Here is a 115,343-nt window from a genome sequence, read left to right as displayed (position 1 = left end):
TGGGCAGCTATGCGGATTTTTGCCGCGACATACTGCCCCGTATCAAGGCTTGCGGCTATACGGCGGTGCAGCTCATGGGCATACTGGAGCACCCGCTGTACAAATCATTCGGCTATCAGGTGAGCAGCTATTTTGCGCCGTCGTCGCGTTATGGCACACCGGACGGCTTCAAGGAGCTTGTGGACACCGCGCACGGCCTGGGGCTGGCGGTTATACTTGATGTGCCCCACGGCCACGCCAGCGCCAATACGGAGCAAGGGCTGGCGCAGTACGATGGGAGCAGGTATTTTTTTACCGAGCAACAAAACCAGTGGGGAACGCCATCCTTTGATTTCAGCCAGGAGGCAACGCGGCGTTTTCTGCTCTCCAACTGCCGCTACTGGCTGGAAGAATTCCGCGTGGACGGCTTCCGCTTTGATGCCGTGGGCAACATGCTTTATGCGGATTTTGGCGAAGATGACGATTTTTCTCATGTGGGGCGCTGCTTTTACGGCAAAAACGGCCTGCCCCGCGCAGATGTGAACGGGGAACTGTATCTCAACCTTGCCAATGCCCTCACGCATGAGCTTACTACATCAGCTATGACCATTGCCGAAGAATTTTCCGGCATGCCGGGGCTGACCTGCCCGCCGGAGCAAGGCGGCCTTGGTTTTGATTACCGCTTCGCCATGGGGATTCCCGATTACTGGGCAAAGTGCATTGAAGAGCCGCGCGACATGGGCAGCCTGTGGTATGAAATGACCAACCATCGGCCCTACGACCGCACCATCAGCTATGTGGAATGCCACGACCAGCACATCAACGGCAGCGATGCCATGATCTGGCGGTTGCTGGGCGATGCCATGTACGGTCATATGGGCAACAAGGCCGAGAGCTGGAACATATCGCGCGGGTTGGCCTTTTATCGGCTCATGCGGCTTATAACACTGGCAACGGCAGATGCGGGCTACCTGAACTTTATGGGTTGCGAGTTCGGACATCCCGAATGGCTGGATGCGGAAAAAAATGCGCACCGTCAATGGCGGCTGGCGGACGACCCGGGACTGAAATATCACTCCCTGGCCTCATGGGACAGGCAGATGCTCGCCCTTGTGCAAAGCCACCTTGAGGACTTTGCACAGCCGCCCATGTTCCGCTTTATACATGAAGAAAAGCGACTGCTTGCCTTTGAGCGCGGGCAACTGCTCTTTGCCTTCAATTTTCATGAGCTTGAGGCGCAAAAAGGCCTGCGCTTTGCCGTAAGCCCCGGCAAGTATGCGGAGCTGCTTTCGTCTGACGAAATCCGCTTTGCCGGACATGGTAATCTGGCGGTAAAAAGCCCGCCAACAGAGCATTTTACTGCTCCCCTGCCGGGTCGGTATGAGGGGGACATCACCCTGTATCTTCCGCCGCTTGTGGGATTAGTCTTAAAAAATGCAAAATAATGTTGCAAAAATGTTGACAGGCCGTGCTGTTCCGCGTAGTTACTCTTTTCGCGTCGGGATGTAGCGCAGCCTGGGAGCGCACTTGAATGGGGTTCAAGGGGTCGAAGGTTCAAATCCTTTCATCCCGACCAGAATTTGGGGGAATTCATGGAAACATGAATTCCCTTTTTTCGTTGGTGGCGAGGAGCCGTTATTCAAATGCAGCTCCATATATTTTTAAGCGAATCCATAACCTTTTAACAGGATTAACCTCCCACCCAAATGCTAGTTTCGGAAAATTCTGAGTAGATCCTATTGCAAAAGCACCTACAAGCCGCCCCGCTATGCGGCATTTAATTTCGCAAATTTGATTATACTCCATATTCTCTAATGTGCCTCTTCTTTCAATATCATAGTTGTCGCATTCTGACGCGCATTCACCAATCCAAGGGATTGACTCCAACTGTCCATCCTCTTTTATAAAGCCATAGTTTCTTATTGAGATAGGTCGAAAGCTTTTACTAACTATAAACATTGCATCTCTATCATCCATTTCTGGATGATAAGAATCAAACTTAATGATAAATTTGTCTCGTTTTTCAAAAACTTTTTCATATATAACAATTACACCACCTATAGCAGAAATAAGAATTCCAAAATCCGACAGATTCATCATAGGTAATACCTGCAAGGAAAATAGTGAGCTTTTGAATATTCAACTCAGTTCATTCCTGTCTGCGATTGTAATGAACTTCATGCCTTCATGAACTTTATTAAATTTTAGAACCAGATGCAAAATTTGATATTTTACCGCTAATTCCTGCTTCTAACCAAAAATATGAGTCGTTACCATCTGCATGCGCTCGCGATACTGGTCTGCGTGCATCTCTATATGCTCAAAATAGCCTTCAACAAGAGTCCGTAGCGACTTTGCCCCATCCGGGCGCTGCCACATATTCTCAAGGGCAGTGGCTGGTATTGCCCGCATTATGTGCATGAGCATCCAGTTATATTGCCGCCAGAACTTTGCCATTTCTGCAAAATCACAGCCGTCATACTGCTGAACAGTCACAAATATTTCCGCGTCATATGGGGGAAACTGTTCAAGGTTGCCCGATATCAAGCGGGCAAACCGCTGATGGTTGTTGGCAGCAGAATCCACAAGATGGCCGACAATTTCCGTAAGCGTCCATGCGTCTGGCGCTACCCGCACATGCGCGAGGGCTGGATCTGTAGACTGTAACAGCGCATCAAAGACATCAATTATGCTTTGTCCTTTCTTCAGGTCCATAACATCTCCAGTAACAGGGTTGCGACAAGATACTTTATATTATTTTTATCCATCGGTGTGGTCAACCGAAGACAAGCGCGGTTATTGCGGCAACAACACATAAAAAAAGGGCCGGAGAAATCCCCGGCCCACTAATCTAGCTGACAGTTTGTCTTTTCCTATGCCTAGAACGTAAAACGCAGGCCAAGGCTGAATTCATTGGCATACGGAGTATTGCCGATGGAAACCTTGTTGTCGTCAACGCGCTTGCTGATGTCGGTATAGCCCAGCCCCACAAAGCGGTAGGCCAGATCTGCCGAGATGTTTTCCGTAAAGGCATAGGAACAGCCCGCGCCGAGATTCCATGCAAAAACGGTATCATACTGCGTCAGGCTGCCGGAATCCCCATCGCCGTCAACATCCGCAGTGTACTTGGTCTTGATGAATCCCATGCCGAGGCCGCCGCCGAGGTAAGGAGTAAAGGCCGTGGAGTTGTGGAAGTCCCAATATGCGTTGGCAAACAGAGTTTGCACGCCCCACTCGCCCTTGAACGATGCCGTGCCGCCATTTACTTTCTGATCCCAGGTCTTGGTCATATTGCTGCGTATGGCATATTCCAGTTCTGTGCGCATGGGCACCTGAAAATGCGGGTAAAAGTCGTACCCCACAAAAATACCGCCCCCAACGGTGTTTTGCGAATACTGACCAACGCCAAGCCCCTTCACATCCCCGCTCAAAGAGAACGGGCCAGTGCTTTGAATGGAATCAATAAATTTTAAGCCGCCATAAACGCCGGTGTTTTCCGCAGCCGCAGGAGCTGCGAGTGCCAGGGACAGAACAAATGCAAGCATGAGACGCTTAAACATGATGACCCTCCTTGGTTTTGCCAAAAAAAACAGGTTTGTTTTCTGCATATTCCTTTTTTTTCTTGACGACAACAGTCAGGCAACTGTTTTTGGCACAAATTATGCCTGATGAAGTAAAAAAGACGGATTTTTTATACTTACAGGCAGGGGAATCTGTTTTTTTGTCGATAGAAAGCGGAAAAACAGCCGTTAGAAACGAGAAAAGGGAATTCATGTTTCCATGAATTCCCTTTAAATCTCTGGTCGGGATGAAAGGATTTGAACCTTCGACCCCTTGAACCCCATCACAGATAATCTTATATACTAATATTACATTGGTTATTATTAATATATTAACAGTTCATATTTAATATTAAACGCCAATTATACGCCAATTATACGCCAACATGTTTTTGGCGTTTTGCTTTGTCGTAACATTGTTATACAGTAATATTTTTTCCACTGATGGTTTTTTAATCAGCAAAAAACAGGACAACGAACTATTCGCTATCCTGGTTGGTTGTTTTTGGCCCTCAAGAGCCCGTCTTAGCATCGTTCACTTCGAGCTTGGGTAAAATGCTCATCGCGCGCTCCAGCTCCTCCTGCTTGACCTGGTAGTAGACATTGACCGTTGTTGAGATTCGAGCATGACCCATCAGCTTCGAAACTGACCCAATTGAGGCCCCTGCACTGATGAGAGAGGTCGCAAAAAGGTGTCTCAAATCATACATGCGAACAGGATATGTAATTTGAGCTTTTCTCACAGCCTGACGGAACGCATTACGAATCATTCGAATTGGTCTGCCTCGAAATTCAACAATGTGATCTGTACGGGCGACAGCCTGCTTTTCTGCAAGCTTCTTAAGAAACTCATCACTGACTGGTATGAACCGGTCCGTTTTTGTCTTTCTGCCGTAGACATGGACCATCTTTTTCTCGTAGTCTACGTCTGACCATTTCAATGAAAGTAATTCTGATTCACCAGAGCGTGTCCCCAAATTAAAGCATACTTCCATTGCCCATCTCAAGTGAGGCGCAGCACAATGCATAATCTTTTGTGCATCTTCAATTGTAAGCTGTATGTCCTTTTTTTTGACCTTTGCTTTTTTCCAAAGGCGCATAGGGTTGTTTGAAATGTAGTCACGCGCTATTGCGTAGTTGAACAGAGCTACGAGAAAGTGTCCGTACTTGTTCACGGTTACTGTCGCACGACAACTCCCCCTTTGAGAAGGCTCGTTTGCGATCTTGGTCATGAACGGCAAGATGTCGTGTCCATAATCGAAGCTTACAATCAGCTTTTCCTTTCCAAATGCCGGGTAAAAGAGCGCATTTGCGACACTCAAAATGCTGTCTAAATGGTTTTCTGTGGAACCATTCGCCCGACTATGCTGAAGATACTCTTCTACCAGTCCTCCAAAGGTCATCTGGCTTAAAGGTTTCATTGGCTCAGAGATTTGTACTGGTACGACTGATTCGCAATGAGTTCCTTTATTTGAGTAAAGTTTTTTCATTTCTAAATCAAACAAGTCTGCTGAAGATTTTGCATCAGGACCGCGCCCAAACGACTTGTCCTTCCGTATGCCGTTTGGATAATACGTGCAAATCCAGCGCCCATCTTTATGTGGGTGTACGCTCATCAATTATCTCCTGTTGAAGTTGCTACCATTATTTTGGTAGAGCTGATATCCGATAGCACGTCATTATTATTTTAAGCAAACGACATGTTTTTTAAGTTGCTCAGACACTTTTTCATACAGCTCATTACAGTTGTGCGACTTCATCATACACAATTTTTTTTCAAATTTTTTTAAAGCTGTGCTAGATAGCATTGAGCAACACTTCTTCCACTTCCTCAGCTTGGATGCCAAGGTAACGGCGAGTTACTGCGGGGTTGGAATGGTTCATCCTTTTCGCGAGTAACTCCCAGGACACGCCATAGAGCTTTCGTTGCTGGTAACACCACGTCTTGCGAAGGGTATGAGCACCGTAATTGCCGGCCAGATTGATTTCATCGCACCAGCCCTGGACCATATGGGTTACAGCATATGTGCTCAGTGGGTAGTTCCAACCTTTCCGGCTCTTAAACAGGAACTCCCTCGGAACACGCTGCTTATGAAAGGCCAGATACCGTTGCACGGCATCATAAATTTCCTGGTTAATGATGAGCACATTCTCTTTCTTTGTCTTCCTTTCAATCACAGTTATACGATCTCCAACAACAGCATATTCAACATCAGTCACACGCAATGCCAAAATATCTTGGACTCGTAACCCTGCGTTGATACCCATTATAAATAGCAACAAGTTTCTCGGATTAGATGACAACAATCGCTTGATGCGCTTAATATCCTTCAGATCAGTAATTGGCTGCACCTTCATGATCATGTACTCCAATTTACGTTTCGTTATGAAAAGTCCAAGAATTTGGACATTCATTTTGGGGACAGGGATAGGGTTTCCCTTGGAACTCCACATAACAGGCTGAATTTATTTAATTTCACCCCGTCAAACATTTGAATGTCCGTTTCTGGTACAAATCGGACGTTCCATTTTTTAACAAATCAGCGTTGTTATAATTAAAAGGCCACCCCATTTTCTGAAGTGGCTCCTTGCGATTACAAATCGCTCACGGCGAGGATTTTGGACGAATCTAGCTTCGGTTCTGCTACAATGCGAATCAGGATGATCTTATCATCTTCCACCACCACATCAAATTCGGTATCTGGTTCAAGAGACATTCCCTTGAAATCGATATTGGGCATCCTTAATCGGATTTCACCACGGCTGTTTACGAAGGCCTTACGGCGGTTCTTATCGTACAGTCCCGGAACTTCGTAGAATTCCTTGTCAGTAGCGATCAGTTTCAAAACGTGATGCTTCAAAATCTGTTTGTGACCAATATCCATTGCCAGCATGATTTCCGAAGCGGTTTTGCCGTTCCGAATCAAATCCCGCAACACATTTGCATCATACTTTGATTCCTGCTTCTTAACTTTATCAACACGTGAATCAGGTGATTTCTTACTCATAGCATTCTCCATAAGACATATTTTTATGAAGAATATCTATATTCAAGTGATAAAAAAGAGTGTGTACACACTCTTTGGTTAAATTCTGCTTTTTAAAATTGTAACTATTGTTTCAATCACAATCTTCCTTAATAGCTTTGAATTTCTAACTAGGTATTGTAGCTTCCATAATTGCATTGCAATATTCAACACAAACCTCCGTAAACAAAAGAACCAGTAGGTTTTACCAATGCTTTTGTTGAACACATTAATATGTATTCCTAAAAATATCTCTATGAAGTGTTTGAAATGAAAATGAAGTACAGTGATGCAGTGAGTATCGAGCGTGTAGAGAAAATAATAATTGGAATGTTTTTGCATTCCATTATTATATATAGCAGTTTGAAATTTAAAATATTCAAATATTTTATTAGCTTACAATAACTTTTCAGCTTGTAAATTTCAAAATTTACATATTCAAAACATGCTGATTTTATTGAATTTTTTTTAAAATATACCTGAAATTTAAATATAACTGGAATTTACTTTAATAACGGTCTGTACCTTTTATAGTTAACTAATAGTGTGTATTCATAAAAGATACAGACCTATTTATTATTGTTAAATCAATTTGAACGTAATCTTATTTCCTCCTGGATGAATTTCAGTAACTAATCCAGAATTTACAGCTTTATCAATTAATGGTCTTGCAATGCTCGGTGAAGATGCTTTTCCATCATTTCTAAGTAACCTTGACGTTTCATTAACCAAATCGCTAGTTGAATTCGCTTGTCCATTCAGATTTTTTAAAGCATTAACAACATATGCAAGGTCTGCATGTAACGAATTAGATGTTGCTGATGATGCAGTAAAGATGGAATTTTTCAACTCGAGCTTAATCACTGATGGATACCTTGCAGAATTCCTAGCTTTAAGATTCTCAAGCTCAAACTTTCCTTTATTGTTCCGAATCTGCCACACGTTTGCGGCCCAATCTCCGATTGAGCTTGCACCACGACCCCCAGTAGAGTTTGCGGGATTTTTACCATCGTGATGCACCACAATCAGCGTTGCATGGTAATTCTCAGTGAGAGCTTGCAACCTATCCAATACGCGCCGCATCTGCTCATTATTGAATTCTTCGCTCGAATGGAAACTCGCGAGAGGGTCCAGAATAACAACATCGTAGTGCCCGGCTGCAAGAAGCCGTTCAACCTCTGCGTAAAACGCTGGTGCCATCAAATCACCGCTGGCCCTACCTGTGAGCTTGTTGCTCATGAAATAGATTCCGGTCAAAATCGATTGGCACGATGCCATGGACCGTCCTTGAAGCATTTCGGTAAAATGCTTCGAAAGTCCTCCACCATGGTTCTCAGCTTGGATTATGAGTACTTTGCGAGGTTGTGGACTTGGTGAAATTGGCAACAGACCTAAGAACAAGTTATGTGATGGGTCGCAAAGCTCTACAGCGATCTGCATCACCAAAGTTGATTTTCCGCATCCACATTTTCCAACAATTAACAGTGATTCATTTTTTGGAAGAATTTGATCAATCAGATATTCAACGTTGTAGCTTTGTTTTAAAAGTGTTTCTAAACTCAGTGCTTTAAAGTTAGAATTCTCTTGAGGTGTGTTCTGTACGATGCTCATGTTTAAAACCTTCGCAAATTCTGTATTGTTTCATAACTCACCGTAATTAAAATAATTTTGTGAATACTTTTAAACTACGACTAAATAACATACTTAAATAAAATAACTTTCTTTACAAATATAATAAAATCATCATGTTGCAATAATAAGAAGACAGTTCGCTAATCATGCGGCATAGGACCGCTGATTAAGCAAAGTTCATGGAATATGATGTAATGTAAGCATCTTAGACATACCTAATACAAAACAGACAGCATTTCTCATCAATAACTCCTTGTGATGTGATTTTAACGGCAAAATCCATTCGAAATCGTAGCTCAAAATTAACGGACAGATTTATTTTGTCAATTATTACAGTTAGTTTTTAAGATCATTGATACACGCTTCATACAGTTGCTTCATCGCTTGAACATCTTTTCAATCACCATGAACACTGCCTCATACCATATTAAGTTGCTAAGTTATTAATTCACAAAAAAAGACCGGACTAATTCCGGCCATTTTTTTTAACTAAAAGTCTTCAGGTAGCATTATTGTCAGCACTGGTTCCCCAGCATCACCTTGACCGATTACCGCTAAGATTTGAACGAGCTTTGATTCAATCTTCTCTTCATATTCCATGTCAAAGCTAACATTGAATGAAAGTTGTTCTGTATTTGGTCGTTGAAATAATTTTATCATCATAACAACGAGCAAATCAATCATTCTTGATTCTGAAGATTGTCCAGCTTCAGCCAATTTATTTGTTGGCTGAATATACCGTGTGAAAAGGTTATTTGTTATTGCAACTGGAACAATAAACCCAAAGTCGCTAACAAAATCTGATACATCAACCATGATTCCATCATCGATTGCTCGTTTCCTTGTGTAACAGCAAATCAATTTCCAATCATTACATTCCATCAGAATACCTCCAAATAGATTGTATTCACATATCTATCTGAAAATATTCAATAGAGCGATTTTATTTGCATATATGCATGATCTTGCCGTTACCATATGAAATCGAACTTTGGGCCAAATTTTGATTCTAAGGGGATTTTTTAACAAATCCTGACCCAACCATCATTCCAAGAAAAAAATCGCAGTAGGGCTCAAATTCGACCCAGGGCAAACCCTAGGGGGAGATTTGGGGGCGGAAGGATTGGAGGGGGGTATTGGGGAAAGGAGGGAGAAATAAAGCTAATAATACCCATGAGTGGCAGATGAACAACTTCGTATTCTTATAGCATCATTCTAATTTTTTCCAAATAACATATTAAAATTAGATAGTTAAATATGTCTTGTTCGAAATAAGTTGCATTGTTTAAATTTGCTGATATTTTTTATGAAACGATAAATAATGAGGGATGCATGAAAGTTAACTACTTCGCACACTATTTAGTTCTGGATTCTACAGAATCTAAATATTCCTTTAATTTGCGAGAATTTATTCGTAATTTTGATCGTCATGCCCCTGCTGCATTTAAAAAGAATTTAGTAACTGAATTCGGTGAAAAATTATTTATATTTTATGTTTCTGATGGAGTATATCTTTTTGTAATGACAAAAAGTTCAGAAATTATTAAAGCTATAAATGAAAATCAAATGTCTCAGTCTGATATTTATGATAAGCTATCTGCTGATGAATCATTGGGTTTCGCGTCATATATTCTTCCAAGAAAAGATTATTTTGGCATTGGGTCAACTTTTTACGGACCCAAAATTACCAAATTCACGCAATTAATAAATTGTATTTTAAAAAATCTCGATGTTCTGGGAATAAATTTCAAAGTTTATCCTCTCACATCTTCTGCTACCACTGCAGAAGTATTGAAGATGCCCTTTGTTGGAAGGGCAACTTTTGAAGTTGGAATGAATAATGGAATTTTTCAGTGTCTTAAAGAATACTTCGGAGACAAAATTGAAACTGACACCGATGCTATTGAAATAATTATTAAACCAAAGAAGAGAAAGGATATCAATGCATCATTTCAGGCAATTGCTTCTACTATCAAGGATGAAGATTTAAAAAAATTTGTAGTTAAAGCTAAGCATGAATTTGGAGAAGCCGCCACAGATTTTTATATCGTTGGAAGTGGAGCTGTAAGTGATATTATAAGCATATCACAGAATGAAGAATCAATTGCGGCAACAATGAATAAGAAAGACATTGCAAATGACGTTGTTATAGATAAAGTAAGAGATTTTATTAATGAAGAAAAAATCAAACAAAATTCTGACGATGTCACTAGTGCTACTATGTATGAACGTGACAATTCCTGGAATGCTTTTTTTCTTTCTCACGAAAACTAATTTTTTTGAATGTTATTTTACTATTGTCTGCCAAAAAATAGATAGCTTCTCATCAATTGTAGCATCTTCAACAATATCTATTGTTGGATTTATTACTACTGCAATAGCAATATTATTTTCTATTGATTCTCCACATTTACAATTATACAAGAAAGAGGGATATTTTAAAATATTATTATTAAATTATTTATACATTACTTTCATTGGGTGTATTACATATATAGCAACACTTCTTGCCTATTATAATACAACTGAAACATTTAAATATTTAATTTTTTTATGCATCACATCTGTATGGTCATTTTTACTTTTCATTGTAGTGCTAGTTAGGCAAATGTATAGATGCAATAACTAACTTGTGCTATCACTATTTCATGCATAGTTTTTAATAAAAAATAAAATCTATATTTCCATGAATTAATTTGACCCATACACAATATTTTAAAGTCTGCAAGGTAGGCTTTTATTATGATAAATCTGTCTGATTTTGGAATTCTTATATCTGCAATAGGCGGTATAATCGTTATTTATGATAAGTTGTTTGAGAGGAAGGATAGATTTGTAGTTAAATATGGCTCCTACCGTTCTGAAATGGATGATAGAGATGCTATGTTTATCGTTAGCAAAAGCTTTCGACCTATTTCCATACGAGACTATGGATTTATTAAAGAGGATGGACAATTGGAGTCAATCCCTTGGATTGGTGAATGCGCGTCAGAATGCGACAGATATGACATTGAAAAGAGAGGTAAACTAGAGAATATGGAGTATAATCAACATTGCGAAATTAAATGCCGTACTGGGGAGCGGCTTGTGGGTGCTTTTGCAATAGGGTCTACTCAAAATTTTCCGAAACTAGCATTTGGGTGGGAGGTTAATCCTGTTAAAAGGTTATGGATTCGCTTAAAAATATATGGAGCTGCATTTGAATAACGGCTCCTCGCCACCAACGAAAAAAGGGAATTCATGTTTCCATGAATTCCCCCAAATTCTGGTCGGGATGAAAGGATTTGAACCTTCGACCCCTTGAACCCCATTCAAGTGCGCTCCCAGGCTGCGCTACATCCCGACGCGAAAGGTGTATCTACGCGGAACCGCCGGCTCTGTCAACTTATATAATCATTCCAGGATTTTTCCTTTAAGCGCGGCGCTACAAGGCGCAAATCCAAAGACACCGCTATTCTTCCAAACATATCTCCCAATGCGGGCCGCATTGCTCAAGGCTTTGCCCATTCCTCGGTGCGCTTCTGCCGCAGAGCAAGCAGATATGTAACGGGGATTACGACCTAGCGCGAATTGTGGCTTTGCCACCCCAATACTGGTCAACTCAATACTCAGGTAAACTTCAATTTTTCTGCTTTTGCTTAGCTTCTTCTGCCCAACGCTGCATCTTTTCATTGCTCTCTCTTATGCTGCGTTGTCGATCTTCTTCTAACTTCCGTTGTTGGTCCCGTACCCAATTGCCTTGCTCTTTATTTGTTTTATCCATTGATCTTTCAAAGTCTGTTTTTTCAGAATCCGGTTTTTGTGTCCCCGGTCTTCCTGTCGCAAGGCATGCAATATCAATAATCAAGCCGCAGCCGGATATGAGCAAAAACAGTATCAAAAATGCGCTGTTCTGTACGAATTTCAAGCAATGCCTCCAGTCAAATTTTCAGCAAATCAACTAGTAGATAAATTTTAACCAGGAATCTACCAACTAAGTTACTAGCTATTTTACTTGCATTGCCCCCTGCGCTGCGCAATCTTAGCAATGTCGCCACACCCAGACAGGGTTAATGCCATGAATATTATTTTGCGCCGCGTATATGCACACGATGCCGAGCCAGCAGGAATACGGGTTCTTGTGGACAGGCTGTGGCCCCGGGGGATTTCCAAAAGCGCTGCCCCGTGGGATGTGTGGCTTAAAGATATCGCCCCCTCAGACAACCTGCGGAAGTGGTTCGCACACGATGAAACCAAATGGCCAGAATTCAAGAAGCGCTATTTCGCCGAGCTTGATGCTGCCTCATCTGCTGTTGCGCAGATGCTGACCATTCTCCGCCAGAATCCGACCGTGATACTGCTCTACGCCGCAAAAGCTACAGAAATAAATAATGCTGTGGCGCTAAAAGATTATTTTGAGGAGAAGGCAAGAGAGAATTAACCCTTTTTGGCTTTGCTCCCAAGAGTATGGCGCTCTTTTGCCGCCAACAAGGACACTTTTGTTGGAGCATCTCTACCATCTGAACGCCATCGTTTAGGGTAATTTCTATAAAAATAGAGAGAGCACTAGCTATCTACTAAAGACACACTAGTTTTATAGCAATCATTTGCGTTCAGTACCCTTAGTACTGCCCTCATTTTCTGAATCCGATTCCGCTACGCACGCCAGGGCACTAGTACTTGCAGAACATATACAACTTGGGATAAAAGAATTCAGCAAGTTTATATACAATTTGCCACTCCAGAGCTCCTCCCCCCGGAGTTGGGTGAACTTTATTGGACCTGATGCGGCGGTGTGCACAATTATACGTGTTACAGTGCGCCAGAGCGTTTGTGCCAATAAGTCGTTCTCTGCTCCTCCCCCCTTTCAGGGCAGATTAAAGAACAGTTCAAAAAATGCTGCGCAACAAGATACGTACGTGCTCAATGTACGATTCTGCCTGTTCCGCGTTTTTTGAACTTGATGCCCAACTGTTCTGCCAGTGCTTATCCACAGGCAGAACGGTGTGGTTACTTTACTCTGGAGCACCGTTATCATGGCCTTAAGAAACATCAAACTTTCCGGCAAGTTGACGTCTATTGGAATAGCCTTTGTATTGCCTCTGGGCGTTTTGCTTTACATCTCTGTATCCAACATCAATTCGCAAATCTCTTTCAGCAGTCTGGAAACCCAGGGTAACTCTTTTCAACGACCACTGGAAAATCTGCTGGAGTATCTGCCAAAAACAACACAGCCAGATGGCCAGCGCAAGGTTGATCAGGCATTTGCCGAACTTGAGGCGGCAAACAGGCTGCATGGATCTGACCTGCAATTCACCGCTGATGGCCTGAAAATTCGTGGTCGCTCCCACCTTTTTCCAGGCGACGTTGCAGATCGGTGGGCGCAGCTGAAAAGCAGGAAGAATGATGCCGCCGCGTTCAAAGAGGGGCTTGCCCAATTGATGGAAGATGTTTCGGGCATGATTACTCACTGCGGCGACACCTCAAATCTGATTCTTGATCCGGACCTGGACAGCTACTACACAATGGATATGACCCTGCTCACGCTGCCCCAGACCCAGCGCAGAATCGCGTCAATCCTTGATTTTGGCAACGCGACCCTGCTCGGATCCCAACTTGGAGAAAACGAACGGCGCCAGTTCCACACGCTGGCTGCAATGCTTCAGGAGTCCGACTATTCCCGCATTCTGGCTGACACTCAGACGGCCCTGAACGAAGACCCCAATTTTTATGGGGTCAGTCCTTCGCTTGCGCCCAAGCTTAAAACGGCGCTTGAAAGCTACAAGGCGGCCACAGAACCTTTTATTACCATGCTCAACAGCATTTCGGCTGGGGCAGCAATACCTCAGAATGAATTTATGGCCGCAGGCGAAAAGGCATTTAATGCAGCATTTCGCTACTGGGAGGTGTGCGCCGCTGAGTTGGATGTGTTACTTGCTGTGCGCATCGATGATTATAAAGCAAAACGCGCAACCATGCTGTTGGCAACGGGCGTTGCGCTGGTACTGGCCTCGCTGCTGGCATATCTGGTGGGTCGCGGCATTACGCGCACCATCAGGGGCATGGTGCTGTATAGCAACGCGGTTGCGGCGGGCAACCTCCATGCAATTCTTAAGGCTGACGGCAGTACAGCCGAACTTAATCAACTGAAACAAGACCTCGAAGCAATGGTTACGGCTCTCAAGGAAAAACTTGGATTTGTGCAGGGGATACTCGGCGGCGTTGCTACTCCCTGCCTGGTGGTTAATCAGGAAGGCCGCATCACATATCTGAATCAGCTCTTGTGTGATTTTCTGGCTATGGAACAAAGGGCCGACACGCACTTTGGAACTCATGTAACAAATTTTTTCCTCCACAATTCAGAAATATCAGGTGACATACTTACAGCGCTCAAAGAAAAACAGGCAAACCCTGGCCGCACACTTGAAGGTCACGATACAAAAGGCAAAGCATTTTTTATAAAACTTGATGCCACCCCCATATATGATCCGGCAGCAACTTTTATTGGTTGTTTTGTCCAGTTCACGGTCCTCACGGAACTCCGGGAGCAGGAGGAAAAACTGCTTACCTCAAACAGGATTATTTGCGAGACAGCTGAACAGGCCGGATCCATTGCCGGGGAGGTTTCAACGGCAGCAGCAGAACTTTCAACGGTTGTAGAGCAAACGAGCAAGGGCATGAACACCTTGCACGTCCGTACGGCTGAGGCCGCTGTGGCCATCAGCCAGATGAACGCCACAGCTGTGGAGATTGCCCAAAATGCCTCCGACGCAAGCCAGCAGGCAGACAAAACCATGCAGCAGGCCAAGAAAGGTGCCGCCACGGTGCAGCAGTCGGTTGCTGCAATTAGCCGCGTGAAAGGACAAACAGACATTTTAAAGAAAGATATCAGCGGCCTGGGCGATCAGGTTGCCGATATCGGGCAGATCATGGATGTCATCACAGATATTGCCGATCAGACCAACCTTCTGGCTTTGAACGCCGCTATCGAGGCAGCCCGTGCTGGTGAAGCTGGACGTGGATTTGCTGTGGTTGCCGATGAGGTCAGAAAGCTTGCAGAAAAAACGATGCGAGCAACTGCGGAAGTAAGCTCTGCCATAACCGCCATTCAATCTGGCGCTGGCAAGACCGCTGAAGGCATGGGAGATGCCGCTCTAGCCGTGCAAGAAGCAACGCAACTAGCGGATCAATCCGGCATAGCATTGTATGAAATTTTGGAACTGGCTGGATTAACCACTGATCAGGTGCGCTCCATTGCGACCGCAGTTGAAGAACAGTCGGCAACCAGTGAAGAAATCCATCAGGTATTGAATGAAGTCAGCGGTGTGGCAGATCAAACAACCAGCGGAATGGAACGGTCTGTAACAGCTGTGGAACAGCTCGCATTACAGGCGGGCGCGCTCAACAAGCTTATTCAAAAAATCAGCGGCAAAACCTGCCTGCCATCCGGCGCTTAATCTGTATAAAACGCAGGATGCTGATTAACAAAAGGGCTGGCCTGATTCGCGCAGCGTTCCCAACGCATATCTTATGGTTGCCGTCTTAGCCTGAAACCACCACGGCATCACGCCCAGCTTCCTTGGCAGCGTACAGGGCTTTATCCGCCCGGATCAGCATGACGGCCAGCGCCGCCTCGGCGGATTTTGGCGATTCCACCGTGTCTGCCATATCTGCGCATACCGCCACACCAATACTTATTGTTAACGTGTGGTTGTTGCCTTCGTGCGACAAGGGGTTCGCTGCCACTGCATGCCGTATGCGATGGGCAAGTTCTTCACCTTGCCGGGCATCCGTACAGGCAACAAGAACCACAAACTCCTCGCCTCCATAGCGCACAAGGAGGTCTGCACTGCGTACGCCGGCATTGATTATCCGCGCTGTGTGCTGCAAAACCAGATCGCCCACATTGTGCCCAAAGGTGTCATTGATACTTTTAAAGTGGTCGATATCAAGCATCAGGCAAGCGCACTGCTGGCCTGCTGAATGCGTTTTTTTAAGAAATTCTGTGCCCATTTCCTGCAAAAAACGGCGGTTGTGCAGGCCTGTGAGCGCATCTTTCAGGCTCACGGCCTCGGCCTTTTTAATCTGCCTGGCGACCCTGAAACTCATTACAGTAAATGCATCAAACAGGATTCTGAGCTCGCTGGGCATATTTTTCTGGTCACGCAATTGCCCTGTTGCCTCGTAATTATTTTTACGCAGCTCAAGGGCATAGGCTGTTAGCTCCTCAAGAGGAGCTTCAATGCTGCGGCTAAAACGCAGCATCAATGGCATCATGAACAATATGGCGCAGAGCGATCCAAGACCGACAAAAATCGTAAGCCATTTGTATCCTGCAACAATTTCGTCTACTGACCGAAAATACACCAGCCGCCAGCCACCGCTCCCTACAGTAACGGAAGCGCCGAGCATGCGCACGCCCTGATCATTCACAAAAATCTGAACAGTTTTGCCAAGCTGCATGAGCTGCAAGGGAACCTGTTTTGCAGCATCGTCTGAGTTGCTTGCAACCACAGTGTGGGGTGCGAGTATGTTTCCCTGCGCATCACACAGTATCAGCCCTTGTTTATCTGGAACAAAAGATCCGTGCAGCCAAGCGTCCAGCTCGCCAACGAGAATGGACAAAAATACGACCCCGTCAAATTCTCCAGCCTGATTAGTCACTGGCATTGAAAACATGCACACGGGCTTGCCGGAAACACGCCCCTTGATTCCTGTTGTAATTGCACGGCGGCCCATCATTGCTTGTTTAAAGTAATACCTGTCACCGCCGTACAAACCGGGTTTGCCCATGGAGTCAATTTCTGAAATCCCCTGTGCATTGACAAATACGGCTGCCGCAATGCCTGTGTGGCTTTCATCGTAATCGCTAAATTCTTTTGCAGCAGTCTCCATATCTGATCTGTGCGCTTGAATAATTTTTGTCAAAAATAAAACATCCTGAAAGCACACGTCCACATACGCTTCAATTGTATTTTTATTTTGACTGAGAATTTCAGAAAGTTGATTTTTTTCATGCTCGATAAGGCGTTCTTGCTGAAAAAAAATAAAAAATAGAGCCGCAATGATAATTGGAATGCAGACAATGGCAATGGTATAGGCGCGAATGCGTCCCCTGATCGTGTCAAACCGAAAAATACTCATAAGCCTATGTGTGTTCATGGCCATCTCGTTAACTGCCAGATTTTACTTTTTTTGCCTGCCTGGGATCATTAGCAATATCTGTTCCAACACTTTTTAACTTTATGCACAACTATCTGCAATAAATCATATATTCTGCAAATACTGTCACCAACAAACAAATAAAAATGAATTTTTAAGATACAAATACAGCTACAAGCAGCAATATTTATGTGAAATAAAACTATAGAAATTATCCTGAAATAGAATATGCGTCTATCAAGCTGGATAATCTCAATGATATTCACTTATCGGATAAATTTTTTTCATATTTATACCGAGTTGTACATTTTAAAAAAAAGTAAGCTTAAAAAAATTGTTACGTGATATCTGCGCAATAAATATTATAAAAAATGAATCATGATTTTATTTGCAGTTTTTAAAGCATCATATCCTATACACTTAATCAATGTTTCAACAATCAGGTCAAAAACAAGATAGTTCAGTTTTGATAATATCACACGCTCTTGTCCGAACAATACCTCAACATTACTATAGTAAGTCATAACAATATTTCTAAAGCAAAAATTATCGAATGTTATATTTTTTAACATTTGTTTTTCGCATGAATCTTTGCATGTGAAAAAAATATTTATATTTATGAAATATAAACATTGTAACATAAATTCCGAAAATAAAATTACAGCAACACTACTATTGATACCATCACTTGTAACTGAATGATAAACACAAATCATTTGTTGCAACCGTGTCTTGTCAACATATTGCGCTGTGATCAGCCCTGTTATGTCACTACTGTTCCGGAGGAGTCATTTTGATCAGTCAGATACTGCATACGTTACGTGGAAAATTTATCCTCACTATTTCAGTTGGGGCCATTGCCATGGCCGGGCTATTTTGCTTTTCGTTGCAGGCAATTAACAATATTGAAATTAAATTCGCCAGCACCCGCGATACCGCCATCGCAGGCAGGATCATGGCCCTGGAAATAACTAAAAATATAAATTATTTTAGCAGATTAACCAGAAATATCATGCTTGGCAGCGATATTGACAAAGACCTCAAGCAAATAGACACAGCCATTGCTGCCGTTAAAAAGCACTTTGCCACACTCTCCTCCCTCAAGCTGCCTGCAAACTCCAGAGCCTTGACTGACAAGGCCCATGAGGCGGCAATTGCATTTATGAACAACGGCCAGAGCCTTGTTGCTCCCTTAAAGGATATCCCCGCAGACCAGCGTTACCTCACCTACAAGACCTATGAAAAGGAAGCCACGCCCTATGCCGTGGCTTTTCGCGAACATTTTGAAAAATTTGACGCAAATATTACCGCCCTTGCTGAAACAGCCATGGCTGAAATGAATGAGGACATCGCATCGCGGCGCACCCTGATGTGGATTGAATTTATTTTTGCCATATGTCTGGTGTATTGCGCAGGATATTTCCTGACCAACAGGGATCTGCGCGCCATGCGCCAGTGTGTGTCTTTTGCCTCCACCCTTGGCACCCAGCAGTCAGATGAACGCCTCGCTGCCGGAAGCTTTGCCAGTCTGAGCACTCTGGCTCTGGCGCTGAACAGCACGGCAGACAATCTGGCAAACTACCGCAAGGCTTCTTCTACCGCTCAGGCCGAAGCGGAACATGACCGCGAAGAAGCCAGAAAGGCCCTTGTGGAAGCCCAAAAGGCACAAGCTCTTGCAGAGAACGCCAAAAGCGAAGGGATGCTCCACGCTGCCAGCCAACTGGAACATGTGGTTGAAATTGTCTCCAGCGCTTCGCAGGATCTTGCGGTTAAGATAGACCAATCCCGCAGCGGAGCTGACGATCAGTCTGGCCGCGTGCGCGAAACCGCAACGGCCATGGAGCAAATGAATGCCACCGTGCGCGAAGTTGCCCAAAATGCGCAGCAGGCCGCCGGCATCGCAGACCAGACCCGGCAGCAGGCTCTGGAAGGCGCGCAGATTGTCAACGATGCGGTCAAGGGCATTGAGTCTGTGCACACGCAATCCCTTGCCATCCGGCAGGATATGGACGTACTGGGCAAGCAGGCCGAAAGCATCGGGCAGGTTATGAGCGTTATTGCCGACATTGCAGACCAGACCAACCTGCTTGCGCTCAACGCTGCTATAGAAGCTGCCCGGGCGGGCGATGCCGGGCGCGGCTTTGCCGTTGTTGCTGATGAGGTGCGCAAACTGGCGGAAAAAACCATGTCTGCCACCCAGGAGGTGGGTCGGGCCATTGGCGATATTCAGGCCGGAACGCGAAAAAATATCGTGAATGTGGAACAGAGCGCGAGCGCCATTGAAGAAGCGACCAAACTTTCAATCCGCTCCGGCGATTCGCTCAAACAGATTCTTGAGCTTGTGCACCTTGTCAATGATCAGGTTCAGGCTATTGCAGCGGCAAGCGAGCAGCAATCTGCCGCCAGCGAGGAAATTAATAAGTCTGTTGAGCAGGTTGCAACCATTTCTGCCGAAACGGCTCAAACAATGGAAAATGCCGCGCATGCCGTTGACGGCCTTGCGCAGCAGGCGCAGGTGCTGCAAGGGCTTATCCGCGACATGAAAAATCAAGGCTGAAGCTCCTGAGTGCAATCGTCCTTTGTGAAAGGCCGTCCATCACCGGGCGGCCTTTTGCGTTGGTGCAGCAATTTTTGCGCGCGCATCCCACCATTGGTGAAACCAATAAGCAATATTTTTACGCCGTGGCGTATGGACACAGTCCGCAAGGCGCATTAGGGTGATTATAACCAAAATGCTTGGAATGGCTCCATCTGCATTCCAAGCAGCTTTGCAGGAGAGCCAGACTCCGTGGGCTATGAGCTGCTAGAATCATTCCCACGTTTAACATATCAATTTCAATATGTATAATTGTGCAATACTTATATCCGCACTTGCGGCCATTCAACCTCATACTTTTGGGGGAGGCGCGACATGCAGTTGAAAGTAGCGACTCGGCTTTGGCTGGGCTTTGGTTCCATTTTTTTTCTGATACTGCTCAGCGCCTTGATTATGCGCCACAACCTGAGCCAGGCCGACCTTCTTGCCGATACAACGGCTGATGAAAGCATGCCCTTGGCCATGCTGGCAGCGGATATGAAGCTGCAAACAGTGCAGGTGCAGCAATTTCTGTCTGACGTTTCCGCAACGCACAGCCCAGATGGCTATAAAGAGGCGCAGGAAGCCGCAGATACCTTTCATGAGCATGCGCAGAAATTCAAAAACAAATTCGCTCTTGAGAACAACAAAAAATCGCAGGAAAAACTTGCCGCACTGGTCACGTCATTTGACGCCATGTACGCGCTGGGCCGCAAGATGGCCGATACTTACATCAACCAGGGCATAGAGGCCGGCAACGAACTCATGGAAGATTTCGACAATGCCACAGAAGCCCTCACAACCGCTTTGGAACCATTTATTGAAGAACAGACCGGCGTGGCAAGCCACAACTTGGGCACGTTAAAGAACGAGCTTGCCACAAGCCTGATGCTGCAATGGGTTCTGACCGGAATTTCAATTATCACGGGCTCGCTTGGGGCATTTTTTACAATCCGGTCATTCATGGCGCAGCTTGGTGCGGAACCTGCCGATGTCGCAGACGTGGCGCGCAAAATCGCCCACGGCGACCTCGAAGTGGATATGAGCCTGCACGGCAGCCGTAAAAACTGCGGTCTGTTTGCCGCCATGCGCGAAATGCGCGACAAGCTCAGCGAAAGTTTCACCCAGGCCTCAACGCGGCAGGCAGAGGCAGAACTGCAAGCCGAAGCCGCCCGCAAGGCAACTGCTGAAGCCCAGCAATCAAAGCTGATGGCTGAAAGAGCCAAGGCAGAAGGCATGTTGCAGGCAGCTCAACAACTTGAAGAAGTGGTTGGAGTAATCTCTGGCGCTGCGGAGCAGCTTTCTACGCAGATAACTCAATCCAGCCGTGGAGCGGACGAACAGTCAAACCGCGTGCACGAAACAGCCACCGCCATGGAAGAAATGAATGCGACAGTGCTTGAAGTCGCCAAAAATGCCCAACTCGCAGCAGGTGTTTCTGACAACGCCCAAAAACAGACCATTGAGGGCGTACAGATTGTCACCACTGCGGTTGAGAACATTAAGTCCATTCATGCAAAATCATTAGCAATCAAGCAGGATATGGGAGCATTGGGCAAACAGGCCGAAGCCATCGGGCAAATCATGAACGTTATTGCGGATATTGCCGACCAGACAAACCTTCTTGCGCTCAACGCTGCCATTGAAGCTGCCCGGGCTGGCGATGCGGGCCGTGGTTTTGCCGTGGTTGCTGATGAAGTGCGCAAACTTGCAGAGAAAACCATGACAGCCACCCGTGAAGTTGGCGACGCCATCACCGGTATTCAGCAAGGCACAAGAAAAAATATTGATAATGTGGAAGACGTGGGCGCAGCTATTGAAGAAGCAACCACGCTCTCTGCCCGCTCTGGCGATGCACTACGGCAAATACTTGAGTATGTAGAGCATGTTAACGATCAAATCCAGGCAATTGCCGCTGCGAGTGAGCAGCAATCGGCAACCAGCGAAGAAATCAACAGATCAGTCGAGCAAGTCGCAACCATTTCTGCCGAAACTGCGCAGGCTATGGATCACGCAAGCAAGGCAGTGGATGCCCTCTCCCGGCAAACGGCTGCACTGCAAGGGCTAATACGCGACATGAAAACTCACGGGTGACGCACGTTTTGTTCCCACTATACATGGCCGCCTTCGGGCGGCTTTTTTACTTTTCGGGCAGATTTATAATATGGCAATCGGAATAACTCATTTTGGAGTAATGATAATTCTTACTGTTTGTAACAATTGCAATGTACTTGCAATCTTTTTTCCATCTCATTATATATCAAATTATAGGATTAGTATTCCTTATAAACATATAACCAGTTGTGATGCTCCGGCTCAATATCTGCATCAGACACGCACGTTTTGTAAAACGACATTCAAATATCAAAGAGCCTTCGGCATCCAAGCAGAAAGGAAAATTGCGCCAAGCAGTCCCCCCATTTTTACCAGCAAGCTATTGGAACAGGAGATGGCAAGTCGAAAGACTCGCACAATATCAACAACTTGTGAAGGATATGCCCATGACCAACCTTCTTGGTGAATTTTTTGGAACGATGATACTGATTACCTTTGGTGCTGGCGTTGTTGCCTGCGTTCTGCTTAAAGACTCCAAGGGCAACGGCGGCGGCTGGATTGTTATCACGGCGGGCTGGGCTTTTGGCGTCATGCTCGGCGTATTTACCTCGGTGGCGCTTGGCGCGCCTCAGGCTGACCTCAACCCCGCAGTGACCCTGGCTAAAACCATGCTTGGCGTTTACGGCGCAAGCCAGGCGTTCGCAACCATGCTGGCGCAGATTGCTGGCGGTTTCACTGGCGCGGCCATTGTCTGGCTTGCCTACCTGCCCCACTGGGCTCCCACTGAAGACCCCGGCCTCAAACTGGCTGTCTTCAGCACCGCGCCTGCCATCCGCAGCTACGGACAGAACTTTTTGTGCGAAGTTATCGGTACCTTCATGCTGCTTTTTGGCATCTTCGCCATTTTCCACACCAACAATGGTACCCTGCCTTCTGGTTACGGCCCCTACATGGTGGGCATCCTTGTGTGGGCTCTGGGCCTTAGCCTTGGCGGCCCCACCGGTTACGCCATCAACCCCGCCCGTGACCTTGGCCCCCGCATTGCGCATGCTGTGCTGCCCATTGCCGGCAAGGGCTCTTCTGACTGGGCCTATGCCTGGATTCCGGTGTGCGCTCCCATGGTCGGCGCTGTGCTTGCCTATGTTGTGGGCAAGGCCATAGGCCTGCTTTAGACCGTTTTGAGCAACTCCGTGCTGCCTGCGGCGTACAGATTTCCCCTGTGCGCTGCGGCAACAAACACCAACAATGCTTTCGGAGGATTATATGGCTCATAAATACATTCTGTCTCTTGATCAGGGCACAACCAGCTCACGCGCTATTCTTTTTGACCGCGACGCCAACATTGTTCAGGTTGCGCAGCGGGAATTCACCCAAATATTCCCCCAGCCCGGCTGGGTTGAACATAACCCCAATGAAATCTTTGACACGCAGTCGCATGTTGCCAAGGAATGCCTGAAACACGCCAACGTGCAGAGCAACGAACTGGCCGCCGTTGGCATCACCAACCAGCGCGAAACCACGGTTGTGTGGGACAAGGCCACTGGCGCCCCCGTATACAATGCCATTGTGTGGCAAGACCGACGTACGGCAGGTTTTTGCGACCAGCTGCGCGCTGCGGGCAAGGCTGAGGTCATTCGTGCGAAAACCGGCCTTGTGCTTGATGCCTATTTTTCCGGCACCAAGGTACGCTGGATACTCGACAACGTGCCCGGTGCGCGCGCCAAGGCCGAAGCAGGTGAACTGCTTTTCGGCACCATTGATACATGGCTTATCTGGAACTTCAGCAAGCGCGGCGCGCATGTGACCGACCCTTCCAATGCCAGCCGCACCCTGCTCTTCAACATCCACACCGGCCAGTGGGATGACGAACTGCTTGAAATCATCGGCGTGCCGCGCGCCATGCTGCCTGAAGTGGCACCTTCCTCCAGCGTTATGGCTCAGACCCACCCCGAATTTTTCGGTCAGGCTGTGCCCATTGCGGGCGTGGCTGGCGACCAGCAGGCCGCTACCTACGGCAATGCCTGCATGACCGAAGGCATGGCCAAAAACACCTATGGCACTGGCTGCTTCCTGCTGCTCAACACGGGCACCAAGGCCCGCGAAAGCAAAAACAACATGCTGACCACCGTGGCATGGGAAACGCCCAAGGGCCGTTATTACGCCCTTGAAGGCAGCGTTTTTGTGGGCGGCGCAGTGGTGCAGTGGTTGCGCGATGGTCTTGGCTTTATCCGCGATTCTTCCGAAATGGAAAGCCTTGCCATCACCGTGCCGGACAACGGCGGCGTGTACCTTGTGCCAGCCTTTGTGGGCATGGGCGCTCCCTACTGGGATCAGTACGCCCGAGGCACCATGGTGGGCATCACGCGCGGCACCAATCGCGGACACATTGCCAGGGCGGCGATAGAATCCATTGCCCTGCAAACCCTCGACATCATGGAGGCCATGCAGAAAGACGCTGGCGTTCCCCTGACCACCCTGCGCGTGGACGGCGGCGCAAGCCGTAACAACATGCTCATGCAGTGCCAGGCCAACCTCACCGGCGTTGTTGTTGAGCGTCCCATGGTTACGGAAACAACCGCGCTTGGCGCGGCCTACCTTGCCGGTCTGGCTGTAGGCTTCTGGGAAAGCGAAGAACAGCTCTGCGCCCAGTGGAAACTTGACCGCCGCTTTGAACCCAACATGCCAGAAGACCGTCGGCAGGAACTGCTGCACCAGTGGCACCGCGCTGTGGAGCGGGCCAGAAGCTGGATTGAAGAATAAACTTGGCCCCGGCTAGAACCGGACGCACAATACAGAATAACAGGGCTGCTCCATTGGGGCGGCCCTGTTTTGCGTACTAATCAGCTTCGCAGGTTATGTTATTATATACTTATAACATACTATTATTAAATGATATTTATTATTATCATGTGCATTATCTAACTTGCAAATTTTTACGAATACCGCTAATTTGACATTGAAATTAGATTTCAAAACTGCTAATCCGTGTCCTCATCTGAAAAGTGTTTTCAATCCTGCCCGCACGTCTGAACGTGAACGGCGCATTTCGCCGACCATAAGGATACGTAATGTTGTGTCATTCCCGCCTTAACCTTGCCGAAAGCGCCACCCGCCACGAGAAACTCGTTCCTTGCAGCGCTGCTGTGACAGAAATCATCCACCAACTTGCGGAATCACTCGGCAAAGCCATAGATGCCAAAGATACCTATACCCTCGCCCATTCAGAAGAAGTTGCCATCATCTCGCAGTCTTTGGCCCTTGCAATGGGGCTGGGACACCAGGTTGCCGACATAATCCATGTGGCTGGTCACCTGCATGACCTTGGAAAAATTGGCGTTCCTGACGACATTCTGGCCAAAACATCCGCTCTTACTCCCAAGGAATGGCTGGCGATCCGCAAGCATCCAGACATGGGGGCCGACATTCTTGCTCCCATAGCCTGCCTGCGGGATTGCGGCATTGTGGATATGGTACGCGCCCACCACGAACGCTTTGACGGCAACGGATACCCGCAGGGACTTAAAAGCGGGCACATTCCGCTGGGCGCACGCATCATCACCGTGGCAGATAGTCTTTCAGCCATGCTGCAATCACGCCCATACCGCCAGGCCAAGAGCTTCGACGAGGCCTGCCGAGAAATCATCAAAGGCACTGGCAGCCAGTTTGACCCGGATGTGGTCAAAGCCTTTATGAGCATCAGGGACAGACTGCGTGACCTTGTTGCCATGCTGCGTGTGGAGTGAACATCCATCAAAATGCGCCAGAAAATCCAGCATGCGGTGTTGTGCGAAGCATCCTTAACGGTTTGTAACCAGCTGGAACTGCGGCTCATGTTGCTTTCGGGCATCTGCAATTCAAGCAGTCACCCCCATGCAAACTGTTTGACTGCCTTAACATAAGTGGTTAAATTGCCGTTTTGGCAAATGCACGGCCCACGCTGTGTTTCGTGAGGTTTTGTCCTCGCGGTGTGGATGCTGATCGTTGCAGCGCAGCGCAAACGCACGGCAGATGCCGTGCTGCTTTTTTGCCAGGCCCGCGCAATCAGCCAGCAATCTTATTATGCGGCAGGCCTTTGCGCCGCTATGCAGCCGGATTCCGACCCACCGGCACACTCCTGACCTCTGAATTCCAGGCAGATTTATGCAAACAAACATATCATCGGCCATGAGTCGCGAAGCGCTCAGACGCCGCACTTTTGGCATTATTTCCCACCCTGACGCAGGCAAGACAACCCTCACGGAAAAGCTGCTGCTGTTTGGTGGAGCCATCCAGATGGCGGGCGCGGTTAAAGCCAAGAAGGCCCAGCGCCATGCCACTTCTGACTGGATGGAAGTTGAACGCGAGCGCGGTATTTCCGTTTCATCCTCGGTGATGAAGTTCACCTACGCCGACCATATCATAAATCTGCTTGATACGCCTGGTCACCAGGACTTTTCAGAAGACACCTACCGCGTGCTCACGGCTGTGGACTCCGCCCTCATGGTCATTGACTCGGTCAAGGGCGTTGAAACGCAGACCCGCAAGCTCATGGAAGTGTGCCGCATGCGCGACACGCCCATTTTGACCTTTATCAACAAGCTTGACCGCGAAGGCCGCGATGCCTTTGACCTCTTGAGCGATATTGAGCAGACCCTGGGCATTCAGGCCGCGCCCATGACCTGGCCCATTGGCATGGGCAAGAGCTTTCAGGGCGTGTATGACATCGAGCGGCAGGCTATCCGCTTTTTTGCGGAGGACGGAAAAAAGACCTCCCGCCCCAAGGAAGCTCTGGTCATCAACGGACTGAACGATCCGCAACTCGTCGAACTGATTGGTGAAGACGCCGCCGAGCAGCTGCGCACCGAGATTGACCTGCTGGAAGGCGCGGGCTTTCCTTTTGACAAGGAACTGTACCTCAAGGGCAAGCAGACCCCGGTGTTTTTTGGCAGTGCGGTCAACAATTTCGGCGTTCAGGAACTGCTCGACACTCTTGTGCGTCTTGCCCCCGGCCCCATCCCCCGCGTGGCGGAATGCGCCACGGGCGAACGCGTGGTCAATCCGCTTGAAGAAGATTTTTCTGGCGTTGTTTTCAAGATTCAGGCAAACATGGACCCCGCCCACCGTGACAGAATTGCCTTTATGCGCATATGTTCCGGCAGGTTTGAGCGCGGCATGAAGGTCAAGCACCACCGCATCGGCAAAGAGGTGCAGCTTTCGCGGGCAATCACCTTTATGGCGCAAGACCGTGAAGGCGTTGAAGATGCCTGGCCCGGCGACATTATCGGTTTGCATAACCACGGTACCCTGAAAATCGGCGACACGCTCACAACTTCAGAGGTGCTCAAGTTTACGGGTATTCCCAACTTCTCGCCCGAGCATTTTCGCCGCGTGCAGCTGGCAGACCCCCTGCGCTCCAAGCAGCTTGCCAAAGGCCTGAAACAGCTTGCGGAAGAAGGGGCCATCCAGGTTTTTCGCCCGATCACAGACAGCTCGCACATTCTTGGCGCAGTGGGTGTGCTGCAGTTTGACGTTATCATTGCCCGGCTCAAGGCCGAATACGGCGTTATTGCCGTGTACGAGCCCTGCCCCATTTCTGCCGCGCGCTGGATAACCTCCAATGACAGGGCGGCGCTGGAGTCCTTTAAATCCGACCAGCAGTCAAACCTCGCCTACGACGGCGACGACTGCCTTGCCATCCTTTCCAGCAGCGAATGGCGGCTCTCAAGGGTTATTGAAGAATGGCCGCAGATAACCTTTCACACCACACGTGAAATCAGATAGCCGGGCAAAAACTTCATCTGTTCGCATCTGCATAAAATTGAATAACCGCACAAAATCCTGCAAAAACGGATTTTTGTGCGGTTATTTTCAATTCTGATTACATAGTGAGGTGCCGCAGCCCGCGCCATAAGGGGATATAGAGTTTCTACCCCCACAAAGCCATGCTTGAAAAGTTGGCAAAGCAGGCATATATGCTCTACTTGATTATGTCCGCGCTTTGCCCTTTTTGTTCAGGTGCCGCCTCCGGTGAGGAAGCCAACACGTCTGAACCCCGAAACTTTCTTTCAACCACTCCTTTATGCTAAAAAGATTCCTGATTTTTCTGTTTATGCTGGTAGCCATGCTTGAGGTGGCATCCTATTTTTACATCAAGTATATAAACACAAATATTCAGATGCCGTCTTACAGTCTGGTGAACGTTAACAGCAAGTTCTGGACGTTCAGCGACGAGCATTTTGGCGTATGGCACCACCCTTCTTCCACATATTTTCACAAAAAGCCCTGCTTTACGGCCCAGTATGCTTCTAACGCCTTTGGCATGCGCGACAAGGAGCGCACCAAGGATGCAGACCAGCCGCGCGTGGTTATACTGGGCGATTCTTTTATTGAAGGATGGGGCAACAGCTCGGAAGCTAGGCTCTCCAACCTGCTTGAGGCGTCGACCGACAAGGAAGTGCTCAATTTTGGCACTTCCGGCGGTTTTGGTACCATTCAGGAATGGCTGCAATACAAGCATCTGGTTAAACAGTTCAAGCATGATGTTGTTCTGCTGGGCATTCTGCCCCGCAATGATTTTGAAGATAACAGCCTGGATTTCTACTACACTCAGGACACGGACGATTACCGCCCATATCTGGTTGGCGATTATCCTGACTACAAGCTGTTTTACCCGGTTAAAAAACTGCCCCAGCCGACTAAGGTTCAGGCCTTGGCCAAAAGCTTTAAGCTCACCCTGCTGGAATGGAGCTGCCTGTACCGGGTTGCTATTTATCTGAATGATTTCAAAATCGAAAACATGAAGCTTGTCCCCCGCTGGACACCTGAAAATATAGGTGATCCTTCGGGCGGATCCATGTACTATTCCGTGCCCGAGAACGAATGGAACATCATGCGCTATTCCATTGAACAGCTTGTGGCCGAAGCGGGAAACCGCAAGGTTATTCTGTTCACCATCCCTGCCTATCAGGATTTTGAGCACTATGACGGCAAGGAACCGCCCCTTGCCCGCAAGCTGCGCGAACTGGCCGGGCGCACCGGCGCGACCTATGTGGACTTGATGCCTGCCATGCTTGCACGCGGCGTCAAATACCCCGACCTGTATTTCAGTTGCGACAAGCACTGGAACGCCTTTGGCAACGCTGTTGCCGCAGACATTCTTGAGCCATACGTGCGCGCCGTCCTGCAATCATCCCCTGCTGCAAGAGGAAACTGATGCAAACCCGCAAACTACATTTCGGCTTTTTACCTGCTGCCGTGAGCAACAAGGAATGCGCCGATACCGCTATGGCCATGACATTGATATGTCTGTTGGCCGTCATGTTTACCAAGTCGCTCACCCTGCTGCCCCTTGCTCTGGGGCTGCTGCTGGCGGGCATGATCTGGCCCCGCATGTATTCGCCCGTGGCAAAGCTCTGGCTGGGGCTTTCCCTGCTGCTTGGCTCCGTCATGTCGCGTCTGCTGTTGAGCGTCATATTTTTTGTTGTTGTGACCCCGCTGGCGCTTGTCATGCGCCTTTTCGGCCATGACCCCATGCGTCGCAAAGGTTGGAAAAAAAGCTCGGATTCCACCTTTGTCTCGCGCGATCACACCTTTGAAGCAAAAGATCTGGAACATCCTTTTTAGGATTTGTTCCTTCAGGAGATATCAATGGATTTTCTTAAAGACCTGCTGCAATTTTTTATGCAGCGCAAAAAATTCTGGCTGCTTCCCCTTGTGCTCGTTCTGCTGCTGTTTGGCGTGCTTGTGGTGATGACCAGCGGCTCGGCCATAGCGCCCTTTATTTACTCTGTTTTTTAACAGCATCGGATCAGGCGCACCCAGCGCCAACGACATATGGGAGCCTTCATGCCCAGAGCCATTCTTGGCATTTCTGCCTATTACCACGACTCCGCAGCCGTGCTGCTGGTGGACGGCAAAATTGTGGCAGCCGCTCACGAAGAGCGCTTTTCACGTATCAAGCACGATTCCGGATTTCCCAGTCACGCTGCGGCCTACGTGCTGCGCGAGGGCGGTCTGAATATTGCCGATCTGGAGGCTGTGGCTTTTTACGACAAGCCCTACCTCAAGTTCGAGCGCCTGCTTGAAACCTACAACGGCTTTGCCCCGGCTGGCCTGCGCAGCTTTCTTTCCGCCATTCCCGTCTGGATCAAGGAAAAGCTGTTCATGCGCTCCATGCTGCGCGAGGCCATAGCCAAACTCGGCCCCGGCTCGCCCAAGATGCTTTTTCCAGAGCACCATCTTTCGCACGCTGCCAGCGCCTTTTATCCTTCGCCCTTTGACAAGGCCGCCATCCTGACCATTGATGGCGTTGGCGAATGGGCGACCACCACCATTGGCCTTGGCGAAAACGCCAGTATTCGCATTCTCAAAGAGCAGCAGTTCCCCCACTCGCTGGGTCTGCTCTACACGGCTTTTACCGCGTACTGCGGCTTCAAGGTCAATTCGGGCGAATACAAGCTCATGGGGCTTGCGCCGTACGGCGATGGCGACATGGAGCTTGTGGGCAGGCTCAAAAAAGCCATCTGCGACAGCCTTGTGGATATTCGCGAAGACGGCTCCCTGCTGCTGAACATGGAATACTTTGACTATGCCACCGGCCTGCGCATGTACAAGCGCGACAAGTGGGAAAAGCTGCTGGGTATTCCTCCTCGCGATGCGGAGAGCGAAATCGGTCAGGAGTATATGGCCCTGGCGCTGGCTATCCAGCAGGTGACGGAAGACATCGTGCTCAAGCTGGCCCGCACAGCCCGCGAGCTGACCGGCTGCGACAATCTTGTCATGGCGGGCGGCGTGGCCCTGAACTGCGTTGCCAACGGTCTGCTGATACGCAGCGGCATTTTCAAGAATGTATGGATCCAGCCCGCCTCCGGCGACTCTGGCGGCGCGCTTGGGGCTGCACAGGCTGCCTGGCACATCTGGGGCGGCAACGAGCGCCCATCCCCCAACGGTATTGATGCCATGCAAGGCTCCTACCTTGGGCCGGAGTTTTCGCGCAACGACGTTCTGCGGGTCGCGCGCCGTTTTGACGCGCCCTATACCGAATACACCAACATTGAAGAACTGTATTCCACGGTGGCCCAGCACCTAGCGGACGGCGCTGTGGTCGGCTGGTTTCAGGGCCGCATGGAATATGGCCCCCGTGCTCTGGGCGACAGGTCGATTCTGGGTGACCCCAGAAGACCTGAAATGCAAAAAAAGCTGAACCTCAAGATCAAGTTTCGCGAGGGGTTCCGCCCCTTTGCGCCCTCTGTGCTTGAAGAATACTGCGCCGAATGGTTTGATCTTGACGCCAAGTCGCCCTACATGCTTGTGTGCGCCCCAGTGGCGCAGAAGCACCGCACGGCGCTGCCGGAAAACGTGCGTGAGCTGCCGCTCTACGACAGGCTGTATCTGCAACGCTCTTCTGTCCCGGCCATCACGCATGTGGACTGGTCTGCCCGCATCCAGAGCGTTTCGCGCAGCACCAATCCCCGTTACTGGGGGCTGATAGACACATTCCGGCGGGAGCAGGGCTGCCCCATGGTCGTTAACACCAGCTTTAACGTGCGTGGCGAACCCATTGTCTGCACGCCCCTGGATGCCTATACCTGCTTTATGCGTACAGAGATGGACTTTCTTGTGCTTGGCGACATGATTTTTGACAAGCGCAATCAGCCAGAGTGGCAGGAAAATGTAGACTTCAAGTCCATTTTCACCCTCGATTGACGTGCTGCTGCATTGCAAAAAAGCATAAACTACGAGCGGAACTCCTAGATGGAGTTCCGCTCGTAGTTTATACGCTGCAAATGGTGCGCGGCCAGCATCGCCTTGGCATGTCCACAAGGATTAACAAATGCTATTAATAACTGCTCATGTAAACAGGTAATCTTGTTGCCGTTTTAGAAAATATTATATAATTTGACTGTTGATATATTTTTATTACTATAATGTACTAGACCCTTACCACATCACTTGAACGAGAGATGGTAAATTTGGAGCTAAAGTGGAATTTCATATTCCAACAATGTTCGTGATGCTGGTCGCCGGTTGTATTACGCTTGCGGCATCTGCGCTTGCGGCTTCTGAACGTCATGCAGGCGATGGTTTACGCGAATGGGGTTTGGCGCTCTGCATTCACGCCACAAGCTATATTCTCTTTGCTCTGCGCGGAACTATTCCTGATTTTTTATCTATTGTCTGCGCAAACACTTTTTTCTCTCTTTCATACGCAATTTTTTACCACGCTGTTCATATTTTCCTTGGAGTTCATCCGAAGCACAAAGTTCTGTTCTGGGGGCCACCCCTGGTAACAACTATTGGTGTGCTTGCTTTCTTTGACGCTGTCATCTTTCGCGTTCTGCTGATCAATGCCTTGCTGGCATTTCAGGGTTTTCTCGTGCAAAAGGCACTGCTAAGCTACAGGTTTGATTTTTCTGTGCGCGGGCGGAACCTGATGGTATTTGGCATTGGGTTATCAATTATTGCGCTTGCATGGAAGTTTTGCACAGCCATTATTGCCCCAGACCAGATAATGAGCATTTTTCTGAACACACCGGTTCAGGTAACACTCTATGTTGTCACCTTTATTTCCTTGATCATGGTATCAACTGGCTTTGCGCTCATGGCAAAGGAGCGTTCGGATGCGGCCTTGCGCAAGGCTGCCCTGCTGGACAGACTGACAGGCTGCTGGAACCGTGTACGCATTGAAGAAATATTGCAGCAGGAAATGGCGCGCATGCACCGCTATGGGCATCCGGTTACGTTGTTGATGCTGGATCTGGACAACTTCAAGCGCATCAATGACCAGTTCGGGCACCTTGCTGGCGATGAAGTGCTGCGAGGTTTTGGCAGATTGCTGCGCACAGACATACGCGCAACTGATGTGCCTGGACGGTGGGGCGGAGAAGAATTTGTTGTGGTTTTACCTTCATCAACTTTTTTTGACGCCGTAACCCTGGCGGAGCACATCCGCCATCACCTTGAAAAACTACATTTTTCTTTTGATGCAAGGGTTACAGTAAGTATTGGCGTGGCTGCCTGCCGGGCAACCGACACTGTGGACGAATGGATGCAACGCGCAGATCTGGCCCTGTACAGAGCTAAACTTGCCGGGCGCAATCAGGTCAGGCTGGAGGATCTGGACGGCAGCATCAGCAATTTTATTTGCAGCCCTTCAAGCGCATTGCGCCTTCAGTGGAGCGAAACTTACGAATGCGGGCATGAGGAGATTGATCAGCAGCACCGCAATCTGTTTGCGACAGTCAACAACCTGCTGCAACTGGATAGCTCCGGCGCTGACAAAAAAGCAATCGGCACTGCTGTTGAAAGCCTGCTGGCAGACACTGTAGAGCATTTTCAGTTTGAGGAGCACATCCTGAATCAGATCGAATACCCGGATGCACCCGCGCACATACAGGCCCACCAGCGCCTGCTGGACAGAGCCAACATTCTGCTGGCGCAGTTCCAGCGCGATGGCGCAGACCTCGCGGCCTTGCTGCACTTTATGATTTACGAGCTGACAGCCCAGCACATCATGATTGACGACAGATGCTTTGGCAAAATCGACACAGCACCCCATGGAGCGCCGGCTCCGTCGCATTCTGCCGATCATGGCTAACCAGCACAGATCTTGTTTCTGCAAAAAATATGCGCGGCGCAAAGCGCCAGTCAGCAATAGCTCCTGAAACTACGCCCTGCCCCTCTCCTGACGCACAAAAAAGCCCGCAATGCCAAAAATCAGGGAGGGCAATATCCAGCCAAGCCCCACCGATTCAAAAGGCAGCAAGGCTGTCAGTTTGATGGGCAGCCCAAAATCTTCAAGCACGCTCAGGCCGCTGCTCAGCAAAGCGCCTACGGTGGCAAAACGGAAGATGTTGTCATTCTTGATGAACTTGTCAAACAGTGAAAGCACGATAACAGCAAGAGTGCCGGGGTACAGAAAAATCAGTACCGGGGCCGCAAGGGAAATGATGCTGTCGAGCCCCACGTTGGAGATCACCATGCTGAACAAGCCGGTGGTAACGGCCACAGCCCGGTAACTGAAGCGCCCCTTGCTGAACTGCGAAATAAAGGTGCCCGTGGTGCCGATCAGCCCCACAGCCGTTGCCATGCACGAAACAGTCATGATCACAGCCAGCAGCACATTGCTGGCACGGCCAAAAAGCCCGCCCACAAGGCCGGATACCAGCGCGCCTTTTTCCGTATCAGCAGGATACAGGCCGGAGCCTGTCGCGCCAAGGTAGCACAGCCCGCCATAGATTATGAACAGCAGCACGCCTGCCACAAGGCTCGACAAGCCAACAGAGAGCGCCTTCTGGCTGCCGGATGTATAGCCCTTGCCCTTAAGCGCATTCACAATGATATATCCGAACACCAGCGAGGCCATGACATCAAGCGTCTGGTATCCGGCGAGGATGCTGTTCCAGGCGACCCTCGCATCGCGCACGTTGGGATTGATTTCTCCCAGCGGCCACACAACGGCGGCGCACACAATCAGGAAAAAACCGCCGATCTTGATGGGCGAAAGGTAACGGGCGATGGCGTCAACCATATTGGATTCGCGGTATGCCAGCAAGGTCGAAATACCAAAAAAAGCAGCAGAATAAAGCACTTTTGCAAGGCTGAACCCCTTGGAAGAGTAGCCAAGCGGCGCAAAAGAAATGGCAAAGGCGGTGGCCCCGGTACGTGGAATAGCCAGCAACGGCCCAATACACAGAATGATTGCCAGCATCATGAGCATGGCAGGAGTTCCGCCAAGCCTGTGGAAAAGCCCTTCCTTTCTGTCAATGCAAGAAGAAGCCAGCAAGGCGTATATGGTCAACAGGGCAAGGCCCACATCTGCCGCGTAATAGCACAAAAAACCCGTGAACCACTGCGTTCCTGCCGTCAGGCCGATGTAAGGGGGAAACACAACGTTTCCCGCGCCAAAAAACATGGCGAACAAGGCCGCCCCAACCACAAAGGAATCGCGCACGAGTTTTTTGTTCATAAAATTCCAGTAGTACGAGTATTACGGGGGCCTGTCCTTTGCCATGGCACGGCGCAAGCCACCCGCGCCGCCTCAAATATCAGAAGGCGAGGCCGCAGGCTATATGGTCAGGTCATATTTTTTTGGCTCAGGCGCGGCAATAGTTCAAAAATAATAACCTTTCAGCACGTTATATACGCAGGCCAGAGCAAAAAATTCGGCTCTGCCGTTTATTGCAAACAGCAGAGCCGCTACAGATCAAGGCCTGTAAAAATGGCCCTAACCTAAACTTGATGAATCGATCTATTTGGCTACAGCAAGAATAACCTGCGAGGCCTTAACAATGGCGGTAACCTTTTTGCCGGGTTCCAGGCCAAGGTTCTTGATGCTGCCCATGGTCACAATGGAGGCGATGGAAGCGCCGCCGGGCAGTTCAACAATAACCTCGGCATTGACCGCGCCGGGGGTGACCTTGCTCACAGTACCGGCAAACTGGTTGCGGGTAGAGAGCAGGTAGTTTTCTGCATCGTTCATCAGCAGCACAAAGCTGGCCTTGATGAGAGCCATTGCGCTGGCGCCGGGCTTAAGACCAAGATTCTTGGTGCTCACCTTGGTAATGGAAGCAACGATGTTGATGCCGCCTTCAACGGACAATTCTACTTCATCGTTGACTGCGCCAGAATTAACGGCAACAACTTTACCACAAAAAACGTTTCTTGCGCTGGTTTCCATATGGTTCTCCTTCAGTTTGCGGAGTGACTGGAATATTCGGGGGGAGGACAACCTCCGCTTTGTATGGAGCAAGACTACAGGTTTCGCAGTAAAATAGCCAACCACTCGCAGCGTTACACAGATAAATATTAATATGCTGTTATTTCATGCAATTAAATCATCACGTTTTTTATTAAATGCGTGATTATAAAAAATTATTTTTAAGATGTTCCGGCAAAAGCACAACGCCACCTCGATACACAGAACATGCAGTCTATCGCCGCCGCCAGAGCGCGCATGGTGACAACATGCTCAAGACACCGTACTATGCTCAGCCACAAGCCGAGTTCTACTGCGCCTGGCGCGGAGCCAGCGGCCTTTCCCTACAACAGCAGCCTTCAGTGGGGCCATGACAGCCACGCCGTGATTAACCGTGCGTGTGGGCACATACCCAACTGCCAATATCTGGAGAAGATCATGAATACGTTTGATGTTGTCATTATCGGCGGCGGGCCTGGCGGAGCCAAGGCGGCAGGCATACTTGCCCGTGGCGGAAAATCTGTTGCGCTGATTGAAAGCACCCATATGGGCGGCGTATGCCTTAACTGCGGCTGCATCCCTACCAAGCTGCTGCTGGGCGCAACCGCTCCCAAGGGATTGCTGCGTGGTCTTGAGCGCCAACGCGTTGCCAAGGGCAGCATTGAGGTGGACTACGATGCTCTGCAAAAACGCATTCAGCGTTTTGTCAAAGCCTCGTCCCAGACCCTGAGCAAGGGCCTGGAGCAGCTTGGCGTAACGCTTATTGAAGGCCGCGCCGCTTGCGCCAGCCCCTCGGAAGTTGTGGTGACAGCCGCAGACGGCACCGTGCAGAATCTGCGGGCAGAGCACATCATCCTTGCTGGCGGTTCCCGCTCCGCCGCATTCCCCGGCATGACGCCCGACCATGATGCCGTTCTGGACAGCACAGACATGCTGTGCGTGCCTGCTGTGCCGGAAAGCCTGATTGTTGTGGGCGCGGGGGCCATCGGCCTTGAAATGGCCGACTTTTTCAACGCCATGGGCAGCAAGGTCACTATAGTGGAAGCCGCACCCCACCTTGCGCCCACTGAAGATGCCGATCTTGGTCAGGAAATGGCAAAGCTTCTTGGCAAAACCGGCATAACCTGCATCACGGGCGTTAAGGCTGCATCGCTCACAACGCGTGAGGGCGCTGCTGTGCTTGTGCTTGAGGACGGCAGAGAACTGACCGCCGCCAAGGCCCTTGTGGCTGTGGGCAGAACGCCCAACACCGATGATCTTGGAGCGGAAAAAGCCGGATGCACGCTTAAATCGCGCGGATTCATCGCAGTTGATGAGCATCTGATGGCTGCCCCCAATGTTTACGCCATTGGCGACATCAACGGGCAAACCCTGCTGGCGCACGCTGCGGAGCATCAGGGCGCGTATGTGGCGCAGCGCATTGTTGGCGCGCAAAGCGGCCCTTACGCTTCCGGGCCGGTGCCTTCCTGCGTTTACGGCAGCCTGGAAATCATGCGTGTGGGCCTTACCGCCAGGCAGGCTTTGGCCCAGAGCGGCCCGGTGGCTGTTTCCAGGGCGCAACTCATGGGCAATGCCATTGCTCAGGCCGGGGGCGATGCGTCGGGCTTTATCAAGATTGTGTGGCAGAACGGCTGCATTGTGGGCATTGCGGCTCTGGGGCACGGGGTTTCGCACCTTGTCACAGCGGCGCAGTTGCTGCTCATAGGGCAATACCACGGCTCTGCGCTTGATGCCTTCATGTTTGCGCACCCGACACTAGACGAAGCGTTGCACGCTGCCCTGGAAGCGACACCAGAACCTTTTGCTGGCTGATCCAGAAATTTCCGCTTTTCCGGCCATTCAGCCCCGGTCAGCTTGTTAGCCGACCGGGGCTTTTTGTCGCAAGTGCCATATCCCCCATATCGGATTACGTATTTTTTTAAATTCTTGTCAAACTGCATCATCTTGTCTAAAAAAAACCTGCTTGAATCAATGTTATGCGGAAGTTTTTTCATGCAATCCTTATCCCCCCTATCAGGAGAGCAACATGCCTTATGTTGAGCGAGTGTTAAATAACCTTAAAGAAACCTATCCCCATGAACCTGTTTTTTTGCAGGCAGTGCAAGAGGTGTTGCAAAGTCTGCAACCCATCTTGGACAAGCAAACTGAATACGCAAAAATGAAAATCCTTGAGCGGATTGTGGAGCCGGAACGTTGCGTCTCCTTCCGCGTGCAATGGATGGACGATGCAGGGCAGGTTCAGGTCAACCGGGGTTATCGGGTTCAGTACAACTCGGCTCTCGGCCCGTTCAAGGGCGGCCTGCGCTTTCACCCCAGCGTGAATCAGGGCGTGCTGAAATTTCTTGGTTTTGAGCAGATTTTCAAAAATTCGCTCTCGGGCCTTGCCATCGGCGGCGCCAAGGGCGGCTCTGATTTCAACCCCAAGGGTAAATCCAAGACGGAGATCATGCGCTTCTGCCAGGCATTCATGACGGAACTCTGGACGCATATTGGCGCAACCGTTGACGTGCCTGCTGGCGATATTGGCGTGGGAAGTCAGGAAATCAGCTTTCTTTTTGGGCAGTACAAGCGCCTGACCCGGCGCTACGAAGGCGTACTCACCGGCAAAAACCTGCTCTTTGGCGGTTCGCTGGCGCGGCCTGAAGCCACCGGCTATGGCGCTGTGTATTTTGCCCAGGCCATGCTCGATGCGCGCGGCCAAAGCCTTGAAGGTAAGGTCTGCACGGTTTCCGGCGCGGGCAACGTAGCTATCCATTGCTGCCAGAAGCTTATTCAGGTGGGCGCAAAGCCCGTGACCGTTTCCGACTCGCGCGGCATGATCTATGACCCTGAGGGCATCAGGCTGGACGTGCTCAAGCAGGTGAAAGAAATTGAACGCGGCCCCCTCACCCGCTATGCGGAGCTGGTTTCTTCCGCCAAGTACGCACCTGTGGCGTCCTATCCCGCCGGGCGCAATGCCGTGTGGAACGTGCCCTGCTTTGCGGCTTTTCCCTGCGCGACGCAGAACGAACTGAACCTCGCGGACGCGGAAACCCTGCTTGCCAACGGCTGCGGTTGCGTGGCGGAAGGTGCAAACATGCCCTCTACGCTTGACGCGGTGCATGCCTTTATTTCTTCCGGCATCGCCTACGGCCCCGCCAAGGCAGCCAACGCTGGCGGCGTGTCTGTCAGCCAGCTTGAAATGGCGCAGAATGCCAGCATGCAGCGCTGGACGTTTGAAGCGGTGGACAACCAGCTCAAGCACATCATGTATGACATTCACCAGCGTGCCGCAGCCACTGCCGCAGAATTCGGCCACAAGGGCAACCTTGTGGTGGGCGCTAACATTGCGGGCTTCCGCAAGGTTGCTGACGCCATGATCGCCTTGGGCGTGTAACACTACGGTTGGCAGTCATGCCTAAGCGTGCCTGCCCGCAAGAATAACAAAAAGCCTGTTGCAGTTTGGAATATTCCAGAGAAGGACACATTCCGTACCGCAACAGGCTTTTTTGTAATACGCTATGCTGCCGCAATTTTTTGACACAGCAGCCCCGCGATTACAGAGCCTTGGCGGTGTCTCCAAGCCCCAGTGGCCGCTGCATCAGCACAACATCTACCCATTGGCCGAGCTTGTAGCCCGCAGACTGGAGCACTCCCTTGTGCCTGAAGCCATGCGCCGCATGCAGGGCAATGGAACCAGCGTTGCCGCTGTGGCCGATAACAGCCACCATCTGCCGCCAGGGACCGCGCTCGCACCGCGCAATGAGCGCTTGCAGCAGCGCATGCCCAAGCCCTTGCCCCATTGCCTGTTGGGCAACATAGATGGAATCTTCCAGACAGAATCTGAAAGCAGACCGCGTGCCGTACAGCCCGGCGTAACAATAGCCCACAACAGTATTGTCCTGCCGGGCCACCAGATAGGGCAAACCAAGAGCAAGCACGGCCTGACGGCGGCGCTCCATTTCTTCCGCAGCGGGTGGCAGTTCTTCAAATGTTGCCAGCCCGTGCAGCACATGCCAGGCGTAAATGCCCTGCACTGCCGCCATATCATCCGGTTGCGCGTCATCCACAACAATGTGCGGCGCACAGCCCGCGCCGGAGCGCAAAGGTTGTGAATCCATGAGTTGAGGCCTCGATGTTGCGGAGTAAGGCTGTTTACCAGCCGTTCAGGTGAACCTTGCTTTCGTTGAATCTGTCCGCCTCGGCAAAGGGTTGCGCAGGGTGCCCCATGACCACAAGACCGAGCATGTTGATCTGGGCCGGAACATTGAGCAGTTCGCGGATGGGTTCAACGCGGTCTTCGAAGGGGTACATGCCGCACCACACGGTGCCAAGGTTCAGGCCGCGCGCGGCAATGAGCATGTTTTCCAGAGCGGCCGTGCAATCCTGCTGCCAGTAGCCGGGGGCTTTGGCTTCTTCCGGATTGGCGCAAACCACAATCACCACAGGCGCTTCAGCGGCCATCTTAGCATAGGGGTGCCGCTCGGCAATGGAGGCCAGCAGGGCTTTGTCGCGCACAACCACAAAGTGCCAGGGCTGCTTGTTGTGTGCGCTGGGCGCGCACATGGCGGCCTTGAGTACGAGCTGCAAGTCTTCATCGCTCACAGGCTCAGCCGTGAATTTACGTATGCTGCGGCGGGTAAACAGCGCTTCAAAAACATCCATTGAAATTCTCCTGAAAATGCTGGCAGTGAAACCGCATACTGCGATTGCGCGCAAAGCACGGCGAATGCAGCGCGGACTGAATACAGATAAACTGTGCCTTCCGCCAGTATGCAATAATTTTGCTTTAAGCAAAAGTGCAGGATGCCGGGCATCCGAGCGCAGAAAAGCCCCCTCTCTTGCCCGTGTTGCGGGAGAAAGGGGGCTTTGCGTTCATTCAGGGCAGGCAAAAGCCCGCCAGAGGCCTAGCTCATGTCCCAGTTGGGATACATGGTCCAGATGCCGCAGGGGCAGATGCCGGAGCAGATGCCGCAACCGATGCAACGGGTAGGATCAGAAACGTATTCAAATCCACCGCCAGCGGTTTCCTTGCGGTCAATGGCCTTTTCCGGGCAGGATTTAAGGCACATTTTGCAGTCGCGGCAGGTGCCGCAGCTCACGCAACGGGAGAATTCATCCTGCGGCGTGGGCAGCTCACGGTCATGACACTTGGCAAAATAGGCCGTATGCAGACGCGTGGAAGGCACGAGCTTTTTCTTTTCCGGCGTGTAAGTTTCGCCGCGCACAAAGGCATCTGCGGCAAAGGCGGCATCGCGGCCCGTGCCGATGGCATGCACCAGCAGGCCGGGCTTGATAACGTCGCCCACTGCAAAAACGCCATCCATGATGCTGAGGTCGGGCTTGGGCACGATCCATTCGCGGAACTTTTCCAAACCTTCCGGCAGGAAGGAGAGGTCGGGCGATTCGCCAATGGTGATAATGACCATCTTGCCGGGAATGAGCGTTCCTTCCTGGCTGATGATGCCGTTATCAGTGACTTCCTTGGTCTGCACGGGCCACACAAGCTTGCCGCCCAGCCCTTCGACATGCTCAATTTCGTGAGCAAAGGCGGCGGGCTTCTGCACGTCGATGCAGGTCACCTGTTTGGCGCCCATGGCGTATGCGCCCACAGCGGCGTCCATACCAGCGTTGCCGCAACCGATAACAATCACGCTGTCGGGCACGGCGGGCTTTTCGCCCTTGTTGATGGCTTTCAGAAAGTCGATGCCAGCCACGATCTTTTCGTGACCGGGCCAGGGGAAGATGCGCGGCACATGCCCGCCGGTGGCGACCACCAGAGCAGAGTGCTTTTTGCGCAGTTCCTCGAACTTTTTGGCGTCAACAGGGCAATTGTTCACAAAGGCCACACCCATGTCCTCAATACGCTTGAGTTCCTTGCGCAGCAGGTCATGGTTCAGACGTGCACGGGGAATCACCTGCTCAAGCTTGCCGCCCATGACGGAGTCGGCTTCGTACACGGTGACGTCGTGTCCCAGACGGGCGAGCTGCCAGGCAGCCGTGAGGCCGCCAACACCGCCGCCGATCACGCCAATGTGTTTGCCGGTGCGTTTTTTGGGCTTATCAACCGTGATATCAGCAGAACAGGAACCGAGCTTTCCGATCTGCACGGGGCTGTCCAGATCAGTGCGCGTGCAGCTCTGCATGCAGGGGTTGGGGCACACGCTGCCGCAGACGGAACCGGGGAACGGCGTGTAATCCAGCACCATGCGGTAGGCTTCTTCCACATTACCTTCACGCAGAAGGTTAAGTCTGCGCTGGGTGGGGATGGACGCCGGGCAGTTGAATTCGCAAGGGGCGGCATACTCGGCGTTTTGCCACATGGGCACACGCAGGCGGTAATCACCGCGCGCCACCAGCCCGTTGACCATAAAGTCATCGGGGGCCACGTCGCTGAAAATGCCGCTGGGTATCCATTCCTTGCTGCGGAACTGCCCAAGGCTCAAGACTTCCTTCTGACCGCGCTCCTCAAACGGCAGCGGCGTGATCTTCTGCCACTGGCTCCAGTCGCACAGTTCGCTGCGCAGGCTGGGCTGGTCAATGGCCATCAGAAAATCGTCAAGACCAGCATCAAGCCAGGCGATGTCTTCATCGTCCAGGGGGTTGAGGCGCACGTCCTTGGGCAGCTGTCCAACAGGCCCACGGAAGTAAACAGCACCGCCAACCATGCCGACGCAGGAGCGTTCGCCCATAACCGAGGCAATGCCCTGGCTGTCATGGCCGCACACAACGGCCTTGCCGCCGCCCATGAATTCAAAAGAGAAGCTGCCCACGCTCTTGAGCACCCAGAGTTCCGGGGCTTCATACAGGGGGTCGTGCTTCATGAGTGAGCCAGAACGGGTACCCGCGCGGCCACCAATGTAAACAGTACCGGCTGCCGCGCAGTGGGCCGCAGTGTCGCCCGCGTCGCCGCGCACCACAATACGCCCGCCCGCGTTCAACCAGCCTACGTCCGCCGAAGCGGAGCCTTCAACCAGAATCTCGGTGTTGGGCAGGCACATGGAGCCTACCCGCTGACCGGGGTTGCTGACCTTGAAGGTCAGCTTTTTTCCTTCCTTGTTCCACAGGGGGCCGCCGATGTCGTGCTGGCCCGAGGCCTCAATATAAAAGTCAGTCTCACCCTTCTCTACCGCCGCCTCAATGGCCAGCAGCAAATCCTGGGTGGACATGCGCTTGTGTTCGTCTACCGTGCTAACGCGCAGCATGTTCTGCTCCTCGCCAAAGTCTAACAGGCGTACTGGATATCCAGCTTGTCGGCCACAGCCTTGTCCGTGGTAACCAGGGCGTCGGAGCGCCCAACCGGCAGCGAACTGTTGCCCACAGGGGCCAGCAGCTTGCGCAGTTCGGAGTCAAAGGCCAGCATGTAGTCCACAATGTTCTGCGCGCCCCTGTCCACATCCAGCCTTTTGACCAGACGGGGATCCTGGGTGCATATGCCCGTGGGACATTTGCCGGTATTACAGGCATTGCAGCGGCCGTGCTCATTGCCGACGCAGCCCAGCAACTGGATGAGGATCTTGCCAATGATAACGCCGTTGGCGCCAAGGCAGATCATCTTGAAGGCATCCGCAGCCGCGTTGCCGGTCAGGCCTATGCCGCCGCCAGCCCACAGGGGAATCTGCCCCTGAAGACCCTGGGCAACGGCAGCCATGTAGCAGTCGCGCAGCTTGGAAACAATGGGATGCCCGGTATGCTCCAGCGAAACCTCGTTGGCAGCGCCGGTGCCGCCCTGAATACCGTCGATGAAGAACCCGCCGCAAATCTTGTAGGGATCGCGCAGCAGGTTGTTGTATACGGAAACAGACGTGGCAGATGCCGCGCACTTGATGGCCACCGGCACGCGGAAGCCAAAGGCCGCATTGAGCGAAAGGTGCATTTTCTGCACGGATTCTTCAATGGAATACAGGCCCTGATGGTTCGGCGGCGAATGCAGGGTCGCCTTGGGTACACCACGGATGGCCTGAATGTGCGGAGCCACCTTGGCTGCGGGCAAGAGGCCGCCGTCGCCGGGTTTTGCACCCTGACCAATTTTGATGAGCACGCCCGCCGGGTCTGTTTTCATGCGGGGCATGGCCTTGATGATGCGGTTCCAGCCAAAGTGACCGGAGGCGATCTGCAAGATCATGTACTTGAGCTGGTCGGATTCCAGCAACTTGATGGGCATGCCGCCCTCGCCCGAGCACATGCGCACAGGCATCCCGCAGTGTTCGTTAAGATAGGCTGCGGCAAGGGCAATGGCTTCCCACGCGCGGGTGGAGAGCGCGCCGATGCTCATGTCACTGAAGATGGCGGGGTAAATCCAGTGCACCGGGGGGGTGCGCTCGGTCAGCACAAGGCTGTCGCCGTCAACGCGCAGGGGCAGTTCCTTGGCAAGCATGACGCGGCCAAGGGGCGAGCGGATATCAAAGGTATGACGCTCGGAATCCAGCGCGGGGTCGGTCATCTGGCTGATGCGGCCCACAAAGATGGAATCGAGCGTGCGCGGCGGGTTCAGGTTGGTGCGCCCGCCCCGTTTGACGGGGCCATGGTGACGCGCCAGCACGGGGAACCTATTATCCTGGTTGCGCACGGGTTTGATGGCCGCGTTGGGGCAGATTTTTTCGCACATGCCGCAACCCACGCAGGCGTTGGGGATGCTGGCCTTTTGCATGATGACCGGGCGCGCGGAATGTTCCTGCGTCGGGTCGGGAAAGGCCTTGCGCGAAAGCGTGATGCTGCGGCGCATCATGCCCACTTCAATGGCGTTGAAAGTACAGGCCGCCACGCACGAGCCGCACATGGTGCACAAATCGGGGCGGTATTCTATCTTCCAGCGCAGGTCGTTAACACTTACGTCCTGAGTTCTTACTGATTCCATCGCTGCACCGCCAGATCGTTGTCAATAACCACCATTTCCCGTTCATTGGGATAGATGTCGTTGGAGATGTCGCGGTCGGGCATGATGGCGTTCAGACCGCAAACCTCGGAGGCGATAGCCACCATGTCCGAGTTTACGCCCACAACAACGGGCCGCAGCTTTTTGGAGTCGCAGCAGGTAATCATCTTGCCGTCGGGCAGAAGGCCGATGATGGTGTTGGGGCCGTTGATCTCCAGATGCGCGAGGGATTCGCGAATAAGATTCAGAACCTTGCGGTCAGCGCGCTGTTCGGCCTCCACAAAAGGCAGGGGCGTGATAACGTGCTTGTAATACTTGATGGGCCAACGCAGCTCATGCAAGACATAGTGCAAGGTGTACAGAAAGTTCTGCGAGTCGGATTCAAAACCCACATAGCCCCTGTGCAGCGACTTCTGGAACTCTTTGTTCTTGGTGAAAAACGTGTTCTCGCCGTTGGCGCACACAGTGTAGCCCTGCAAAAAGAAGGGATGCGCTGCGTAACGCACGATGGCGTAGTTGGTATTCTGGCGGCACTGGGTCACGATATTGCGCGCGGTCAGGCGGCCATCGTCTTTCCATAGTCGAAAATAGACAGCTATGTCGGCAGGATCACCGATTTCTTTAAGGGTCAGCACATCGGGCCAGAACGAATAGACAAAGCCATTCTTTTTCTCGGCCAATAAGTCCCGCAGCTCAAGGCGCGTGTCCAGCAGCAGGTTTTCGCGTTCTTCCTGGCTACGGGAGCGGTATTCCTCCGGGTAGTCATAGTTGCGGAAGACGTAACGGGGCATGGCCTCAATCTTGAGACCGGGGCGTTTGTCCACTTCAGGCACCCACTGGGCAACCTGCACAAAACCCTTTTCTTCCATGTAATCGTTGACCAGTTGCACTCCCTCGGGGGTGCAGGCCAATGAAAGCAGGGGTTTGTCTTTGTAGTGGCTGAACACGCCCTCCAGGTCTTGCATAACCATAGCAAAACCGGAGTTGTCATGCCCTTCCTGCTGCGGCAGCATTAGATTGAGCGCCATTGAGGGGGGTACAGGCGTCTTGCTCTTGATGGAACCAATTCTGCACATAGCTGTTAACCTCGGGAAAATGCGTCACTTGAAGACCAGCCCGCAAAACTGGGCTACAGGGACGCGAATGAACCCTCTCGTAGGGTGCAATGTTGACTGACCTTTTGGTATAGTCTGAAGACATGACCAAAACGCACCACGAGTTGAAGCATGGGACTGTCAAAAGACAGCCTCTGCGCTCCAACCGGCGGATCCACACTGGCGGTTGCGTTCGGCCTCTGGCGCAGGGGGGAAATTGAGTTTGCTACAAACCTTTTCGATGGGCAAGAATAAATTGATGCCCTGCATCAAAAAAAGTCACAGCGATTAAGTTTTGATACCACTCATAAAAACTGGTGTTTGTATGTGAAAAATCACGTAAAGTTCTGCAAATATCTCATGGTGTGCAATTTTTTTTGCAAATTTGACATATTGCCATAACATAATATTGGCATTGTCCGATATTTTTTTTAGAATCAGTCGTAGCTGTTCTGAATTTATGCCCTTTTAAAAGGCATCTGATAACGCATTTCATAAAATATGGTTATTCGCCCCTGCGAGGTAAAAGATGAATGTGAGAATGTGGCTTGTTACCCTTTGCTGTGGGTTTGTCGTAGGCATGGCGACCCTTTTTTTCACCAGCACGCACATGTCCACACTTGTTTTTACGGAAGTAACCATTCCCCAGCTTTCGTCAGCATTGCAGTCAAAGTATGAGTACGGCCTGAAAAGTGTTATCGATGTCGCTGCGCAAGACCTTGCGGACAGGCTCAAGGGCGTCACCGATCCCAAGGAGCAGTACGCGCTGATTGAAAAATACACTGATTATCAGCGTTTCTTTCCCAACGATGAGGGCTATCTGTTTACCTACAAAACAGACGGCACCCGCATTAATGTACCCACCAACAAAGCGCAGAACGGTAAAAACCTTATTGATCTCAAAGACAGCGATGGCGTCTACATGGTGCGGGAGCTGATCGAGGCTGGCAAAAAGGGCGGCGCTTTTGTGGCCTACCGCTTTGACAAACCAGGTGCTGGCATACAGCCCAAGCTGGCCTATGCCCGCATGATACCGGGAACAGACGTTGTTATCGGCACCGGCGTATATATTGACAGCGTTGAGGCCGAGCGCACCCGTGTTGCCAATCTGGTTTCTGAACGAAACGACCACTATGATAATCTTGAACTGCTCATTTGCGGTGGCATCCTTGTTGTCATTCTCGGCTTTGCATGGCTGATTACGCGCATTATCTGTCTGCCCCTGCGGCAAATCACCGGCGAAGCGGAAAAGGTCGCTCAGGGTCAGGAAGCTGCTCTGCCCACTCTCAAGGCATCCTGTCCGCTCGAAATCCGGCGGCTTAACAGCTCGTTGACCATGATGATCGAAAATCTGCACGGTCGTATTGAGGAAGCAGCAGACAAAACCCGTCAGGCCGCCGAAGCTCTGGATCATGCAAAAGTGGCGCAGGCCGCTGCCGAAGAAGCCAAGCTCCGCGCAGAATCTGCCCGCAGAGAAGGCATGCTTGCCGCCGCCCATCAGCTTGAATCCATTGCCGAGGCGCTCTCCTCCGCTTCATCTGATCTCTCGCACCAGATCAAACGCTCTGATGAAGGTGCGGAAGAATCTTCCAAGATGCTTTCTGGCGCTGCCACTGCCATGAATGAAATGAACGCCACGGTTCAGGACGTTGCCAGAAACGCAGGTCTGGCATCGGGCGCATCGCTCGAAACCCGCGACAAGGCTCTTTCTGGCGCTAAGATCGTGCAAAACGCCGTGGAAAGCATCACAGAAGTGCAGACCCACTCGCTTTCGCTCAAGGAAGACATGAACCGCCTGAACGAGCACGCGCAGGCCATTAACCAGATTATGGGCGTTATTTCCGACATCGCCGACCAGACCAACCTGCTGGCGCTGAACGCGGCCATTGAGGCCGCCCGAGCTGGCGATGCCGGCAGGGGCTTTGCCGTTGTGGCGGACGAAGTGCGCAAGCTGGCAGAAAAAACCATGGTTTCCACAAGCGATGTGGCCAAGGCCATTCAGGCCATTCAGGACAGCACCGCCAAGAGCATGCAGGGCGTTGAAAACGCGGTTGGCTCCATCGGCGTGGCCACGAATCTGGCCGGGCAATCCGGCGAAGCCCTGCAAGGCATTGTGGAAGTGGTTACGGCCACGGCCGATCAGGTCAATGCCATTGCCGCCGCCAGCGAAGAACAGTCGGCAGCAAGCGAAGAAATCAACCGCAGCATTGTTGAGGTCAACGAGGTTTCACAGCTCACGGCTGAAGCTATGAAACAGGCTTCCACTGCCGTTGCCGACCTCACCGAGCAGGCCAAAAAGCTCGCCGCTCTTATTCAGGAGATGAAGCAGGGCTAGGCTGCTCTCCCTCGCCATTCAGGTTCCCGGTTTGCGCTTGCACGGCGCAGGCCGGGAACCTTTGTTTTGCAGGTGGAACGGCATGCGGCGGCATGCAAGTTCGATAACGCGCGCAATGGCAAACGCTTCTTGCGTTTTTGTTCGCAACACGCCACATTTGCAAAACGTTCGGCAACAGGCGGCCTGTTGCAATAAGCCTGTTCGAGGCAAGCCCTGTACAGGCTCGTGACCCTGTGAAGCGTCCCAACGTCCTTTTTCAGGAACATTCATGAAAAACCGCATCCTCATCCTGGTGGTGTTGCTCTTGTGTGCCTGTGCCCGTCCAGTATCCCGGCATGAAACGTCCGCCGACACTCTTGCAGTCACGCAGTATGGCGAGGTGCAAGGTTTTGCGGCGGCTGACGTCAAAACATGGCTTGGCATTCCTTATGCCGCGCCGCCTGTGGGCGAACTGCGCTTTCGGCGCAATCAGCCGCCTACGCCCTGGCAGGGCGTTAAAAAGTGCGTGGCCTTTGGCAACAAACCCATCCAGTACATGAACATGTTCGGGCTTGAGCGTTCGCGGGTTCCCGCCAGCGAGGATTGCCTGTACCTCAACGTATGGGCCCCGCTTAGCGCCGCCAAAGACGCCAAGCTGCCAGTATTCGTATGGATATACGGCGGCGCGTACCACATGGGCGAAGGCAGCGACCCCATGTATGACGGCGCATCCTTTGCCAGGGACGGCGTGGTATTTGTCAATTTCAACTACCGCGTCGGCCCCTTGGGTTTTTATGATTTTTCCATGTATGACAAGCGGTTTGAATCCAACTGCGGCGTTTCAGACCAGATTGCCGCCCTGCGCTGGGTGCGCGACAACATAGCCGCATTTGGCGGCGACCCGAACAACGTGACCATCGCGGGCGAATCCGCAGGCGGCACAGGCGTTTACAACATGCTGGCATCGCCCGCCGCAAAGGGGCTGTTCCAGAAGGCCATCGCGGAAAGCGGCGTCACCGGAAATACCGAATCCCGCCGCATGGTCGAGATGAACAATGCCATCTTTTTTGAAAAGCTGGACCTCAATCCGCGCACAGACATAGCCAAACTGCTGGATATGCCCGCGCAGGACATGCTTGCGGCGGCCACGTTCACGCTCAAGGAAGGCCCGCGCCGCCACCCTGGTATCTTTATGCCTGGCCCGGTCAAGGACGATCTGCTGCCCCTGCACCCGTGGGAAGCCATGGCCCAGGGCAATGCCCGCGACGTTAAAGTCATTCTTGGCACCAACCGCAACGAAGGCACGCTGTTTGCCCTGCTGGGCCTGCTGCCCAAGGACTGGCAACAGGTGGAAAAGATGTTGCGCGACAATGGCGCGGCTGCCAGTATCCCTGCGGTCTCGGAGCTGTACGCCAGCGAAAAGGGCATGAAAAAACTGACGACCCTCGCGGGCGACCGGGCCTTTGTGGTGGACATGGTCAAAAGCGCCGATGCCCAAAGCGCCTTTAGCAGCACCTACGTCTATCGTTTTGACTACGCCCCCTTGCTGCCGGAACTGTTTTTGCTGGGCGCTGCGCATTCAACGGAAATCTCCACCGCGCTTGCCACCAATGATCATCCCTTCTGGCTGCTCACGCCCGCATCGCGCCGGAAGGAGCTTACGCAGTCCATGCACGGGGCGTGGCTGAACTTTGTAAAAACGGGCAATCCCAACGGCCCCGGCGTTACGCCCCTGTGGCCGCAATACGAAGCAGGGCGGCGGCTCACCTACATTTTTGACCAGACCAACACCGTGGAATCGAATCCCCACGGCGCAGTCTATGAAGTGTGGAAAGATATTCAACTGTACCAGTAAGTTGCGTGTCGGCTTCATTGACATGAAGCGCTTGGCTTCTTACCCTCCACACGACAACAACTTTTTCACTGCTTTCACCTGCTGAAAGTTCAGGAGGCACACATGACCGAAGCCAATACCCAGACCGGCGCCGATTTTTCGCCGGATGTGGACAATATACCTGAAGATTGCGTTCTTGAGCCGCTTCACGAGCGCCGCTATCTTGTGGGCAAGCGCTTGCTTGAGTGGAATGGCCCCGTGCATACCGTGCATTCGCCCCTGTATGTGAACGGTGAGCAACGCGTCATCGGCTCCTGCCCGGAACTGACCGAGGCGGAATCTCTGGAGGCTGTGGAAGCCGTAACCAAGGCGTGGGACAATGGACGAGGCGCGTGGCCCACCATGCGCGTGGAAGACCGCATTGCCCGCGTGGAAGAATTTGCCCGCCGCATGCTGGCTGTGCGCGATCAGGTGGTGCGCCTGATGGTGTGGGAAATCTGCAAGCCGCTCAACGATTGCCGGGCGGAATTTGACCGCACCATCGACTACATCCGCGCCACTGTGGATGCCCTTAAAGACCTCGACCGGGCGTCCTCCCGATTTGTGATCGAGAGTGGCATTTACGCCCAGATCCGCCGCGCGCCTCTGGGGCCGGTGCTGTGCATGGGGCCGTTCAACTATCCGCTCAATGAAACCTTTACGACACTTATTCCGGCCCTGATCATGGGCAACCCGGTCATCGTCAAAACGCCCCGCATCGGCAAGCTGCTTTATGCGCCCCTGCTTGAGGCCTTTGCCGACTGCTTCCCCGCCGGGGTGGTGAACATCCTCTTTGGCGACAGGCGCGTGGCCATTCCCGCGCTGGAATCGGGCCGCATCAGCGTACTGGCCTTTATTGGTTCAAGCCGTGCTGCCGATGCCCTGCGCCGTCACCATCCCTCGCCCCACAGGCTGCGTTGCGTGCTGGGGCTGGACGCCAAGAATGCCGCCATTGTGCTGCCCTGCGCCGACATGGATTTAACTGTATCCGAGGCCGTGACCGGGGCGCTGAGCTTTAACGGGCAACGCTGCACGGCCCTGAAGATCTTTTACGTCCACGCCTCGCGCACCGAGGAATTTCTGGCAAAATTCAGCGAGGCCATTGCCGCCCTGCCCATGGGCCTGCCCTGGAAGCCGGGGGTCAAAATCACCCCACTGCCCGTGCCCGGCAAGATAGACGCCCTCCGTGAACTGGTGGACGAAGCTGTTGCCAAGGGCGCGCGCATTGCCAACCCGCGCGGCGGCACCTTTAACCGCACCCTGTATCATCCTACGCTGGTTGCGGGCGTCACCGCAGGCATGCGCCTGCACACGGAAGAACAGTTTGCCCCTGTGGTGCCAGTAGTTTCGTACAACGACGTGTCGGAAGCCGCAGAGGCGGTGATAGCCTCGCCCTTCGGTCAGCAGGCCAGCATATTCGGCACTGATCCCGATGCCGTGGCCGCGCTCATCGACCCCATGGTCAATCAGGTATGCCGCGTCAACATCAACAGCCAATGCCAGCGCGGGCCGGATACCTTCCCCTTCACAGGCCGCAAGGACTCTGCGGAGGGCACGCTCTCTGTCAGCGACGCGCTGCGCGCCTTCTCCATCCGCACACTGGTGGCTGCCAAGGGTTCCGCACCCAACAAGGAACTGATTTCCGACATCGTGCGCAACAGAAAATCCAACTTCCTGTCCACGGATTTTCTGTTCTAGATGCTGGAATTGCTGGAGAACCACCCCTTGAAGTAATACATGAAAGGCCGTTTGCGACCGGCTCCGACAAGTGGACAGGTCAATAAACGGCATGCGCCTACTCAAGCGGCCAGCTTTTTCCAAAATTTTATCGGGGAGAGCTGGCCGCGCCTTTTTTGAAATCTCTCTGTGTTGTAAAGCAGCAGAGCAGTAAAGCCGCATAATACCCCTTGTGGTCTGCTGGCCTTGGAGCATATGCTCAACGTGACCCAAAAGCCTAGCTGCTGTGCGGTCTGGCTGGCTTTTCAAACAGAGTAACCCACAGGAGGGTTCCATGACCTTTTCTGCTAACTCATTGAAAATTCTTTTGGCTACCGGGCTTCTGCTGGTCGGCACTGCGGTTGCGGCTCAGGATAGCGCTGGTGCGGGGCAGGAGATGTACAACAAGCTGTGCTCGGGCTGTCATTCGGCCACCCCTGCCGCAATGAAGGGTAAACCTGTAGATGCGCTGGTGGCGGGCATGGAAAGGGTCAAGAACCTGAGCAATGCCGCAGGCGCCGCAGCCCGTATGCAACAGACGGTGCAGGGCTTGAGTCCCGCGCAGATGAAGGATATTGCATCGTATCTTAACCAGATGAATTAACAGTAATCGCAGCAAAGCATCAGGCTGATATTCTGACAGCCCGGCATAGTGACCGGGGCTGCTCTGGTGTATCGGCAAAATTGCGCTTGCAATGTGCTGAATAACAGGGCATATTGCTGGCTGTGCTGCGCTGTTTCGGGCAGTTAGCTCAGTTGGTTGAGCACCGCCCTTACAAGGCGGGGGCCACAGGTTCAAGTCCTGTACTGCCCACCAAATATGAAAGGGGTTATCCTTAATGGATAGCCCCTTTTTTATTTCAGGCAAGAATATCCACATAACACATTAAATTAACTATAAATCACTTCAAATTAAGCATTGTTGCGCATACGTTTGATTTATTATCGACTGCCCATCAAGCATTGCACTTCAAATAGTTTGCATGCACTGCGTAATAGCCCTTCGCAACGCCAATCCATCTTCTCCAGTTCAAAAAAATTGTAACGTGTGCTGCAAGAACGACAATTGCTTCCGATCATCTTTTTTTAACACTCTGTTTTTATTATTTTTTTACACCATTACTATTCGAAATATTTATAAGTACAGCAAATAAAAACAACTAAAACAATTGACCAATATTTATTTATTATTTATTAAAATATATATTTTTTAGTCATTAAATATAATATTTGATTAAGCCCAAACAAATGTTCCACCAAAGGGCGCAGGCAACAACGCTGAGCGGCGCGCGAATAAGCCGGTGCGTTGCCCCACGCTGGGCCAATGACGGCCCCCGTGCAGATTTCACCAGCAAGCAGGAGGTGCGTCATGGCATTATCACCGCTCAACAGTCTGGTTCCGATAACTGGCTCCTTACTCTCATCTCTGAAAGAATCCTCCCGCACAGAAGTGGAACAAAACGCGGCGCTGACTGCTGGTGATTCTGTGGAGTTTTCCATGCGGGCGGAGCAGGTATTGGGCCAACGCAATAACGCAACAAAGACTGCAACTGACACCCCTGCCCCAACGCTCACGTCAGAAAAAACAACGGTTCAGGGCGACAGCGTGACAATCTCGCAAATGGGTAAGGAAGCCCTGAAAGCTTCTCAGGCGGGAAGTCCTGCCTCAGAACAAGTGGCAACAACGGCCACAGGCCAGACCGCAGACTCATCAGCCAAATCGGCTAAAAATGTTCTTGCCACCGCTACGCTTAATTCCGGCGCAACAGTTTCCATCACTGCCAGCGCCTATGCCAATGGCGAAGAAAAACCCTTTTATCTTGCGCCAGATCAAAAAATTACCGCCGAAATCACCAAGGCAGACGGCAGCACACAAACCTTGGCTATCAAGGCCAACACGGTCATCAGCGAAGATGATCAGGGGAACCTGCTTGTGTGGTCCGGGGCAGAAAAAAAAGGCAATGATTACTTTGATGATAACTTTATGAGAATAGAGCCCACCGAGATTTTGCAGGGAACCAACGGCAACGATGTGATTATCAATCTCAATGGGGTTGATGAAATCCATGCAGGCACGGGCAATGACACGGTCATTTCTTTTGATTATGCAAATAAGGTTGATCTGGGTGAAGGCGATAATACCCTGAAAGCGCAGGGCGGAGGCATCAGCCTCATATCGGCGGGAAACGGCAATAACAAGCTTGTTGATGTTGGTGCAGGGAAGATTTCTTTCGGTGATGGCAACAATTCTATTTCTGGTGGAGGAGCAAACTTCATCAATCTAGGTGATGGCAACAATTCTATTTCTGGTGGAGGAGCAAACTTCATCAATCTAGGTGATGGCAACAATTCTGTTGATGTTGCATTTGGTCATCACATAGAAGCCGGAAACGGCAATAATAATATTGTAACTGGCACAACGAAATCTATCACTGCTGGCAATGGCGATAACACTGTTAGGGTCACAAAAGTTACACAAGATGATTTTTCCCCTTTGATAGCACAAAGCGAGTACCAACCTGTTATCCAGCTTGGCGACGGCAATAACAAGGTTGAATCTGAAGCTGTAAATATTCTTAGCACTGGCAATGGTAATAACACGGTCAAACTCAACAGCCATGCTGCCACTTTTCATGGCGATTATTTGACTGGTGTGCGACAAAAAATTCAGCTTGGCGATGGCAATAATACTCTGATTGCAAACTACGCCTCAGACGTTACTCTTGGCAATGGTGACAACCGCATATCTGGAAATACCATTCAAAACCTGACCGCAGGGAATGGAAACAACAGTTTTGATGTGGGCTTTCTTATGGATGCTGGCGAATGGAAGATGGGCGATGGGAAAAACAATATCCATATTGCCTTGCAAAATGGCTCTATCAAAACGGGAGATGGAGATAACACCATTGTTATTGACGAAATCCTCAGCGCAAACCGCATCATTACGGGGGCAGGAAACGACAGTGTCCATATCCACAGTGATGCCATCGGCTTGTATATCAATCTCGGCAACGGCGACAACCAGTTTACCGTTGACGGCAACGCAGCTCTTCTTGAGTATATAGGCGGCAACGGCAAGGACGATGTGACCATTGAGGGCTTTCTTGCCCGTAGTTCAATTTCGGCTGGTAGTGGCGATAACACACTGGTTATCAAGGGCTTCATACTCGACAGTCAGATATTTACCGGACAAGGCAACAATACCTTGAACTTGAACAAGCTTGTGATTGACAGCACGGTCAACGGTGATACTGACGCCAATGTTTCTGAAGAGGAAAAGAATGCTGCGCGGGATACCGTGGCCCGATTCCTGGCTCGCTGGAAAGGCACTGCCACAATTCAATCTACCAGAGTGTAATATAGTTACCTCAAAAAGTCGCGAATAAGCTTTGCCACGCCATCTGCAAGGCCAGGGGAAAGCATGCTTTGATGTGTGCCCCCAGTCCAGCGGAGGGTGATGTTTTTTTCAGGCAAACAGCGGCTCCAACCCTGATATTGGTCATTAAAATCAATGTAAGGATTACTGGCAAAATCCAGCGCGCGAATATACAGAATACGCAGATCAGACGGCGTTGGGTTGTCATAACGTGCTGCGGCAATGGCATTGAGCCTGTAAGTCTGCAACAGGTTTTCCATATGCGCGGGGCTGAAATTGGGCGGCAGTAATCCGGCTTTTTCGCCGCATTCCACCAGATACGCCATTCTTTCAGCCCGGTTCATGGCCCGCAGCTTTTCCACATCAAAGGCCAGCGCTTCCGCGAGCTGGTTTTTCAGCAGTTCCACATCGTCCTTGGCTGCAAGCTGCTTGTCCCTTGTGTTGTCGAGCACTGTGTCCAAAATCAAAATCGGGCCTGGTTCGCCCCCGCGCGCTGCATACAGGCAGGCCGCCTCATAGGCCAGGAGGCCGCCGAAACTCCAGCCTCCAAAAACAATGTTCTCCGTGGCTACCTTAAGGATTTCATCAAGATAAATCGCGGCCAAATCCTGAACCCTGTACAGCTCTGTATTCAGAGCAGTTTTTTCAGCCTGAAAGCCCGCAGGCTCCACAGCATAGAGGGTGTAGCGACCATCCAGCAGTCGGGCCAGATCGCTGTAGCAAAACACGCTGCCCCCCACAGGATGAAACAGGAAGAGATTTTTTCCACCTTCACTATGACAAAGTTTGATGATGGGGCTAGTGCGGGTGCCGGTTTTGCCTTCTACAAGTTCAGCCAACCGCGCAATGCTGGAATGGGCCATCAGCTCGTTGACGGCAATATGGACGCGCAACTCTTTTTCAATCATGGCAACAAGACGCACGGCCATGATGCTGTGCCCGCCAATGCTGAAAAAGCTGGCCTCCGCATCACATACATCCATGCCCAGCAGCCGCTTCCAGATGGCGGCAAGCGTCTGCTCCACAGCCCCTTGCGGGCAGCGCCCTGCAACGGCCTCGGCCCTGCCCAGCGGGGACGGCAGCGCCCTTTTATCCACCTTGCGGTTGGGCGAGAGGGGCAGCTCCACCATCGGCACAATATAATCCGGCACGCAAAAGGGCGGCAACTGCTGCTCAAGATAGCTGCGCAAATCCGCTGGATTCACAGCACCCACCACATAGGCAGCGAGACTTTTGTCGTTGCCAGCCTGATAAAAGTCCGCCGCCACGGCCACCTGCCGCACACCAGGGAAACTCCCCACGGCCTTTTCCACCTCGCCGATCTCGACCCGGTTGCCCCTGATCTTGACCTGCTGATCCTCCCGGCCCCGGTAATAGACAAGTCCGTTCTGGATAAAGCCATTGTCGCCAGTGCGATAGCAGCGCCGCCCGGCATATTCGGTAAAAGCACCGGCACTCTCGCCATTCAGATACCCGCGCGAAACGCCCGCTCCCGCGATCCATAGTTCACCGGCAACTGAGTCCGGCACCGGGCGCTGATGTTTATCCAGCACAAAAATACTCACGCCTTCAAGCGGCCTGCCAATGGGAAAGGCAGTAAAATCAGCATAATTGGCGCGGTCAATGCGAAAGGCGCTGCTGTCTACCGTGCACTCTGTGGGGCCGTACACATTGAACAGCACCACATCTTCATTGCCGGGTATGGCATAAAAGTTCTGAATGACATCTGGCCGCAGCACCTCGCCCGCCAGCAGCAGGCGTTTGAGCGGCAGGGGCTGGCAGTGCTCCTGCAAATAGTCCACCAGCACATTAAAAAAGGCCGGGGTCATGTCGCACAGGTCAATACCCCTCTTGCGGGCAGCGGCGCAGAATGCCGCAGGATTTTTGCGTTCCTCGTCTGCCATGACATACAGAGGTTTGCCGCAAAACAGCGAAACCGCCAGTTGCTGGATGGACGCATCAAACGAGAGCGGCGCAACCAGGCCCACAGTGCCGCACCCATCTGAAAATTCCCACAGGGCATGGATTATGTGCAGGAGGTGACGGTGATCCACCACAACGCCCTTGGGCTGCCCTGTGGAACCGCTGGTGTAGACAATATAGGCGGCTGCGTCCGGCCTGACCGCTGCAAGCGGGGCTACGGGGCAGGCCTCCAGATCCTTCAAGCCAAAGCTCTCACGCAGGGCTTTGGTACCGTGTGCTTTGGTATCGTGGGCGATCCTGAAAATCTGCAGGTCATAGCGAAAGGCATCCGCCTGACCATTGCCAGAGGGCGCAGAGGCCGCAATGGGTGAAAATTTCACTTCAACAGGATATGGGCATTCTGCCGCCCAGGCACTAAAGAAACGCCGTGGCACAAACAGCTCTGCCGAGCCCTCAAAACGCAGCAAGGCCGATTGATCGCCTGTGGCAAGAGCATGTTCCCTGATGGTTGCCCGCAGGTCGTCCTTGCGGTCCATATCACGCACAGCGCCCACAAAAATGCTGCCGCCCGCCGTGAGGCGTTCTACAGCGTGGTCAAGCACCCTGCGCAGATAATTGTAACCGGGAAAGCAATCCACAACGCCGTTGAGCACCACAAGGTCAAAACGCTCGTCTTCAAAAAAGCAGATGTCTATGGCTTCCATGCGGTGGATGCTCACGGAAGCGCCGCAGGGCAAGGCCTGCATCCTGTCCAGTTCATTTCGGGCTATGTCTACCGCTACGTACCGACTGGCGGCAGAGGCCAGCGCCTGCGCCATCACGCCCGAGCCGCTGCCGATATCAAGCACGCTTTTACCCCTGCCCTGTGTATTTCCTGGGGGGCTGCCGGGGGCGCGATTGGAGGCAAGACCCGTTTTTTGCAGCAGGCTGTCTGCCATCCTGCAAAGTTGCGCCAGATCAAGGGGGCGGGCGTCCACATCGTCCAGCCACCCCCGGTCGCTGCCCGGCTCTGCAAGGTGCTCCCAGTATTCCGTGCTGCTCAGACCGCCACTTTCCAGAGCATCCGCAAAGGATGGCGCATCCAGACAAAGCACGTGGGCAATGTTGGGGTTACGGTAGCGATGGTATTCTGCCTGGGGCAGTGAAGCTCTGTCCGTCACCAGCAACCGCACGGGCCTGAGCATGGCTTCCTGCCGGGGGCGCGGCAGTTCGCGCTCCACGGGAACATACACCGCACCGGCCCGCATGATGCCAATGGCGGCGGCAAGATACATGGCCCCCCGCTCGCACAGCACCCCTACTGCCGCTTCCGGCCCATAGTTTTGCGCCAGTACAAAGGCGGCTATGCGCGCGGAAAAATCCTTCAGTTCCCTGAAGTTCAGGCTTTTGCCGCCACCAGAAATGGCGATATAATCCGGATTCTCTTCCGCGACAGAGCAAAACAGGGCTTCAAAGCTGGCCCATCTGCCAGGCAAGCCAGACAAACTGGATGAACACGGTATGGCATGGCCAGCAGCGGAGAGGTTCGAAGGCAACGCGGCTGGTTGTCCTTCGGCAGCAGCTCCCGCCGGATTCTGCGCCGCCGCCTTGCTTCTGGGCATCCCAAAGGTGATGTCGGCAATCTTCATTGTGCGTTTTCCTCAATACCTTCCAGAAAGCTTATCTGTTACTTAAGCTAGTCCTGCGCCATCGCAAAAGCCACTTTCGGGGGGAATTGTGGTTACAACGCAGTATGATTGCGCTATCTTTATTATGCACAAAACAAAACAGTGCCGCCCCAGTTGATCGGGGGCGATGACCGACTTTATTCCTTTTTTTCTCTAAGACAGGAACAGTATTTTTTCAATGGATTAGCTCGTGGAGCGGATAATCAAAAGCACATATAACGTAAATCGGTAGAGGAGAACGACAAGTCCAATGGCATGGATGAATCATGCAAACAGCCGCTAAAATTCCAGGCCACAACTGAAGCCGCCGAAGCAGGAAGAACTCTGAGATCGAAATAACTCCGCTCCAAGCTCAACCTGAGCAAAAAAACCACTGGTATGGCTCGCCCGCACACTGCTATGAATCAGCATGGCATCCCGGCCCGGCATATCTGACCGGCTTTCAAAACCAGGACTGTATCCCTTGAATCTGGCGCTGCTGCTGAACGTTCCCTCAAGCCAGTCATGCCGCCAGCCTGCCAGAGTATCCCATGCGAGCGTTGTGCCATTATCCAGGGTGCGGGCAAGATTTGCATGCGCCCCCAAGACTGACGAGAGATTGTTGTAAGTGGCGGCATCAACCCTGAGTGCTGAGGCCCCGGAGCCGCCCTCGGTAAATCCCGGCCTGGAACTCAGGCTATATTCCAGCCATGTCAGAGGGCCAGCTTCCACGCCGCCCCAGGAGGTTGCCCAGTTCCAGTCCTTGCCGCCGCCAGCAAGCGTATCTGCTGTCAGGCCCGTCCATCTGCTGCTGTGATTGCGCGCATAGCCATTGAAGTTGACGGCCCGCTGCATCTGCACATCCTCAAAGCCCACGCGGGCCATGCCCATCACATAGGCACCATCCCACCAGCGAGGCTTGAACAGCGCGTGCCCGCCAACAGATGCGGCCAGAGTTTCCGCCCTTGCCTCGCCCGCACTATGGATTTCCGTGCGGCGGCCTGCGAGCGCCACATCAAATCCTGCTGTCAGTCCGCTCTCCCACAGGCGGTCAACACCAAGGGCCGACCCCGCACCAGACGCCGTAAAGCCCGCTGAGCCGCCATTGGCGTTCATGTTGCTGTAGCTGCCAAAGGGCAGCGCCCATGCCTGCCAGCCAGCAGCTTCATCACCGCTGGACACGCCAGTGCCGTTCACGCCTTGCGGGCCGCTGGCCCCCAAGAAGCGCCGCACCATAAGCAGGTTAAGTTGCCGCTGCGCTTCAAGCCCGGCCCGAGCCACGGCATCATAGCTGTTGGGGCTCAACTGCTCCATTGCCGGAGCAATGCCGCTGCCGGATGCATCGCTCCAGTCCAGAGCCTGAAACAGGTTTTGCATGTCGCCTGTTGCCTGCCCTGCTATCTGGTAAAGAGCGCGTCCAACACGGCTTGTGGTGGTACTGTCGGCATAGCGGCTGTACGCGTTTGATGCACGTTGCTGGCCCAATAATGCCGCCCCGAGGCCATTGCTTGACGCGACGCTGAAATTCAATGTTGGCGAAGAAGAACTAACCCCAACGCTGTTAAATGCGCCTGTGGAGCTTGTTGCCTGCACACTGTTCATACTTATTGAATAGTTTTCTGCATAAAATCCCGGCGAAGGAGAAAACCGCAGGGCTCCGTCAAGAGTTGCAGAGTTTGCACTGAGCACAGAATATTGATTATTGGAATTGAAACCGATTTGCAGCGTGCCCTGACCTGACTGGGTGTAATTATTTACCGTGAGCGTCAGGCCGCGATAGCCCGGAGCAACAGTGCCGTAATTGACGACTTTCTTCTGTATTACCCCATCACCCAGCAATACACCGCCCTGACGCACGAGCACATCGCTGTTTTGCAGTACGCCGCCAGTGCCGTCTGCCCTTTTGCTCACGGCCAGGCCTCCGCCGTCAACCACGGTAGCCCCGGAATAGCTATTGATGCCGCTGAGAACCAATAGGCCCGCACCCGTTTTACGCAAGCCCACGTCCTTGCCGCGCAGGGCCGTGGCGTCCGCCCCGGCCAGAAAACTGGCATGATGGTAGGCATCACTCCACTGGCGCTGGCTGATATCATTGCTGAATTCGGCGAAGTAGCCCTTGGTGTCAAACGTTTCAAGCGCGTAATTGCCAGGGCCCAATTCAGGCAACGCCACCACATCCGAGGCCGACATACGGTTGGCATCCAGCCGGGCGATGCCGCGCACGGCCTTGCCCGCATCCAGCAATCCCTGCCCAAATACTTCTTCTCTGGTCAGGTTGTTCACTGCTTTATCGCCCTGATCAACAAGATATTTTAAAGCAACTGCCGTTGCGCCTTGATAAACTTCTCCAATCCACTGCTTGATTGTCACATCATTCGGAGCAGGAACACTGTTATCTATAATAGTAATAACAACCTTATTGGGATTGCCATAACTATCAACTGAGTATTGAACAAGGTGCGTTGGCGCTACAAAAGTATTATCCGCCGTGGTCAATACAGCATCAGCCAGCTGTTTACCGGTCATCCAGGGAAAAGCCTGCGCCACCAGACCCACAGTGCCGCTCACATAGGGCGCTGCCATGCTGGTGCCGCTGGCCAGCATATAGCCGTTGGTAGTGGCATTGAGCGAATTGATATAGCTGCCGGGAGCCGCAACGGTCCAAAGAGAGGCTTTGCTCCCCAGGTTACTGAAATAACTGACCCCAGACGGACCAATGGTGCGTGTTCCGTCCGTCGCTGTAGTGATTCCGGCAATATTAAGGGAAACCACGCTGATCCAGCCTTTCAGATCCGGCACATAACGCGGCATCATGCCCTCGACACTGGGAGCTATCATGGTGCTGTTGCCAGCGGCAAACACAACGACCTTGTCGTACTCCTCACTGAGCTTGCAGAGCGCTTTGATCGCATTATCCTGGGCAGATATGATATCTGCGGGAATATCTTTGGCAGGGTCAAGCGAGGGGTAAAAATCCGCACCCCAACTGTTGTTGATGACGCGAATTTCTGGATACGCAGCAAAGAGGCTCAACAAATCAGGCGTCACAAGATTTTCGGTGCTCCCGTACGCTCCCCCAAGCATGGCTGCCGAAACAAGGTTGGCGTCAAAAGCCACACCGTGCATGCCAACACCATTTCGCATGGCTGCCATGATGCCCGCCACATGACTGCCATGCTTATCGTATGCCCAGTTTGGCACGTATTCCTGCCCCGTGGTCTCATCAAGCGGCAAGTCCATCATTATGACTTTTCCAGCCAGCTCAGGGTGGTCGCCGCGTACGGAAGAGTCAATTATACCCAGCGTGGTGCCAGCCCCGGTATATCCCAGAGCGTATGCATCGGCAGCGTGAATGAAATCCAACCCTGTGCTTTTCCAGTATTCATTGGTTTTAAAACTGTCAGCGCTCGCTGCATTGATATGAACGGGTATACTTAACGTACACAGAAACAGAAGGAGAATCTGAAACAACGCAGGACAAAAACGCATCCAATATCCGCAGAAATAATGACCCATGAATGCTCCGGCAAGGCTAAGTGAAATTTTTTGTCCTTTTAGGTGTTGCGAGAATTCGCACCTTACTTCAGGTTCATGCCGTTGACTGATTGGTTTTCAGATGGGGCGGCAGAATACTTGCCCCATCGTCGATGACACTTACTATCAAAAATATCTTTTTATTTAAATAGATTATTTTTTACAATTTTTTTTCTGCTTCCTGTTTGAAACGAGACGACTTTTTGCGGATGATCACTCTGCCCTGAAAACAACACTGTTCAATTTTTGCACTGCCTTCAAACTAACCGAGGGGTTCCGGACCATTCCGCAACCCCTCTTTCATATCCTGCCCCGCGCACAAATAACTGTGGCAAAACAGCAGGATTATCCCTCATACGCGCCGTCGAGCGCGTCAGGGACGCACAAGTATCTTGATGTTTTCGTCCTTGTTGTTGATCAGCTCAAGAAAGCCCTTTTCCATGATGTCCTTCAGCTCGATCTTACCGGTAATCAGGTTTTCCGCCTTGATGACGCCCTTGGCCATGAGCGCAGCAAGGCCCTTGAAATCCTCAATGGTGTAGGCCAGCGTACCCATGACCTTTTTGTCCGTGCCGCTGAGGCTGAAAAAGTTGAAAGAGCTGGGTTCTTCAAAAATACCCACAATAATGGCCGTTCCGGTGTTGCGCAGCACATCTATGGCCAGCGGCCCTGTGTGCTTGTTGCCGATGCACTCAAAGGAAACATCGGCCCCGGAGCCGCCTGTCAGTTCTTTCACCTTTGCAACAGGGTCGCATTCCTTGGGGTTCACCACAATGTCCGCCCCGCACTCCATTGCTTTGGCAATGCGCGCACGGGACATTTCAAGCACAATAATCTTGCCCGCGCCAGCGGCTTTGGCAGCCATAATGGTGCCTAGGCCTATGGTTCCCGCGCCAAGCACCACCACATTGAGTCCCAAAATGCTACCAGCCATCCGCACGGCCTTAAAGCCGGTGGCCAAGGGTTCCATGACTGCTCCGGCCTCGGACGAAACACCCTCTGGCATGATAAAACACAATTCCGCAGGCACATTCACATAGGGAGCGAATGCGCCGTCATTGTGCAAACCCGTAAAGGCAAGCTTTTCACAAACATTGTAACGCCCTTCGCGGCAAGGTTGACACTCGCCGCAGTGCTGGCAGGCATCTGGTGCAACCATGTCGCCTACCTTCACATTGGCAACGCCGCTGCCTACCGCCACAACCTTGCCGCTGAACTCGTGCCCGAGAATGACGCTCCCCTGCTTGCCCGTAAGCGGATGCGGGGCCTCGGTGGGAATAAATATGGGGCCAGCCAGGTACTCGTGCAGATCCGAGCCGCAGATGCCGCACCAATCGACCTTGACCTGAACCCAACCGGGAGCCGGAGCGGGGGGAACGGGTACAGTTTCAACGCGGATGTCTTTTTTGCCGTGCCAAACTGCCGCCTGCATGGTTTCCGCCATAACTGCCTCGCTTGTTAGATGTTGAATCCGAATGCTTTCTTCTTTGCACAGGTCATGCCGCAAAATCCGCGCCAGTAGCGGATGAGCGGACATACCCGGCAGACCGTGGCCTTGCTCAATCGAGAAAATTTGCACATGCAGACAGGTATACCGGAGCCACTGACAGTGTTCTGAAGTGGAACAAGGAAAGACTATGGTGGACGGAAGTGGAACAGAGAGATCAACAGGTCGCGAGGCGGTAAACGCAATTGGCTGCCACACAAAAGACCGCCCATTTCTGGGCGGTCTTCAGAAGGAACGGGATTGAGAGGGTTATCCGTTCTTCATTTCAACTATGAGCCGCTGTAGTGCCTGGGACTGCTGCGCAAGGTCAGCTACCGCTGTAGATGCCTGCTCCATTGCCTGAGCTGTTTCAGCAGAAATAGTAGCTACCTGCTCCACAGAATGGTTAATTTCCTCACTAGCAGCGGATTGTTGTTCACTGGCGGTTGCAATAGATTGCACCTGGTCATTTACCATGTGAACAAATTCCAGAATCTGCTTGAGCGATTCGCCGGACTTGGCCGATAGCTTTGCGGCTTCTTCAATGGACACGCCAGCCTGCTCTACGTTGTGGATATTCTTGCGCGTCCCCTCCTGAATACCCAATATTGTTTGTCCCACTTCCTGGGTAGCGGTCATGGTCTTTTCAGCAAGCTTGCGTACTTCATCGGCAACCACAGCAAAACCGCGTCCGGCATCACCAGCCCGAGCGGCTTCAATGGCAGCATTGAGAGCCAGCAAATTGGTCTGATCAGCGATATCGGCTATTATTCCCATAACTTGCCCAATTCCCTCAGCCTGCCGACCTAGAGCGTTCATATCCTCTTTAATTGCAAGTGATTGCGTTTCAACTGTTTCGATACTGCGCACCGCATTATTTACTATTTGAGAGCAATCTTGAGCTTTTTGGCGTGCTTGGTGAGAAATATTGGCTGCCTCCTGCGCATTGCGCGCGACTTCAAGGATAGTGGCATTCATCTCTTCCATAGCTGCAGCTGTTTCTCGTACTCGACCTGACTGCTCATCTGCCCCCCGGCTGGACTGCCCAATCCGAGAGGAGAGTTCTTCGGATGCGGAGGATACCACCTGAACAACACCCTCAAGTTGCCGCGCAGCCTGAAGCATACCTTCTGCCTTGGCGCGTTCAGCTTTTCGCGTAGCTTCTTCTGCCAGCCCTGTAGCTTCTTGCGCAGCCTTCGCCAGATGGTAAGCGTCCTGACTTTTTTCTTCTGCCTCGCGGATCTTGTCCTTCATTGCTTGCACCATTTGCTGCAAGACCTTGTAAACCCCGCCAGCTTTCCTTTGTGCCCGAAAGGTAACGTTAAGGTCGCCATTAGCGATGGATCCCGCTACTTGCGCGAGATAGCCAGGATCTTCGCCGAGCTGATTCATGATGCTACGGGTCAATAGCACACCAAGGCCAATGGAAAAAAACAGGCAGGCAGCCAGTATGCCATAAATATACATGCTGGTTGTTGCTGCCAGCTCCTTGTTGCTGTCGGCCAGTATTTTTGCATAGTGGATTTTTGTAGTCACAAGATTGTCCATGATCTTCTGGTAGTTGCCAGCAGCAGGAACGACCTCGTTGATAAGTAATGCTCTAGCCTCTAGATACTTATTGTCCAGAACCTTGCTGATCATTTTATTCGCAGTCTGTTCATAGGTGGCAGAAGCCTGCTTGAATTCGTTGATAATTGCTACACCTTCGGCAGAGATGAGCGAGTTCTCAACAAAAGCTATCCTTTCATGGAGATACGAACGAATTCTATTTATCTCCTCTATCTGTTGCGGAATATCTTTAAGATGTTCATTATTGGCAAGTTCACGCACAATAATACGCATCTTATAATAATTCTCCACAATGGAAATAAGGTCTTTCATTGGGGCAGTAGCTTTTTCATAAAGCCTTGAATCGGCAGATTCCAAGATTACTATTTTTGAAATTGCCAACATTCCAACTGCAAGGGTAATAAGTGAAGTAACAAGAAATCCTGAAAGAAGCTTCTGTTGAAGGGTAAGATGCCTAATCATGATAGTTCCTTAAGCCAGAAAAGGATGTTAGGACATACAATAGGCAGCTAACAATAACTACCTGCATGATGAAAGCCATACAGAAATTTTGTAGCAACCTTCACACCTAGTAAAAAAGAGCAACATTGGAGCTTATTTTTACCTTACATTTACAATCAAGACTTGAAAAATATTATTTTTTGATGCAATATACATATATTGTATATGTATATATTTTTAGATAGTTAGACAAAAACAAGCAGCACTGGACAACACAAAATATCGTTTCATGCAATAATTTAAGTAGAATATTAAAATAAAATTCATATAAGCAATATTAGTGATAAAAATACTGCATATAAAATCATTAACACAATATAAACAGGTATATCACAATGGAATTGAAACACCTTCGATACTTTCTTGTCACTGCTACAGAAAAAAATATTTCAAGATCTGCAAAACTACTTCACACTTCTCAGCCTTCAGTAAGCAGAATCATTCAAGAGGCAGAAAATGAGATTGGCACACCACTGTTCATTCGCACTGCTAATGGCGTAGAGGTAACACTTGCAGGAGAAAGACTATTCAAGCATGCTAGTCATGTAGTTTCAATTATGGACAAGGGACTAATAGATATCCGTCGAAGCGTTGAGCCTCTTCAAAAAATAAAACTAGGGTTTATTGCCAGCACCCTTTTATTTGATTTACTTGAATTATTGCGAAGCAGGCAGTACGATGTAAGCATGCTCGAATGTCATGAAAACAATTTTCACAACCAAGTACAGTCCGTACTTAACAATACAATTGATATTGGTATAATTGGAACAGAAGATGACACCCAGATTGATGGTCTTTGCATTGAAAAATTTAAAACTCTCAAACTATTTGCGGTGATGGCCTCAACCCACCGCCTCTCTGGACGAAAATCCGTATGTTTGAACGACCTGCAGAATGAAAAATTTATTGCCCTGTCTGATCCTTTTTTCAAAAATTTCACAAGAACAGACTACAACATTACCACTCAGGCAGGCTTCACTCCCGAAATAGCCTACGAGGCTTCTGGCTTAATTTCTGCTTTGGCTACGGTTTCTACCGGAGCCTGCATTGGGCTGCTCCCTCGGGGCATCTTGCCCTCAACCACCCCCGGCTTTATTTATGTCCCCTTACAAGGCGAGGAACTCTACATACACGCATCCTGCATTTACCGTAAAGGTGACAGCAGAAAGGCAATTACTGATCTTATCAGCATCGTCAAAAGAAATTATACAAGCACTCCACTATAAGGAAACAATACCTGCAATTAATATTGACCAATTTACACTAATCGATAATCAAACAGAAATTAGATGCAGTCCAATTTCTGCAACTTGAATAAAAACATTCCCGACTAGTAGTCTGCACCCCATCACGTAGACAGTTAATAATGCTCCAGTGGCAATGATTAAAGCGGCTAGTTTTCCCGGTATTCTACTGGGGAAAGCTAACGGGGACTCCATACAAAAAAAGGCCTGCTCCAAACCGCATGCCCCATAAATGGGACTCAGGTTAAGAGCAGGCCGGATTGTGGCAATCTGGCAATACTATGAAGGGTTAACCATCGGGAACAATCTTGCGCAACTTGGCGTACAGGGTGTTGCGGCCAATGCCCAGCGCCTTGGCGGCCTGAAGCATGTTGCCATTATAATGCTTCAAAGCGCAGCGGATAACCTTGGCCTCCTGATTGTCCAGGTTAAAATCTGTCATTCCGGGCAGGGCCGCCACGGCTTGCCCATCTGGTTGCCCGCTGGCTGCATTGGTTCCACCAGCACAGGACTGCAAATGCGCAGGCAGGTGTGCGGGCAAAATACAGCCGCCCTGCGCCATGTTGACGGCAAATTCCACGCTGTGCACAAGCTGACGCACATTTCCGGGCCAATCGTAATCTTCCATCACGCGCAAAGCCTCGGCAGAAAATCCGCCAAAGGGGTGCCCATAGGTGCGGCACAGGCGTTTGCAATGGTATTCCGCAATAACGGCTATATCTTCCCTGCGCTCGCGCAAAGGGGGAATCTCCAGCGCGAGCACGTGGATACGATAAAAGAGATCTTCACGAAACGCACCCGAAGCCATCAGCTCGTCAAGATTGCGGTTGGTGGCCGTGACCAGCCTGAAATCGACCATTCTGGTTTGCTTGCCGCCAACCCTTGTTACACAGCGGTCTTCCAGGGGCCGCAGCAGGTTGACCTGCATTTCCAGGGGCATTTCAGAAATTTCATCCAGAAACAGAGTTCCCTTGTCGGCCAGTTCAAACTTGCCGGGGCGGCCCTTTTCCACTGCTCCGGTAAAGGCCCCCCGTTCGTAGCCAAAAAGTTCGCTCTGGATAAGCTCACGCGGTAAAGCCCCGCAGTTTACCGCCACAAAAGGCCCTTCGGAACATCGGCTGGCCTTGTGGATGGCCTGGGCAAACAGTTCCTTGCCCGTGCCCGTTTCGCCCAGCAACAAAACCGCCGCAGGGCTTTTGGCCATATGTCGCGCCTGCTCCACCGTGCGGGACATTTTTTCGCTGCGGTAAACAATCTCGCCAAACGGACGTGTGCCTTCTCGGCGCGGTATATGCGGCACGGGGGCAATAGGCGCGGGACGGGCTTCCACTCCGGCCTGAAGGGTCACAAGGGTGTAGCGCGCTTCTGACTGGCCTGTCATGAAGGGCATGGCGCAGGCCGTAATGGCCGGGTTGGTCAGGCAGCGCAGGGGAACTCCCTCGGGCTGACTGCTCTTTTCCGTCTGCTGGAGCGCATACAGAGTGTAGTCAAAAAACGCCTCGGCGCGTCCGCCGCGCACATCGCCGCTAAAGCCCAACAGACGCTCTGCCTGGGCATTGGCATAGGTGATGATCCCACCCTCATCCACCATCAACACGCCAATGGGCATGGAACTGAAGAGCGTGCTGAGCAGTGTGCGGGATTTGTTCTCCATGCTGCTGAGAGAGGCATTGAGCAACAGACGTTCAATCTCGCGGGCCGCACCAACAGCCAGCCACAATGCCTGACGGTGGTCGGCGCTGGTTGGCCCAGAAATATCAAAACAACCCCACAGTTGCCCAAAGGGCGTGAAAATGGGCGCGGCAGAACACCCCCAGGCCTGATGACTGCTGCAAAAATGTTCCTCGCCCATAACCTGCGCGGGCATGCCGTCAGAAAGGGCCAGGCTTATGGCGTTGGTGCCCACGCTTTTTTCTGACCATACAGCACCGGGCCCAAAGTAAAGCTGGTCTGCCTGAAGCAATACATCTTTGTTGCCGCAGGTGCGCAGCAACCGGCCATTGGCCTCGGATACAGTCATGAGCAGGCCTTTTTCCTTGATCTGCTCATACACCTGACGTTCCACGCCAGCCGCCAGTTCCGCGTATACTTCGGCCTGCGCGTTGATCTGGCTCATGGGCGTAAATTCCGCGCACTTGGGCAGCAGCGGGTCCACCCCAAGATCGCGGCAACGCATCCACGAGGCCGCTATGGGCCTGGGCAGGCTGTCGTCAACAATCTTACCGGTTCTTATAAAGGATTCCCAGGTTTCCCGCCGATTCGCTCTTGGTGCGCCGCTATAGCTGTTGAACAAAAACCCCGAGCGGTTGACGCCTTCCGCCATCAGGGGTTCCTGCCGCATTTCAAAGACATCGCCATTTCTTTGCAGAACATACATGACTTATCTCCCGGACGCGCACGCCCTTTCAACAAGCATGCCGGTTCGCTGGCCTTTCCACTTCAAAAAGGCCATCTGCCCCACTTCTGAATAATGCGACCCCGCAGCTTTGTTTTAAGCAATAGCACCGTCCGTGAAAAAATGGAATAGCTCTTTGCGCATGGCTACATTCATATTATATCCTAAAAACAACTCCATGAATTTTTTATATATTGTAGTGTATCATAACTGGCCTGACAGAACATTACTATGTTCGATTTTGGAACACTATCAAATACAGGCATAAAGTATTTTTTAAATTATTCATTGATTATTACCTGTTATAAAGTGGTATCAGAGTTGCAATCCAGTAGGCATAAACGCGTGCGCCACATCGGCGCAAGGAGGTAGCGGATGGCCTACGAAGTGCAGATGCCCAAATGGGGCCTCACCATGAAAACAGGCAAGATTGCGCGCTGGCTTGTGGCCGAAGGCGGTGCGGTGGCAGTGGGGCAACCCCTGCTGGAAGTGGAAACAGACAAAATCACCAACGTGGTTGAGTCTCCGGCTGGCGGCGTTCTTTTGCAGATTGTCAGCCCGCAGGGCGAGGTTGTTCCGGTCATGCAGGTTATCGGCATTATCGGCGAATCGGGCGAGGCTGTGGCCGCCCCGGTCTCGCAAAGTGCTGATGCGCCCGCCAGCCACGCCGCCTCTGCGGCTTCCGGGGCCAAAAGCCAGATATCGGCAGCTCAGGCCAGTACGGCGCAAGGAGAAGTCCGCGCCATGCCCGCAGCCCGCAAGGCCGCCAAGGAGCTTGGCGTTGATCTGGCAACGGTTACAGGCACAGGCCGAGATGGCGTTATTACAGAAAAGGATGTTCGCGCCGCTCACGAAGCAGCCGCAAATGCTCCCGCTCCGACCAGCGCCGCCCTGGCGCAACCCTGCTCCGCCCCTGATGCTGATGCGGACGAAGTCATCCCCATGGACGGCCTGCGCAAGCTCATAGCCGACAACATGCAGGCCAGCCTGCAAAACGCGGCGCAACTGACCGTTTTTGTGGAAGCCGACGTTACTGAAATGGTTGCCCTGCGTGACACCATGCTGGGCCGCAACAAAAAAGATCCGGAATACCGCCTCTCGTTCAACGACATCATCGCCTTTGCCGTGTGCCGCGCACTCAGACAGCACCCCGTCATGAACACCACCCTGCAGGCAGACGGCGTCCACATGCACAAACATGTGAACCTTGGCATCGCCGTTTCGCTCGATACGGGCCTCATTGTTCCCAACGTCAAGAATGCGGACACCTACAGCCTTGAAGAACTCAAGGCCAAGGTGCGCGACGCAGCCAGCCGCGCCCGCAAGGGCGGCCTCTCCATGGACGAGATTTCCGGCGGCACCTTTACCATTTCCAACGTGAGCATGCTTGGCGTGGACGGCTTCACCCCCATTCTCAACCCGCCGGAGACAGGCATCCTCGGTGTTGGCCGCGTGGTGGAAAAACCGGGAGTTTTTGAGGGCCAGGTGTGCGTACGCAAGATGATGACCCTTTCCCTCACCTTCAACCACATGGTCACCGATGGCGGCCCGGCCATGAGTTTCCTGCGCACCCTTGCGGACATGCTTGAACAGCCCGTGCGCATGCTGGGCTAGTCAGCGGAGGAATCCAATGCTGCAACGTTACGTGGTTGAACTGGGCACCGGGGCCGACCTGCACGGCGCAAACATGACCAAGGCCGCCACCCGCGCGGTTAAGGACGCCATTTCGCGCAGTTGTTTGTGCGGTCTGGTGGAGATACTTGGACGCGGTTCGTTTCAGGGCGTGCATGTGCACGCGCGCATTGCCGCGCCCGAACCTGATCTCGTGGACAAAGAGGCCGTGCTTGCCGCCATCCCCATCGGGGAAAAGAGCATTGAGGTCGTTACGGGCGGCTTGCGCACCCCTGGCCTTGAAGTTGCCTGCTTCAGCCCCGGTTGCAGCGACATCGTGTTGGCCTGCGCGGCCCTGACCGTGTCGGTAGATATTGACTGAGTCGGCACCACAATCAGCAATCTGAGGAGAGTACCATGAAACATCCCGACAAAAAGGTTCTGCTGGAAATGTTCAGCACCATGACTAAGATCCGCCTTTTTGAAAACGAGCTGCAAAAATTTTTTGCAGCTGGCAAAATACCCGGATTCGTTCACCTCTACCTTGGTGAAGAAGCCGTTGCCACAGGCGCGTGCGCCGCGCTGAAGCAGACGGACATGATCACCAGCACCCACCGTGGCCACGGTCACTGCCTGGCCAAGGGCGGCGACCTCAAGCTCATGATGGCCGAAATCTATGGCCGCTCCACCGGTTACTGCAAGGGCAAGGGCGGCTCCATGCACATTGCCGATTTCAACATCGGCATTCTTGGCGCTAACGGTATTGTGGGCGGCGGCGGCCCCTTGGCCGTGGGCGCGGCCTTCAGCTGCCAGTACAAAGACACCAAGGGCGTGTGCGCATGCTTTTTCGGCGACGGCGCGTCCAACCAGGGCACCACGCAGGAATCGCTGAACATGGCCAGCGCATGGAAGCTCCCCGTCATCTTTATCAATGAAAACAACGGCTACGGCATTTCCTGCCCGCAGAGCAAATCCATGGCCATCACCGACATTGCCGACCGCGCCGCCGGATACGACATGCCCGGCGTTGTCATTGACGGCAACGACGTACTCGCCGTGTACGAAGCCGTGACAATGGCTGTGGAACGCGCGCGCAAGGGCCAAGGCCCCTCGCTCATCGAATGCAAGACCTACCGCTGGCGCGGCCACTTCGAGGGCGATGCCTGCGTGTACCGCAGCGAAAAGGAACTGGAAGAATGGAAGGCCAAGGATCCCATTCCGCGTTTTGCCAAAAAGTTGGTGGAAACCGGCACTGCCACTCAGGCGGAACTGGACGCCATCACCGTATCTGTGGCCGCCGAAATTGAAGCAGCCGTCAAGTTTGCGGAAGACAGCCCCTTCCCCAAGCCGGAAGACCTGCTGGAAGACGTGTACGCATAAAGCGTTTGCCTGAAACTGCGGAAACCACCTTCAGATTTTCAGAATGGAGAAAAATATGGCGATCAAAACCTACCTGCAAGCGCTTAACGATGCCATGCGTCAGGAGATGGAGCGGGACGAAAACGTGTTCATCATCGGTGAAGACGTGGGCAAGTTTGGCGGCTGCTTTGGCGTGACTCAGGGCCTTTTTGACCAGTTTGGCGAACGCCGCGTGCGCGACACACCCATTACGGAAAGCGCCATTGTGGGCGCTGCTGCCGGCGCTGCCGCAGCCGGTCTGCGCCCCGTGGCTGAACTGATGTTTGTGGACTTCATCGGCGTTGCCCTTGACCAGCTCTTCAATCAGGCCGCCAAGATGCACTACATGTTCGGCGGCAAGGCCAAGGTGCCCATGGTGCTGCGCATGCCGCAGGGAGCTGGCGTGGGCGCTGCGGCCCAGCACTCCCAGAGCCTTGAAGCATGGTTCATGCACATTCCCGGCATCAAGGTATGCATCCCCTCCACCCCGGCAGACGCCAAGGGCCTGCTCATCAGCGCCATCCGCGACGACAACCCCGTGGTCTTTCTCGAACACAAGATTCTGTATGGCGTGGAAGGCGAAGTGGGCGACGAGGCGACCCCCATTGAGCTTGGCAAGGGCGACGTGAAGCGCGAAGGCACGGATGTGACCATTGTGGCCACGTCACTCATGGTTCACTCCGCCCTTCAGGCCGCAGAAACCCTGGCTGCTCAGGGCATCAGCGCCGAAGTGGTGGACCCCCGCTGTCTGGTGCCGCTCGACAAGGACATCATCCTTAATTCCGTCAAGAAAACCCACGCCCTTGTGGTTGCGCACGAAGCCGTCAAAACCGCCGGAGCAGGAGCGGAAATCGCCGCCATGGTGGCCGAGGAAGCCCTGGACTATCTGGACGCGCCCATCCTGCGCGTGGGCGCTCCCTACTGCCCCGTCCCCTTCAGCCCGCCGCTGGAAAAGGCCTACATTCCCGGCGCGGATCAGATCGTCGCTGCGGTCAAGTCGCTGCGATAATTAAGCCGCGTTCAAGGGGCAGGCACAGGCACAAGGCCTGCCCCGTCGCGGCGCAAAGACACAAAAACTCTTACAGGCCCTGCCGGCAACCTACATCCACCGGAGCCACCGTGAAAGCAGCCATTATCGCCAATCCCGCATCAGGCAAGGACATACGCCGCATCGTCGCGCACGGCAGTGTTTTTGACAATCAGGAAAAGGTGCGCATGGTGCGCCGTATTCTGGTTGGTCTGGCCGCCGCCGGGGTACGTGATGTTCTGTATATGCCCGAGGGCTACGGCATCGTGCCGCGCGCCCTGAGCGATCTGGAAGCTCTGGAAACGCCTGTGAACGTGGCTCCGGTGGATATTTACCTGCACAATACGCAGGAGGACACCATCAACGCCGCCGCCCTCATGCAGCAGGAGGGGGTTGCGGTCATCATCGTCATGGGGGGCGACGGCACAAGCCGCGCCGCCTGCAAGGGCGCGCGCAAAACGCCTATTCTGCCGCTCTCCACCGGCACCAACAACGTTTTTCCGGTCATGGCCGAAGCCACGGTGGCTGGGCTTGCTGCGGGCGTACTGGCCTGCGGCGGCGTAACGCATGACGAAGGTTGCCGCGAAGTCAGCCTGCTTGAAGTGCACGTGGACGGTCAGTTCCGAGATATCGCTCTGGTGGATGTGGCTGTGTACGACGACCTTTTTCTCGGCTCCCGCGCCATATGGGACATCACCAGAGTCAGCCAGATTGTTGTTTCCCGCTGTCGGCCAGACAGCATCGGCCTCTCCACTGTAGCCGGGCAGCTCATGAGCATCTCGCCCGAAGAACCGCGCGGTCTGGCCCTTGATCTTGATCCCGATTTTGCCTGCCGCGTGCGGGCCGCCATCGGCCCCGGTCTGTTTGCCGATGTGGGCGTTTCCCGTGTGCGCCAGCTGCTGCCGGGCGATGATGTGCCGGTGGGGCTTACTCCCTGCGTGCTGGCGCTGGACGGCGAGCGCGAGGTGGAGGTTCGGCGCGGGCAGCGCGCGAGCATACGATTGTCAGAAGACACCATGCGCGTGGTGGATGTGGCCCGCGTCATGGAATACGCCCGGCAACGAGGGCTGTTTTTGCGCGGCGCGCAGGTCTGCTACGCCAACTAGGCGGCATATCTGCATCAAGCCTGAATCCCCAACACCAGGAGCATGTTTATGAAACTCAAGGCTGCATTCATCTTTCTGAGCCCCCGTGGCGAAGGCAACGGCGTCAAGGCCGAGCACCGCAGCTGGACGCGCACCCCCGGCGTGGAACTGCTGACCATCGGCGTGACATCCTACAGGGAGGCCGTTGAAGCGGCGCAAAAGGCCGTGGATGAAGACGGTTGCGTTGCCATCGAGCTGTGCGGCGGCTTTGGCTACGAGGGCGCGGCCATGGTCGCACGGGCGGTCAAGGTGCCTGTGGGCGTTGTGCGCTTCGATATTCATCCCGGCCTTGGCAATGTCAGCGGCGACGGAATTTTTGCCTGATGCAACAAGCAGTTTGCGGCCCGCAGGGTGCTGCCATCCACGACATGCCCGCTTTGCGCCAATTTACGCCGGGCATACGGCAACACGGAGGATACGATCATGACTATTAACGGCAAAGTTGTTCTGGTTACGGGCTCCGCTCAGGGAATAGGACGCGGTATTGCCCTGCGTTTGGCAAAGGATGGCGCGGATATCTGCCTTGTGGACATGAACGCGGACAAACTGGCTGCCACAGCGGGTGAAGTACGTGCCCTCGGCCGCAAGGCCACCACCTTTATTGCCGACGTAAGCGACCGCGCGCAGGTTTTTGCCGCCGTGGATCACGCGGAAAAGGAACTGGGCGGGTTTGACGTCATGATCAACAACGCGGGCATCGCTCAGGTCAAGGCTCTGCTGGACGTCACCCCCGAAGAGCTTGAACGCATCTTCAGAATCAACGTCAACGGCGTACTTTGGGGTATTCAGGCAGCAGCCACCAAATTCATGGCCCGCAAGCAGAAGGGCAAGATCATCAGCGCTTCTTCCATTGCCGGGCACGATGGCTTTGCCCTTATCGGCGCATACAGCGCCACCAAGTTCGCCGTGCGCGGCCTTACCCAGGCAGCGGCGCGGGAGCTTGCCTCAAGCGGTATCACCGTAAACGCCTACTGCCCCGGCGTGGTCGGCACCGACATGTGGGTAGCCATTGACGAGGGCTTTTCAAAGATCACAGGCGCCCCCAAGGGCGAAACCTACAAGAAATACTGCGAAGGCATAGCCCTTGGCCGCCCCGAAACACCGGAAGACGTGGCAGCCTTTGTTTCCTATCTGGCAGGGCCGGACTCCGACTACATGACAGGGCAGGCCGTGCTTATTGACGGCGGCATGGTTTACCGCTGACGGCAAAAAGGCAGCCTTCCGCCCTAACACACAACATCGCAGGAGAACAGCAGTGAGCATAGAACTGGCCATGCCGAAACTTGGTCTGACCATGAAGACCGGCAAGGTTTCCAAATGGTTTGTGGCCGAAGGCGCCGCAGTCAAGCAGGGCGATGATCTGTTTGAAGTGGAAACCGACAAAATCACCAACAAGGTGGAAAGCCCCGCCGATGGCGTGCTCTTCCAGATTATGGTGCAGCCCAAACAGGAAGTGGCCGTGGGCGCCGTGCTTGGCATCCTGGCCGAACCTGGTGAAACAATCGCCCGGGTTGAAGGCGCGTCTGACTCCCCCGCTTCCGCCACTGCGGAAGCGGGCGCGCCCAAGCCCGCAAAAACCAACGCGTCAGCCGCCGTGCAACCCTCTAGCACTGGCGGGATAGCGTCTCCCGCCGCTCGGCGGCTGGCGCGTGAACTTGGCATTGACCTTGCCTGCATCGCAGGCTCCGGCCCTGGAGGCCGCATCGTTGAGCACGATGTGCAGGCCCGCCAGGAAGTTATCGGAAAAATCAGGATCACGCCCCTTGCCGCTGCCGTTGCCGCCAAGGCAGGGCTGGATATCTCCACCCTCACAGGCACTGGCGAAGGCGGCAAGATCTTGCGCGAAGATGTTGACCGCGTCCTGCACCCTGAAAAGTTCGCTGCGGCGCAGAACGCGGGCCAAGGTGCGTCTCAGTCAACCTGCGCCAGCGCCGTTTGCAGCAGCGAGCCAAGCTCCGTGCCCATGGAAGGCATGCGCAAGATCATTGCCGACAACATGCTGGGCAGCCTGCAAAACTCCGCCCAGCTCACCCTTGTGAGCGAGGCGGATGTAACCCCCTGCGTGCATATCATCAGCGACTTCAAGGCCCGCAACAAAAAGAACAAAGACTTCCGCCTTTCCATGAACGACATGCTTATTCTGGCCGTTTCCAAGGCCTTGAAAAAGCACCCGCGCATGAACGCCACCTTTGACGGGCAAACCATCACCCGTCACGGCGAGGTGCATATGGGCGTGGCCGTTGCCCTGCCCGAGGGCCTGATAGTGCCCGTGCTGCACCATGCGGACAGGCTGACCCTGCTTGAAATAGCCAGGGAAGCCCGCCTGCTTGCTGGTCGCGCCCGCAAAGGCGATCTGACGCCCGACGACATGAGCGGCGGCACCTTCACCATCACCAACATGGCGCATTCCGTGGTGGATTTCTTCACGCCCATTCTCAAGCCCGGTGAAACGGGAATCCTGGGCGTGGGGCGCGTGGTGGAAAAGCCCGTTATCCGCGAGGGGGCCGTGGTGGCCCGCTCCATGATGGGCTTGAGCCTCACCTTTGACCACCGTGTTGAAGACGGCGCGCCCGCAGCAGAATTTTTGAAGACACTTGTGGAATATCTGGCGGAACCGGCCCTGCTGCTTTTTTAGGGCATTCCCGGCAGGGCTGCGGCAATGCCGCGCCCATACAGCAACCAGCACAGATCAGGAGAACACAATGTACGATGTAGTTGTCATAGGTGGCGGCCCCGGCGGCTATGCTGCGGCCATTCGCGCTTCGCAGCTCAAGGGCAAGGTGGCCTTGGTGGAAGGCGGCAACATGGGCGGCACCTGCGTTATGCGCGGCTGCATTCCCAGCAAGATATGGCTGCGCGCCGCCACCCTGCTGGAACAGTCGCGCAAGGCGGGCGAATTTGGTCTGGAACTCACTGTGGGCAAGCTGGATTTTACCGCTGTTCTGGCCCGCAAACAGGGCGTTTCCAACGATATCCGCATGGGTATGGAAGCGCTGCTCGCCAACAACGGCGTGGACGTGATCCCCGGCATGGCTGTTGTGACCTCGCCCACATCTGTGGATGTGGCGGGCAAAAAGGTTGAGGCCAAGAGTATCATCATCGCCACGGGCAGCACCCTTGCAAAACCCGATGTTCCCGGTCTGGATCAGGCCGCCTTTACCACAGACCAGCTGCTGGACATGACGGAAGCTCCGGCCTCGGTGCTTATTACCGATCCCACCTATATCGGCGTTGAAATGGCTACCCTGCTGAGCATCCTTGGCAGCAAGGTCATCTATGCCGTGCCCGGCCCGCGCATTCTGCCCGATGAAGATCAGGATTCCAGCCAGCGCATGTCCCAGTCCCTGCGTGAGCGCGGCGTGCAGATCATTGCCCGACACACCCTCGTCAAGGTTGCGGGCAAAACCTGCACCATCAAAAGCGGCGACAAGGAACAGACCGTTGAGGCCGACAGGGTGCTGGTATCTGGCCGCAAGCCCGTTGCCTCCAATCTGGGCCTGGAAGCTCTGGGCGTTAAATTCAATGAAGACGGCAGTATAGGCGTTGACCAGCAGTGCCGCACAGCCTGCCCGAGCATTTTTGCCATTGGCGACTGCACGGGCGGATGGATGCTCAGCCATGCGGCCTCGGCCATGGGCATCTGCGCGGCGGAAAACAGCATGGGCGTGTCCGCAAAGTTCCCCTGCCACCTTGTTTCCCGCGCCATCTGGGGCAGCCCGGAAATGGGTTCCGTGGGCCTTTCTGAAGAACAGGCCGAGCGCAAGGGCTACGAGGTTGAAGTGGGTGGTTTTCCATATTCCATCAACGGCTATGCCATGTTGCGCGGCGAAGTGGACGGCGCAGTAAAAATGGTTGCCGATGCCGACACGGGCGAAATCCTGGGCGTGCACATCGTGGGCAGCAATGCTTCCGAGCTGATCGGCGAGGCGGTACTTGCCATGCAGCTTGAATGCACGGTGCGCGAGTTCGCCAAGGGCTTCCGCGTGCATCCGGCCTTTTGCGAAACCGTTGTCGATGCCGCACGCGATGCCGCCGGGTGGGCCTTGTACCTGCCCAAGCGGGGCTGACGCCGTTGAAGGAACCGGCGGGGGGCCGTTGGGCCCGGGGTACAGGCCTCCCCGGCCCCCCGCCGTAAACAAGCCGAATCTGTTCAGCATTACAAGGAAGCAGCCATGTCCGCCTTATCCCTTTGCCAACAAGATACCGATACCAGCTCCGCGCCCGTCCAGCCTGTTCCGCTGGAGGTGCTGGATCTTGGGCGCATCGAATACGGCGAAGCCCTGAACTTTCAGAAGCGCCGCGTGGAGTCGCGCGTCAGCGATACCGTGGACGATACCCTTCTGCTGCTTGAGCACGATCCCGTCATCACCATGGGGCGCGGCGGCACGGCGGCCCATCTGCACGTGACCGAGGAGCAGTTGCAGCGTCAGGGAGTCGGGCTCTACTGGGTGGAACGCGGCGGCATGGCGACCTTTCACGGCCCCGGCCAGCTTGTGGCCTATCCCGTTATCCGCCTGCGGCAAAAAGACCTGCACCTGTATATGGAAAAGCTGCTGGCAGCCATCGCCTCGGTGGTGCGCTCCTTCGGTCTTGAGCCTCAACTGGGTGTCCACGGCCCCGGAGTGTGGGTAAACGGCGGCAAAGTCGCCAGCGTGGGCGTAGCCGTGCGCAAATGGGTGACCTTTCACGGCATGGCCCTGAACGTGAATACCGATGTGAACTGGTTCCGCCTCATTACCCCCTGCGGCAACCCGGCGGAACGCATTACCTCCATGGCAGCCGAGCTTGGAGGTCAGGTTGATTTTGCCGAAGTTTCACGCTGCTTTGTTCAGGCATTTGCCCATGAATTTGATTTTGCGCCCCGCACAGGCCTGGCTGCAAACCGCCCCGGCTGGCTGACCGTCTCACTGCGCCCCGATGCCGGGATACGCCCGGTGGAGAACATGCTGGCCGACCTCAACCTGCACACCGTGTGTCAGGAGGCCCAGTGCCCCAACAAGGGTGAATGCTATTCACGCGGCACTTCAACTTTCATCATCATGGGCGACAGATGCACCCGAGGCTGCCGCTACTGCGCCGTTGCCAAGGGATCGCCCACGCCTCTCGATCCATCCGAGCCGGACAACGTCGCGCAGGCCGTACACAGGCTGGGGCTGCACCATGCTGTCATAACGTCTGTTACGCGGGATGATCTGCCTGACGGCGGCGCGGATCATTTTGTACGCACCATCAGGGCCATACGCCGCACAAGCCCGCAGACAAGCGTTGAAGTGCTGGTGCCGGATTTTCAGGGCGACCGCAACGCTCTTGATGCGGTGTGCGACGCCCGCCCTGATATGTTCAACCATAATCTCGAAACCGTGCGGCGGCTTTTTCCATATGTGCGCCCAGGGGCCAGCTATCAAACGTCACTTGAAGTGCTGCAATTCGCTGCCAATCAAGGTCTGCGCGTAAAATCCGGCATCATGCTGGGCCTTGGCGAAACATGGAGCGAAATTCGCTTGGCCCTGGCCGATCTGCTGGCGCACGGCTGCCGTTTTCTGACCCTTGGGCAATATCTGGCCCCCTCTGGAGCGCACGTGCCTGTGGCGCGGCATCTGGCCCCTGACGAATTTGACCACTGGAAGGCAACAGCCCTTGCCATGGGCTTTACGGGCGTGGCTTCCGCCCCGCTGGTGCGCAGCTCGTACCGCGCGGAGGCCATGCTGACCAGTCTGACAGACGCGGCCCCGCTGGCTGCCAATACTTGCGAAGCGTGCTGAGGAGAATGGTATGAAGCTGAGGATGCGCAAATGCGGCCCAACCAAGGCCGCCCCGATGTTTCCGGCGGCCCGTACGCTGACGGCCCATGCTGTTGCGGCCTGCATGATAACGGCCTGTATCGTGCTGTTGGCGGCTACCCTGCCCGCTCATGCGGGTGACGACCAGCAAAACACCGCCGTCAGACCGGGCAGAACGTGGTTTATAGATGAAACAGGCTTCCACGCCTCTGCCCATGCCAACATGTCGTGCGCAGACTGTCACGCCGAGCAGGCCGACCACCAGCACCCACGGGCAGACAAACTCAACAAGCCCGCCAGTACGGCATTTGACCGGGAAACCTGCCTGCAATGCCACGGCGAAGTTGAAGATAATCTGGCAAAAGGGATGCACGGCGGCAAACCGGTAATGAAAACGCAGGACTATAACAACTGCGTTACCTGTCACAACCCACACTATGTTCTCGCGCCCGAGGCCAGAGCCAAGGGTCTGCGCCCTGCGGGCGACATGAGCCAATCCTGCGGCGTCTGCCACAAGACGCAGACAGACCTGCCCAAGCCCGCGCCAGATGTTGCCGCATGTCTTTCCTGCCATGGACTCAAGACTGGCAAGGGCATAGCTGCTGGCGTATCTGCCTCCAGGCCTCAGGGCGGCTCCACCGCAGCGCCTGTGGCATTTAACAAGGGCAAAGAACCGCAGGGGCCAGCAATGTGCCTCTCTTGTCACGGACCGGAATCAAGCGCTGCCGCGCCTGCTGCGGTCACGCCCAGAATCTCCGCTGAGGGCATGAAATCCATGACCCACGGCGACATGAACTGCCTCACCTGCCACAAGGATGCGGCACGGTACCCTCACAACAGGCAGGAACGCGTCAACTGCCTCACCTGCCACACAAGGCATGACGAAAAGACAATCCATGATGCCCACAGCAATGTGAGCTGCGGGGCGTGCCATCTTTCCGGCGTCACACCAGTGCTCAAGGACGGCAAGGTTGATTATGCCATCAATTCCGGGCCGCTCAACGTGCATTCCATGACCCTTGCCAGCGGCACAGCCTCCTGCGTGCGCTGCCATAGCGCCGCCCCTGTCTCAACCGTGGCGAGGAGCGCAGATTCTGGCGGCTCCACAAGTGGCTTTGCGGGCAACGGCAATGTTGGCGCTGCCAACGCCATACTGCCGCCCAAGAGCGTGCTCTGCATGGGGTGCCACGCTGCCACATTCAGTGTGCAGGACACCTCCGGTCAGATCGGTCTTGGCGTATTTGTGCTGGTCTTTGCTGGCATGGGGCTGTTCTGGTTCTCTTGCGCCAATTTGGGCAAGGGATCGCCGCAAAAGGGCACAGATGGGGATGCCGCAACGGGGCAAAGCCACGCCTGCCCCGCGCCGCACCAGCACGCAACTGGTGAAAACCGATGGGTTGCCCTGTGCTGCGATGTCTTCCTGCAACGGCGGCTCTACCGGGAATCGCCCCTGCGCTGGGCCGTGCATGCGCTCATATTCTTCCCCTTCCTGTTCCGCTTTGTCTGGGGTCTGCTGGGTCTGACTGGTTCGCTCCTGTCGCCCGCGCAGGAATGGCCCTGGCTGCTGCTGGATAAAAACTGGGGTGCTGGAGCCTTCCTCTTTGATCTGAGCGGGCTTGCCCTGTTGCTGGGCCTGTTGCTGGCCGCCGTGCTGTGGCGGCGCGAAAAAAGCGCCGTTGCAAACGCACCGCGCCACGACTGGCTTGCGCTGTATCTGCTGCTGGGCATCACGCTAACGGGCTTTGTGCTTGAAGGCATGCGCATCGCCCTCACGGGCATGCCAGAAGGCAGCGGCTATGCCTTTGCCGGGCATGCGCTGGCGCTGGGCCTTGCTCCTCTGGGGCAGGCAACGCTGGCGCGCATCTACGGCTGGGGCTGGTACGCACATGCGGTGCTCACCGCGCTGACGGTGGCTTACATACCCTTCAGCCAGTTGCGGCACATGTTCACGGCTCCCCTGTTCCTGCTTGTTCAGACCATTCGCGGCCGCCACTAAGGCCTAACCCATCACATTAAGGAGTTAATCATGGAAATTGCCGGATACAACATGCCCGAGGAACTGTACTACGACCAGTACCACTTCTGGACCCGCGTTGACGGCGACGAGCTGGTCATTGGCATGGACGACTTTGCCGAAAAGCTGGCAGGCCAGATCGTGTTTGTGCAGTTGCCCTTTGTGGGCAAGGCCGTCACCGCCGGGAAAAAGTTCGCCAAGGTGGAATCGGGCAAATGGCTTGGCACCGTCTACAGCCCCGCCGACGGCGAAATCACGGCAGTCAACGAAGAGCTGGAGGCCAACCCAACCCTCATCAACGGCGACTGCTACGGCAAGGGCTGGATGTACAGGATCAAGCCCGCCGACATGAGCCAGATCAATACCCTCATTCACGGCGGCAAGGACGTTCTTGAAGCATGGCTGCAAGAGGACATCAAGAAGTTCAAAAAGGATTAAATCATGCGTCACACAGCATTCAGCATACGACAGCGCATGGCGCTCGACGCCTGCACCGAATGCGGGCAGTGCCTGACAGTGTGTCCGGCGGTGGCGGCATCGGGCGACGCGGATCTTTCGGCTCAGGTGCGTATGGACAACCTGAAAAAGCTCCTGCGCGACCGCAGTTTCCTCTGGCGGGCCTTGGGCGAAGTGCTGGGGCGCGAACCTGTGGCCACGCCGGAACGCCTCAAGGAATACGGCACTTCGGTGTTTCGCTGTTCGCTCTGTGGCGATTGCGAGGAAGTATGCCCCGCTGGCCTGCCCCTTAAAGATCTGTGGCTCGCCCTGCGCGAAGAACTTTCGCGCACGGGCGACGCCCCGGAAAAAATCCGCATGATCCGCACCAATCTTGAAGACAGCCACAACGTCTTTGCCGAAGACAACGACGAACGCGGCGACTGGGTGGACGACATGCGCAAGCCCCCCAAGGGCGGCGGGCAGAAAGCCAGGGCTGAAGTGGTCTATTTTACTGGCTGCGTAGGCGCGTACTTTCCGCTGGCGCAAAAAATACCTATGGCCTTTGTGGAAATTCTGGAAGCCGCAGGCGTGGATTTTACCATCATGGCAGGCGATGAATGGTGCTGCGGCTTCCCCCTTGTGGGTTCCGGCCAGAGCGCCGATCTGCCCGCCATCATCAAGCATAATGTGGAGGCTGTGAAGGCGCGGGGCGCGCGCAAGGTCGTGTTTACCTGCCCCTCCTGCTACCAGATCTGGCGCGAATCCTACCCGCCGGAATTCGAGCTGGCGCATGCCTCTGAAATGGTCATGCAGCTCGTGCTTGAAAACAGGCTGCCCCTTGGCGAGCTGCCCATGACAGTGACCTACCACGACCCCTGCGATCTGGGGCGCGGCGGGCGCGTGTTTGACGAGCCGCGCGAGGTCATGGCGCGCATTCCCGGCCTGACGCTTGTGGAAATGGAGCATAACAGGCGGCATTGCCTGTGCTGCGGCGGCGGCGGAAACCTGGAAATGATCGACCCCGATCTTTCGGCGGCCATGTCCAAGCGCAAGGTTGAAGAAGCCGTACGCACCGGGGCGCAGGCCATTGTGACCAACTGCCAGCAGTGCGTGCGCACCATGACCACCTATGCCAAGCGCAACAAGGTGAACATAGAAGTGCTGGACATGAGCCAGCTTGTGGCCCGCTCACTCCAGGCGCACGCCAGTGAGGCAAAAGCCAGGGCAGACAGCACGGCACAAGCAGTTCAGGCGGCGGCATCAGCGCAGGCGTAATGCCCCAACGACATTGTGGCATGCCGGCGGGCAGCGCAGGAACAACAAAACGCAGCACAAACGGGGTGTACAGCGCGGAAAGGGTAATCCGGACTGCAAGAGGCGCGTACACCCGATCAGGAGGCGCATATGCAGTGGCGATTGCTTGATTTGCCGCCGCTTACGGCGGCGGAAAACATGGCCCTTGACGAGGTGCTGCTTGAAATTCGCGGCAGTGGCCGCTCACAGGATACGCTGCGTTTTTTGCAGTTCAAACCGGCAACGGTGCTGGTGGGTTTTCACCAGTCCATACAGGAAGAAATCCGCCTTTCCTACTGCCGCGAGCAGGGAATCGACATCAACCGCCGCATCACGGGCGGTGGCGGCCTGCTCTTTGATGAAAACCAGATCGGCTGGGAGCTTATCTGCGACAAGTCTTTTTTTGGCGTGGGCATTCCCAACGCCAACTTGTTCCGCCGCCTGTGCGAACCTACCGTCACTGCCCTGCGCGGCATGGGCATTGACGCGGCATTTCGCCCCCGCAACGACATAGAAGTTGCTGGCCGCAAGATATCCGGCACAGGCGGTACGGACTGCGACGCGGCCTTTCTGTTCCAGGGTACGCTGCTGGTGGATTTTGACGTGGAAACCATGCTCAAATGCCTGCGCGTGCCTGTGGAAAAGCTGAAAGCCAAGGAAATTGATTCCATCAAAAAGCGCGTCACCTGTCTGGCGTGGGAGCTTGGACACGTGCCTGCCAGCGCTGACATCAAAGCGGCCCTTGCCGATGCCTTTGAGCGGCACATGGGTATAAACCTTGTGCCCGGCGGCCTCACCGCCGAGGAGGAAGACAAGCTTGCCGAGCGGCTGCCCTATTTTCAGTCGCAGGAATGGATAGACATGGTGCGCCCCACCTATGAAAAGACAGAGGTGGTGCAGGGCGCGCGCAAATCGCCTTACGGCCTTGTGCGCGTGACCATGCAGCTGAACATGCCGCGCCGTGTGCTCAAAAACGTTTTTATTACCGGAGACTTCCTGTCTTTCCCCGCGCGTGCCCTCTTTGACCTTGAGGCTGCCCTGCGCGGACAGCCCCTGAATACGGAGCACCTCTGCGGCAGCATCCACGACTTTTTCAACGAAGGGCATATAGCCATACCAGACATGAACGCGGAAGACATCTGCATTCCCCTGCGCATGGCCATGGAAAAAGCCGCCATTGCCCGCCACGGCATCCCAATTGAACACTGCAACCGCATCTTCACCACCAACGGCAACTTTGATCAGGTGCTGGCCGCCGGGCCGCAAGCCCTGCTGCTGCCCTACTGCGCAAAACTCAAGGACTGCGACCTCCGCTTTACCAAGGCCTGCCGCGCCTGCGGCGAATGTTCCGTAGGCGAAGCCTGGGCTCTGGGGCATGAGCGCAAACTGCGCACGGTCTGCATAACCAACTTTGAAGATCTCATGGAAGAACTGGGCAAGCTCAAGGGGCAGGGCGTGTCCGCCTTCATCGGCTGCTGCTGCCAGCCCTTCTACATCAAGCATGCGGAAGATTTTGACCGCATGGGCCTGCCCGGCATTCTCATAGATATAGAAAACACCACCTGCTACGAGCTGGATCAGAGCGAGGCCGCCCATCAGGGGCAGTTCCGCAGCCAGACAAGCCTGAACATGCCCCTGCTGCACTCCATTTTGCGTGTGGCGCAGCAGGCGCAAGGCCACGCCGGGAGGTAGCCCCATGCGCGTACTCAACTGCGATGTTCTTGTGGTGGGCGGCGGCCCTGCCGGATCAAGCGCCGCGCGGGCTGCGGCTCTGGCCGGGGCTTCAGTAATTGTTGCCGAGCGGCGGCGCATTGTGGGCAGGCCCGTTCGCTGCGCGGAATACATCCCGGCCATGCTGGTCGGGCAGGCCAACGTGGGGGACGAATACATCGTGCAGCGCACAACAGGCATGCGCAGCTTTCTGCATGGCCGCTGCATACAGGATATGAGCGCCCCCGGCTGCGTGATCGACAGGGAAATGTTCGATCAGGCTCTTGCCCGTGCCGCCGTGAGCAGCGGCGCGAGGATTCTTCTTGGTCACGCCGCTGTTGGCCGCGAAGGCGGCGCGGGCGGCAAAGTGCTGCTGTCCGCGCCGAACAGCGCCACTGTGGGCGTGTCAGCCAAGGTTGTTATCGGGGCTGACGGCCCTGTTTCGCGCGTGGCGCGCTGGCTTGGCCTGCCCCGCCCGCACTGCCTGCCGTCCATTCAGGTGCGTCTGCCCCTGCTGGAACATCTGGAACACACCCACATCTATTTTGATGAAAGCATCCGCGCTGGCTACGCCTGGGTTTTCCCCAAGGGCAATGTGGCAAACGTGGGCCTTGGCATGCTGTCCACCCCCGGCACGCCGGGCCTGCGCTGGGCGCTCCGGCGCTTTGTGCGCGGCATGGCCGGGCTTGGCCTTGTGGCTGACAGGCCGCTGGGCCTCACAGGCGGCTGGATACCCGCAGGATCGCCCCGCCCCTGTGTATATGGCGACACTGTACTTGCAGGCGATGCCGCAGGGCACACCCATCCCATCACAGGGGCTGGTATTTTTCAGGCCGTGGTGGGGGGAGAAATGGCTGGCCGCTGGGCCGCCAAGGCTGTGCTGGATGGCGATCTGACCCTTCTGCTGGGCTACGAGGAAGAATGGGCCGATTTTTACGGCGACGCTCTGTCGCACGCGCACCAGCGCCGCCTTTTATGGGAGGCGCACACAGGCTCGCTCGACAAAGCCATCAACAGATTCTGGATAGGATTCAGGGAATACTATGCTGCAAGCTGAAGAATCCTGCGGAAATTCCGCCACTGGAACATACGGCGGCTACTATTCCTCGTGGCCAGCGGATATCCCTTCTGAACTGCGCTGGGATAGTGCGCGGCTTAATGAAGCACGTGAACTTTCGTGGAAAATCCACGGCAAAAAAATACTGTTCTATCTGCCCGGCATGTATGTACGCGACGGCGTGCAGGGCCAGTACCCGGCGCTTTCCATCACCGGGGCCAACTGCCGCCAGCAATGCGCCCACTGCGGCGGCAAGCTGCTGCTCAATATGCCTGACGTCAGCTCCCCCCAGCGGCTGTTGCAAAAATGCCGCGATCTGGTGGCGCAGGGCGCGCAAGGGGTGTTGCTTTCCGGCGGCTGCAACGGGCGCGGACAAGTGCCGTGGGAGGATTTTACCGACACGATTGCTGCCATAAAGCAGGAAACCGGACTCTATATTTCCGTGCACTGCGGCATGGTGGACGACCGCGCGGCTCTGGCCCTGCGACGGGCTGGCGTGGATCAGGCCCTGCTTGACGTTATTGGCAGCGAAAAGACCTATGCCAGCGTTTATCATCTGCCGGACGGCCCCCAACTGCTTGAGCAAAGCCTTGAGGCCCTGGCTGCGGCAGAGCTGCCGGTTGTTCCGCACATTGTGGCAGGTCTGCATTTTGGGAGGTTTGCGGGTGAAAACCACGCGCTGGAAATTCTGGCGCGTCATCCGCCAGAGCTGCTGGTGATCGTGGCCTACATGAACCTTGCTGGCACAGCTATGGAAAACGTGCGCCAGCCAGACCCGCGCGGCGTGTGCGGGCTTGTGATCCGCGCGCGTGAGCTTATGCCGCAGAGCCAGCTAAGCCTTGGCTGCGCACGCCCGAGGCGGGATGCCAGCGCTCTGGAAGTTCTTTCGCTGCGGGCGGGCATCAACCGTATGGCCCTGCCCTCGCACGAGGCAGCCGCACTGGCTGCCCGCATGGGATTACAGGCGGAATTTCGCAAAACATGCTGCTCGGTGCTGCTGGGCGAGGGAACAAAGGGCTGGTAGCTCTCACAGCCAGGCCTGACTAAGTATTACTCGCACAACGCTTGCCGCAATAACTTTTGCTGGAGACAACATATGAGCCAAGCCACCCAACTTGAAAACCAATGCCCGCCCTGCTGGCAGCAAACGCAGCCCCAAAGCCCCGAGGTTGCGCGCATGAGCCTTGCCGCCGCCATGACGCTCGATTTCGCCCCCGGCTCTTTCTACCGCAACGCCTGCCTTTCGTGCATCAACCTGCTGCTGACCTACCGCTCGGGCTGCGCTGCCAAGTGCGCCTACTGCGGCCTCTCTGGCGCAAAAGAAAAGAAGGAAAGCTCGAGCAAAAGTTTTATCCGCGTGACCTGGCCAGCATTTACCGTTGATGAAATTGTGGCGGGCATCGTGCGGCGTCAGGAACGCGTCAAGCGCATCTGTATTTCCATGCTCACCAACAGCCGCGCACCGCGCGATGCTGCAGAGATATGCCGCCGTTTGCGGCAGGCCATTGATATTCCCGTTTCCATGCTGGTTTCGCCCACCATCCTTACCCGCAGAAACCTTGAGGAACTGCGCGAAGCCGGGGCGGACAAGATCGGCGTAGCCATTGACCTTGCCACACCGGAACTGTTTGACCATTACCGTGGGGCGGGGGTCGGTGGGCCGCACTCATGGAAACGATATTGGCAGTGTCTGGGCGAGAGTCTGGACATATTTGGCCATGGAATGGCCGGGGCGCACTTTATGGTGGGCATGGGCGAAACCGAGCAGGACATGTGCCGCGCCATGCAGCGAGTGCACGACATGGGCGGCAACACGCATCTGTTTTCGTTTTTTCCCGAAGGGGGATCGCCGCTGGCGCACCGCCTGCCGCCGCCCATTGACCAGTACCGCCGCATTCAGCTTGCGCGCTGGCTCATCGACAATGACCACGCCCACGAGCGGTTCTTCACCTATAACGACCGCCACGCCCTCACAGGATACGGCCTGACCAAGGCTGATCTGGATGCAGTCATTGATGCGGGCGAACCATTCCGCACCTGCGGCTGCACAGGGCGCGACGGCGAGGTGGCCTGCAACCGCCCCTACGCCAACTCACGCCCCGGGCCGGGAATCCGCAACTACCCATTCAAACCTGAAGAAGCGGATGTACGCCACATCCGCCTGCAAATGGGCTTGCCCGCCTGATGCGGGCGCAGGCGGCCCTTGTCAGTACGCCCCTGCTGGCGCGGGCCGCCTGTTGCAAATGTTGCCCGATCTCCCACAAGGGAATACGCTGCAAACATGATTATTGCTTGTCTGGGCGACAGCCTCACATACGGCTACGGCATTCCACGCCCCAAGGTATGGACGACCCTGCTGGCGCGGCGCACGGGAATTGACGTGCGCAACTGCGGCATCAACGGCGATACCACGGGCGGCATGCTGGCCCGCTTTCACCCCCAGGTGGTGCAGGCGGGAGCTGACGCGGTTCTGATCATGGGCGGGTTCAACGATCTGGCGTTGGGAACAGGGCTAGGGACAGTCAAGGCCAATATTTTTGCGCTGGTGCAGCACAGCTTCAGCGCACGGGTGCGCCCGGTGCTGGGGGTGCCCATTCCCGTGCATGCCCCCATAACCTTTCCCCTGCTGGGCAGCGTTGACCTGCCGCGCGCCTGTGCGGACTACGCCGCCGTGCACCAGTGGATGCGCGTACTTGCTGAGGATTTCTCGTTGCAATGCGTGGATTTTTCGCAGGCTTTTGCGGGTTTGCCCGGTCAGGCAGGCCCAACGGATGGCAATGCCTCTGACTGGCTCTCCGCACTCTACACAGACGGCCTGCACCCAAGCGAAGCGGGCCACGAGCTGATGGCGCAGCAGGCGGCCCGCGTACTTGGCTGATTACAGATCGTCGACTGAATCAAAATGGAATTTGGGGGTGTGCACGACACTCCCTCTGCGGCTTACCTTGACCAGCACTTCTGTGACAAAGAGCGAGTCGTTATTGGTGGTCCAGAAGTCGGTGATATAGCGCTCGTGCGCGCCATTGTCGCAGATATAGTTGTTTGAGGCGCACCAGCGCTGTAATTTGCGGTAGGTGCTGCCGATGGTTTCGTGCGAACCTATGTGGTAGCAGCTTGCCGCCAGATACCCGCCATAATCTGCCATTTTATCTTCCCCGCAGGGAAACACGGTTTTTTGCAGCAGTTTGACGGGCTGTTCCTCGTTTTGCACCCTGTTTTCTATGGAAGAAAAATTGATGATGACCGGCCCGGTGATATTATTGCCCACTTCTTCAACATAGTTGGTAAAATCCATGTTGATAATGGCAGACTTGATATCAGAAACAAAGGTCTGATCCATAAAAAGCATGCGTTCCGGCGGAATATACTTCACCGAAACACTCTGTTGGCAGTTTTCCAGCACAATCTCCGCTTCGTGCAGCAGTTCAAGCCAATCGCGTACAGATGTAAGCCGCAGAAACAACAGCTTTTCATCATTCTGCAACGACTCAATCTTGCTCATGAATATTTTCCGCAACGCGGAAAGCGAAGTATTGCTGCCAACTTCAAAAGCGGCGCGGATTTCGCTGAGGTTGAACCCCATCTGCTTGTAGTATTTCAGCGGCGGGATGGCGAGCAGTTCGTCCTGCGTATAGTAGCGGTAGTTGTTGCCCCCATGCCTTTTGGAAGAAATAAGGCCGAGGTCGTCATAAAAGCGCAGAGCCTTTTTGGAGATCTTGGAGATCTCGCTCATCTGGCTGATGGTGTACCCTTGTTTTGTCATGGCGTTGCCCGATTTTTTGAAAGGTGGGCAAAAAGGGATGATTATGCGCCTGCCCGAACCTCGCGATATCCTATCGAGCATTTGCGCCACCAGCCAGACACAAAAAAGAGGCCGGGCACATCCCTTGCGCCGGGGAGAGGTGTTCCCCCTCCCCGGCAGTGGATTCTTAGTTGGAAATGTAGCGGTTTATGGTCGCCGCGCCTTCGGCATGGGCACGAAAGAACATGCGCACCTGGCCTTCATCGTCCAGATCATAGCGCGATTCTTCCAACAGACCGTTGGCTTCTGCGGTCAGGAGGGCGTTGAGCACGTCAGACTTGTTGAAAGCCCGAAACGAACTGTAGCCGTCTTTGAGCGCGCACAGCACATCTTCTGTGCAGGCCTCGTTAACCGTTGTCATATACTTGAGAATGGCGAAGTTAAGCGGCTTTTTCATGGTAAATTATCCCTTCTTTCTGAAAAAATCCAGCGGATTGACGGCAATGATAAAGATGCCGACGATCATCACGACTGCGGCCAGCCAGGCAATGGGGGCAAGGGCGTAACCGTCGATGCCGAACCACAGACCGAGCACCAGCCAGCAGAAGAAAGGTCCCCAGAAAGAGAACGCGCCGTTGCACGACATGCCAAGCGCCGTTCCGCACATGGCGTTGCCCTTGTACCAGAGCATGAAGGCAAAGTACGCGCCAAAACCAGCCACGATAAACCAGGGCATGGCGTCAACATCGGTAAAGACAGTGCGGATCATCCCAAAGGCCGAGTCGCCGCCAATAAAGGCAAACAGGGGCACAAGAATCAGCAGGTTGGTCAGGGCCGAGGTAAGCTGGCGGATGGTGATGCCGATTTCAGGGTCAATCATGGAAGTGGCGTAGCCGCCCACGCAACCTTCAAGCCCCCAGCCAAAGGCGGCCAGAAAACCAAAGGCGATACCCACAAAGAGGTTCGGCGGTGCGTTGTCGGCAAGGCCAGTGCTGCCGATCATGACGCTGGCCATAAAGCAGATAAAGATACCCAGCATGGTGCGCGGGGTCAGGGCCTGCTTGAAGAGAATGCGGCTCAGAATGGCGCCGATGGCCGGGCAAAGCGCGCTGATGGGCACAATGATGGAACCGGCGCTCTGTAGGCCAAGCACGTAGCAGGTACTGGCAAGGGGGCCGCCGATAACTGCGGCTGCCATGAGGATAGCGCCGGGCTTGGAGGCCATGCTGCGAAAAACATCGCCAAACTTGCCCTTGCCAATGGCAATCAGCACAGCCCACACGGCGCTGCACGCGTCAGTGGTGGCCGCGCCAAGCGCGCCAAGCAAAAAGAGCTTGGAAAATTCAGAAAGGGTGGAATCGCCGCCGTACCATACTCCCCACACGCCCAAGGTCATGGCGAGCGTCATGAATGCGGTGTATGTTCCGTAAGCTACCCCAGACATGGTGGCAGTAACCATGCCACGTCTTCTGAAACTTGTGGCAAGCTGCTTTTTGGCTGCCTGCGCCGAGGTTTCCGTACCTGTTGACCCAAATTGTGCTGTTTGCTCCATGGCATTCTCCTTCCCTCGGGAATTGGTGTCGGCTGCGGGCTGACCCAGCCCTCAACGGGAGGCTCGGCCCACTTTGATTCACCGTAAGCATTCTCCGCACTGGAAGATCAAGGCCTTTTACAAAAAAATGCCCCTTGATGGGCATCTTTTTACATAAATTTTGTCCCGGATGTCGATAAATAAAAATAGTAATTATATTTAGCAGGCGTAATTACTGCAATAATAATCCACTTAATGATCTGTTTTAATTTAAAATTCATAATCTGTCATGCTGGTACATTTTTTCACACAAAATGGCATTGGATAGTAAAAAAGTTTGCAAAAACCCTTGACCTTCCCCCTAGGGGTAAAGGTTGACTTAGCATCATGCCCGCATTGCCCTTTTGCAAGCATGCCGTGCAGTGACGGGTTATAACTGAGCTAACAGACTGGTATCTGTAGTAAAAATATACACGCCCCTAAGGCGTGAAGATGGCTGCCCAAGCGCAAGCAAGCGTGAACCGCTGACGATAAAAGAATACGCCGACGCCAAGATATCTTTTCTTTCTTTGCGCCGCCTGTGGAGGACGACGTGACCCAGTTTTACGGAAAAACAAAGATCTGTTACGGCCCTTACGCGCTGGAAACCCTTGAGACCTTTCCAGCCAGCCATGCCTTTGTGGTGACAGACCCCTTTATGGTCAAAAGCGGATTTGCCGATCAGGCCGTGAGCCATCTGAAACGCAAGGGTATTGGGCACACGCTCTTTTCTGGCGTGGAGCCCGACCCATCCCTTCAGGCCGTGGTTGAAGCCACGCGCCTTTTTTTGGGCAGCCAGGCAGACATGATTATCGCCATCGGCGGCGGCTCGGCCATTGATATGGCAAAGGCAATCTCCTACTTCGGGCACAAGGCAGACAGCAACAGAAAAACAACGCTTGTCGCCATCCCCACCACCAGCGGAACAGGTTCGGAAGTGACCTCCATTGCGGTCATCACCGACAAGGTCAATTCGGTGAAAATTCCGCTGAATGACGAAATGCTCATTCCTGACGCCGCCATTCTTGACGCCCGATTTACACGCACCGTGCCCCCGCACGTGACCGCCGCAACCGGCATGGACGTACTGACCCATGCGGTGGAAGCCTACACTTCGCGCTACAGCAACGTGTTTACAGCTATCTACGCGGAGCAGGCCATCCGCAATGTTTTTTCCTACCTCAAGCGCGCCTATGACCACGGCGACGACATGACCGCGCGCGACAACATGCTCATCGGCTCGTGCATGGCCGGGCTGGCATTTACCAACAGCGGCCTTGGCGTTACCCACAGCATGGCCCACAGCTTGGGCGGCCTGTTCCACATTCCGCATGGCCTTGCCAATGCCGTGCTGCTGCCCTTTGTCATAGGCTTCAACAGCTTTGATGCAGGCGTCAAATACACAGAAATTGCGGCCTTTATCGGCCTTGAAAGCACCACGGTGGAAGAAGGCACGCGCAACCTGATAAACGCCGTGCGCGACCTCAACACGTCCATGAAGATCCCCGCACGGGTGCGCGAGCTTAAAGTTGACGAACAGGTCTACCGTCAAAGCCTGGATTCCATGGCCGCCAACGCGCTGGAAGACATCTGCACCAGCAGCAACCCGCGCATGCCCTCGCACGATGATATCGTCACCCTGCTCGAACAGGCTTGGTAGCACAGGCTTAAGAGCTGGTCTGCCGGATTTTCTGCAAACGCCCACAAAAAAGGAGTTACCCAAAAGGTGACTCCTTTTTTTGCGCCTGAGAGCGCTTGATGGCAGCGGATAGTCTTGTTTGCCGTCAGTACAAGCCGATATTGGGCCTCTGCCCTGCCTGCAAAGGCCTGCCCGCATAATCCGTGTTAAATTCTGTCGGCACGCCAGCGCCAATCAGGGGTGAATCCTGCCCAGGCCTGAACGATGTCTCGCCGCCCACAGGGCCAGATTGCGAGGGGCAGCGGTATGTCCACGGCCCTGTTGATTCGCACTGTTCCTTGACTATGGCGGCTATTTCCGCAAGCCCGGCTGTTTTTACAGAACGGTTTTCGCGCAAGACCTCAAAGAGGTCTATCCACTGATTGGCTGTCCATTCGTTGGCTCCGTGGCTGTATAGCCCCATGATGGAACCGTGGTACTTCAGATAATCCAGATACATGCGCAGCATTTCCTTGAGATTGGGCGTTGGCGCGCCGGGCACGATATCTTTCAGAGAAATGCTTTGCAGGGCAGAGAGATCGACGCGTTCAACGGCAGATAGGAAGCGCTGCGCCATATGGCTGCGCGCAACCTGAAAACCCGTAGACTGCATGGCCTGCCGGATATTTGTATTGCTCTCGCTGTAGGGGCACACAAAAGCCGTGCAGTTTTTTTGCGCAGCATGATACTCCCGTAGGCCTTGCTCAATCTTACGGCGCGATTCAGACAGCATGTAGTGCATGTATGCCCTGGTATCCATGACCAGTTCCGCATTGTGCCGCGCAAAAAAGATATCCTGCTCCTGTACCGGGGCCAGCAGATAGGCGGGAATTTTCTCGTGGCTCAGGCTCACAAGCTCCGCCCTGAGGCCTTTCTCCTGCAACTGACGCACCAGCGCCCCCATGGAAAGATAGGGCTGGACTGCAAGGTCAATAGCGCACAGCTCCTTGCCGTCCACGACCACCCGCAGTTGCTCTGCCTGGTCTATGGACAGGGAGGCTGATGTGCCCGCCGGATCAAACCAGCCAACGCGCAATACCTCAGCAGAGGTAATGCTGGCATGTACCGCCCCGTGGGAGGCCACTTCAAATCCCGCGTTCACCTCAGGAATAATCATTTGCCAGTATTGCGGCGAGAGCGCGTCCGTATTCAGCGCAAGGGTGATTTTCAGCCCCAGCTTTGCCGCAGCTGGCGTGAGAGAACGCCATACCGGGGCATTAACAGTGTCGTCCACGCAGAGGTTTATCAAGGCATTGCGCCCGCCCACAAAACGGGGAGAGGCCGTGATGCAGTTCACAGCGGTAACTTCCGGTTGCTGGTCGAGAGGCCTGGCCTGCCATTTCATGAAATCGCCGGGCGCTGGCGCGTACAGGCAGCTTTCAAGGCGCGCTTTGGGAGCGGAGGGCGACTGTAAAAACAGGCTTGGCTCCGGGCTGAGAAAAAATATGCTGTTGACGGCAGAAATTTGCGCTCCTACCCCGGCCTGACGCATGGCGACAAAACGGCAGGCGGCAAAGAGGCAGTTCACAAAATGCACATCCTGCTCACCCCGCAGCAGCACAGCGCCGCCGGGGTTATCGCGGAACAGGCAGTAAGCCAGAGTCACACGGCTCTTGCGCCCTGCCTGCCCATTGAGCGCCAGCATGGCTGTCGGCTCGGCCCCGCCCGAAAAGGTACAGCCCTGAAACACAAAATCGCCGCCATATACTTCAATGCCCGGCACCGGGCTTTCAGAGGTAAAATGGCAAAATTCAAACCGCCCGGTAAAACCACGCAAATTTATTGCGGCGCTGTCCCCGATGCGAAAGGCAATGCCGCGCCATACGGTATCGGCGCTGTCGGCAAGCACATACCCTGATTTGCCAGCCGGAGCCGCGATAACAACCTGAAGCGCATCTTTGCCGGGTGCGCTGCCCAAAATGGTAAGCCCCGCTGTGGAAACCCGTATGGATTCCCGGTATTCTCCCGGCGCAACAACGATGACATCGCCTTTACGGGCTTTTTGCAGCGCGGCGTTGATGCTGCCTAACGGCCTGTCTGCGCTGAGTCCGTCACCACCGCTGAATCCCGCGCCCACATACAGGCTCCGCGAGGGTTGAACCACGGCCGCAAAAACCGTGCAAAAACTGGCGCACAGCAGCAATACCGCCAGGCACACAATGGTTCCAAAGGTGTGCAAACGCACCTGCATATCACTGCTTTGCGGCGTCATCACTTACTTTCCTGAAATTTTAGCCAGAGATTCCGGTGTGTTGCCGCCAAGACGCCACAGGCTCACATCGCCAAAGCCAAGGCTGCGCCCCACATCGGCCCAATGGGCAAGGGTTTCACCATCCGCATACCAGATTTCGCAACTGCCGCCAGTGGTTCCCCCCTTGGCAATCAGGGGGCTGCCTGGGGTGTTGTCCGCCGCCTTAAAGTACAGGGCATGGCTGGCTGGGTCGCGCTTGGGCTGTACGCCCGCGCCCTGCGCCCATGCGGCGGCCTTGCGCTCGGTAAGATCCACAACGCCCCTGCCCGTCCAGGCAAAACCGCCCGCAGAAAGCGCCAACCCAGGCTTTACAGGCCAGTGAGCGCACCACTGGGCCAACTGGCGCAAAAAGGCATCGTCAGCCTTGGCCCCCGGCCCGTTGTGATTGCCGTGCAGGTTGTAGGCCATCACCACATACTGCGGGCCTGCGGGCAGATTGCCTTGCAGGTACTTTTGCTTTGGCTCCATGACCAGCCGCAGTTTTTTACCCTGAGCAGCCAGCGTGGCGGAAAGCTCCTGCGCAAATTGCAGCAGCCGGGGCCAGTCATCCATATTGACCCTTTCGTAATCAAGTTCCAGCCCTGTAAAGGGATAGGCCGCCAGCAGGGCCAGCAGATCGCTGCGGTGCGCGGCGCGGCTGGCGTCCGTAGCCATGAGCCGGCTCACAAGGGAGGGGTCCTTTTGCACAGATTTACCGGGGGCTTCAACCACGTCATTAACGACTGAAAGGAACACGCCCTGTACATTGGGGCTTTGGCCCAGCGAAGCCGCAAGCCCGCCGCGCAAGGCCTTTTTCATGTCATCGGTGAGGAAGGGTCTGCCCTGCCTGTCAAAATACGCGGCAAACATGAGCGCGTTTTTAAAGTTGCCCTGACGCAGTTCAGCAAGCCCGTTGGGCATGTCCCAATCCGCCACCCATGCATCGGCTGCCACCGCCGGAAATGCGCAACACAGCACAAGCAGTCCCGCAGAAGCGGCAGAACGCAGACATTTCATAACAACCTCCCCGGCGCTTTGGCCCGGACGGATTTAACGCAAGGGCCAGACGGCCCGGCGCAGGACACTGAATGCTTTTTAAAAAACGTATTGCAGGTTCAGCGAATATTCATCCATGTTGTAATCGGGCAGTTCCATACGCCTGTAGCCAAGGGCAAGGCTCCAGTTATCGGCAGGAACCCAGTTCAGATCAAGGCTGTAACGCAGAACCTGCTCCCAGTTTTTGTTCTTGGATATGGCCGTACCGTATCCGGCAAAGCCGCGCACGTGCATCTGGTCAAAAAGCGCCACGTCAAACGAGGCCACAGCCATATGGTTGACGTATTCCTGCGGGGCGTAATAGTCGGCAGGATTCCTGTCGCTGTCGGCTGCACTGAACAGATAGCCCAACTGCAACTGCGGCTTGTCCCACACAATATAGCGGGGGCTGACGGTGCCGCCCACAGTGCGGTTGCCATCCGTGCGCTGGGTACCGAAGATTTCGGCCTGAAGCACGCCCCAGTCCAGTATGCGGGCCTCGGTATTCAGGCCCAGCCTGTCGGCGTACACACCCTTTTTGACGCTTTCCGCCGTCTCGATTGACTGTCGGCTGTAGCTGAGGGTGTACGGCCCGTTGATGCGCAAGGGATCGACCGAATACACGCCGCGCCAGGCAGCGCGGGCTTCCATAAAGGAAGAACCGCTGTCCGGCTGCACATCGCGCACCATCAGATCAAGCCAATGCTGCTTGAAAGGGAAGTAGCGCAGCCCGATGCCGATGGCGTGGCCGTGCAGCGAATTGTGGTCGCTCTTCCACCACAGGTCGGAAACCGAGGCCTGAGCAGAAAGATTCTCCTGCAAAAAGGTGGAAGCCTTAAGCTCGTATTCCGCAAAACTACGTCCGGCATTGTCTGTCCATCCGTGAGGGCTGAATGTGGCTCTAGGCCGCAAAAGCTGCTGCGCGCGATCAAGGAGTTCGTCCGTTCGCGGGTTATCCGGATCAAGCCGCTTTGCTTCGCGCGCAAGCTCGTTGGCATAGGGCGCATCTTCGTCAAACAGCGCGTTGCTGGCGCGGTAATAGGCGTTATCCGCAGGCGAAAGGCCAAGTGAGGCCGCCCGGGCAAAGAGCATTTCCGCACGCGGCAACTGCCCGTGCCAGCTTGCCAGCAAACCCTCTGTCTGCACAGCGAGGCGCGTGGGATGGCTCTGCGGCATGGAGGCTATGGCCTTGGCGTCCAGCTGCGCGTACACGTTGCGCACTGGCACAAACAGCGGATCAAGGCTGTTGGTGTGATAACCGTTGGCAGTGGGCACAAAGGCCACAGAAAAGACTTCGCGGGCAGCCTCGGTATAGGCCCGCCGGATGTCCGCATCGCCGTTGAGGCTGATCTGCCCGTAATCGCCGCCGGGGTACATCCACGCCGTTACCGCAAAGCCCTGAGACTGCGCAAGCTGGCGCGCTTCGGCCATGGCTGAAGCCCAGCGGTGTTTCATTTCTTCGACAGTTTCAGGCCGTCCGTCCACCATTGCGCGCCGTGCCCAGAAGCCGCCCCTGCGGCCTGTTACATCCACAATGGTGCGGCCTGAGGTATCCGTGAGCGCCAGTTCCCAGCGGCCTGTGGCCACAAGCCTGCGCAAGAGCGCAGTATTGGGCAGGTCGTCCGGCGTGCCGGGAATAAACGACTGCCTGCTCACCAACAGTACGGCCTTGCCGCCACGTTGAGCCAGAGCGGCGTCTATGGCTTGCAGTTCTTCAGGCCGCGTCTGCCCGATGACGAGCAGCAGAGGTATTTTACCCGGCGCAACAGTGGCCGCGTCAGTGGGTGCAGGAGCCAGAAACTCCGGCAGGGAAACCGGCCGATAGTTTGCGCCAAGCTGATCCAGATAAGCGGCAACATCCTGCGGGGTATAACTTTTGCCGTCCGACTGCGAGGTTATGTTGGCAAAGCACAGGGCCATGCCCGCCCCGTTTGGCCCACGGGCCGAAAGGGATTGCACCACAGGCAGAGCACGGTCGAAACGCGACACTGCGCCGGAATGCACGGCAGACTGCAACTGATAGTGCATGTCGTAAGGATATTCCTGCGCCATATGGCGGGAGATTTTAGCCGCTTCATTGTAGTCATGGCGTTGCAGGGAAATATCCAGCACGCTTTCCAGCGCGTCGCGCTGTATGGTGTTGCGGGCAAGGAGGCCTTCGGCATGCGTCTGCGCATCATCAAGGAGCGATCTGTCGGGCTCAAGCGCAGCCTGACCGCCGGAGCGCAGCTCCGCCAGTTTTTCCCTTTCCTGCGGGGCAAGGCGTTCAGGATCAAGCGTGCCTCGGGCAATTCGTATCTGTTCGCGCTTGAGCTTTTCAAGGCGGTCAGCCTGCATCCTGTACTCATCGCGCAGGGAGCTGTTGTACAGCGATTGCACATAGGCGGAATCCGGATCATCGGCCAGATAGGTCTGCGCGTAGCCGCGCGCCGCAGGGTAGCGGGCTTCAGCCAGTGCGTCTTCGGCCTGACGGCGCAGAGCCGTAAGTTTTTCCGGATCTGGCAGGCCGCTTTGCTGCAAAATGGAAGCCGCCTCCGCCCAACGGTTCTGGGCGCGCAAAGCTGCCACAAGCAGCGGCGCCACAGGCCTTGTGGTTGCACCCTTGACCATGAGAGAACGGAAAATCGCCTCTGCCCTACCGGCATCGCCCAAGGCAAGGGCGCACTGCCCTTCATACAGCCGGGCGGTAGGCCCTGCGGCATTTTTAAATTCGCCGTAAAGCGCGCGGGCGCGGGTGTAGTCTGCCAGCGACATAAAAATATTGAAAACTGCGTACCGTGCGGCAAGATTGCCGGGTTCCGCGCGCAAAAAGTTGTCAAAATGACGCAGAGCCACATCCGTCTGCCCTTCAAGTATCCTGATGCGGCCAAGAATGAATTCATGCCGGGCCGAAGTATTGACAGGGGCCGCGTTCAGATGAATCTCCGCAGCTGTCATATTTCCCTGCATGGCGGCGGCAAGGGCCATACCCAGATGCGCCTCGGGCAGATCGGGGCTGAGCGCAAGCGCACGCTGCCACAAAGGCACCGCAGCCTGCGCGCTGTCGCCAACTGCAAGGCTGAAACCAGCTTCGCTCAACATTTTAGCGGCCTGAGGCGCGGGTATGCCTTGAAGCTGCCTGCTGGCCAGAAGTTCGGGGATCAAGGCAACATTCTGCTGATCCAGCAGCTTGCCCAGATATTCCGACAGCATGGAGAGATAGAGCGACCTGCTCAACTGCAACTGCCCTGCCCCCACATCAGCGGCGGGAATACTGACCGTGTGGCTTTCCTGCGGCGGATCAAGGGCGAGCAAGGCCCTGGCGCTGGTTTCCACTGCGCGGATGTCGCCGCCTTCAAGCGCGCCTGCGGCAAGGGCCAGCGCGTACCATGGGGCATTGGCGCCCGAGGGGGCAGCCATAGACCGCAACAGCGGGTAAGCCGCTGACCACTGCTTGTCCTTTATCAGATACAAGGCAAGGGAGAACACGGGCATTTCAGGGTACTGCATGCGGAAAAGTTCCATGGCGTCCGCAGTTCTGCCCTGCTGCAACAAGACCGCACACATGGAGGGGCCAGCCTTCTGCCCATGCTGGGGGTCAAGAGCAATGGAATCGCGCCACGAAACATAGGCATCGTCTATTTTTCCGCTGTCCCACAGCTCCCAGCCGTTGTTGCGCATGAGTTCTGCCTGCTGCTCCTGCGGGGCCTGCGCACCGCTGAACCCAAGGCTGGCGACAATCAGCCGGATGTCGTCCTGCGCGTGAACAGCGCTGACATCGTCCACATGCTCCACAACGGCCTGCCGGGCTTTTTGCATGGCATCCCGGTTTTTGCTCTGCCGGGCGAACAGGAATTTGCCAAAATTTACGGCAATGTCATTGCCGCTTGCCTCAAGCCTCTGCTCAAGCGCCTTGAGTTCGGCGGTTTTTCCGGCCTGGGCGAGGCGGTAATAGAGCTGCCCCTGCAAATACAGGTCGTGCGGGGCAATCTTTGCTGCCTTTTCAAGTATATCGCAGGCATCCTTGATGCCGCCAGAGGCGGCGTAGGCATCTGCAGCGCGCACGGCCCAGACCTGCGGGCTGGAAGCCATTCGCCAGCCCTGCTCGTAAACCGTGGCGGCCTTTTTCTGCTCGTTAAGGTTCAGGTAGGCCTGCGCCTTGATGGCGTTCAAGGTTTCCTGACTAAAGCCCCGCGTGGCTGCCTGCCGATAAAAAGCCTCGGCTTCGTCCTGCTTGCCAGCCAGTTGCAGGGCGCGGGCGGTCATGGCCTCAAACACGGCCCGTAACGGTTCCGAGCCTTGCGGCCAGTCGTTCTGCCGGCGCAACAGAGCTGCTGCAACGGTGCCGTTGTTGGCAAGGCAGGCCTTGAGCACCGCCTGCTCCTCGTCCGTGAGCTTGCCAACGGCCCCTGCAGCGCGCAGGGCGGGCAAAAAGACAGCGTTGTTCTGATCCTGCCGCTCGGCCAGCAGTTTGAGAAGCTCCGGCGTCACCTGGACGGAAAGACCGCTGAAAAACCTTGCCAGATCAGCGGAAAGGGCCGCTGGATCGCTGGCCCGGCTGCTCTGGATATTTTCTGCCGCAAGGGCCGCAAGCCGCGCATCGTCCGGCCTGGCTTCAAGCGCCAGCGAATAGAAACGCGCGGCATCCTCGTGCCGCGACAGGCGCGAAAGCACAAGGGCCTTTTGCGTGATGAAGGGCAGAAAACCAGGGTCCAGATCCATGCCCTTGTCGATTTCGCCCAGAGCCTCCGCGTACATTTCGCGGCTGATGGCATAGTTGGCGCGATTGTAATAGTAGGCTGCCGAAAGCTTTTCCGGTTCCGCGCCTCTTGTCTGCTCCTGCCCCTTTGCGGAATTGGGGTTTTTGACAGGTTCCAGCCCTCTAGGCTGATCGAGGCGCGCCCGGTTATCCCCAGCCGGAAATTCCTGCGCACAGACAGCGCCTGCGGCAAAGCCGCAGCACAGGGTCAACAGCAGACTGGAATAAAGGAGACTGGCGCGCATCAGTTGCCCCCCGCAGCGTACAGAACGCCCTTTTCAGCGGTAGCATAAAGGAAATTGTTTCGGTTATGCCTATGGGCAAGCGGCGTCCAAAGAGAGCCGGGGATTTCCGCCCGCGTAAAATCAAGCAGGTAATGCTCTGCGGGCAGGGTAATGTCCGAGGCCGCAAGCGCTGCCGCCGCCTCGCGCGTAAGGCGCACCACGGGGCGATAGCCTGCGGCGGCAATGGCCTTGAGGGTCGCCGCCACATCCTTCCATGAGCTTTGGGCAAGGGGCTGCACCATTATACCGTCCCACAGCCTGCGGCTCTGTTCTATGCTGAAGGGCGCAATCAGCAGCATGCTGTCGTCCAGAACAAGATTGCCGGGGGCAAGAGCGGCAATGGTCATGCTGCCCTCCGCCCTAGCGCGCAGCACCTGACGCGAAACCCTTTCGGCATCAGAGCTGCCACTTGTCCTGGCTGCCAGCGGCACCACGCATGCAGTGACCTCTTGCGCCATGGCTGGAGCCACACTGCCAGAACTGACGTTGCCCGTGGATTCAATGCGCCAGAGCGAAGGAATACGCACGATATTCAGCGAACCAAAGCGTCCCTCGAACCCCTCCACATCGTCGGTACCCAGAGCGACCGCCCCAAGCCGCAATGTGGGTGAAACTGGCAAAAATCCTGGGCCAAGCGCCTTTCCATCAAGCAACACCTTAAGTCTGTTGCCCTTGAGCAGGATATCAAAGCGCCAGGGCGGCTGGATGGAAATGGTTTCATCCGCAATAGTATACAGCCCCTGACCGGGAACGCGCTCCTGCACCAGCAGACGCGCCCCGTGCAGGGTCACGCGCAAAAAGGCGCTGGGCGTTGCATAGCGCAGGTAGACGTAGCGATCGACGTTTTCCTTCTGCGCAATGGTCATGGACAGCGAAACATTATCCCACAGGTTGCTGCCCCGCAGGATGACCGGGTCAGCCCTGCCCTCCTGCGGGGTCAGCACAATATCCTGCCCCGAGGCTTCCACCCTGGTGCGAAATGACACCCAGCTATCGGCGGTGTCGCCCTCTGCCAATGAAAACCGTGTGCGTTTGGCGGTTCTGAGCGAGAGCACTTCCATAAGGTGCTGCTCCGTCCAATCCGGCTTGATCTGTAGGCGTGTAAGCGCAAAACGGTCATCCACTGCGGAATTGAACGCCGCCCCTTCTCTGGAAAAAGCCATCTGAAAATACTGCTGCACCAGATCGCGGTTGGCCTCTTTGACCGCATGCGGCATTGAGCCGTTAAAGGAGTTGGCGGGCATCATCACAAAAGCCTTGGGCGGCTCGGGCATGAGCTTTGCCAGCGGCTCAAACGATTCTTTATAATACGCTGCCAACCGGTCGCGCATCTGCTCTTCTGTTTCTGCTGGCAACCCAGTGGAATCGCGCAAAAAATCTGTCAAAAAGTAGCCGGGCGTCACCTTGGGCATGTTTTCGTTGATGGGCAACAGCCCCCGCCCCTGGCTGCCCACATCCCAGAAAGGACTCTTTGCCAGCGCCGCCACATTGGACTTGGTGACAAAAAAGTTGTTCCAGCTTTTGAGTGAGGTGGTGGTTGTAAACAGTGAGGCATGCACCCCTGTTTTACCCATGATCTCCTGCCCAAAGATAACCGAGTCCTTGCGGCCCCCTTCCATCATAAGATACAGGGCTTTCTCTGGCAGCGGTTCTCCATCGCGATAAAAACTGATGACATCGTCAGAAGTTATCCACTGATAGCCAGCCTTTTCAATGGCTGCCACGTGCTCCGCAAACTGCTGGCGCGAGTTCAGCCCCGGCTTTTCATCGCGTGTGAGCGAACCGTAAGAAATGGCCGTAAAACCATCGCGTTGCGTCCACGATTCACGGTCAAACTGCGGCGGCCTGCCCCTCTCAATAAAGAGCTGAACAATAAATACGCACAGGCCAATCAGAAATACCCATTGCAGGCATGACCGCAGAATCTTCCAGGTATCTTTGGAAAGCGCGCGCATGCCCTAGCCCTCACCGTGCTTGCCATGATCGGCGGGCTGCCCTGCTCCTGCGGCAACGGCGCTTTCAGAGGGCATGACGAACATCTTCTGCTCGTAGCGCAGCTTTTCCTGTGCGGCCACGTCGGCAGACGTATTGCGCGTGCCCCATTCCGACTTCCAGAACGTGAGCACTGCCACAGGAAGCTGCCACAACAGCACCCCCAGATAGAAAACGCAAAAAACAATGCCGTAAGGCCACAGATTGCTGCGTTTGAACAACAGATAGGAGGCGCTCATGAGCATACTGGTGACAAGAATGCCCGCAAGGTATTTGTAGGGAAACAGGCCAAGCTCAATTGGAATAACCACCATGGTGCGCACAACAACCAGCGGGGCCAGCACCGGCAGCAAAAAGCCAATGTAGAAAGAAAGCGCCATGAAGGGCTCTTTTCTCCACATAAAGGAGCTGGCGCGCAGGGTTTCACGCAGCCACGAGCGCTTCCAGCGCATTTGCTGCCGGATGAAGGTACGCATGCTCGAAGGCACAATGGTGGAACACACCGCCGCATCCTGATAGCCTGTGCGGTGGTGGGCAAGGATATAGTTTGTCAGGCTTCTGTCGTCGCCAAACGTGGCCGGATAGCCAAAAAATTTCTGGTTGAGCCATTCATCAAGGTAGTGCAGCACAAGATCCTTGCGGTAACAGGCAAGGGGGCCGGAAAGGCAGGTCACGCCGTCAAAAACGGATTCCGCCGCCTTGATGAACCGAAAGGCCACATAGTAGCGCACGGCCTGCATCTTGGTGAGAGCGTTTGTCCATTTGTTCTGCACTTCTGTTCTGCCGGAGACAGCCCCCATCTTGGGGTCGCGGAAGGGCTGCACCACTTCCCGCACGGCGTCCGGCTCCAGAAAACTGTCCGAATCCACAAAGACCAGCAGCTCAAACTTGGCATGCTGGGCCCCCGCCGCAAGGGCGTGGCGCTTGCCCATGTTGTAGGGCTGTTCAATGACCACAAAGCGGTCGCCGGTTATTTCCTTACGAATCTGCTTTTCGATGCGCCGCACACGCTCCATGGATTTATCCGTGCTGCCGTCGTCCACAAGGATAACTTCGAGTTTCTCCTGAGGGTAATCCTGATTGATGGCGCACTGGATGGTTTTTTCAATCCATTCTTCTTCGTTAAAGCAGGGAATGACAATAGTGACCCCGGGCGTAAAGTCAGGATCAACAGGAATATTGCGGTAAAAAAATGAGAATACAAATCTGCTCACCAGAAAAACGGACGCAACAATCCCATAGGTAAATACGGGCACGTCAAACATGAAGTAAAACAGGCTTTCCTGCCGCATGTAGGCAACGGCATATACAGAAATTGCAAGCAGAATTACAGAAGTTGCAACCAGGCGCAGCCACTTTCTCAGGCGCAGATAGTTATCCAGATTGCGCACAAAATTGACGGCAACCTTTTTTTCACCATCCTCGCCTTCCACAATACGCACAACATCTGCGGGGATACGCACGCGTGATTCATACCCTTCCGGCAAGGTGCCCGGCGGCATGGTAAAGCGCAGCACAAGCTTTTGCCCCTCGGCAGGGAGCGGCGCATCATCAGCCCAATGCAGCAGCATGCCAGATGACGAAAGGTCTTCGCTCAGGCAGCGTATTGGGGCGGATTCTTCCGAAGCATCGTACACCGAAACCTGAAGCTCTGCTTCATACCGCTGATGGGCACCACGCCTCGACCCGCCCCGTCCGGGGATATTGGGGGCGAGACGGCGATCACTCTTGGCCTTGGGGTAAATTTCACCGTCCAAGGGCAATTGGGGAGTGAGCTTGGAAAAAAGTTTGGTGGACAGCAGCATTCGGTCAACCCGGTTCGGTTGCGGTGGCGAAAAATAGCATCACAAATCGTCACGTTTTTGATAATAAATACTTAAAGCAAATTCCATACCCCGTCAAAAAAATGCTATCTGTCCGCATGTCCCCGCCAGCCTTGCCGCTACTGCCGTGACTTGCAAATCTTGAGCACTGCGGCATCCGCCGCGTCATTTGCTGACGGCTCAAAGCTGACAATTTCTCCGTTGCAGTATGAAACCTGAAACATTTTTTCCGACGCAGAATCGTCAGCATCGTCCTTTTCCGTCAGGGCGATGGAATACAAAATGCCAAAGTCGCCTTCGGCATTTTTAAAGGGAATGGCCTTTTCAATCCGAATCCTGATGGAATCAGGATTTTTAAAACCATACACCATGCTGTACGTTTCAAGATACCGCACAAGTACGTTGCGTAATATATCTTCATCCATGACCTGATATGTATCACGCGGAATGAATTTTTCCGTCATTGATTCGTTATAGGCCAAAAATTTATCCGCATTTTCTCTTTCTGCATTGTCAATATACAAAAATTCCTTGCAATATGCGTCCTGTTTGTCTGACTTGCTGGCGTTTTTCTCGATATTGTCCGCCAGTTTCAGTCTGTACAGCACATAGTTTGGAGGTAACGCCCTATATTTGATATTAATGACGTTTGCTTCATCGAGGTTTTGAAAAAGATCCTTTTCAAATTTGCCTTGAGCGTCTGCCAGGTCACGCTCCTGCATTTCAAGATATGCCTTGGCAGATTCAAAGCCATAGGCTCCACCAGCAACGGTATCCCCCTGCGGGGATGATGCGGCTAAAGCCCTCTGGCCCAGGCAGAAGATCAACAGGGTGGCGCACCAGTAAAGAAATCTTGCCGTAGGTTTCATCCAGCGCCTCCTCTTACTGTTTAGGCAACAATACTAAAAAGATAAGAGACAAAACAAAAAGGGCACAAATTGATACTAAATAACTAGCCTAGTCTCTTGCGCAGGGCAACAACATACACGGGCCGATAAGTCAGCCTGACGCCCTGCCCTGTGCCGTAACGGGAAATGTAACTGTCTACAAACTCAAGATATCTGCGCTTGTTCCACCCAACAGACCTGATGCCCGTTACGCCAGTATGCCTCAGGTGCAGCAGCACGTCATGCGGGCTGGCAAAATCCAGCGTGATTTCGCCCTGCTCCATTGCAACCAGATTAAAATCCTGCTCAAGATAGCTTTGCAGGGCGGCAGCATCGGCATAGTCCAGCCCAACACCCGTAAGCTCGGCAACTTCGCACAGGTTGCCGGGCAAAAAACTGCTGAAGGCCAGTAGCCCGCGCTTGGGCAGATAACGGGCGCAACGATGTAAAAATCCCTCAATATCCGCAAACCACTGCACGGTTGAAGCACTGCAAATGGCACCAAACGGGCCGCAGAAGTCCAGTGTTTCCGCGTTGCCCTCGCGCACAGTAAGCACGTCTGGCTCTTGCTGCGTAAGGGCCTGCACTTGCGGGCTGGTATAAAGATCGTTGACAGTGAGGCTTTTGGGCTGCGCGCTCAAAATATGCCGCGTCAGCAGGCCCGTACCCGCGCCTATTTCCAGTATGGTTGTACCACTGGGAATGTGCGGCGCTGCAAGCGCCCAGAGGTGCGAAGCAATCTGCCGTTGGGCCTGAGCCTCGGCATCATAACTTGCGGAAGCAGCGCTGAAGCGCCGCCTGACAAATGAAGCACTCATGGCAGTTCTACATCGACAAAAGGAATATCCGGCATATAGTGCGGCTCGTCCAGCTCCAGCACCGGGATTGCAGACCAGGCTTTGCGCATGTTTGCAATGGGAAATATTCTGTCTTTTTTGCTCAGAATTGCCATGTTCCAGCCGGTAAACTGCGCCTTGCCCTTGTGGGCAGCGCATTCCTTGATATGCAGCAGCTCCGCCAGCAGAGAGTCCACACTGCGTGCCAAACTGTGTGGTGATCTGCGCGCTTCAAACACGGCCCGGTGCGCGCCGCACATGCGCCTGTTGAAACGGTCCACGCTTTCGGCGCAAAGGCTCTCAAGCGTGGCATCATAGATCTCCACCGGTATGCCAAGGCTATCATCAACAGGCGTGAGCGTTCCGTTAATGGCCATGGCGCGGCTCACAGCGCACTGCAGGCCCGGCAAGACCAGGGATGCCGCGTACACGCCAAGCGACCATGCCCGCACCCGTACCTCGCTGTAAGGACGCAGAGCCTCCGCATCCAGCGTCATATCGGTATAGTCGTAGCACACGGCAAAATCGCAGTGCGCCGTGTGCGGCGAATCCGCAGCCCAGGCAAAGGGGCGGCTGTCCATGCCCCACCCGGCAAAAAACAGTTCCAGGGTCGGACAACCGGCGCGCCGCAGAAAATCAATATTCATGCAGCAACCTGCTCAGCAGGGCTATGAGGGATTCAACCTCCTCACGCGTGGTTCCCGCTGTGAGCGAAATGCGCAGGCGCGAGCTGCCCGCAGGCACCGTGGGCGGGCGTATGCCCATAATGTAAAAACCCTCGCGTTGCAAATGCCCGGCAATAACAAGCGTGCGCTGGTTTTCGCCCGTAATGACGGGCACGATCTGCGAGGTGCTGCGCACCGACTGCCCAAGGCCATCAGTAAAGGCATGCATCATGCCCGTCAGTCCGGCAAGATGCTCCCTGCGGGCCGCCACCTCCACACTGGCAAACTTTGCAAGCACAAAGCGGCTCCAGGCAATGTTGACCGGGGGCAAGGCCGTGGTAAAAATAAACGGGCGCACGGTATTAACAAGGTATTCCCGCAGGGCTGCCGAGCAGATCACATACGCGCCCAGCGAGGCCCAGGCCTTGCCCATGGTGCCCACCAGAAAATCAATGTCCGCCGCGCAGCCCTGCTCCTCGCAGCAGCCAAGGCCCTTTGCGCCGCGCACACCCACGGCGTGGGCCTCATCCACATAAAGCTGCACAGTGGGATTGGCCTTTTTCAACGCCACCAGCCGGGGCAGATCACAGGCATCGCCATCCATGCTGAAAATGGATTCGGTGACGATGATGATGTTTTCGTAGTCCGCAGCGTGCTTTTCCACCAGCATTTCGAGCTGGGCGTAGTCATTGTGCCTGAAGCGGATGCACTTGCCCTCGCTCATGCGGATGCCGTCAATAAGGCTGGCATGCACCAGCTTGTCCGCTAAAACAAGCGTGCGGCTCGTGCACACGGCAGGCAGAATGCCCTGATTGGCATGATAGCCGCTGCCGAACACCAGGGCGGCCTCCGCGCCATAGGCCGTTGCCAATTCCCGCTCAAATGCCTCCTGCTGGTCGCAGGTGCCTGTGAGCAGACGCGAGGAACACGCGCTCATGCGCAGGGCGGGAACATCCTGCTGCGACCAGAACTCCTGCCGCAGGGTGGCATCGTCGCCAAGAGAGAGATAATCGTTGGAGCTGAGGTTGATAAAGGGCGCTCCGGCCCGCTCCCTCTCGCGCTGCACTGCGTCAATATTGCGCAGGACGCGCAGGCTGCCGTTCTGCTTCTTTTCATCAAGCCACTGAGTGTATTGCATCATTCTCTGTCCGTTAGGCATATCGCGGCTGGCAGCAAGGGGCCAGACGCATATCAAGGCATGCAGAAAGCATTGAAAATAGCGGCGCAAGCGATCACCAGAAAAGCGGCTCTACAAAAAAGCTGTCGCTCCCGCAACAGGATATCGTCACCCGCAAAGGGCAACAAGTCAATCACGCTGAGTCATGCCAAGCCCTGCGCCTGTGCGGCATATTGCCGGAAACAAAGACGCATGGCCTGACAGTACAGCGTAATGTCGCCTGACAGATGTTGTGGAGGATATAGAAGCAAGGTACCCGCTGTCGGGCAATCGGATTCTTAGGTTTTGCTGTTGCCCTCGCAGGCATTGATAATGCGGCAGGCCGCACAGGCAGCACCGAAGCCGTTGTCGATATTGGTAACAGTGACGCCGCTGGCGCAGGAGGTGAGCATGCCAAGCAAGGCGGACAGCCCCGCAAATGATGCCCCATAGCCCACTGACGTAGGAACCGCCACAACGGGCTGGGGCACCAGACCGCCGACCACGCTCGCCAGCGCGCCCTCCATGCCCGCAATCACAATGACGGCACGGGCGGCGAGCACCTCTGGCAGGTTGTTGATCAGGCGGTGAATGCCCGCCACGCCCACATCGGCAATGATTTTTGCGCGCACGCCTAGCATGCGGCAGGTCTCCCGGGCTTCTTCAGCCACGGACAGATCAGAGGTGCCCGCAGTGACAATGGCAACTTCGCCCTGCTTCCAGGCAATGGGTTTGACGACCAGCGTGAGGGTGCGCCCAAGAGCATTGTATTCGGCATTGGGGCACACCGGCTGCACGTGGGCCGCCATTTCGGCCGAAACCCTTGTGGCCAGCACATTGCTGCGGTCGCCCACACGGAGGAATATTTCGCCCACCTGCTCGGGGGTTTTGCCCTCGCCGTAAATGACCTCAGGAAAGCCATTGCGCGCCGGGCGTTGCAAATCAAACTTGGTGTGCCCAAGATCAAGCACCGAACTCTCGCGCAGCAGATTCATGCCATCGGCTACAGAGAGGCTTCCGTCCCTGATTTCAGTGAGCAGCTTTTCCAGTGAACCACCTGACATTTCTCTACTCCAACATGGTCGGGTTTCATTACCCGCGACCGTAATTTGCCCCGTACACTATGTAGCGTCAAGATTACGCCAGAACGGGCAGAATTATCTGGCTGGGCCAGCGCCCGCAGCTTCGTCAACTTCCGCCAGATACACCCGCAACATATTGGGCCGCTCTGTACGGCGATGCCCGATGCCGTACCCCGTGCTCAGGGTGGTCATGACCGGGGCTGCCGTGAAGGTGTCAACCAGAGCGGCAATGATGGCCGCCCCCGTTGGGGTTGTGGCCTCATGCTCCACCCCGCCGCGCGAGGTGGGGATTCCATGAAGAATCTCGACTGTCGCCGGGGCAGGAACAGGCACCATGCCGTGCGCGCAATGCACAAAACCGCCACCAAGCTCCAGGGGCGAAGACCACACGGCATCAACGCCAAGAGCATGAAAACAGATGGCCGCGCCCACAATGTCCACAATTGAATCCGTTGCGCCAACTTCGTGAAAATGCACGTCTTCCAGAGCCTTGCCATGTACTTTGGCTTCTGCCTCGGCAATACGGCGGAAAATGCTCAGGCTCGTCTGTTTGACCGGGTCTGCCAGCGTGCTTTGCATGATGATTGCTGTGACGTCAGCAAGATTCCTGTGAGGCAGGTACCCGGCTTCCACAAGGCTGTGCCCATGCACATGGGCAGGCGCGCAGGCATGCATATGTTCATGCCCGTGGGTGTGTTCATGACTGTGGCTGTGCCCGTGCTGTTGGCCGTTCAAGTGCACGTGAACCTGCATCCCCTGAATGCCGTTACATTTTTCTGGCTGACACTGGAGCGCAAACTCGTCATCAATGGCGAGCTTTGCCAATTCTTCCTTGAGATAATCGGGGCTGACCCCAAGATCAATCAGGGCAGCCAGATTCATGTCGCCGCTGACTCCGGCAAAACAATCGTAATACAGTATCTTCATAATGCCCCGGCAAGAAATGTACGTCTGAAAAAAGAGGGGCAGACTGTCGCCGCCCGTGCGCAATATAGGTATTTTGCCCGCAACAGGGAATAGCCAATACGACCTGATTCTTGCCTATTTCTGCATGATGGCGGCTATCCGGCACACCATAGGAGGTGCTACTACACGTTCTTGCCCATCTCAAAAGCCTGCGCCATGCTGGGAGAGCCCTTTATATCGCCCTTATTCCACGCGCCAACGCCGTACACAACGCCCTTTTCCACCGATCCTTCAAGGCAGTAGGCAAAACCCCTGAAACACTCGATGGTTCGCTCCATGTGCGACAAATCAGTATCCGCAGCGGCAATAATATAATACATACTTTTGTTCTTGATTTCAGTATAGCGAGCAACTGTCCTGTCCATGAGGGCTTTTATCTGCGCGCTCACAGAATAGAAATACACGGGCGAAGCCAGCACAAGAACATCGGCCTCGATCATTTTTTCCAGCATGGTTTCCATGCCGTCCTTTTGCACGCAAACGCCCTTATGACTCTGGCAGTATCCACAGCCAAGACACGGAGCAATTTTATGTTCCTGCACAAAAATCTTTTCCACCGTATGGCCTGCCTCCTGCGCTCCAGCCATAAACTGCTCGCACAGCAGATCAGAATTACCGCCCTTGCGTGGGCTGCCGCAAAAAATCAGGATGTTTTTCATTACTCGCTCCATATGCTGATTTGTAGGTATCTCATCCCATGTCAGCTACAGACAAGACACATATTTTCAGTATGTTAAATGCCTTTTGGCAAACTTCAACCTGAACATTTAAACTATCACTTTAACTTTTTCTCAGGCATTTTACCGGGCAAAATGCCTTTGCTCCAGACACGCAAACGTGCTCACATTGCCCTAGCCGCTGCTTTAATCTTTTAAGAGCCTTGGCTAAAAACGTATAGTCCGATTCTCTCAAATTATTGCCCGATTATCCGACGATTCAAACTATTGTGTTGTTTTTCTCCGTCCTCTTCTGGTAAAAAGCCAGAAAGGGAGAACGACCATGCCTCAGCAAGACAAAGATAACTGCGACATGCTGAATATTCAGCGGCAGGCGCTGGCCCGCAACATTGCCCGCCAGACCGAGCAAAACCATCGTCTGGAAACGGCAGTGCCGGGGCTTGTACTCGTGCGGTACGAAGCGCCGACCCAGCCCGCAAGCTGCATGTATGAGCCAACTATCTGCCTTGTTGCTCAGGGAGCCAAGCGCGTTATGCTGGGGGACGAAGAATATATGTACGATGCCAACCACTACCTGATTTCGTCTGTCGGTCTGCCAGTGGTGGCAAATGTGGTGGAGGCCAGCCCGGAAGTGCCGTTGCTGGGCATGGTGCTCAAGCTTGATATGCGCATGCTGGCCCAGATGATGGTGGACAGCAACCTGCCGGTTTCGCGTGCGGCAAAATCAGGACGGGGCATGCGGGTTAGCGAGGTGTGCATGCCCTTGCTCAACGCCTTTCAGAGGCTGCTTGACCTGCACGACCACCCGCAGGATATCGCCGTGCTCTCCCCCCTGATTCACAAGGAAATACTTTACCGCCTTCTGCTGGGCGAACAGGGGCATTATCTGCGCCAGATCGTGGCAGCTGGCAGCCACGGCTTCCAGATTGCGCAGGCCATTGACTGGCTCAAAAAAAACTATGTGCAGCCCTTGAAAATAGATAGCCTTGCCAGACAGATCGGCATGAGCACCTCGACCTTTCACTTGCATTTTCGGGCCATGACCAGCATGAGCCCGCTGCAATACCAAAAGTGGATGCGCCTGCACGAGGCCAGACGCCTCATGTTCATGGAACATCTGGACGCCACCAGCGCCGCTTTTCAGGTGGGCTACGAAAGCCCCTCGCAATTCAGCCGCGAATACCGCCGCCAGTTCGGCACACCGCCTTTGCGCGACATCAAGGGGCTGATAAGCACTCAAAGCAACTGCACTTCCGCCAGCCACAAGACAATGTGAAGCAAGCCCCCTCCCTACGGGGGCACTTCGCTATCCTGTTCATGTGCTGACAAGGCATGCGTTGTAGCGAAAAACCTCCCCCCGTTCCATTTTCTCGTATCGCTCTTACGGACCCAGACTGATATTGACTTTCAATTTCTTTTCCTTCATCTTCGACTTCATCGTGCCTCAGCAGCGATCGAGCGCACTTGGCCCTCTCCAATCACAGCTATTTCAGGAAGAAACATGACGCCTTCACAGGTTATTTCCGCTTTACAGACCCTCACCAGCATTCACCAGCCCGTATTCTTATGGGGCGCGCCGGGAGTGGGCAAAAGCCAGATAGTCTCCCAGGTTGCCGCCATGCGGGGCATGGCCCTGCGCGATATCCGCGCCGTGCTGCTTGACCCCGTTGATCTGCGCGGCTTGCCGCGACTTACAGATGCGGGAACCGCCGTATGGTGCCCGCCTGCTTTTTTGCCAGGGGCGGGCGACCCACCGCAAGGCATACTCTTTCTTGACGAACTCAACGCCGCCCCGCCGCTGGTGCAGGCGGCCTGCTACCAGCTCATACTCGACAGGGCCATTGGTGAATACCGCCTGCCGGATGGCTGGTTCATCATAGCCGCAGGCAATCGGGAAAAGGACAAGGCTGTCTCGTACCGCATGCCTTCTGCTCTGGCTAACCGCATGGTGCACTTGGAATTTGACGCCAGCCTTGACGACTGGCTCGCCTGGGCGCTGGGGGCTGGCATTCGCCGCGAGGTTTGCGCCTTTTTGCGCTTTCGCCCCCGCTTGCTGCACGATTTTGACCCGCAGCGCATGGAAAAAGCCTTTGCCTCACCCCGTTCATGGGAATTTGTTTCGCGCATACTGGAGGCTACACCTGCCCGCGAGGTGGAATACGAGATGTTTCAGGGCACCGTAGGCCCCGCAGCCGCAGCGGAGTTCATGGGCTTTCTCTCCGTATGGCGCGAGCTGCCCACCGTGGATTCCATCCTGGCGCAGCCAGAGGCCGCCACAGTGCCGCAGGAACCCGCCGCCCTGTACGCCACATGTGAGGCCCTGAGCCTGCGCGCGGCAGAAGACACCATGGATGCCCTCACCGCCTATGCCGAGCGCCTGCCCGCTGAATTCAGCGTACTGCTGATGCGCGACGCCGTCTGCCAGAATACGGATGTGGTGAACACCCCGGCCTTCAACCGCTGGGCGGAAAAAAACGCGGAAGTTCTGCTTTAAGCCATGCACACACCCGAAAACCAGCATCCAGACCAGCAAAAGGCAGATCCGACCATCACAGATGCATCCCTGACGGCCCATCACTGCATCACGCGCGCCCGCGCAGCACTGGTCATGGAGCATCCCTTCTTCGGTTCTCTGGCTCTGCGCCTGCGCTACAAGGCAGACCCCTCCTGCGCGGATATGTGGACAGACGGCAAAACCCTTGGCTACAACCCGGCCTTCTCCACGGCCCTTTCGCAAAAATCGCTGGTGGGGGCAATGGCGCACGAGGTTCTGCATCTGGCCTTCGGGCATCATCTGCGCCGCAAGGGCCGCGATGCAAAACTGTGGAACCGAGCCTGCGATCTGGCAATCAATCACATCTTGGTGGAGTCAGGCTTTACCCTGCCTCAGGGTTTTGCGCACAATCCAGCCTATGCGGGCATGAATGCGGATGAAATCTTTGACGCATTGGCAAGCCTGCAAGACGCCCCCACCAACAAAGGCGTGCAAAACGCGCAGGTTGCGCAGGGCGCGGAACAGACAGAAGGCGCTGGCGCAGCGGCCTTTGATGGCGGTAAGCAGACAGAGCAACCTGAGCAGCCCACCCCGCCGCAAGGCGCGCAAAACAGCAAGCAGCAAAAGGACCAAGACGCCGACCCGCAATCCACTGCTGGCAACAAGGCCGCCGCCAAGCGCGAAAAAGGTCGCCCGGAGCAATCAGAGGGAACAACCAGCTTCACCGGCGAGGTGCAGGATCACCCCGATGCGCAAGGCATGCAGAACGATCAGGCCCTCAAGGCCGCCGAACAGGAGGCGGATATAGCCATGATGCAGGCCATGCAGCGCGCCCGCAACATGG

82 protein-coding genes, 3 tRNA genes and 1 pseudogene (1 of these 86 running past the window's edge) are annotated in these 115,343 nt (G+C 54.3%); 48 read left to right on the top strand and 38 right to left on the bottom strand.

Annotated features, from left to right (window positions below; translation table 11 throughout):
• Together JMF94_RS06100 and JMF94_RS06095 are read left to right on the top strand one after the other, a co-directional pair.
• A protein-coding gene (locus JMF94_RS06100; RefSeq protein ID WP_240824287.1) for an alpha-amylase family glycosyl hydrolase crosses the window boundary here: on the top strand, positions 1 to 1,424 show its 3' portion. 604 nt of this gene lie to the left of the window's left edge; only the last 1,424 of its 2,028 coding nucleotides appear in the window; its start codon lies off the left edge, out of view; its stop codon occupies positions 1,422 to 1,424.
• Between the two features lie 54 nt (positions 1,425 to 1,478).
• Positions 1,479 to 1,555 (top strand) — tRNA-Pro (locus tag JMF94_RS06095).
• A gap of 59 nt (positions 1,556 to 1,614) precedes the next feature.
• On the opposite strand, the gene JMF94_RS06090 is transcribed toward JMF94_RS06095, so the two are convergent.
• The 8 genes from JMF94_RS06090 to JMF94_RS06055 form a co-directional block, all read right to left on the bottom strand.
• On the bottom strand, positions 1,615 to 2,079 hold the full coding sequence (locus JMF94_RS06090; RefSeq protein WP_240824286.1) for a hypothetical protein: 465 nt from the start codon (positions 2,077 to 2,079) through the stop codon (positions 1,615 to 1,617).
• Positions 2,080 to 2,229: 150 nt separating this feature from the next.
• The gene (locus JMF94_RS06085) at positions 2,230 to 2,694 is read right to left on the bottom strand and encodes a DinB family protein (RefSeq protein ID WP_240824285.1); all 465 of its coding nucleotides are present in this window, start codon (positions 2,692 to 2,694) and stop codon (positions 2,230 to 2,232) included.
• A gap of 164 nt (positions 2,695 to 2,858) precedes the next feature.
• A complete protein-coding gene (locus tag JMF94_RS06080; RefSeq protein ID WP_240824284.1) occupies positions 2,859 to 3,539 on the bottom strand; it encodes an outer membrane beta-barrel protein in 681 nt (226 codons plus the stop codon).
• A gap of 512 nt (positions 3,540 to 4,051) precedes the next feature.
• Positions 4,052 to 5,155, bottom strand: a complete 1,104-nt coding sequence (locus JMF94_RS06075; RefSeq protein WP_240824283.1) for a site-specific integrase — start codon at positions 5,153 to 5,155, stop codon at positions 4,052 to 4,054.
• Between the two features lie 181 nt (positions 5,156 to 5,336).
• Positions 5,337 to 5,897 carry a tyrosine-type recombinase/integrase gene (locus JMF94_RS06070; protein ID WP_240824574.1) on the bottom strand — a complete coding sequence of 187 codons (561 nt, stop codon included), beginning with the start codon at positions 5,895 to 5,897 and terminating at the stop codon, positions 5,337 to 5,339.
• A gap of 236 nt (positions 5,898 to 6,133) precedes the next feature.
• Positions 6,134 to 6,547 (bottom strand): hypothetical protein, encoded by a 414-nt coding sequence (locus tag JMF94_RS06065; protein ID WP_240824282.1) that lies wholly within the window; start codon positions 6,545 to 6,547, stop codon positions 6,134 to 6,136.
• A 600-nt stretch (positions 6,548 to 7,147) separates the two neighbouring features.
• Complete coding sequence (locus tag JMF94_RS06060; protein ID WP_240824281.1) at positions 7,148 to 8,176, bottom strand: AAA family ATPase; 1,029 nt, start codon at positions 8,174 to 8,176, stop codon at positions 7,148 to 7,150.
• A 510-nt stretch (positions 8,177 to 8,686) separates the two neighbouring features.
• Entirely contained in the window at positions 8,687 to 9,079 is a 393-nt protein-coding gene (locus JMF94_RS06055; protein WP_240824280.1) for a DUF6573 family protein, read from the bottom strand.
• 450 nt (positions 9,080 to 9,529) lie between these two features.
• On the opposite strand from JMF94_RS06055, the gene JMF94_RS06050 reads away from it, so the two are divergent.
• Together JMF94_RS06050 and JMF94_RS06045 are read left to right on the top strand one after the other, a co-directional pair.
• Complete coding sequence (locus tag JMF94_RS06050) at positions 9,530 to 10,471, top strand: hypothetical protein (RefSeq protein ID WP_240824279.1); 942 nt, start codon at positions 9,530 to 9,532, stop codon at positions 10,469 to 10,471.
• Between the two features lie 468 nt (positions 10,472 to 10,939).
• The gene (locus JMF94_RS06045; RefSeq protein ID WP_240824278.1) at positions 10,940 to 11,404 is read left to right on the top strand and encodes a hypothetical protein; all 465 of its coding nucleotides are present in this window, start codon (positions 10,940 to 10,942) and stop codon (positions 11,402 to 11,404) included.
• 59 nt (positions 11,405 to 11,463) lie between these two features.
• Here the strand turns inward: JMF94_RS06045 and JMF94_RS06040 are convergent.
• Positions 11,464 to 11,540: transfer RNA gene (locus JMF94_RS06040), tRNA-Pro, on the bottom strand.
• 276 nt (positions 11,541 to 11,816) lie between these two features.
• On the bottom strand, positions 11,817 to 12,104 hold the full coding sequence (locus tag JMF94_RS06035; protein WP_240824277.1) for a hypothetical protein: 288 nt from the start codon (positions 12,102 to 12,104) through the stop codon (positions 11,817 to 11,819).
• A 150-nt stretch (positions 12,105 to 12,254) separates the two neighbouring features.
• Here JMF94_RS06035 and JMF94_RS06030 point away from each other — a divergent pair, with 150 nt between their 5' ends.
• Positions 12,255 to 12,617, top strand: a complete 363-nt coding sequence (locus tag JMF94_RS06030; RefSeq protein ID WP_240824276.1) for a DUF488 family protein — start codon at positions 12,255 to 12,257, stop codon at positions 12,615 to 12,617.
• A 595-nt stretch (positions 12,618 to 13,212) separates the two neighbouring features.
• On the top strand, positions 13,213 to 15,633 hold the full coding sequence (locus JMF94_RS06025; protein WP_240824275.1) for a methyl-accepting chemotaxis protein: 2,421 nt from the start codon (positions 13,213 to 13,215) through the stop codon (positions 15,631 to 15,633).
• Positions 15,634 to 15,718: 85 nt separating this feature from the next.
• Here JMF94_RS06025 and JMF94_RS06020 read toward each other — a convergent pair whose 3' ends face one another.
• A complete protein-coding gene (locus JMF94_RS06020; protein ID WP_240824274.1) occupies positions 15,719 to 17,338 on the bottom strand; it encodes a diguanylate cyclase in 1,620 nt (539 codons plus the stop codon).
• A 1,012-nt stretch (positions 17,339 to 18,350) separates the two neighbouring features.
• On the opposite strand from JMF94_RS06020, the gene JMF94_RS06015 reads away from it, so the two are divergent.
• From JMF94_RS06015 to JMF94_RS05965, 11 genes are all read left to right on the top strand, one after another.
• Positions 18,351 to 19,895, top strand: coding sequence for a methyl-accepting chemotaxis protein (locus tag JMF94_RS06015; protein WP_240824273.1), 1,545 nt, complete (start codon positions 18,351 to 18,353; stop codon positions 19,893 to 19,895).
• A 354-nt stretch (positions 19,896 to 20,249) separates the two neighbouring features.
• Positions 20,250 to 22,007 (top strand): methyl-accepting chemotaxis protein, encoded by a 1,758-nt coding sequence (locus tag JMF94_RS06010; RefSeq protein ID WP_240824272.1) that lies wholly within the window; start codon positions 20,250 to 20,252, stop codon positions 22,005 to 22,007.
• Between the two features lie 407 nt (positions 22,008 to 22,414).
• Positions 22,415 to 23,140 (top strand): MIP/aquaporin family protein, encoded by a 726-nt coding sequence (locus JMF94_RS06005; protein WP_240824271.1) that lies wholly within the window; start codon positions 22,415 to 22,417, stop codon positions 23,138 to 23,140.
• Positions 23,141 to 23,231: 91 nt separating this feature from the next.
• Positions 23,232 to 24,728, top strand: a complete 1,497-nt coding sequence (glpK, locus tag JMF94_RS06000) for a glycerol kinase GlpK (RefSeq protein WP_240824270.1) — start codon at positions 23,232 to 23,234, stop codon at positions 24,726 to 24,728.
• Positions 24,729 to 25,036: 308 nt separating this feature from the next.
• Complete coding sequence (locus JMF94_RS05995; protein WP_240824269.1) at positions 25,037 to 25,711, top strand: HD domain-containing phosphohydrolase; 675 nt, start codon at positions 25,037 to 25,039, stop codon at positions 25,709 to 25,711.
• A gap of 397 nt (positions 25,712 to 26,108) precedes the next feature.
• Entirely contained in the window at positions 26,109 to 27,728 is a 1,620-nt protein-coding gene (locus JMF94_RS05990; protein WP_240824268.1) for a peptide chain release factor 3, read from the top strand.
• Positions 27,729 to 28,026: 298 nt separating this feature from the next.
• Complete coding sequence (locus JMF94_RS05985) at positions 28,027 to 29,160, top strand: SGNH/GDSL hydrolase family protein (protein ID WP_240824267.1); 1,134 nt, start codon at positions 28,027 to 28,029, stop codon at positions 29,158 to 29,160.
• The gene (locus JMF94_RS05980) at positions 29,160 to 29,570 is read left to right on the top strand and encodes an SxtJ family membrane protein (protein WP_240824266.1); all 411 of its coding nucleotides are present in this window, start codon (positions 29,160 to 29,162) and stop codon (positions 29,568 to 29,570) included. Before JMF94_RS05985 ends, JMF94_RS05980 begins: the two co-directional genes overlap by 1 nt.
• 24 nt (positions 29,571 to 29,594) lie before the next feature.
• Positions 29,595 to 29,744, top strand: coding sequence for a DUF5989 family protein (locus JMF94_RS05975; protein WP_192111728.1), 150 nt, complete (start codon positions 29,595 to 29,597; stop codon positions 29,742 to 29,744).
• Between the two features lie 48 nt (positions 29,745 to 29,792).
• Entirely contained in the window at positions 29,793 to 31,652 is a 1,860-nt protein-coding gene (locus JMF94_RS05970) for a carbamoyltransferase (RefSeq protein WP_240824265.1), read from the top strand.
• Between the two features lie 805 nt (positions 31,653 to 32,457).
• Positions 32,458 to 33,543 (top strand): bacteriohemerythrin, encoded by a 1,086-nt coding sequence (locus JMF94_RS05965; protein WP_240824264.1) that lies wholly within the window; start codon positions 32,458 to 32,460, stop codon positions 33,541 to 33,543.
• Positions 33,544 to 33,612: 69 nt separating this feature from the next.
• Here JMF94_RS05965 and brnQ read toward each other — a convergent pair whose 3' ends face one another.
• A complete protein-coding gene (gene brnQ / locus JMF94_RS05960) occupies positions 33,613 to 34,914 on the bottom strand; it encodes a branched-chain amino acid transport system II carrier protein (RefSeq protein WP_240824263.1) in 1,302 nt (433 codons plus the stop codon).
• 282 nt (positions 34,915 to 35,196) lie between these two features.
• Positions 35,197 to 35,625, bottom strand: coding sequence for a TOBE domain-containing protein (locus tag JMF94_RS05955; RefSeq protein ID WP_240824262.1), 429 nt, complete (start codon positions 35,623 to 35,625; stop codon positions 35,197 to 35,199).
• Between the two features lie 456 nt (positions 35,626 to 36,081).
• Between JMF94_RS05955 and JMF94_RS05950 the strand changes: the two genes are divergently transcribed.
• Both JMF94_RS05950 and gdhA read left to right on the top strand, forming a co-directional pair.
• Positions 36,082 to 37,455, top strand: coding sequence for an NAD(P)/FAD-dependent oxidoreductase (locus JMF94_RS05950; RefSeq protein WP_240824261.1), 1,374 nt, complete (start codon positions 36,082 to 36,084; stop codon positions 37,453 to 37,455).
• Positions 37,456 to 37,669: 214 nt separating this feature from the next.
• Positions 37,670 to 39,019 (top strand): NADP-specific glutamate dehydrogenase, encoded by a 1,350-nt coding sequence (gene gdhA / locus JMF94_RS05945; protein ID WP_240824260.1) that lies wholly within the window; start codon positions 37,670 to 37,672, stop codon positions 39,017 to 39,019.
• Positions 39,020 to 39,179: 160 nt separating this feature from the next.
• On the opposite strand, the gene JMF94_RS05940 is transcribed toward gdhA, so the two are convergent.
• The 5 genes from JMF94_RS05940 to JMF94_RS05920 all read right to left on the bottom strand — a co-directional run bounded on the left by JMF94_RS05940 (position 39,180) and on the right by JMF94_RS05920 (position 45,525).
• A complete protein-coding gene (locus JMF94_RS05940) occupies positions 39,180 to 39,743 on the bottom strand; it encodes a GNAT family N-acetyltransferase (RefSeq protein ID WP_240824259.1) in 564 nt (187 codons plus the stop codon).
• A 34-nt stretch (positions 39,744 to 39,777) separates the two neighbouring features.
• Positions 39,778 to 40,287: a nitroreductase family protein gene (locus JMF94_RS05935; protein ID WP_240824258.1), complete on the bottom strand. Its 510-nt coding sequence runs from the start codon at positions 40,285 to 40,287 to the stop codon at positions 39,778 to 39,780.
• Positions 40,288 to 40,529: 242 nt separating this feature from the next.
• A complete protein-coding gene (locus tag JMF94_RS05930; RefSeq protein WP_240824257.1) occupies positions 40,530 to 42,827 on the bottom strand; it encodes an FAD-dependent oxidoreductase in 2,298 nt (765 codons plus the stop codon).
• A 20-nt stretch (positions 42,828 to 42,847) separates the two neighbouring features.
• A complete protein-coding gene (locus JMF94_RS05925; protein ID WP_240824256.1) occupies positions 42,848 to 44,479 on the bottom strand; it encodes a glutamate synthase-related protein in 1,632 nt (543 codons plus the stop codon).
• On the bottom strand, positions 44,467 to 45,525 hold the full coding sequence (locus tag JMF94_RS05920) for a glutamate synthase (RefSeq protein WP_240824255.1): 1,059 nt from the start codon (positions 45,523 to 45,525) through the stop codon (positions 44,467 to 44,469). Before JMF94_RS05920 ends, JMF94_RS05925 begins: the two co-directional genes overlap by 13 nt.
• 676 nt (positions 45,526 to 46,201) lie before the next feature.
• On the opposite strand from JMF94_RS05920, the gene JMF94_RS05915 reads away from it, so the two are divergent.
• The 6 genes from JMF94_RS05915 (at position 46,202) to JMF94_RS05890 (ending at position 54,855) form a co-directional block, all read left to right on the top strand.
• Positions 46,202 to 47,926, top strand: coding sequence for a methyl-accepting chemotaxis protein (locus JMF94_RS05915; RefSeq protein ID WP_240824254.1), 1,725 nt, complete (start codon positions 46,202 to 46,204; stop codon positions 47,924 to 47,926).
• 268 nt (positions 47,927 to 48,194) lie between these two features.
• The gene (locus tag JMF94_RS05910; protein WP_240824253.1) at positions 48,195 to 49,760 is read left to right on the top strand and encodes a carboxylesterase/lipase family protein; all 1,566 of its coding nucleotides are present in this window, start codon (positions 48,195 to 48,197) and stop codon (positions 49,758 to 49,760) included.
• 102 nt (positions 49,761 to 49,862) lie between these two features.
• Complete coding sequence (locus JMF94_RS05905; RefSeq protein WP_240824252.1) at positions 49,863 to 51,476, top strand: aldehyde dehydrogenase family protein; 1,614 nt, start codon at positions 49,863 to 49,865, stop codon at positions 51,474 to 51,476.
• Positions 51,477 to 51,789: 313 nt separating this feature from the next.
• Positions 51,790 to 52,098: a cytochrome C gene (locus tag JMF94_RS05900; RefSeq protein ID WP_240824251.1), complete on the top strand. Its 309-nt coding sequence runs from the start codon at positions 51,790 to 51,792 to the stop codon at positions 52,096 to 52,098.
• A 137-nt stretch (positions 52,099 to 52,235) separates the two neighbouring features.
• Positions 52,236 to 52,311, top strand: a tRNA-Val gene (locus JMF94_RS05895).
• 552 nt (positions 52,312 to 52,863) lie between these two features.
• Complete coding sequence (locus JMF94_RS05890; protein WP_240824250.1) at positions 52,864 to 54,855, top strand: hypothetical protein; 1,992 nt, start codon at positions 52,864 to 52,866, stop codon at positions 54,853 to 54,855.
• Between the two features lie 5 nt (positions 54,856 to 54,860).
• Here JMF94_RS05890 and JMF94_RS05885 read toward each other — a convergent pair whose 3' ends face one another.
• The 4 genes from JMF94_RS05885 to JMF94_RS05870 form a co-directional block, all read right to left on the bottom strand.
• A complete protein-coding gene (locus JMF94_RS05885; RefSeq protein ID WP_240824249.1) occupies positions 54,861 to 58,424 on the bottom strand; it encodes an alpha/beta fold hydrolase in 3,564 nt (1,187 codons plus the stop codon).
• Between the two features lie 318 nt (positions 58,425 to 58,742).
• Entirely contained in the window at positions 58,743 to 61,805 is a 3,063-nt protein-coding gene (locus JMF94_RS05880) for a S8 family serine peptidase (RefSeq protein ID WP_240824248.1), read from the bottom strand.
• A 544-nt stretch (positions 61,806 to 62,349) separates the two neighbouring features.
• Entirely contained in the window at positions 62,350 to 63,420 is a 1,071-nt protein-coding gene (locus JMF94_RS05875) for a 2,3-butanediol dehydrogenase (RefSeq protein WP_240824247.1), read from the bottom strand.
• Positions 63,421 to 63,732: 312 nt separating this feature from the next.
• Positions 63,733 to 65,493: a methyl-accepting chemotaxis protein gene (locus JMF94_RS05870; RefSeq protein WP_240824246.1), complete on the bottom strand. Its 1,761-nt coding sequence runs from the start codon at positions 65,491 to 65,493 to the stop codon at positions 63,733 to 63,735.
• Positions 65,494 to 65,867: 374 nt separating this feature from the next.
• Between JMF94_RS05870 and JMF94_RS05865 the strand changes: the two genes are divergently transcribed.
• Positions 65,868 to 66,758 carry a LysR substrate-binding domain-containing protein gene (locus JMF94_RS05865; protein WP_240824245.1) on the top strand — a complete coding sequence of 297 codons (891 nt, stop codon included), beginning with the start codon at positions 65,868 to 65,870 and terminating at the stop codon, positions 66,756 to 66,758.
• 307 nt (positions 66,759 to 67,065) lie between these two features.
• On the opposite strand, the gene JMF94_RS05860 is transcribed toward JMF94_RS05865, so the two are convergent.
• Positions 67,066 to 69,153: a sigma-54-dependent Fis family transcriptional regulator gene (locus JMF94_RS05860; RefSeq protein ID WP_240824244.1), complete on the bottom strand. Its 2,088-nt coding sequence runs from the start codon at positions 69,151 to 69,153 to the stop codon at positions 67,066 to 67,068.
• A 393-nt stretch (positions 69,154 to 69,546) separates the two neighbouring features.
• On the opposite strand from JMF94_RS05860, the gene JMF94_RS05855 reads away from it, so the two are divergent.
• From JMF94_RS05855 to JMF94_RS05770, 18 genes are all read left to right on the top strand, one after another.
• Positions 69,547 to 70,785: a dihydrolipoamide acetyltransferase family protein gene (locus tag JMF94_RS05855; protein ID WP_240824243.1), complete on the top strand. Its 1,239-nt coding sequence runs from the start codon at positions 69,547 to 69,549 to the stop codon at positions 70,783 to 70,785.
• A gap of 16 nt (positions 70,786 to 70,801) precedes the next feature.
• Positions 70,802 to 71,164, top strand: a complete 363-nt coding sequence (locus JMF94_RS05850; protein ID WP_240824242.1) for a Lin0512 family protein — start codon at positions 70,802 to 70,804, stop codon at positions 71,162 to 71,164.
• A 35-nt stretch (positions 71,165 to 71,199) separates the two neighbouring features.
• A complete protein-coding gene (locus JMF94_RS05845; protein ID WP_240824241.1) occupies positions 71,200 to 72,162 on the top strand; it encodes a thiamine pyrophosphate-dependent dehydrogenase E1 component subunit alpha in 963 nt (320 codons plus the stop codon).
• A 55-nt stretch (positions 72,163 to 72,217) separates the two neighbouring features.
• Positions 72,218 to 73,189, top strand: coding sequence for an alpha-ketoacid dehydrogenase subunit beta (locus tag JMF94_RS05840; RefSeq protein WP_276612844.1), 972 nt, complete (start codon positions 72,218 to 72,220; stop codon positions 73,187 to 73,189).
• 110 nt (positions 73,190 to 73,299) lie between these two features.
• The gene (locus JMF94_RS05835) at positions 73,300 to 74,313 is read left to right on the top strand and encodes an NAD(+)/NADH kinase (protein ID WP_240824239.1); all 1,014 of its coding nucleotides are present in this window, start codon (positions 73,300 to 73,302) and stop codon (positions 74,311 to 74,313) included.
• A 48-nt stretch (positions 74,314 to 74,361) separates the two neighbouring features.
• Positions 74,362 to 74,676: a DUF6506 family protein gene (locus JMF94_RS05830; RefSeq protein ID WP_240824238.1), complete on the top strand. Its 315-nt coding sequence runs from the start codon at positions 74,362 to 74,364 to the stop codon at positions 74,674 to 74,676.
• Between the two features lie 99 nt (positions 74,677 to 74,775).
• Positions 74,776 to 75,555 carry an acetoin reductase gene (locus tag JMF94_RS05825; protein WP_240824237.1) on the top strand — a complete coding sequence of 260 codons (780 nt, stop codon included), beginning with the start codon at positions 74,776 to 74,778 and terminating at the stop codon, positions 75,553 to 75,555.
• 52 nt (positions 75,556 to 75,607) lie between these two features.
• Positions 75,608 to 76,987, top strand: a complete 1,380-nt coding sequence (locus tag JMF94_RS05820; RefSeq protein WP_240824236.1) for a dihydrolipoamide acetyltransferase family protein — start codon at positions 75,608 to 75,610, stop codon at positions 76,985 to 76,987.
• A gap of 67 nt (positions 76,988 to 77,054) precedes the next feature.
• Complete coding sequence (gene lpdA / locus JMF94_RS05815) at positions 77,055 to 78,419, top strand: dihydrolipoyl dehydrogenase (RefSeq protein ID WP_240824235.1); 1,365 nt, start codon at positions 77,055 to 77,057, stop codon at positions 78,417 to 78,419.
• A 105-nt stretch (positions 78,420 to 78,524) separates the two neighbouring features.
• The gene (gene lipA / locus JMF94_RS05810) at positions 78,525 to 80,114 is read left to right on the top strand and encodes a lipoyl synthase (protein WP_240824234.1); all 1,590 of its coding nucleotides are present in this window, start codon (positions 78,525 to 78,527) and stop codon (positions 80,112 to 80,114) included.
• 10 nt (positions 80,115 to 80,124) lie between these two features.
• A complete protein-coding gene (locus tag JMF94_RS05805; RefSeq protein WP_240824233.1) occupies positions 80,125 to 82,128 on the top strand; it encodes a cytochrome c3 family protein in 2,004 nt (667 codons plus the stop codon).
• A gap of 30 nt (positions 82,129 to 82,158) precedes the next feature.
• The gene (locus JMF94_RS05800) at positions 82,159 to 82,584 is read left to right on the top strand and encodes a glycine cleavage system H protein (protein WP_240824232.1); all 426 of its coding nucleotides are present in this window, start codon (positions 82,159 to 82,161) and stop codon (positions 82,582 to 82,584) included.
• A gap of 3 nt (positions 82,585 to 82,587) precedes the next feature.
• Positions 82,588 to 83,859, top strand: a complete 1,272-nt coding sequence (locus JMF94_RS05795; protein ID WP_240824231.1) for a (Fe-S)-binding protein — start codon at positions 82,588 to 82,590, stop codon at positions 83,857 to 83,859.
• Between the two features lie 129 nt (positions 83,860 to 83,988).
• Positions 83,989 to 85,569, top strand: a complete 1,581-nt coding sequence (locus tag JMF94_RS05790; RefSeq protein WP_240824230.1) for a DUF116 domain-containing protein — start codon at positions 83,989 to 83,991, stop codon at positions 85,567 to 85,569.
• A gap of 4 nt (positions 85,570 to 85,573) precedes the next feature.
• Positions 85,574 to 86,644, top strand: coding sequence for an NAD(P)/FAD-dependent oxidoreductase (locus JMF94_RS05785; protein WP_240824229.1), 1,071 nt, complete (start codon positions 85,574 to 85,576; stop codon positions 86,642 to 86,644).
• The gene (locus JMF94_RS05780) at positions 86,631 to 87,668 is read left to right on the top strand and encodes a radical SAM protein (RefSeq protein ID WP_240824228.1); all 1,038 of its coding nucleotides are present in this window, start codon (positions 86,631 to 86,633) and stop codon (positions 87,666 to 87,668) included. The genes JMF94_RS05785 and JMF94_RS05780 overlap by 14 nt, the downstream gene beginning before the upstream one ends.
• Positions 87,669 to 87,740: 72 nt before the next feature.
• Positions 87,741 to 88,829 (top strand): radical SAM protein, encoded by a 1,089-nt coding sequence (locus tag JMF94_RS05775; RefSeq protein WP_240824227.1) that lies wholly within the window; start codon positions 87,741 to 87,743, stop codon positions 88,827 to 88,829.
• 96 nt (positions 88,830 to 88,925) lie between these two features.
• Entirely contained in the window at positions 88,926 to 89,522 is a 597-nt protein-coding gene (locus JMF94_RS05770; RefSeq protein ID WP_240824226.1) for a GDSL-type esterase/lipase family protein, read from the top strand.
• On the opposite strand, the gene JMF94_RS05765 is transcribed toward JMF94_RS05770, so the two are convergent.
• The 3 genes from JMF94_RS05765 to JMF94_RS05755 form a co-directional block, all read right to left on the bottom strand.
• Entirely contained in the window at positions 89,523 to 90,407 is an 885-nt protein-coding gene (locus tag JMF94_RS05765) for a MerR family transcriptional regulator (protein WP_240824225.1), read from the bottom strand.
• A gap of 166 nt (positions 90,408 to 90,573) precedes the next feature.
• Complete coding sequence (locus JMF94_RS05760) at positions 90,574 to 90,843, bottom strand: hypothetical protein (protein ID WP_192111684.1); 270 nt, start codon at positions 90,841 to 90,843, stop codon at positions 90,574 to 90,576.
• 6 nt (positions 90,844 to 90,849) lie between these two features.
• Positions 90,850 to 91,938, bottom strand: coding sequence for a hypothetical protein (locus JMF94_RS05755; RefSeq protein ID WP_240824224.1), 1,089 nt, complete (start codon positions 91,936 to 91,938; stop codon positions 90,850 to 90,852).
• A gap of 571 nt (positions 91,939 to 92,509) precedes the next feature.
• On the opposite strand from JMF94_RS05755, the gene JMF94_RS05750 reads away from it, so the two are divergent.
• On the top strand, positions 92,510 to 93,616 hold the full coding sequence (locus JMF94_RS05750; RefSeq protein ID WP_240824223.1) for a 1-propanol dehydrogenase PduQ: 1,107 nt from the start codon (positions 92,510 to 92,512) through the stop codon (positions 93,614 to 93,616).
• A 124-nt stretch (positions 93,617 to 93,740) separates the two neighbouring features.
• Here the strand turns inward: JMF94_RS05750 and JMF94_RS05745 are convergent, their stop codons facing one another.
• The 12 genes from JMF94_RS05745 to JMF94_RS05690 form a co-directional block, all read right to left on the bottom strand.
• Positions 93,741 to 95,846 carry a hypothetical protein gene (locus JMF94_RS05745; RefSeq protein WP_240824222.1) on the bottom strand — a complete coding sequence of 702 codons (2,106 nt, stop codon included), beginning with the start codon at positions 95,844 to 95,846 and terminating at the stop codon, positions 93,741 to 93,743.
• A 3-nt stretch (positions 95,847 to 95,849) separates the two neighbouring features.
• Positions 95,850 to 96,881, bottom strand: a complete 1,032-nt coding sequence (locus JMF94_RS05740; RefSeq protein ID WP_240824221.1) for a glycosyl hydrolase family 18 protein — start codon at positions 96,879 to 96,881, stop codon at positions 95,850 to 95,852.
• Positions 96,882 to 96,959: 78 nt separating this feature from the next.
• Positions 96,960 to 101,882 (bottom strand): hypothetical protein, encoded by a 4,923-nt coding sequence (locus JMF94_RS05735; RefSeq protein WP_240824220.1) that lies wholly within the window; start codon positions 101,880 to 101,882, stop codon positions 96,960 to 96,962.
• Positions 101,882 to 103,876, bottom strand: coding sequence for a hypothetical protein (locus JMF94_RS05730; protein WP_240824219.1), 1,995 nt, complete (start codon positions 103,874 to 103,876; stop codon positions 101,882 to 101,884). Before JMF94_RS05730 ends, JMF94_RS05735 begins: the two co-directional genes overlap by 1 nt.
• 3 nt (positions 103,877 to 103,879) lie before the next feature.
• Complete coding sequence (locus JMF94_RS05725; RefSeq protein ID WP_240824218.1) at positions 103,880 to 105,718, bottom strand: glycosyltransferase; 1,839 nt, start codon at positions 105,716 to 105,718, stop codon at positions 103,880 to 103,882.
• Positions 105,719 to 105,855: 137 nt separating this feature from the next.
• On the bottom strand, positions 105,856 to 106,605 hold the full coding sequence (locus JMF94_RS05720; RefSeq protein WP_240824217.1) for a hypothetical protein: 750 nt from the start codon (positions 106,603 to 106,605) through the stop codon (positions 105,856 to 105,858).
• 83 nt (positions 106,606 to 106,688) lie between these two features.
• Positions 106,689 to 107,441 carry a methyltransferase domain-containing protein gene (locus JMF94_RS05715; protein ID WP_240824216.1) on the bottom strand — a complete coding sequence of 251 codons (753 nt, stop codon included), beginning with the start codon at positions 107,439 to 107,441 and terminating at the stop codon, positions 106,689 to 106,691.
• A complete protein-coding gene (locus tag JMF94_RS05710) occupies positions 107,438 to 108,106 on the bottom strand; it encodes a pimeloyl-ACP methyl esterase BioG family protein (RefSeq protein WP_240824215.1) in 669 nt (222 codons plus the stop codon). The genes JMF94_RS05715 and JMF94_RS05710 overlap by 4 nt, the downstream gene beginning before the upstream one ends.
• Positions 108,096 to 109,265, bottom strand: a complete 1,170-nt coding sequence (locus JMF94_RS05705) for an 8-amino-7-oxononanoate synthase (RefSeq protein WP_240824214.1) — start codon at positions 109,263 to 109,265, stop codon at positions 108,096 to 108,098. Before JMF94_RS05705 ends, JMF94_RS05710 begins: the two co-directional genes overlap by 11 nt.
• Positions 109,266 to 109,579: 314 nt before the next feature.
• Positions 109,580 to 110,344 carry a nickel pincer cofactor biosynthesis protein LarB gene (gene larB / locus JMF94_RS05700; RefSeq protein ID WP_240824213.1) on the bottom strand — a complete coding sequence of 255 codons (765 nt, stop codon included), beginning with the start codon at positions 110,342 to 110,344 and terminating at the stop codon, positions 109,580 to 109,582.
• A 93-nt stretch (positions 110,345 to 110,437) separates the two neighbouring features.
• Positions 110,438 to 111,289, bottom strand: a complete 852-nt coding sequence (locus tag JMF94_RS05695; protein WP_346770009.1) for a LarC family nickel insertion protein — start codon at positions 111,287 to 111,289, stop codon at positions 110,438 to 110,440.
• Positions 111,290 to 111,450: 161 nt separating this feature from the next.
• Positions 111,451 to 111,987, bottom strand: a complete 537-nt coding sequence (locus JMF94_RS05690) for a flavodoxin family protein (RefSeq protein ID WP_240824212.1) — start codon at positions 111,985 to 111,987, stop codon at positions 111,451 to 111,453.
• A gap of 340 nt (positions 111,988 to 112,327) precedes the next feature.
• On the opposite strand from JMF94_RS05690, the gene JMF94_RS05685 reads away from it, so the two are divergent.
• The 3 genes and pseudogenes from JMF94_RS05685 to JMF94_RS05675 all read left to right on the top strand — a co-directional run.
• Positions 112,328 to 113,281 (top strand): AraC family transcriptional regulator, encoded by a 954-nt coding sequence (locus tag JMF94_RS05685; RefSeq protein WP_240824211.1) that lies wholly within the window; start codon positions 112,328 to 112,330, stop codon positions 113,279 to 113,281.
• A gap of 225 nt (positions 113,282 to 113,506) precedes the next feature.
• Positions 113,507 to 114,499, top strand: coding sequence for a MoxR family ATPase (locus JMF94_RS05680; RefSeq protein WP_240824210.1), 993 nt, complete (start codon positions 113,507 to 113,509; stop codon positions 114,497 to 114,499).
• A 3-nt stretch (positions 114,500 to 114,502) separates the two neighbouring features.
• A pseudogene (locus JMF94_RS05675) lies at positions 114,503 to 115,343 on the top strand (hypothetical protein); the annotation flags it as partial.

Origin of the sequence: Desulfovibrio sp. UIB00, from assembly GCF_022508225.1 — a bacterium.
In the GTDB taxonomy this organism is placed as follows: Bacteria; Desulfobacterota; Desulfovibrionia; order Desulfovibrionales; family Desulfovibrionaceae; genus Desulfovibrio.
Note: the sequence above shows the minus strand (reverse complement) of the source record. Positions and strands in the feature narration are given on the sequence as shown.

Coding starts and splice junctions, on each gene's coding strand:
- JMF94_RS06090 (WP_240824286.1), bottom strand. CDS start 2,079: ATGATGAATCTGTCGGATTTTGGAATTCTTATTTCTGCTATAGGTGGT.
- JMF94_RS06085 (WP_240824285.1), bottom strand. CDS start 2,694: ATGGACCTGAAGAAAGGACAAAGCATAATTGATGTCTTTGATGCGCTG.
- JMF94_RS06080 (WP_240824284.1), bottom strand. CDS start 3,539: ATGTTTAAGCGTCTCATGCTTGCATTTGTTCTGTCCCTGGCACTCGCA.
- JMF94_RS06075 (WP_240824283.1), bottom strand. CDS start 5,155: ATGAGCGTACACCCACATAAAGATGGGCGCTGGATTTGCACGTATTAT.
- JMF94_RS06070 (WP_240824574.1), bottom strand. CDS start 5,897: ATGAAGGTGCAGCCAATTACTGATCTGAAGGATATTAAGCGCATCAAG.
- JMF94_RS06065 (WP_240824282.1), bottom strand. CDS start 6,547: ATGAGTAAGAAATCACCTGATTCACGTGTTGATAAAGTTAAGAAGCAG.
- JMF94_RS06060 (WP_240824281.1), bottom strand. CDS start 8,176: ATGAGCATCGTACAGAACACACCTCAAGAGAATTCTAACTTTAAAGCA.
- JMF94_RS06055 (WP_240824280.1), bottom strand. CDS start 9,079: ATGGAATGTAATGATTGGAAATTGATTTGCTGTTACACAAGGAAACGA.
- JMF94_RS06050 (WP_240824279.1), top strand. CDS start 9,530: ATGAAAGTTAACTACTTCGCACACTATTTAGTTCTGGATTCTACAGAA.
- JMF94_RS06045 (WP_240824278.1), top strand. CDS start 10,940: ATGATAAATCTGTCTGATTTTGGAATTCTTATATCTGCAATAGGCGGT.
- JMF94_RS06030 (WP_240824276.1), top strand. CDS start 12,255: ATGAATATTATTTTGCGCCGCGTATATGCACACGATGCCGAGCCAGCA.
- JMF94_RS06025 (WP_240824275.1), top strand. CDS start 13,213: ATGGCCTTAAGAAACATCAAACTTTCCGGCAAGTTGACGTCTATTGGA.
- JMF94_RS06020 (WP_240824274.1), bottom strand. CDS start 17,338: ATGAACACACATAGGCTTATGAGTATTTTTCGGTTTGACACGATCAGG.
- JMF94_RS06015 (WP_240824273.1), top strand. CDS start 18,351: ATGCTTGGCAGCGATATTGACAAAGACCTCAAGCAAATAGACACAGCC.
- JMF94_RS06010 (WP_240824272.1), top strand. CDS start 20,250: ATGCAGTTGAAAGTAGCGACTCGGCTTTGGCTGGGCTTTGGTTCCATT.
- JMF94_RS06005 (WP_240824271.1), top strand. CDS start 22,415: ATGACCAACCTTCTTGGTGAATTTTTTGGAACGATGATACTGATTACC.
- glpK (WP_240824270.1), top strand. CDS start 23,232: ATGGCTCATAAATACATTCTGTCTCTTGATCAGGGCACAACCAGCTCA.
- JMF94_RS05995 (WP_240824269.1), top strand. CDS start 25,037: ATGTTGTGTCATTCCCGCCTTAACCTTGCCGAAAGCGCCACCCGCCAC.
- JMF94_RS05990 (WP_240824268.1), top strand. CDS start 26,109: ATGCAAACAAACATATCATCGGCCATGAGTCGCGAAGCGCTCAGACGC.
- JMF94_RS05985 (WP_240824267.1), top strand. CDS start 28,027: ATGCTAAAAAGATTCCTGATTTTTCTGTTTATGCTGGTAGCCATGCTT.
- JMF94_RS05980 (WP_240824266.1), top strand. CDS start 29,160: ATGCAAACCCGCAAACTACATTTCGGCTTTTTACCTGCTGCCGTGAGC.
- JMF94_RS05975 (WP_192111728.1), top strand. CDS start 29,595: ATGGATTTTCTTAAAGACCTGCTGCAATTTTTTATGCAGCGCAAAAAA.
- JMF94_RS05970 (WP_240824265.1), top strand. CDS start 29,793: ATGCCCAGAGCCATTCTTGGCATTTCTGCCTATTACCACGACTCCGCA.
- JMF94_RS05965 (WP_240824264.1), top strand. CDS start 32,458: ATGAGCATTTTTCTGAACACACCGGTTCAGGTAACACTCTATGTTGTC.
- brnQ (WP_240824263.1), bottom strand. CDS start 34,914: ATGAACAAAAAACTCGTGCGCGATTCCTTTGTGGTTGGGGCGGCCTTG.
- JMF94_RS05955 (WP_240824262.1), bottom strand. CDS start 35,625: ATGGAAACCAGCGCAAGAAACGTTTTTTGTGGTAAAGTTGTTGCCGTT.
- JMF94_RS05950 (WP_240824261.1), top strand. CDS start 36,082: ATGAATACGTTTGATGTTGTCATTATCGGCGGCGGGCCTGGCGGAGCC.
- gdhA (WP_240824260.1), top strand. CDS start 37,670: ATGCCTTATGTTGAGCGAGTGTTAAATAACCTTAAAGAAACCTATCCC.
- JMF94_RS05940 (WP_240824259.1), bottom strand. CDS start 39,743: ATGGATTCACAACCTTTGCGCTCCGGCGCGGGCTGTGCGCCGCACATT.
- JMF94_RS05935 (WP_240824258.1), bottom strand. CDS start 40,287: ATGGATGTTTTTGAAGCGCTGTTTACCCGCCGCAGCATACGTAAATTC.
- JMF94_RS05930 (WP_240824257.1), bottom strand. CDS start 42,827: ATGCTGCGCGTTAGCACGGTAGACGAACACAAGCGCATGTCCACCCAG.
- JMF94_RS05925 (WP_240824256.1), bottom strand. CDS start 44,479: ATGGAATCAGTAAGAACTCAGGACGTAAGTGTTAACGACCTGCGCTGG.
- JMF94_RS05920 (WP_240824255.1), bottom strand. CDS start 45,525: ATGGCGCTCAATCTAATGCTGCCGCAGCAGGAAGGGCATGACAACTCC.
- JMF94_RS05915 (WP_240824254.1), top strand. CDS start 46,202: ATGTCCACACTTGTTTTTACGGAAGTAACCATTCCCCAGCTTTCGTCA.
- JMF94_RS05910 (WP_240824253.1), top strand. CDS start 48,195: ATGAAAAACCGCATCCTCATCCTGGTGGTGTTGCTCTTGTGTGCCTGT.
- JMF94_RS05905 (WP_240824252.1), top strand. CDS start 49,863: ATGACCGAAGCCAATACCCAGACCGGCGCCGATTTTTCGCCGGATGTG.
- JMF94_RS05900 (WP_240824251.1), top strand. CDS start 51,790: ATGACCTTTTCTGCTAACTCATTGAAAATTCTTTTGGCTACCGGGCTT.
- JMF94_RS05890 (WP_240824250.1), top strand. CDS start 52,864: ATGGCATTATCACCGCTCAACAGTCTGGTTCCGATAACTGGCTCCTTA.
- JMF94_RS05885 (WP_240824249.1), bottom strand. CDS start 58,424: ATGAAGATTGCCGACATCACCTTTGGGATGCCCAGAAGCAAGGCGGCG.
- JMF94_RS05875 (WP_240824247.1), bottom strand. CDS start 63,420: ATGGCGGAAACCATGCAGGCGGCAGTTTGGCACGGCAAAAAAGACATC.
- JMF94_RS05870 (WP_240824246.1), bottom strand. CDS start 65,493: ATGATTAGGCATCTTACCCTTCAACAGAAGCTTCTTTCAGGATTTCTT.
- JMF94_RS05865 (WP_240824245.1), top strand. CDS start 65,868: ATGGAATTGAAACACCTTCGATACTTTCTTGTCACTGCTACAGAAAAA.
- JMF94_RS05860 (WP_240824244.1), bottom strand. CDS start 69,153: ATGTATGTTCTGCAAAGAAATGGCGATGTCTTTGAAATGCGGCAGGAA.
- JMF94_RS05855 (WP_240824243.1), top strand. CDS start 69,547: ATGGCCTACGAAGTGCAGATGCCCAAATGGGGCCTCACCATGAAAACA.
- JMF94_RS05850 (WP_240824242.1), top strand. CDS start 70,802: ATGCTGCAACGTTACGTGGTTGAACTGGGCACCGGGGCCGACCTGCAC.
- JMF94_RS05845 (WP_240824241.1), top strand. CDS start 71,200: ATGAAACATCCCGACAAAAAGGTTCTGCTGGAAATGTTCAGCACCATG.
- JMF94_RS05840 (WP_276612844.1), top strand. CDS start 72,218: ATGGCGATCAAAACCTACCTGCAAGCGCTTAACGATGCCATGCGTCAG.
- JMF94_RS05830 (WP_240824238.1), top strand. CDS start 74,362: ATGAAACTCAAGGCTGCATTCATCTTTCTGAGCCCCCGTGGCGAAGGC.
- JMF94_RS05825 (WP_240824237.1), top strand. CDS start 74,776: ATGACTATTAACGGCAAAGTTGTTCTGGTTACGGGCTCCGCTCAGGGA.
- lpdA (WP_240824235.1), top strand. CDS start 77,055: ATGTACGATGTAGTTGTCATAGGTGGCGGCCCCGGCGGCTATGCTGCG.
- lipA (WP_240824234.1), top strand. CDS start 78,525: ATGTCCGCCTTATCCCTTTGCCAACAAGATACCGATACCAGCTCCGCG.
- JMF94_RS05805 (WP_240824233.1), top strand. CDS start 80,125: ATGAAGCTGAGGATGCGCAAATGCGGCCCAACCAAGGCCGCCCCGATG.
- JMF94_RS05800 (WP_240824232.1), top strand. CDS start 82,159: ATGGAAATTGCCGGATACAACATGCCCGAGGAACTGTACTACGACCAG.
- JMF94_RS05795 (WP_240824231.1), top strand. CDS start 82,588: ATGCGTCACACAGCATTCAGCATACGACAGCGCATGGCGCTCGACGCC.
- JMF94_RS05790 (WP_240824230.1), top strand. CDS start 83,989: ATGCAGTGGCGATTGCTTGATTTGCCGCCGCTTACGGCGGCGGAAAAC.
- JMF94_RS05785 (WP_240824229.1), top strand. CDS start 85,574: ATGCGCGTACTCAACTGCGATGTTCTTGTGGTGGGCGGCGGCCCTGCC.
- JMF94_RS05780 (WP_240824228.1), top strand. CDS start 86,631: ATGCTGCAAGCTGAAGAATCCTGCGGAAATTCCGCCACTGGAACATAC.
- JMF94_RS05775 (WP_240824227.1), top strand. CDS start 87,741: ATGAGCCAAGCCACCCAACTTGAAAACCAATGCCCGCCCTGCTGGCAG.
- JMF94_RS05770 (WP_240824226.1), top strand. CDS start 88,926: ATGATTATTGCTTGTCTGGGCGACAGCCTCACATACGGCTACGGCATT.
- JMF94_RS05765 (WP_240824225.1), bottom strand. CDS start 90,407: ATGACAAAACAAGGGTACACCATCAGCCAGATGAGCGAGATCTCCAAG.
- JMF94_RS05760 (WP_192111684.1), bottom strand. CDS start 90,843: ATGAAAAAGCCGCTTAACTTCGCCATTCTCAAGTATATGACAACGGTT.
- JMF94_RS05755 (WP_240824224.1), bottom strand. CDS start 91,938: ATGGAGCAAACAGCACAATTTGGGTCAACAGGTACGGAAACCTCGGCG.
- JMF94_RS05745 (WP_240824222.1), bottom strand. CDS start 95,846: ATGACGCCGCAAAGCAGTGATATGCAGGTGCGTTTGCACACCTTTGGA.
- JMF94_RS05740 (WP_240824221.1), bottom strand. CDS start 96,881: ATGAAATGTCTGCGTTCTGCCGCTTCTGCGGGACTGCTTGTGCTGTGT.
- JMF94_RS05735 (WP_240824220.1), bottom strand. CDS start 101,882: ATGCGCGCCAGTCTCCTTTATTCCAGTCTGCTGTTGACCCTGTGCTGC.
- JMF94_RS05730 (WP_240824219.1), bottom strand. CDS start 103,876: ATGCGCGCGCTTTCCAAAGATACCTGGAAGATTCTGCGGTCATGCCTG.
- JMF94_RS05725 (WP_240824218.1), bottom strand. CDS start 105,718: ATGCTGCTGTCCACCAAACTTTTTTCCAAGCTCACTCCCCAATTGCCC.
- JMF94_RS05720 (WP_240824217.1), bottom strand. CDS start 106,605: ATGAAACCTACGGCAAGATTTCTTTACTGGTGCGCCACCCTGTTGATC.
- JMF94_RS05715 (WP_240824216.1), bottom strand. CDS start 107,441: ATGAGTGCTTCATTTGTCAGGCGGCGCTTCAGCGCTGCTTCCGCAAGT.
- JMF94_RS05710 (WP_240824215.1), bottom strand. CDS start 108,106: ATGAATATTGATTTTCTGCGGCGCGCCGGTTGTCCGACCCTGGAACTG.
- JMF94_RS05705 (WP_240824214.1), bottom strand. CDS start 109,265: ATGATGCAATACACTCAGTGGCTTGATGAAAAGAAGCAGAACGGCAGC.
- larB (WP_240824213.1), bottom strand. CDS start 110,344: ATGTCAGGTGGTTCACTGGAAAAGCTGCTCACTGAAATCAGGGACGGA.
- JMF94_RS05695 (WP_346770009.1), bottom strand. CDS start 111,289: ATGAAGATACTGTATTACGATTGTTTTGCCGGAGTCAGCGGCGACATG.
- JMF94_RS05690 (WP_240824212.1), bottom strand. CDS start 111,987: ATGAAAAACATCCTGATTTTTTGCGGCAGCCCACGCAAGGGCGGTAAT.
- JMF94_RS05685 (WP_240824211.1), top strand. CDS start 112,328: ATGCCTCAGCAAGACAAAGATAACTGCGACATGCTGAATATTCAGCGG.
- JMF94_RS05680 (WP_240824210.1), top strand. CDS start 113,507: ATGACGCCTTCACAGGTTATTTCCGCTTTACAGACCCTCACCAGCATT.